This window comes from Kurthia huakuii LAM0618, assembly GCF_000505545.1.
In the GTDB taxonomy this organism is placed as follows: domain Bacteria; phylum Bacillota; class Bacilli; order Bacillales_A; family Planococcaceae; genus Kurthia; species Kurthia huakuii.
In genome coordinates, this window is record NZ_AYTB01000008.1 from 690,018 (window position 1) to 805,360 (window position 115,343).

The following is a 115,343-nucleotide window of genomic DNA, read 5'->3' on the forward strand; positions in this document are numbered from 1 at the left end:
TGCGTGTGCGACTAATGCTTCGTTAATTTGGTAGCCTTCGAAGTCTTTTAAGCGTTTTGCTGATTCTTCTTCTTGACCCATTGATGTCCAAACGTCTGAGTAAATAACATCGGCATCTTTTACTGCTTCAACAGGGTCTGTTGTAACCGATACTGTACAGCCATTGCTTGCGGCAATTTGTTGTACTTTCGCGATAACTGCTGGATCTGGTTCATAGCCAACTGGTGCAGCGATAACAGAATCGATGCCAACGTGTGCGCAAGCGGCAACTAATGAGTGTGCAACGTTGTTACCGTCACCGATATACGCAACTTTTAAGCCTTCAAATGAGCCTTTTACTTCAGCAATTGTTTCAAGGTCAGCTAATGCTTGGCATGGATGTGACACATCTGTTAAGCCATTGATTACTGGTACTTTTGAATACTGTGCTAATTCTTGTACCATTGTATGTTCATTTGCGCGAATCATGATGCCATCTACATAGCCTGATAGTACAAGCGCTGTATCGTGAACTGTTTCGCCACGGCCGATTTGTAAGTCGCGGGCATTCATGTACATGCCTTTACCACCTAGTTGGTGCATACCGACTTCAAAAGAAACACGTGTACGAGTTGAGTTCTTTTCAAAGATCATCGCTAATGTTTTACCTTCTAATAATTTAGGTGAACCTGATTCTTTTGTGACAATTTTCATTTTGATAGCTAATTCGACAAGCTGTTTGATTTCATCGCTTGTGTAATCGACTAATGACAATAAGTGTTTGCCCTTTAATGTATGAACGGGTTGTAATTCAATTTCTTCTAGTAATTTCATTTGTCATCGCTCCTAAACGTTTAACTTTATGTACTTATCATACAACTGCATAATTATGAAGTCAACTGTATTTTTATGTTTTTTCTAAAAAATTTTAATATTTACATAAAAAATGCGCCAAAAACATTTATAAATCAACGTTTCAGACGACTTTTACACTTTTTAAATTTACACTATCCTTACAATTCATTTATGCACAATACACTGTTTATGCAGTTTGTTTTGTATATTATGCATTACAAATGCATCTATCTTTAAACAATGCTTTTCTAGAAAGCAAAAAAAGAAGTTGGAGATTCTTCCAACTTCTTTCTATGAGCGCTTATTCAAATGTAATCTTTTGAACGGTAGCTGCATCTAATTTTTTAATAACCGCCACGACTAAATCAACGGTATTGTCAAAATCATCGCGATGTAAAATACCCGCATGTGAATGAATGTAACGCGTTGCAATACCGATTGATAGTGCCGGCACACCATTCATCGTTAAATGAATCGAGCCCGCATCAGTACCGCCACCAGGAATCGCTTCATATTGGTACGGAATCGCTTGTTCTTCTGCTGTTTCAACGACTAATTCACGTAAGCCACGGTGTGAAATCATCGAGCCATCATAAACGATAATTTGTGGTCCTTTACCAATTTCACTTGCCGCTTCTGATTTTGAAATTCCCGGTGTATCGCCTGCAATACCAACATCAACCGCAAAACCGATATCTGGATTAATTTTATGTGTCGCTGTTTTTGAGCCACGTAAACCAACTTCTTCTTGGACAACGCCACAGCCATACACTACATTTGGATGCTGTTCATCTTTTAAGCGTTTTAATACTTCAATTGCAATCGCACAACCAATACGGTTATCCCATGCTTTTGCTAATAAATGTTTATCATTTTTCATGACAGTAAATTCGAAGTATGGTGCAATCATATCCCCTGGACGAATACCCCATTCTTTTACTTCTTCATCTGATGTGGCACCTACATCAATAAACATGTCTTTAATTTCATATGTTTTTGACCGCTGTGCTGCCGGTAAAATATGTGGTGGTTTTGAACCGATAACACCGACAATTGTTTCCCCTTTTGATGTAACAATTTGAACACGTTGTGCAAGCATGACTTGACCCCACCAGCCGCCTACCGTTTGAAATTTAATAAAGCCTTTTTCTGTAATTTGCGTTACCATAAAGCCGACTTCATCTAAATGTCCAGCCACCATAATTTTCGGACCATTGGCATCGCCGACCTTCTTCGCGATAACTGAGCCTAAATTATCATGATCGATTTCATCCGCATAAGGTGTAATGTATTTTTCCATAACCTCACGTGATTCTTTTTCATTTCCCGCAATGGCGCGTGCATCTGTTAACTCTTTTAGCATGTGCAATGTTTCATCTACTTGTTGTATCATCTTCGCATCCCCTTTATTTTTACTCATTCTTACTAATTATACTACGAAGTCCGAACTATCACATTAAAAAAACGACTCAGTATTACTAACCGAGTCGCATTCGATTAAAATTTGCCGCTTGAACCAAAGCCTGCTTCCTTACGATCTGACTCTAAATTTACAGGGCCTTCTTCCATCGTAATATTCATGACAGGTGCAATGACCATTTGAGCCATTTTCATGCCTTTTTCGACGATAAATTGTTCTTTCCCGTGGTTGATTAAAATAATCTTCACTTCGCCGCGGTACCCTGCATCAATTGTACCTGGTGCATTTAATACTGTCACAGCATGCTTCAGTGCTAAACCGCTACGTGGACGTACTTGCGCCTCTGTCCATTCAGGTAATTCCATGCGAATTCCTGTCGCAATGCCACGTGATTCACCTGCTGGAATCATTACTTGCTCATTCGCAAAAAGATCAAATCCCGCGTCACTCGCATGGGCCTTATACGGCAAAATAGCCTCGTCGTTTAATTTTTCTACTTTAAATGTTGTCATGTTAACACTCCTATCTTTATTATCGTAACGAACTTTCAGCAAAAGAAAAAGACTTGAATTAAAAAAGACTGAGTCACTATTTGACCCAGTCTGCTCGTTATTGATACAATGCTTTTTCTGCTGATACAACGGTATGATCGTCTAAAACAAATTTAGGATAACCGTTTGTCGTATAAACGATGCTCTTTACAGCAAGTTTTGTGTTTGCTGGAATCGTTTTGACGATGTTGGCTTCATCAAAATACAAGCCGTCATACGCATATGTTTGTGCGTTTGTGACAACTTGTTCAGGAATTGTCGTATAGAAACTATCGATATTCGATGCTACTTTTTGTACGATTGTTTTCTTCGCTGTCATATAATGTCCGTTTGATAATTTCAAACGTGGCACGCCACCGCTTGAATACGTTACAGCCTCAACATCGACAATCGCATGTTGTGCAACAGCTGCGCGACGAGTCGCATCGCTAAATGCTGTTGATGTATATTCGTATTCTGGTTGTTTGATCAGCGCTTTTTTCACGCTATCAACCGATGTGTAATAATTAGTTGGTGTTGCGGAATCTTTAATTTTTTGAACGACCGATTTCTTCGCTGTCATATAGCGACCGTTCGATAGTTTTAAGCGTGGTGTCCCGCCGGCTGTATAAGATACGCCCGTTACTTTGACCGCTTTTCCTTTTGGTAATGTGCCTGCTTTTTTAGCGTTTGTAAAATCAACGCTCGTAAATTCTGCATTCGCTTTTTTCAGCAAGGCATATTTCACATTGTCTTTTGCTGTGTAGTAATCATCAAAATCAATATTCGGATTTGCTTTTAAGACATATTTTTTATTTGCTGTAATGTAGCGACCATTTGTTAATTGTAATCGCGGTGTGCCATTTGATGCTTTGACGACACGTTTGACATGCACAACTTCACCTTTATCAATCGAACCTTTTTTCGTTTTAAATGATGTTGATGTAAATTGTGGAATTTCTTGCTTCGTCACGATTTTGCCAGGGTTTGTTTTATAGTATGTACCTGACGATGGATTGCCGACTTGCGTAACATCACCTGTAAAGAAGCTCAGTGGTACGCCTGGCGCTAAACGGTTTAAGTCTACGCCACCAGAAATCCCTGGTACGCGACCGCTATCTGTATATTGCCATAAATGGTGATTGTAGCTCGGTCTTTGTGAGCTATAACGCGGGATCCATACAAAATCAAAATCAGATGTTTTTAAGTTCAACTTACTATAGAGGTGGTTGGCCACATATAAGCCTACCTTTTTATTTGATAAACTGCGCAACTCATCTACATACGCTTCGACGATAGCACGCATTGTATACGGTGTGTTATTATTCGTAAATTCCTCTACATCTAACACATAAAATTTAGTGTTTTTTGATGCACGGTTATAAAAATTGCGCGCCTCTGCACGTGCACTTGCCGGTGTACTAGCTAATACATATGAATAAACACCAAACGGCACTTCATATTTTGTGGCACTCTTCTCGTATGAGTCATGCATATAATCTTCCATGCCCGAACCATACTGTGTGCGAATAATCACTAAATCTAAAGCCTTAGATGCTTTTGACCAGTCAATATTCCCTTGCCATTTCGAAATATCCGCAATGACTGGACTCGATGATAATGGTTGAACTGCAGATTTCGGCGTCTCCGGACCATACTCCCAAGGCACTGTACTCTCTGGTTTTGCTGTGTTTACATGCCCATCATTTTCCGCTGTTAACGTCTGTGCAGAAACTTGTTCATAGCCGACAAATGATAAAAAGGCAATGACTAAGCACACAACAAAATACTTCACTTTTCCCATATTTCACTTTCCTTCCTCGAAACTATTTAGTATAAATGGCTTGCCTCATACAACTCTAGCGTACCATTTATCCTGTTTATTAACTTTAACAAAATGGTTACAGTTCTATTACAAATAACCAACAACTAATTCCACATTATAACATAGTTAGCAAAATTGTTGGCTGCTGATACATTATTTTTGCCACAAAAAAAGAGACAAGCACTACGCTCACCTCTTGTCTTCATTTTTATAGTGCAATCGCTGGGCCAAAGAATTCAAAATGAATGTTTTCTTTTGGCATACCTAGTGCTGTTAAATAGTTAACCATTGCTTTCATGAAGCCTACAGGACCACATACATACACTTCACCCGTTAAATCAACATGTGTTGCTAGGAAGTCTTGATCGATTTGACCAGACGCTGCTGTTGTTACCGGAACGTATGTCGCGTTTTTGCTTGGGAATGCGATTGCTAATAATTCGCGTTCGAATGGGTGTAAGCTAATATGTGTTGCACTATGAATGAATTTCACTTTTGCAGTGTTTTCTTTTGCTGCTGTTTGATACATCGATACAAGTGGTGTTGCACCAACGCCACCTGCTAAAAATGTTACTGGTGTGCCGCTTGCTGTGTCGTAAACGAAGTCACCTGCTGGTACAGATAGCATTAACTCATCACCAACATTTAAGTTTGCATGTAAGTAGTTTGATACTACGCCTTTTGGAGTCGCTTGTTTTTCAGCTTTTACAGAGATGCGGTATTCTTTCCCATTGTATGCTTGAGATAATGAATATTGACGGTTATGCGTATATGGATGGCCTGGAATATTCACTTGTACAGAAATGTATTGACCTGGTAAGTATTCAGGTAATGCCGCGCCATCTGCTGGTACTAAGTAGAATGATGTAATTAATTCACTTTCAGCTACTTTGCGTGATACTTTAAATGGTTTGAAACCGCGGTAACCGCCATCTTTTTGTTCTGCTTCTTGGTATAAGCCTTCTTCTGTTTGGATAAATGCATCTGCGATTACGCCGTATGCATCAGCCCATGCACCTAAAATTTCATCTGTTGCTGCATCGCCTAATACTTCTTTAATTGCTGCAAGTAAAAATTGACCAACGATTGGATAATGTTCAGGTAAGATGCCTAATGAACGGTGTTTTTGTCCGATTTGATGAACAACCGGTAAAATCGCTTCTAAGTTTTCAATGTGTACTGCTGCTGCATATACTGTATTTGCTAACGCTGTTTGTTGGCGTCCTTGTGATTGGTTTGTATGATTGAAAATATTTAACAGTTCAGGATGTGCTTCAAATAAATTTTTATAAAATGTTTTTGTAATTGTCACCCCATGTACTTCTAATACCGGAGCAGTTGATTTAATAATATTCATTGTTTCTTGTGATAACATGTTCGACACGTCCTCTCTTCTTTTAACACCTTAAATATACTCCGCTCTGACACTTAAAGCAATATATAAAATACATCTTTAACAAAAAAGACATATTTTAAATACATCTTTAAAAACAAGACTCTTTTTCGTAGCTCTGTTATACTATTTATGAATAGGTGGTGAATCAAGTGCGATTAACATTGTACACAGACTATTCATTGCGTGTTCTTTTATTTCTTGGCGCCAAAGAGCCTGAAGCTTTATCAACAATTAAAGAAATTTCAGATGCGTACGGCATTTCTAAAAACCACTTAATGAAAGTAACGCATGAGCTTGGTAAGATGGGCTATATCGAAACGATTCGAGGTCGTGGCGGTGGTATTCGTCTTGCAAAACGTCCAGAAGCTATCGGCATCGGCGAAGTCGTCCGCCAAACGGAAGAAGATTTCTATTTAGTCGATTGCTTTAACCCCGAATCGGTCGGGTGCGTAATCTCTCCAGTCTGTAACTTAAAAGGTGCGCTAAACAAAGCACTTCATGCATATATAGCAGTACTTGATGAATATAAGCTAAGCGATTTCTTACACAATAAAGAAGATATTGCAGCGCTATTATTCAATCATAATTAAAAGAGGCTGGGACAAAACCCTAGTCAATAAGAAAAGACATTCATGATTTGAATAAAATCATGAATGTCTTTTTTGTCTGCTAGGCAACCGTTGTTCGTTGTTTCGGCCGACGCTTTTCGCGGGCACGGCTCCATCTAATTTTTTTCGCGAGGGCGCGAAAAAAATGGCTATTCCGCTCGTGCTGTTCCCGCAGAAGTCGCAGCCTCCACTCCAAACAACTTTTATATACTGCTATCAAAAATTCCTTATGGAAAAAAGGACACTTCCTGTTAAAATTTAAGTGTCCTACAACCAAATTTCAAACGAAAGAAGTGAAATTACAAAAAAATGATATTGCCTTTCATATTCACCATCTCGTTGAAAGTATTCCAAGAGAAGCTTTCAGAACCAAAAACAGCTGCAATCTATCGTCAACGTAAAATTGAAAGTGAAAAACCGCGCATTAATGGCTACAAACCTAAGAAAATACGCCATACGGGAAGGATAATTCTCGTATCGCGTATAAAAATAGAGAAAGCGATGTCAAATTCGACATCCCCTTCTCTATTAGAGGTTGGAATTTTCACTTATGTCCCAGCCTCTTTTTTTTAATCGCAAAAAAAGACCCAATCCTAAGATTGAGTCTTTAAAAGAAGCATCGGTGCTTCCAATTATTTAGCTAATTGAGCTTTTGCAGCGTCAGCTAATTGAGTGAATGCAGCAGCATCAGATACTGCTAATTCAGCTAACATTTTACGGTTAACGTCGATGTTAGCAAGTTTTAAACCGTGCATTAAACGGCTGTAAGATAAACCGTTGATGCGAGCAGCTGCGTTGATACGAGTGATCCATAGTTTACGGAAATCACGTTTCTTTTGACGACGGTCACGGTATGCATATTGACCTGACTTCATTACTGCTTGGTTAGCTACTTTGTATAATGTATGTTTAGAACCAAAGTAACCTTTAGCTAATTTTAAAACTTTTTTGCGACGTGCGCGTGTTACTGTACCGCCTTTTACGCGTGGCATACTAATTACCTCCTGCTATCCATCTTATATGTAAGATGAATATTCTATATTTTTTATGTTATTGGAACGATCTAAATAATTATTTGTAAGCTAATAAAGATTTGATGCGTTTGTAGTCGCCTGCTGATACGATACCAGCTTTACGTAGGTGACGTTTTTGTTTAGTAGATTTGTTTGCGAATAAGTGGCTTCCGTAAGCACGGTCAAATTTTAATTTACCGCTACCAGTTTTTTTGAAACGTTTAGCAGCGCCACGGTGAGTTTTCATTTTTGGCATTTCGAATTCCTCCTAAGCTTGTTCAACTAAAAAGTTAATTTTTTTCGTTCTTAGGTTGTAATACTAAGAACATGCTGCGACCTTCCATTTTCGCACGTTGTTCAACAGTTGCTACTTCTTTACAGTCTTCAGCAAAACGGTCTAATACACGTTGACCGATTTCTTTGTGCGTGATTGCACGACCTTTAAAGCGAATAGACGCTTTAACTTTGTCTCCTTTTTCAAGGAATTTAATCCCGTTACGTAATTTCGTTTGGTAATCATGTTCATCAATTGTAGGGCTTAAGCGTACTTCTTTCAGAACAATTACTTTTTGGTTTTTACGTACTTCGCGATCTTTCTTTTGTTGTTCGAATTTGAACTTACCGTGGTCCATAATACGAGCAACCGGTGGCTTAGCTTGTGGAGCCACAAGGACAAGATCCAAGTTTGCACGTTCTGCAATTTTCAAAGCATCATTACGCGTCTTAACTCCTAGCTGTTCACCATTTTGGTCGATAACACGAAGTTCACGAGCACGAATACCTTCGTTTACATACATGTCTTTGCTAATGATAATCCACCTCCAAGTAGTGTCGCGAATACAGTGTTTGGGCTCGATTGCCCGAAAATCGGTCGGTATTTCGATGTCCACAAAAAAAGGCGGACATAGTCGAAATGTCCGCCCGCAATATATATGTTCATGCGAAATGCATGTGCGATTTGTTTTCATAACCTGCTCGTACTACTTAAAGACGAGAATCAGGTGAGAAGCGGGCAGCCTCTTCTTAACCTCAAACTATTGTATTCATTAACCTCACTTATACTATCATGTACATAAAGTTGTGTCAACTTTTTTTCGCAATAAATGTTTATTGAATGACCAATCGTTTGCCGACAACTATATGATTGGCATTCGATAACCCATTTGCAGCCATAATCGTACGCTCTGGCATACTATATTTCATCGCGATACTTGATAGCGTCTCACCTGCGCGTACGGTATGTGTTCGTTTAGACGATGTAGCTTTCACAGTATAACTTGTTTTTGTCGTTGTTGCTCGCTTTGCATCGTATCGCGTTAAGCCATATTGCGCGATAATCGCATTTAATTTGGCACTGTAGTTGCGATCGGTCGCATAGACACCTGCTAGCGCACGTGTAGCTTGACGATAACTTGATGTATTCGACACCCATGCCCCGCTTAGATGACGACCTTGCATAATATTCGTGTAATCGACCATCGATGCCCATTTTGATGGATATGAACGGAAATGATTTTTCACCGTTACAAGCTTATGTCCGCGTTGTTCTTGCGTCTTTAGTGCAATGGATTGACCATTGTACGTGCCCTTCACGCCAAATAAATTGTTTGCTGATTGCGTTAAACCACTTGTGCCATAATTACTTTCTAACGCCATTTGTGCAATCATCACCGATGGATATAAATTCATTTGCTTTGCTAATGTTTGCGCACTACTTGCATATGTATACACAAAATCCGATTTATAATCTGCTTGTGCATCGACTACACTAGCTGATAACACCGCTGTAAATGCTACTGCTGCAGCTGCTCGTTGCCATATTTTTTTCATAAAATCCCTCTTTCAATTATAATTTGTGCTGCTACCTACCCTCTCCTACATTCCACTATTTTCGCAAAAATATGCAAAAACCCTATAAAAATCATACATTTGTATTATCTTTCATGTAAATGTTATAAATGACACAAAAAAAGAGACACTGCGCTCACGCAATGTCTCTTCAATAAAAAATGATTATTTAGTTGCTTCTGCTACTAATTTTTCTAAGAATGCCGCAAATGGGACTGTTTCAGAATCTTTTGAGCCGTATTTACGAACATTTACACTATCCGCTTCTACTTCTTTATCCCCTAGCACTAACATGTACGGGATTTTTTTCATTTGTGCTTCGCGGATTTTATAACCTAATTTCTCTTCGCGGTAATCCATTTCCACACGAATGCCAGCAGCTTGAAGTTGTTCCTCTACTTTTTTCGCATAGTCGAAGTGAACATCATTTGATACTGGAATGACTTGTACTTGTACAGGTGCTAACCAAGTTGGGAAGGCCCCTTTGTATTCTTCAATTAAGAAGGCTACGAAACGTTCCATTGTTGATACAACACCACGGTGAATAACAACTGGACGGTGTAATTCGCCATCTTGACCAACATAGCCAAGGTCAAAGCGTTCTGGTAATAAGAAGTCAAGTTGTACAGTCGATAATGTTTCTTGCTTCCCAATCGCCGTTTTTACTTGAACGTCTAGTTTTGGACCGTAGAATGCCGCTTCGCCTTCAGCTTCATAGTAATCTAGGCCAAGGTCATCCATTGCTTCTTTTAACATGCTTTGTGCTTTTTCCCACATTGCATCATCATCAAAGTATTTTTCAGTATCTTGAGGGTCACGATAAGATAGACGGAATTCGTAATCGTTTAAGTCGAAATCTTTATAAACTGCTAATACTAATTCAACTACTTTTTTGAATTCTTCTTTGATTTGGTCTGGACGTACGAAAAGGTGCGCATCATTTAACGTCATGCCGCGGACACGTTGTAATCCTGAAACAGCGCCTGACATTTCATAGCGGTGCATCATACCAAGCTCTGCGATACGAAGTGGTAGGTCGCGGTATGAACGCATTGCTGATTTATAAACCATCATATGGTGAGGACAGTTCATTGGGCGTAACACTAATGTTTCGTTATCCATTTCCATTGGCGGGAACATATCTTCTTGGTAATGATCCCAGTGACCAGAAGTGATGTATAAATCTTTAGAACCCATAATTGGTGTGTATACGTGTTTGTAGCCTAGTGATACTTCTTTGTCGACGATATAACGTTCTACTGTACGACGGATAGTAGCACCATTTGGTAACCATAGCGGTAAGCCTTGGCCAACTAATTTATTTGTTGTAAATAATTCTAATTCTTTCCCTAGTTTACGGTGGTCACGCTCTTTTGCTTCTTCAAGCATTTGAAGATGCGCTTTTAAATCTTTTTTATCGAAGAATGCAGTGCCGTATACGCGTTGTAACATTTTGTTTTTAGAATCGCCGCGCCAGTAAGCACCTGCTACTGATAATAATTTGAATTCTTTAATTTTGCCTGTTGATGGTACGTGAATACCGCGGCAAAGGTCGAAGAATTCGCCTTGTGAATAGATTGATACTTGTTCATCTTCAGGAATTGCTTCAAGAAGTTCCAATTTATATTGGTCGTCGATTTCTTCAAATTTCGCTTGTGCTGCTGCGCGAGATACGTCTTGACGTTCGATTTCTATGTTTTCAGCAACGATGCGTTTCATTTCTTTCTCGATTGCCGGGAAATCTTCTGCCGTAATCGGTGTATCTGAATCAACATCATAGTAGAAACCATTTTCGATTGTTGGTCCGATGCCTAGTTTAATACCAGGGTAAATGCGTTTTAATGCTTGTGCTAAAAGGTGAGCAGTTGAGTGACGCATTACATCAAGTGACTCATCATCTTGCTGTGTTAAGATGGCGATTGTACCATCCGCTTCAAGTGGTGTTTTTGTATCGACTAATTCACCGTTGAATTTACCAACAAGTGCTTTTTTGCGTAGTCCTGGGCTAATTGAAGCCGCTACTGCATCTGTCGTAATCCCTTTGTCAAATTCTTTCACAGAACCATCTGGGAATGTTAAATTAATCATGTCTGCCATTTTAAATTCTCTCCTTTAGTATGTTTCGAGCGCTCTAGGCCACAAGCTGGAGATTTTTTGCATAAAAAAAATCCCGTCCGCAAAGGGACGAGATGTATACTCGTGGTTCCACCCTTCTTCCTTCCATGTACCCACTCGTGGCGTACAAAGACGAAGCTCTCGATCGGCTAACGGGCCGTTACCGTCGACAATTACTACTAACTTCACTGCCGCTGCTCCAAGGTGGTAAATCATTTGCCGTACTAAGAAGCTCGCACCTATGCTTCTCTCTCTGAAAGTCGTACAAATCATTGTTGTCCTTTTCGTCGCATTTGTTCATTTTATGAAACAAATTATATACGCTTTTGCGCAAAATTTCAAGGGGGGCTTACTTAAAAACTACGACGATTTTCGCCGGTCATATCGACAGGCTTCGTAATCGTGCGAATACGCTCCATAATACGCCCTGCTTTTACCGGGTCAATATCGCCTTTTGTGCGCGCTAAATGTTGCTCTAACTCTTTGTAATTTAAATTCGATGAAATAAATGTCGGCAAGCTCTCCGCCATACGATAATGTAAAATCGTCCCTAAAATTTCATCGCGCGTCCACGCTGTTAACGTTTCTGCCCCTAAATCATCAAGCATTAATACCGGTGCTTTTTTAACAAAATCAATTTTTTCTTCTAATGAATTTTCACCAATCGCACTTTTTAATTCGCGTAAAAATTCCGGTACATAAACTAAAATCGTCCGCACCTGCATCGTCGCAAGTTCATTCGCAATCGCAGCGAGCACAAAAGATTTCCCGACACCAAAGCTACCATGTAAATACAAACCTAGTTTCGGTAAATGTTCGGGGTCCTTCTTTGCCTGACTAATAAAGGCCATCGCCTCTTTGTAAGCATGTAAGCGTTGCTCGCTATCGACTTTAATATCGTCAAGCGTTGCCTTCATAACTTCGCGTGGCATATGCATACTCGAAATCATCGATGCCGTTTTACGACGCTCATCTTCAATACGCTTTGTCTCACATGGTACATATTCTAAATCAATATTGCCGCGCTCGACAATTAACTGTGGCACAAGCCCATTAATCGGATTTTTACAAAGCGCCACCGACTCACATTGACTGCAATCATGTTGCTGTGAGGTATATTCAAATAATTTGTTCATGCCACGTTCGATTGTTGCTTTTGATAATTGATGCTGTTGAACAAACGCTTGAATAGCCGGATGCGCAAGAACTCCTTGCTGCATTTTTGCTAAACGCGCTTCAAATTCATCATCCATACGTTGTTGGATTTGGTTTTTTATCGGTTCCACGGCGTTCACCTACCCTTCATCAAGGCCGAGTTCTTCTAATATTTTAAGACGTTCCGCTTCAAAATCTGTTACGGGCGACTGCTCTGTCTGTTGTTCCACATGCTTTTTATGCTGACCATCTTTAAACCATTCCGGCAGCTTCGATTCATCGACGCGCGGCTCTTTCGTATAAGACGTTTTATAATATTTTGCTGATTTTGACTGCTGATACGCCTTCGCATAATCAAGCGCCGCTTCGGCCGTCGCAATCGTTTCCTTGCGCCAGCTAGCTGCAATCGCCTCTAAAAAGTTTAAATTAAGCGAATTGGTACTTGTGAAATACGCATAATGAATGAGCGCATTAAATACTTCCTGCGGCATATCAAATGCTTCAAGTGCTTTTTGTACGACCTTTAAATCATTTGAAAACGGTTCTTTCCCGTCATTTAACATTTGTAACAACGTTAACGGTTCGGTTTGCTGGAAGAGCTCAATCGTTTTGGTTTTCAGCTCACTGTCGGTAAATGCGTCATCTTTTGCGGCTTCAATTTGATAAAATACCCCAGCCGCTGCGCGTAAGAGTTTATATTGTGTATGCATGGCCTCGCTAGCAACGAACGTTTTAGGTTCTTCTTTCACTTGCTTTTGATGTTCAAAATCAAGCGCCATCTTCATCGCCTCTTCGGCCGTTTCAGCACCTGAGTAACGCCATGCACTCGCAATGGCATGCATATAATTTTTATTCAAACGACCGTTGTTACGCAAACACGTATAATGAATCAACACATTGACGACCGGCGCCGGCATATCATATGACAACACAAGCTCCTCAACAAGCTCAATATCTTTCGGGAATGGCTGCTTGTCCCCTGCTAGCGCGCTTAACATTTCAATTGGCGATAATTCATTGAAGTTATCAATCATGCCATCTTTTTTCGTTTTGCTCTCTAATTGTGGCTCTTCAACTTTCAATTCCTCGACTTTAACGAATTTCTTCATCGTTGGCGGTTCCGTTGAAATCGTCATTTTATAATAATTAGATGCCGATTTCTTCAATTTTGCGTCATTAATTTGCATCATTTCATCAAGCGACATCGTCACGATTTTTTGCATATCTTTCGGTGAGAAATGATATAAGAAGGCAAGCTTGGCAATCAAAGCCTTTGCTTCTAGTGTTAGCACAGAATGTGGCACGAGCTGCTCGGATAACCCTTGGCGCAATGCGTCAAAATCAAAATCTTGCGTCTCAAATGGAATATCTTTTGGCTTTTCGACACCGCTAGACAGCTGCAAATCATTTGGTGGCATATGCTGTTGTACCGGCTGATAGACGTCCATAAACGACCTCGATACATCGCTATAACCTGCCGTTGTTGACCCTTTTACAATAAAGCGCTGACGCAGCAAACGGTACGCATGCTCGCCAATTTTGCTATATAAAAACATCGATAAAATTGGATCGTCAAAAAATAATTTTGCATCAAGCGGCGGCATCACATCATAAATAAATGAACGCATCGTTTCTTCCTCGCGACGCCAGCTACGTAATAAACCGATTGCCTCTAGTGCGATACGAGATTCAAACACTTGCGCAATCGGCATATCAAGCGCATTCATCAAATGATAATGCGACAAATTGGTTTCAATCATATCCTCACCCTCTGCCCATAGCATAAAGTACAAGCTGACGGCATCTGGCCCAATCAATGGTTGATAAAGCAACGTAATTAATTTTCGTTCATAACTTGATAACGGGAAAGGAATACGAATCGACAGTCGGTCTACAGGCTGTAATTCTCGATATAAATTTACCACTGAAACGACGCCTCCTTATTGCCCTTGTTTACTGTTCATCATTCGGTTGTTCTTTTTCCTTTGTTTGCTTGTCGATTAAATCGCGCATTTCTTCTAAGAACACCGAAATATCTTTAAATTGGCGGTAAACGGATGCAAAGCGCACATACGATACTTCATCAATTTTTGCGAGGCGTTCCATGACCATCTCGCCTACATCTTCTGATTTTACTTCTGCATTGCCTTGTCGGCGCAATTCTTTTTCGATATTAAAAACGATTTCTTCAAGTACAGATAACGCAACCGGACGTTTTTCACATGCGCGAATTAACCCACGTAGCACTTTTTCGTGGCTAAATTCTTCACGAGAGCCATCTTTTTTTACAACGATCAATGGCATTTCTTCTACTTTTTCAAATGTTGTAAAACGGAAGCCACATGATTCGCATTCACGACGGCGGCGAATTGCCTTGTTGTCATCTACCGGGCGACTATCAATTACTTTTGTTCCGTTATATTGACACGTTGGACATCTCATAGTTTTTCTACTCTCCTGATATATATCTTATAGTTTACTTATTATATCAAAAAACCACAGTAAAAATCGAATAGATGTCGTTATTTATGTAGAAAACATTGACTTTCTTCATTTAAAAACGCAAAAAGACCGAGTAGCATTCTCGGTCTTTTTCAATACGTTATGAATTAGGATTTTTTACGTGTTTTATAATTAAGCGTTAACCGCTGCATTTAACCCAGCGATTACTTTTTTCGTTAAATCAACAACGCGTGAAGAATAACCCCACTCGTTATCATACCAAGCAAGAACTTTTACTTTTTTGTCGCCCATAACCATTGTTGTTAGGCCGTCAATTGTAGCTGATGCTGGGTTTGTGTTGAAGTCGCTTGATACAAGTGGCTCTTCTGTGTAATCTAAGATGCCTTTTAATGCGCCTTGTGAAGCTTGTTTGAACACTTCGTTTACTTGTTCAACTGTTACTGTTTCGTTTAAATCCACAACTAAGTCTACTAATGACACGTTAGGTGTTGGAACGCGTAGCGCCATACCGTGTAATTTACCTTGTAATTCTGGTAATACAAGTGTTAATGCTTTTGCAGCACCTGTAGAAGTTGGAATGATTGATTCCGCGCAAGAACGAGCACGACGTAAATCTTTATGTGGGTTATCGATATTGTTTTGGTCATTTGTGTATGAGTGCACGGTTGTCATTAAACCATTGTCGATACCAAATGTGTCATTTAATACTTTTGCTACTGGAGCTAAGCAGTTTGTCGTACATGAAGCATTTGAAATAACATCATGTTTTGATAAATCTAATTTTTCATCATTTACGCCCATAACGATTGTTACATCTTCGTTTTTACCAGGTGCTGTTAAGATTACTTTTTTCGCACCAGCTTCTAAGTGTTGCGCAGCTTTTGAACGCTCGTTGAATTTACCCGTTGCTTCAATCACGATATCTACGTTCATGTCTTTCCAAGGTAATAATAATGGGTTACGTTCAGCAATTAATTGAATGCGCTTACCATTTACAACTAAGAAATCTTCACCGGCTTCAACAGAACCATCGAAACGACCATGTGTCGTGTCATATTTAATTAAGTGAGCTAAAGTTTCTGAAGGATAGCTAGCATTAATAGCCACGATGTTTAAATCCTCTGCCATAGCCTTTCTAAATACCATACGACCGATGCGGCCAAATCCGTTAATCGCAATTGAAACTGTCATTATATAAATCCTCCTATGTGGTTGTGTTTAAATTGAACATCTTTATTTGCAATTAGTATAGCACATTAAATGCCAAGGAAAACCTTTTTTCACTCAAAATTTAAAGATTTTATTTTCTGACAACTTTTCGCACAAAAAAACAAGAGCTTATGACAGCTCTTGTAGCACATTCCATTTTTTTAAAATGTAATGCAATTGTTCAGTTGTCGATTCAATTGAATCATTGTTATAAATCACTGCATCGGCGCCTTGTTCTTTCACCGAAAGTGGCAATTGCGAACTGATGCGTGCACGCGCTTCTTCCTCGCTTAACGCATTGCGTTCCATCAGTCGTTTCAATTGATTTTCCTCGGTCACAGAAACGACCAGAATGCGTTCGACATAACTTTGCAAGCCACTTTCAAACAGCAATGGAATATCCATAACAACGTGCGGATGCCCATCAGACAAGTATTCATCACGTTGTCTAAGCATTTCTTTACGAATGGCTGGATGAATAATATCGTTTAGCTGTTTGCGCTTTGCTGGGTCATGAAAAATAAGATTTCCGACTTTTTTACGATCCATATGGCCATCTTCTAATAGGACGTCGCTGCCAAAAGCGGCGGCGATTTGTTGCAATGTTTCGCGACCCGGCTCGACGACAACACGCGCTACTTGGTCGGCGTCAACGATTGGAAATTGTAACTTCTCAAACATTTTTGCGACGGTACTTTTCCCGCTCGCGATACTTCCTGTTAAACCAATAATCATTTTTTCTCCCCCTAGTGCTGACAATTTGGACAATAAAACGAGTTGCGCCCAGCGATTATTTGTTGCTCTGTATTAGTATGACACATTGGGCATTTTTTCATCCCATACATTTGCAAGTGATGTTGCATACTGCCAGCTTCACCATTAATATTGCGATAATCCGAGATTGAAGAACCGCCAAATGCAATACTTTCCGTTAAAACGGTCACAATTTCTTGAAACAACGTACGTAGCTGCTCTCCTTCTATAAGGGACACTTTTCGTCCCGGATGTATTCTCGTGCGGAATAACGCTTCGGTTGCGTAGATATTTCCACAACCGCTAACAACTTGACCGTCCATAATGACCGCCTTGATTGCTTTATTATTGTACTTTCTCTGCGCACATTTCTCTAAAAAATAATCGCTTGCACGCGCATCAAATGGTTCCGGTGCCATCGCCAATAATGGTGGATAATCGGCGATATCATGTAATAAACGCATCTCCCCAAAACGACGAATATCGGCATAAATTAACCACTCGTCATCAGCTAATTGCCACATGACATGCATATGTTTATGAAACTTGCCTTCTGTCACATCATCGGGGTGCGCGACATGAAACCATGCCCCCGACATACCTAAATGGTTCACTAACAACTGCTGCTCACCATTTTTCAACATCGTAAAAAAGATATATTTAGCGTGGCGTTCGATGCGCTCAATCGTCATTCCTTGAACGGCGGCGATAAATTGCTCTGGTGTTTGCCCTTTAATAATTGCTTCTTTTCCCGCTTCTTTGGACGTATAAATGACCGGCGAAACGATTACGCGCTGAATCGTTTTATGTTCAACAACGGGTTTTAGCATACGCACAACACCTTCTACTTCTGGTAATTCAGGCACAAATCTTCCCCCCTATTTCGCATCGTACCACGTATTGCCGGATGCCGCGTCCGCTTTTAAAGGTACTTTTAAGGCAACCGCTGCTTCCATAACTGCCGGTACAAGCTCTTCTAAAATCGCTAATTCTTCTGGTGGCGCTTCAAAAATCAATTCATCATGTACTTGCAGTAACATCGTCGCTTGTAAATTTTTCTCACGCAATGCGGCAGCCATATCAATCATCGCTTTTTTAATAATATCTGCGGCTGTCCCTTGAATTGGCGTATTCATCGCTGTACGCTCTGCAAAGCTACGCACATTGAAATTGCGGCTTGTTAAATCTGGCAAATAACGGCGGCGATTTAACAACGTCGTCACATAGCCATCTTTTTTCGCTTGTTCAACAATTGTTTGCATATAGCCTTGTACACCTGGGTAACTTTCAAAATAGCGCTCGATAAATTCGGCCGCTTCTTTACGCGTAATGCCTAAGTTTTGTGACAAGCCGTAGTCGCTAATACCATAAACAATACCAAAGTTAACAGCCTTCGCTTGGCGGCGCATATTTGACGTTACCTCTTCTTGTGCGACACCAAAAACATCCATTGCCGTTTTTGTATGGATATCTAAATCATGATTGAACGCCTCGATTAAATTCGCCTCATCAGCCATATCAGCTAAAACACGCAATTCAATTTGCGAATAATCGGCGGAAAATAGTTTCCACCCTTCACGGCTCGGCACAAATGCTTGGCGAATTTTACGTCCTTCTTCTAAACGTACCGGAATGTTTTGCAAGTTTGGATCAATCGAGCTCAAACGCCCGGTCGCCGTTAATGCTTGCTGATAGCGCGTATGAATTTTATGGTCTCCTTCATGAACAACTTTTAATAAACCGTCGATATACGTTGATTTTAATTTTCCTAGTTGGCGGAATTCTAAAATATAGTCAATAATCGCATGCTCTGGTTGTAATTTTTCCAACACATCTGCAGCTGTTGAATAACCGGTTTTTGTTTTCTTAATGACCGGCAACGCTAATTTTTCAAATAAAATAACGCCCAATTGCTTTGGCGAATTAATATTAAAGTCCGTTCCAGCTAGTGCATAAATTTTCTGTTCAATTGCTGTTAATTTTGACGCTAATTCTTCGCCCATTTCAATTAAACGTTGTTCGTTCACCACAACACCAGCACATTCCATATCACATAAAATAAAGGCTAGTGGCAATTCAAGCGTACTATACAAATCAAATTGTTCTTTCTCGCGTAAAGCTTGCTCAATCGTTGGAAGCGCGTGCCAGACTGCTAACGCTTTACGTGCCACATGTTCCGCTAAAACGTCTTGTTCTGGAATCGCACGTTTGGCGCCCTTTCCATACACTTGTTCCGCTAATTGCACTTCATTGTAGCCATAACGTTTCGCCACAGCCGCCACATCTTCTAAATTTTGCGCCGGTTCATCAATATAAGCTGCTAATAGCATATCCGCTACGACACCATTTAACTCGATACCAAAACGGCTTAATGCAGCCTTTTGTGCCTTCACATCGTAAACATATTTTGTTTTTGTCTCATCAGCTAAATAAGCCTTGATGTCCTCTGCTTGCTGCAACGCCTCAAACGACATATAATATGATGTTTCACCGGCTGTAAAGCTCATCCCCAAAATTTCACAACTATGATAATGTTCATTTTCTAACTCTACATGAACAGCCATCGTATCAGCAAATTCGTCGGTCATGTGCTCAATAATAGCTAACGAAATAGCTGTTTTCTCTGCTGTATCCGTTACGGCTAACTCACTTTTTTCAATTAATGATTTAAATGACAACTCACGCCACAGCTCAAACAATGCCTCGGTATTAGGTGCCGTCCACGCTAAATCATCAATGGATAATGCTAATGGCACATGACGATTAATCGTTGCCAATTCTTTACTCATTAGCGCCTGTTGTTCATTTGCGATAAGCTTCTCTTTTAATTTTGCTCCTTTAACATCATCAAGATGTGCATACACTTCTTCAACCGTTGGATGCTGTGTTAATAGTTTGATTGCCGTTTTCTCACCAACCCCCGGAACACCAGGAATATTATCTGATGAATCGCCCATTAAGCCTTTCATGTCGATAATTTGTAGCGGTGTCAAACCGTATTTTTCTTCAATATGCGCAGGCGTATACTGTTCAATATCGGTCATGCCTTTACGCGTAATATAAACCGTCGTATTCTCTGAAGCTAATTGCGTTAAATCTTTATCACCTGAAATAATAATCGTTTCAATGCCTTGCTCATCTGCTTGGCGGCTCAGCGTACCGATAATATCATCGGCCTCATACATGTCCAATTCATAACGCTTCATATTATAGGCATCTAATAATGTTCGCAAGTACGGAAATTGCTCTGACAACTCAGGTGGCGTTTTTTGACGGCCACCTTTGTATTCTTTAAATGTATTGTGGCGAAATGTTGTTTTGCCGGCATCAAAAGCGACTAAAATGCGCGTTGGTTGTTCTTCCCCTAAAATCTTTTGCAACATCGTCGTAAAGCCATAAACTGCATTCGTATGAATTCCTTGGTCATTCGTTAATAGCGGCAAAGCGAAAAATGCGCGATATGCTAAACTGTTGCCATCTAATAATAGTAATTTTTCTTTTGTCATCGTGACAGTCCCTTCTTGTCCTAGTTGTCTCCTCTATCTTACCATGTACACAGCTACACGTCGCACACACGTTCTTTTTAGCATAAAAAAAAGACCGTTAGAAGTCTCGTTTACTTCTAACGATCAAATGGCGATGAAATGGCAGCCGTTCTCGTCACAGAACGCCCTCAATTCTGTCCGTCTGCGATTTCGTCACGATTTTTTGCCACACACAGTAGCTCCAGACTCAAATGTACCAATTGGCAACAAGGGGATCGTCTGAATAAAAGGGAATTTGAAGGGGGCCTTCATCTATTATAGTACCAATACTCTTTGAAGGTTCTATAAACGAATTGTAAAGAAATTGTTAAGATGGTACTTTTGGTAACATAACTCGCATTGTTGTCCCATGACCAACCTCACTATCCACTTGGATTTTTCCATGGTGAATTTCAATTAAATGTTTTACAATCGCTAGCCCAAGTCCTGTACCACCAGAATTGCGACTACGCGCGCGGTCTACGCGATAAAAACGCTCAAAGACGCGTGTAATTTCTTCCTTCGCAATACCGATGCCTTCATCTTTCACTTCTAAAATGCCAAATTTTTCATTTTCACTTAGCTTCATCGTAACAGTTGTCTGTTCAGGTGAGTAATTAATCGCATTAAATAGCAAATTTACAATAACTTGCATCAATCGATTAGCATCACCTAAAATCACGATTTCTTCTGGTGCCTCAACATGTAGCACCATTTCTTTTTCTTCTAAGCGCTGGGCCGACATTTCCGCAGCACGTTTTACTAAGTCATTTAAGCTTGTTGGTAACACATCTAGCTTGAAGCCATGTTTTTCAAGCTTCGATAACTCTAATAAATCATTGACAAGCATCTGCAAACGATTGCTTTCTTGGTTCATAATTTCTAGGAACGTCAATAACGTTTCCTCATCCTTATAAGCTCCATCTAACAGCGTCTCCGAGAAGCCTTTCATCGATGTAATCGGCGTGCGCAATTCATGTGACACGTTTGCAACGAAGTCTTTGCGTACTTGTTCTAATTTTTTCAATTCCGTAATATCATGCATGACGATAACAACACCTAGCCAGTGACCGTGCTCTCCGATTACCGGTGCCCCGTACACTTCCATATGGCGCATCTCACCATCGATTGGAATTTGAATTTGCTGGCGATATGCTTCCTCGGTCATAAAGACGTGATCGACAAACTCCTCTAGTTCAAGCGGCATGCCTAAATCACGAAACACTTGCTCAGTTACTTCATCATATTCTTTTTCAAACAGCTCTAAAAAGACACGATTAACAACCGAAATGTCACCCTCACGTCCAATCATAATAAGCGAGCTGCCCATATTTTCAATCAATGTTTTTAACCGTTCTTGCTCAATCTCACGCGTCATCATCATATCTTGCAAATTGCGTGCTAAGACATTGATTGAGCTACTTAATGAAGACGTTGGTGCCTCTGCAGACTCATATGCGCGCGCCCGGTAATTTCCTTTTGCTAACTCTAATGCTGTATACGTCACGTGATCAACCGATGATGTGACCTTATACAAAATACGATTTGTTAACAGCATAAGAACAATAAATGCAACGACAAGTGAGCCAATTAACATAAGCCAAAATGACAGCGCATCATGCACTTGTCGATTAGCCGCTTGTGACAGCGCATTACTTGCAGAAAGTCTGCTTTCAATGGTCGTATCAATATAAGCTGGCAATAGCTGGCCAATACCAAAACCTAGACACGCTAACACTGCCGCATATAAAAACCCAAAGGCAGTTAATAAGCGTATGCGCATCGATGCCATTAGCCTTTTGGCTCCTCAAACTTGTATCCAAGCCCACGAATTGTCTTAATAAACTTAGGTTTGCGACTATTCTCTTCAATTTGATCGCGTAAATGGCTAATATGTACATCAACAATACGCGTATCTCCGGCAAAGTCATAATGCCAGACAGCACTTAATAGTTGGTCACGTGTTAACACGCGATTTTTGTTATCTAATAAATAAACAAGCAGTTCAAATTCTTTTGGCGTAAACTCTAATTCTTTGTCGCCTAATGTCGCTTCAAAGCGATCTGGATAAACGCTTAATTGTCCAATATGGTATGTTTTTTCACGTTCGACTGTTGCTGCTTGTTCTAATACTTTTGAACGACGCAACACCGCTTTTACACGCGCAACAACTTCGCGTGGGCTAAATGGTTTTGTCATATAATCATCTGCCCCAAGCTCTAAACCTAAAACTTTATCAAACTCATCGTCTTTCGCTGTTAACATAATAATTGGAATTTCCATTTTTTGAATGCGTAATTCTTTACACACTTCCATACCATCTTTTTTTGGCAACATTAAATCGAGCAACATTAAATCTGGTGCTTCAGCCATTGCTTTATCGAGCCCCTCTTGCCCATCAAAAGCTTGAATGACGTCGTATCCTGCTTGTTTTAAATTGTATTGTAATAATGTTGAAATTGCTAATTCGTCTTCTACAACTAAAATTTTGTTTGTCATGTTTGTTTGCCTCCAAAATGTTCGTTTGAAACCCCCATCTCAAATTCACTCATTTAGGTGGTGTCGCGATTACCGTTCCGGTTACAATCAACTCATCGGTAGATAAGTTGCGTCCTTCGACATGAATCATAATCCCTCGAATCGATTCTCGCTTATCGATGACGTTTAAGACGATATGAATTGTTTCGTAATGATAGAGGACGCCAGGAAATTGCAATGCAAGCTCCATAATACGAGAGCCTGGTCCTGGTAAATATTTTGATATCGTTGATGTAATAATACCATTTAGCAATACAGTCGGTACAATCGGACGTTCAAATTCCGTTTGACTCGCATAATCATGTTGAATGAACAATGGATTATTGTCATTTGTTAAGCCTAAATAAAGTAATAACTGTTGATCTTCAATTTTTTCTGTAATTTGAATCGAATCACCAACTGCTACTTCATCAAATGTTTTACCAATACGATTATTTTTACCTAACAGCATTGCATCCTTCCCCCTCTCTACTACTATGTTTTTATAGTATCAGTTATAGTATAAAAAATCGAGTACAAGTATTAGAATAACACGCTTTCTGCCATTTTCTACTTGAACTACCCCACTTCGCGTTTTCACGAGCTCGCTTGAAATGAACGATTCCTACGAACAGTGCGTACTTGTTCCCACTTGCTCGAAATAGTGGCTTCACTTTTTTAGTAGGCGAACACCTCCTTGTTTGTCATTTAGTTTAATACAAACAGACGTTCCGTTTCTACTTTTAAGCACCGCATGCATCGCCCACCTACTCGCTCCACACGTTGAGGAGGGTATCTTCTGCGAAAAAATGATAAAAAAGGTCATGATGAAGAAATGACCTCATCAAAAAAATAGGCGTTGCACTTATCGCAACACCTGTCATTCAGGAATCGTTAATCCAATGCTCGTATAACATCTCTCACTGCATTAGCAGAGTGATTTAATGCTTGTTGTTCTTCTTTTGTTAGCGGTAATTCAATAATTTCTTCGATACCTGTTGATCCTAAAATCGTTGGTACTCCTAAATAAATACCATCTTGCCCATATTCACCTTCTAAATATGCAATCGTTGGCAAAATACGACGTTGATCTTTTAAAATCGCCTCCGCCATCTCAACCATCGCAGCAGCAGGGGCATAGTAAGCAGAGCCGTCCCCTAATAAGTTGACGATTTCTCCACCACCTACACGCGTACGTTGTACAATACTTTCTAGTCGCTCCTTATCAATCAATAGTTCAAGCGGTACACCTCCCGCATAAGAGTAGCGTACAAGTGGTACCATCGTGTCTCCGTGCCCGCCTAACACAAAGCCTGATACATCTTTTACCGAAACATTTAACTCTTCAGCAACAAACGTACGGAATCGCGCTGTATCTAAAATACCTGATTGCCCAATAACGCGATTTTTCGGGAAGCCAGACGCCTTATACGCTGTATACGTCATCGCATCTACTGGATTTGTTAACACTAATAAAATCGCATTTGGCGAATAATTTGCGATTTCTTTCGTCACAGCTTCGATGACACGTTGATTGATTTTCACTAAATCATCGCGACTCATTCCTGGCTTACGAGCAACACCCGCTGTGATAATGGCAATATCTGAATCAGCGGTATCTTCATAATTTGCTGTACCTGTTATCTGAGCATCAAAATGTAAAATTGGCGCAGCTTCGGCCATATCAAGCGCCTTTCCTTTTGTTGAATTTTCAGCTTGTGGAATATCTACTAATACAACATCACCAAGTTCTTTTTGTGCTGCTAAAAAAGCAGCTGTAGCACCGGTAAATCCAGCACCGATAACGGAAATCTTTTTACGTTTATGCGACATATTAAATTTCTCCTATTCTACAATAAAATGGTAAATGTATACAAAAAAAGAGATGAAGCAAGCTTCACCTCTTATAATCCTTTAAAGATTAAAGGTTTTTGATTAATTCGTCAGCGAATTCTGAGCATTTTACTTCAGTAGCGCCATCCATTAGACGAGCGAAGTCGTAAGTTACAACTTTAGAAGCGATTGTTTTTTCTACTGATGCAGTGATAGCGTCAGCAGCTTCTTGCCAGCCTAAGTGTTCAAGCATTAATACGCCTGAAAGTAATACTGATGATGGGTTTACTTTATCTTGACCAGCGTATTTAGGAGCTGTACCGTGAGTAGCTTCGAAAATAGCGTGACCAGTTACGTAGTTGATGTTCGCGCCTGGAGCGATACCGATACCACCAACTTGAGCAGCTAATGCGTCAGAGATGTAGTCACCGTTTAAGTTCATAGTTGCTACTACGTCAAATTCTTTTGGACGAGTTAAGATTTGTTGTAAGAAGATATCAGCGATAGAATCTTTTACGATGATTTTGCCTTCAGCTTCAGCTTTAGCTTGTGCAGCGTTTGCAGCTTCAGTACCTTCAGCTTCAACGATTGCATCGTATTGAGCCCAAGTAAATACTTTATCGCCGAATTCGTTTGCAGCTAAATCGTAACCCCATTGTTTGAATCCACCTTCAGTGAATTTCATGATGTTACCTTTGTGTACTAAAGTAACAGTTGGTTTGTTGTTATCGATTGCATAGTTGATAGCAGCGCGTACTAAACGTTCTGTACCTTCTTTAGAAACTGGTTTAATACCTAAACCTGAAGTTTCTGGGAAGCGAATTTTGTTAACGCCTAGTTCAGTTTGTAAGAAGTTTAATAATTTCTTTTGTTCGTCTGAACCAGCTTTGTATTCGATACCAGCGTAAATATCTTCAGTGTTTTCACGGAAGATTACCATGTCAACGTCTTCTGGTTTTTTAACTGGAGAAGGAACACCTTCGAAGTGACGTACTGGACGTAAGCATACATATAGGTCAAGAGTTTGACGTAATGCTACGTTTAATGAACGGATACCGCCACCGATTGGAGTTGTAAGAGGACCTTTGATAGCGATTAAGTATTCGTTGATTTTGTCTAAAGTTTCTTGTGGTAACCATTCGCCTGTAGCGTTGAATGCTTTTTCACCAGCTAGAACTTCTAACCATTCGATTGATTTTTCACCATTGTAAGCATTTTTTACAGCTGCGTCGATAACGCGTGATGCTGCGTGCCAGATATCAGGACCGATACCGTCACCGATGATGAATGGGATTGTTGGGTTGTTTGGTACGTTTAACACACCATTGTTTTCCATAGTAATTTTTGCCATGTAAATTGCGCCTCCTAAAATTAATCATAATCATAGGCTTGATCCAATAAGGAGCAAGCCCACTGACTATTACATTATATCATACAGTCCGAGTTGAAGCATTTCGCTTTTGCGCGAAAATTCGCTTAGTTATTAGCGTTCTTCAACTGGAACGTACTTTTGTAAACCAGGTCCTACGTACTCAGCACGTGGACGGATTAAACGGTTGTTTGCATATTGTTCTAAAATATGTGCAGACCAACCAGCTGTACGTGATACAGCAAATACAGGTGTGAATAAGTCATGTTCGATTTCTAATGAATCGTAAACTGATGCTGAGAAGAAGTCAACATTTGCAGGTAAATGTTTTTGTTCCCAAATCATATCATGGATTTTCACTGACATATCGTAAAGTTCTGGTTTACCAGTTAATTTAGTAAGTTTTTCAGACATTTTACGTAAGTGTGGTGCACGAGGGTCGCCAGAACGGTATACGCGGTGACCGAAGCCCATGATTTTTTCTTTGTTATCTAATTTATTTTGGATATAAGACTCAACGTTGTCTAATGAACCAATTTCAGATAACATTTTCATAACTTGTTCGTTAGCGCCGCCGTGTAAAGGACCTTTTAATGCGCCGATAGCTGCAGTGATACCAGAGTAGATATCAGATAATGTAGCTACACATACACGAGCAGTGAATGTTGATGCATTTAATTCATGGTCAGCGTGAAGAACTAAAGCTTTGTTGAATGCTTCGATTTCGATTGCTTCTGGCTCTGTGCCTTTTAGCATATATAAGAAGTTAGCTGCATAGCTAAGGTCTTTTTTAGGTGCAATTGGTTCTTGACCATTACGCACGCGAGCGAACGTAGTTACAACTGTACCGATTTTCGCTTGTAAACGAACTGCTTTACGGTAGTTTGCTTCAGTTTCCATAACGTCTGCTTCAGCGTCGAATGTTCCTAACATTGAAATCGCTGTACGTAGAGCTGCCATTGGATGCACTTGGTCAAGTGGCATAGACTTGAATAAATCAACGATTGCAGCTGGAATTTCCATATCTTCTGCTAATTGTTGTTTTAATTCTGCTAATTCTTGTGCATTTGGAAGGCGAGTGTTCCAAAGTAAGAATACCACTTCTTCAAATGATGCATTTTCAGCTAAATCGTCGATGCTATAACCTACATAAGTTAATTTATCATCAATGATTGAACTTACTTTTGTTTCTGCTGCTACGATACCTTCTAAACCTTTTGTTGATGCCATAGTAATATCGCTCCTATTCATATCATAAGTATTTGTAATAAGTGTACCCACTTATTACCCCAAAAAAATTATATGATTCTATAAGTAAATCGCTTACATGAATTATTATAATCAATTTTGACGGCTTTGTGAATTAAAACTAAGCATTTTATGGATTTGACGTTTTTAATAGAAAAATGCGTTTTTTTCTAGAGAAATCGGTATATTTTTAGTTGGATATATAATGATAAATAGTATTAAATTGGTATTTTTTGAAATAAAAAGTTACTTTTCGCATGTTTTAGCGACCACTCTACAGCGTATCTATAAATGTTTTTTTATGCTGTTATAAACATTATTGTTGCTCGATTCATCCGATTTTTACTAGTCGTTATACATGTAAAAATAACAAAAAAAAGCGAATAGCTCACATCGAGCCATTCGCTTTTTCATTATAATAAAATCGTTGTTATAGAATACTAGAATACCCTTTGTAAATAACGCCTGAAGTCGCATCCATTGAAATCTCTTGACCCTGTTCAATAACAGTTGTTGCATTTTTCACACCAACGATAACCGGGATTCCTAACGATAAACCAACGACTGCTGCGTGCGATGTTAAACCGCCCTCTTCAGTAATTAAACCCGCGCATTTTTCAACTGCTGGCATCATTTCACGATCTGAACCAATCGTTACTAAAATACGACCTGTTGCATCTTGCGCCAATGCTTCTTGTGCATTTTTTACAACGAGTGCTTTCCCATTCGTTGCAGCGCGACCGATGCCTTGACCTTTTGTCAATTTATCGCCAATCATATGCACTTTCATTAAGTTTGTCGTACCCGCTTCACCAACAGGGACACCCGCTGTAATTACGACTAAGTCACCATATTTTACAACTTCGCTATCAAGCGATTTTTGCACTGCAAGCTCGAGCACTTCATCGGTAGATGTTACTTTTGGTGCTGTTAACGGTTGTACGCCCCATACAAGTGTTAGTTGGCGGCTTGTAATATCTGATGATGTAACAGCGACAACAGGTACTCCAGGGCGATATTTAGCAATAGCGCGTGCTGTTGCGCCACTTTCAGTTGGTGCTAAAATTGCTGACACTTGTAAGTTTAATGATGTATATGCTACAGATTGGGCAATGGCTTCTGTCATTGTTGCACCATTTTGCTTGCTGCGTGCACGGACAATTTCTTTATGATTTAATGTGTCTTCAATACGTGAGGCAATTTTATGCATCGTTTGCACAGACTCAACAGGATATAAGCCGGCTGCCGTTTCACCGGATAACATAATCGCATCTGTACCATCTAAAATCGCGTTTGCAACATCACTTGCCTCAGCGCGTGTTGGACGTGGGTTACGTTGCATTGAATCGAGCATTTGTGTTGCTGTAATAACCGGTTTACCTGATTTATTACATTTATTAATTAAACTTTTTTGAACAACTGGTACTTCTTCAGCAGGAATTTCAACGCCAAGGTCCCCACGTGCAACCATCAAACCATCTGAAACTTTTAAGATGCCATCGATATTATCAACGCCCTCTTGATTTTCGATTTTTGGAATGATACGAATATGTGCATCGTGACGTTCTAATAATTCACGGATTTCTAAAACATCTGATGGGCGTCGAACAAATGATGCGGCGATAAAATCCACGCCTTGTTTGATACCAAACTCGATATCTGCAGCATCCTTTTCTGTAATTCCTGGTAGTTGTACAGAAACACCTGGTACGTTGACACCTTTTTTATTTTTTAAAGTGCCCGCATTTTCAACGGTTGTATGAATTAACCCGTTGGCACTATCAATACCTGTAACATGTAATTCTACTAAACCATCATCTAGAAGAATGATTGAACCTTCTTGCACATCTTCAATTAATTTTTCATAAGTGATTGAGAATACTTCCGTAGTACCAAGCACTTCTGTCATTGAAATGTCGATTGTTTGACCTGTTACAAGCTCAATCGCATCATTTTCCATATTATGTGTACGAATTTCCGGACCTTTTGTATCTAATAAAATACCGACAATTTTGCCCGTTTCTTTTGCTGCATGGCGAATTGCTTCAATGCGTACAGCGTGTTCTTCATGTGAACCATGTGAAAAGTTTAAACGTGCAACATTCATACCTGATTCGATTAATTTTACTAACGTTTCATGTGATTCACTTGCTGGACCGATTGTACATACAATTTTCGTTTTTCTCATTCGTTGAACACTCCCGTAAGTTAGATGGATAATTCTTTTGATAATTTAAACATATCTTCGTCTAAATGATGTTCTGTTTCAAATACTTCTCTCAATTCATAGTCTACCACCGCTTGATTACGAATACCAACGGCGCGACCTCCTATGTCCTTCATTAATAATTCAACTGCATGCGCACCCATCATACTTGCTAACACGCGGTCGCGCGCTGTTGGTGAGCCTCCACGTTGAATATGTCCCAATACAGATACGCGTGTATCAATTCCTTTTTCAAGTAACAGCTTTTGTAGTTCTTGCCCTGACATAACACCTTCTGCTACAACAATAATACTATGTCGCTTTCCACGCTCTTTACCGCGTTGCAAACGTTCAATCATCGTATCAATATTTGTCGTAACTTCGGGTACAAGAATGGTTTCTGCACCGCCAGCCAATCCTGCCCACAATGCGATATCACCAGCATCGCGTCCCATGACCTCAATAATAAATGTACGATCATGCGACGTTGCCGTATCACGAATTTTATCAATTGATTCAATAACCGTATTCAATGCCGTATCAAAACCAATCGTATAATCCGTACCACGAATATCATTATCAATCGTTCCTGGCACACCTATTGCTGGGAAGCCTTTTTCACTCAACGATAGTGCCCCGCGATAAGAACCGTCGCCCCCAATGACAACAAGCCCTTCAATTCCTTGTGCACGCATACGTTCAATCGCTTGTAGCTGTGACTCATGTTCTTTAAATTCTACACATCGCGCTGAATGAAGCATCGTGCCACCGCGTTGGATAATATCACCTACATCGCCGAGTTTAAGTGGTTTAAACTCTCCTTCCATCAATCCTTGGTAACCTTGGTAGACACCATACACTTCCATATCATGATAGATTGCTTTACGCACGACTGCACGTACCGCAGCATTCATACCTGGTGAATCGCCACCACTCGTTAAAACACCAATCTTTTTCATAGGATGACCTCCTGATAGTCAGTTAAAACAAAGATGGGCTGAACATAGCTTATGCTATGATTCAGCCTAATCATTCATCGAGATAATTCGAGCTTATACGAGAAATATCTCGTATGAGGTCTAACATCTCTCTCTATGTTCTATCATACCGATTTCTTATCAGTTTGGAAATAATTATTGTGTAAAAATACCGATTTCACGATATTTTTTATATCGATCTTCAATTAATTCGTCTTTAGAAAGCGCTAACAGCTCTGTTAAAGACTTTTCAAGCGTTTCTTTTACAAACTCGGCCTGCTGTTCAGGGTCCTTTTGCGCGCCACCTAATACTTCTGGAATAATTTCATCAATGACATACATGTCTTTTAAATCGGGCGCGGTAATACGCATTGCTTCCGCTGCTTGTTGTGCTTTCGCTCCGTCGCGCCATAAAATAGACGCTGCGCCTTCTGGTGAAATAACCGAAAATGTTGAGTTTGTTAACATATGCAAACGATTGGCGACACCTAATGCTAGTGCACCACCGCTTCCACCTTCACCGATGACAACACTAATTACCGGCACTGTTAAACCGGCCATTTCTACTAAATTGCGTGCAATGGCTTCACTTTGACCACGCATCTCTGCTTGACTACCAGGGTAGGCGCCCTTCGTATCAATAAAACAAATTACCGGACGATTAAATTTCTCGGCTTGTTTCATCAAGCGAAGCGCTTTGCGGTAACCTTCTGGATGTGGCATACCAAAGTTGCGGCGCACATTTTCTTTAGTATCACGACCGCGCTGATGGCCAATAATTGTCACCGGTACACCATTTAGCGATGCAATCCCACTAACGATTGCCGCATCATCACCAAATTGACGGTCACCATGCAATTCGATGAAATCATCAAAAATAAATTCCACATACTCAAGCGTTGTTGGACGATCCGCCATACGCGCTACTTGTACACGGTCCCAAGGCTTCAAGTTTGTATAAATATTTTTTTCAAGGACGCTAAAGCGCTGTTCTAATTGTTCAATTTCTTCACTGAAATCAAGTGATTCATTTGTTGTTAAGTTTTTCAATTCATCAATTTTTGCGCGTAGCTCAATTAATGGTTTTTCAAATGCTAGTGGTTGCTTAGCCATGATGTGCTGCCCCTTTCGTATGTAACTTCACGAGTGTGCTTAGCGTTTGGCGCATATTTCTACGCTCAATAATCGCATCTAGCTGACCATGTTCTAATAAAAATTCAGCTGTTTGGAAATCCTCCGGTAATTTTTCACGTACCGTTTGTTCAATAACACGACGACCCGCAAAACCAATTAATGCTTGTGGCTCTGCTAAATTAATATCACCTACAGAGGCAAAGCTTGCTGATACCCCGCCCGTCGTTGGATGTGTCATCACAGAAATAAATAAATAGCCTTTATCCGCATGACGTTTCAATGCAACGCTCGTTTTTGCCATTTGCATTAATGACAAGACCCCCTCTTGCATACGTGCGCCACCACTTGCTGTGAAAATAATAAACGGTACGCCAAGTTCGGTCGCTCTCTCTACGGCACGCGTAATTTTCTCCCCTACAACTGATCCCATCGATCCCATGCGAAAATGAGCATCCATCACAGCAACTACTACTGTCTTACCATCTAACTGACCTTCACCTGTCACAACTGCTTCGGTTAAACCTGTTTTTTCTTGGTCGGCTTTTACCTTTTCAAGATACCCTGGAAAAGCTAATGGATTTGCTGATTGTAATGCAGCATCTAATTCCACAAACGAGCCTTCATCTAATGTAATAGCTAAGCGATCTTGCGCATGCATTTTATGATGATAGCCACAACGGTCGCATACCCCAAATGCTTCCGTAAAGTCCACCTTACGCATCACATGATGACAATCTTCACAGTTTAATAAATCTTCCGTTAAACGCGCATCATCATGTGGCATAGCGAAATGCTTTTTCTTTTTACCTTTTTTAAAAATCTCTCGAATATTCATAATCTATCGCTCCTTCGCTAATGTATCTACCCATTCTTCGTACGCTTCAAGCGCTAAAGTAGGTTGACCCATTCGTAAATTGCTTAAAAATCGCTCTAAATGAACTTTTTCGTTCGCCGTCGATACACCTTTGTACGGACGAAGTGCATATTGATTCAGCAATAGCCAAATTTTATAAACAAGACGGTTATTGGTCGCAACAATCATTTCGCGAATAATATCTTCGCGCATGACACTTTGACCTTCGATAACATTATGTAACAGACTTTCCCACACAGGGAGTTTGCACAGCGCATCATCCAGCGCCACTTCACAAATAGCATCGCGCTCTAAAATGCGCTGCGTTGCAAACACATGGCCGCTTTCTGCTTCATCAGGCAAAATAAATTGCGCAAGTACTTCGACGAGCTGATGATTACGATAATCCGCTAAATACGTGCCACCGCCATGCTTTGTTTGAATTAAGCCAAGCAATTCCATACTACGAAGCGCTTCACGAACCGACGAACGCCCCACGCCTAGTCGTTCCGCTAACATGCGCTCCGAAGGTAATTTACCTCCCGGCTTAATACCCTCTTCTTGAATAATTCCTTTTAAGTCATTCACTGTCTCAATAAACACTTTTGATTTTGATTGATTTTCCGTCATCCCGATCTCTCCTTAGCCATTAGCTAACAAAAGTGGTCTGACCACTTTTCATTAGCATACAGAAAAATATTCCATTCGTAAAGAAAAAACTGTGCTATTCGCACAGTTTTTAGTACCTGCTATTAGTTTAACTTTCTAAAATACGCTCAATTTGTTTAATGATGAGCTGATTCTTTCCATTACGTTGCTCAATTTTCCCACGTACAATCACGCTCATCTCCTCATCAAGCCATGACATTACTGCCGCATAATCGCGTGGGAACAACGTTGAAGAAATACTACCTTCTTCATCTTCTAATTGTAAAAAGGCCATTGGTTCTCCTTTTTTTGTGCGAATTTGTTTTTTACTTTGGATAAATGCTACAAGCTGAACATGAGATTCTGCGCGCGTTTGTTCAATCTCTTTCGTCGTTACACTATCAATTGCCAGCTGTTTCTTTAACTCCATAATAGGATGTGGTGATAAATAAAAACCGAGCACTTCTTTCTCATATGTCAGCTTTTCTTTGTCAGTCATCGGCTCTACTTTAGCATATTTTGGCGTCCCAAATAGCGCGACATCTTGAAAATCATCGCCTTCACCTGCTAAATCCGATTGTAACGTTGCTTGCGCGATAGCCCCTTTTATTGAAGCAAGCAGCACAGCGCGATCTTTCGCAAACTCATCTAATGCCCCTGCCTTAATTAATGGCTCTAAAGCGTTTTCTTTAAATTGCTTCGCAGGAAAATCCGCAGCCATCTCATACAAGTTTTTCCATGTAGCATGACCATTTTTTTGCAAATGCTTCAACTCTTCTAAGAAGGTATTCGGCACGCCGCGAATCATACCAAGCGCATAGCGAACAGCACCATGTTCAACGCGAAATCCTTTACTACTCTTCGTAATCGAAGGTGGTAACAGTTCAATTTCTTGCGCTTTCATCTCTTGCATAAAGGCAGCTGTTTTCTCTTTATCTCCGAGCACAGATGACAATAAAGCAGCATAAAAATACGGAGCAAAGTTCGCCTTTAAGTACGCCATCTGATACGTGATTACACTATATGCAGCAGAGTGTGATTTCGGGAAACCATAGTCCGCAAAACGAACAATCAAATCATAAACATCGTTAGCAACACGCTCATCAAACCCTTGTTTTAACGCACCAGCTACAAAGTGTGTGCGTTCTTGGTCGAGTGTAGCACGTTTTTTCTTGCTGACAGCACGACGCAATAGATCGGCCTCGCCCATTGTAAAGCCGGCAAAGCGACTCGCAATTTGCAAAATTTGCTCTTGATAAACAATAACGCCGTATGTTTCGGCTAAAATTGGGCGTAGCACTTCATGCGGCATGTCGACCGTTTCCAAGCCATGTTTTCGTCGTGCATACACTGAAATAAATTCCATTGGACCCGGACGATACAGGGCATTAATCGCAATAATATCAGTAAATTGCGTTGGTGCAATCTCGCGCAACGCCTCACGCATACCAGCTGACTCTAGTTGGAATACGCCTAATGTATCCCCTCGGCGTAATAAGTCGAACGTTTTCGCATCATGAAATGGTATTTTTTCAAACTTTAATGTTTTACCGATATCCGCAAAAATCATATTGCGAATCATTTCTAATGTCGTTAAATTGCGCAAGCCTAAAAAATCCATTTTTAATAAGCCAACTTGTTCTACTTCTTGCATCGGCCATTGCGTTAAATACAAACCTTCATGACCTTTTTCAATTGGCACAATGTCAACTAGCGGCTCTGGTGATAACACAACACCAGCCGCATGCGTAGAAGCATTTCTTGGTAAGCCTTCTAATCGCAGCGCAACCGCGACAATTTCGTCATGCTTTGAACTACGCGTACGCCACGCCGTAAGACCACCTTGCGCTAATGCATCTTGCAATGTGGCGCCCGGTTTTGATGGTACAAGTGACGATAATTCTGTTAACTCTTCCATCGTTAAGCCAAACATTCGACCAACATCGCGCAAAACCGCTTTGGCAGACAGCGTCCCAAACGTAATAATTTGCGAGACATAGTTTGCGCCATACTTTTCAGCAACATATTGAATTACTTCTTGTCGACGGTGGTCCGCAAAATCGACATCAATATCTGGCAACGTAACACGTTCTGGATTTAAAAATCGTTCGAATAATAAGCCATACGCGAGCGGGTCTATATCAGTAATCCGCATCGCATACGCAACAAGTGAACTAGCAGAAGAGCCACGCCCTGGTCCGGTTAAAATATTACGCTTTCTAGCATAGTCAATATAATCGGCCACAATTAAAAAATAATCCGCATAACCCATTTTATTAATAATAGAAAGTTCATAGTTTAAGCGTTCTTCATACGCATGTTCAAGCTTTCCAAAGCGTTGTTCTAACCCTTTCTCGCATTGTATTCGCAATCTCTGTTCAGCTGTTTCATTTGCGGCCACCGGAAATTTTGGCATATGAAATGTTACTGCAGGTAATTCTGGCTCACATGACGCTAAAAAATCATACATTTGTTGTTGCCAAATCGGGCGGTCCATAAACCATGTTTTTAGTTGTTCAGCAGTTGGAACATACTGATGCTTTACCGCTGGCGCTAGTTCTTGTCGTTCAGCCAATTTTTGCCCGCTGTCAATCGCCTGAGCAATATCGAAAGCTACGACATCTTCCGGTTCCATGAATGTACTACAATGTGTTGCTCCAATTGGTAAATTCAAATTGCTACACAATTCTTCGTAATAACTTTCTTCCGGTGATGAGACACCACCTGGTCGTGCGATACCTGCTATACAATCTTCTAACCATAGCGCTTTTAATGTAGCAAGGTCTTCTTTTGGGTCCCCTAGCCACGTTCCATCACATAATGGAATCATAGCCTTCAATCCTGCTTGATACCCCTCTAACCATTTTAATGGAATATCACCATGCTCACGCAATGAACTAGCAGATGATAACTTTAATAACTGCGCATACCCTTGTACGTCTTTCGCATAGACAATGAGTTGCCTTCTATGATGTGACACTGTTACATGGAGCGTTAAACCTAATATAGGTGACAGACCTGCTTTTTTTAACGCATGCCAAAAAGGCAGCACACCATAAAGCTTTGAATTGGTGATTGCTGCCAATTGAACATGTTGCTGTGTCATTTTTTGTGTCAATTCATCGATACGAATCGTACTTTGTAACATATCTGCAGCCGTAACTATTTGTGTATAGACGACATTCATCGTATCAACCTCTTTTCTTTTACTACTACTCACATACTGCTTCAATTGCTTGAATTACATCAGCCGCTTCCGCCCAATCATAAATCGTCGCACCCGCCGCAACTGGATGACCGCCACCCCGGAACTGCTTGGCAATCGTGTTAATGACCGGTCCTTTTGAGCGTAAACGTACGCGGATTTGGTCTTCTTCTTCGACGAACATAGCCCATGCTACAATCCCTTTTGCATTCCCCAATGATGGCACAAGATTATTCGTTTCCTCAACTGTCACGTCAAATTGCTTTAATACGTCCTTTGTTAATTTAATGTAGCCTGCACCATTTTTGTTCATTGAGAAATTTTGATAAATATAGCCTTGCAGTTGTAAAACATTACATGATACTTCATACATGCCATTAAACAATGTCGAACGGTCAAAATCGTATTCGATTAATTCTGCTACGGTACCAAATGTTACTTCTGTTGTACTTGGATATTGGAAACGACCTGTATCTCCAACAATCCCTGCAAATAAATAACGTGCTGATTCTGCTGTTAACGTCCAAGATGCTGTTTTTGCTAAATCAAAAATCATTTCCGAACAAGAACTTGCTGCTGTATTGACCCAGCGCATATCGCCGTATTGATCATCATTTGGATGGTGATCAATTTTAATCAAGTAGGCTCCTGTCGTATAGCGCTTATCATCCACGCGATCGGTATTGGCCGTATCCGTAACAATTACTAATGCACCTTCATACGTCACATCCTCTACGCCTGTAGGTTTACCTAAATAATCAAGCGGTGCGCTATGTAAGCCTGTTGTATAAATTTCTTTATGTGGATAGTTTGTACGTAATAATGATGCTAGACCAAGCTGTGAACCGTAGGCGTCCTCATCCGGGCGTACATGACGGTGAACAATAATCGTATCATACTGTTCAATTTTTCTAATAATCTCTTGCTTCATATAAAGTCATCTCCTAAACACTCATTTCCTTTTATTTTAAAGGAAATTGTTGTTATTAAAAAGTAGGCAACCTCGATAAAATCGAAATTGCCTACTTTTCTTATTATTTATCGCTCTAATAATTGGAACGTAATCATTGCTTTCGCTACGAGTACATCATCTGAAAATGCTTCAAAGTCCATTTTTACAACTTTACGGCTCAAGTTTAAAATACGAGGCACAACACGCACTTGTTTTTCCATTTGAACAGGCTTCATAAAGTAAATCGTCATATTTTCAACGATACTTTCACCACGCTTCGTTTTTTTCAACGCTTGCGCTCCTGCTTCAACTAATAACGTTGTAAAGGCCCCATTTGAAATGGCGCCAAACTGATTCGTCATTTGTGGCGTCACCGTAAAATCAACGACCGTATCCATGAAATCGTCGGACATTTGGATTTCATTTTTCACTAAATCATCAATTGTCTCACCATGTTGCGGTTGACGTTGCGCCATTTGTAGCGCTTTCAAGACATCTTGACGACTAACAACACCTTGTAACACGCCATGCTCATCTGCAACTGGTAATAAATCAATGCCTTCCCAAATCATGCGGTGCCCAGCTGTTGCAACACTTGTTTTCATTGTCACCGTAATAGGGTTACGCGTCATTAAACGGTCAATTGATTCATTCTCCTGCTTGCCAATCACGTCTTTTGATGTCACAATCCCAACAATTTTTTGATGTTTATCAACAACAGGATATCCGCCATGCGTCGTTTTCGAATTTAATTCATTAAAATCTTCAACCGTCGCATTAACTTTTAAATAAGATGTATCTTGAATGGGCACGACAATATCTTCAATTAATAAAATTTCTTTTTTAATTAATTGGTCATAAATTGCACGGTTAATCATCGTCGCTACGGTAAACGTATCATAGCTTGACGAAATAATCGGTAACTCTAACTCATCCGCTAATAATTTCGTACTTTCAGATGCATCAAAGCCTCCTGTAATTAATACAGCTGCTCCAGCCTTCAGTGCTGCTTCATGCGTATCGCTACGGTTTCCGACAATCAATAAGCTACCGGCGTCCGTATAGCGCATCATATCATCCATTTTCATGGCACCAATAACAAATTTCGTTAATGTTTTGTGTAGCCCACTCTTACCACCAAGCACTTGTCCATCAACGATGTTAACGATTTCTGCCATCGTCAAACGTTCAATGTTTTCTTTTTTCTTCTTTTCAATACGAATCGTTCCTACACGTTCAATCGTACTAACAAGTCTTCTATTTTCTGCCTCTTTAATCGCGCGATATGCTGTTCCTTCACTCACAGCCATATCTTTTGCAATTTGGCGTACCGAAATCTTGTCGCCTACTGGTAGAGATTCGATGTACTGAATAATTTTCTCATGTTTTGTAACCAAAAAAATCACCTAATTTCCAACGTCTTTCTACCTTTCAGTGTACCATAACTTCATAGTGTTCATGTAGTTTTGGCGCCGAAAAAGCTGTAATTCCGCTGATTTTCTGTTATAGTTCAACTTCATCTCCAGCTGAAAGCACTTTCACTTCTGCGGAATGAACTAAGTCCACAAAATCTTGAGGATTCTGTTTAATATACGGGAATGTGTTGTAATGAATCGGTACAACTGTTTTTGGCTTTAAAAACTCTACCGCTGTTGCTGCATCTTCAGGACCCATTGTAAAGTTATCGCCAATTGGTAAAAAAGCAACATCGATTGGATGACGTTCGCCAATTAACTTCATATCGCTAAATAAAGCCGTATCTCCCGCATGATAAATCGTTGTTCCTTCGATAATTAATAAAATACCTGCTGGCATTCCTGTGTAGACAATTTGATTGTCTGCCGTTGTATACGATGAGCCATGAAATGCCTGTGTTAGTTTTACTTTTCCAAAATCAAATTGTGCAGAGCCGCCGATATGTAGCGGATGGGTTTTTAATCCTTGCCATGACAAAAATGTGCACAATTCATCGGCCGCAATAATGAGTGAATCATTCGCCTTCGCAATCTCTACAGTATCGCCTACATGATCATTATGGCCATGCGATAAAATAATGACATCCGGTTTTTGGTCTGCCACTTGTAAGTCTGTTAACCCATTCCCATTAATAAATGGGTCAATTAAAATCGTTTTGCCGGCTGTCTCAATTTTCACAACGGAATGTCCATGATAAGTTACTTTCATTTTTTCTCCTCCTACAACTTTTTTTAATAGCATCATTACTATATTTAATTCGTTGTCGTTATCCATTGTTCCTTTTTTTTGATACACTGTATAGTGAGCATTTTGTATATAACATAAAAGGTCTGAACAAAACGGTCCTTTTACTTTATACCCATTATGTGTGAGAACAACTCAATTTTCGTAAGGAGGGTTTTTCATTGGCTACTAAAGTAGAAATGATTCAAACTTATTTAAAAGAACAAAATATCGATGCAGCATTCATCACAACACCTGACAACGTATTTTATTTATCAGGATTTAAAAGCGATCCACACGAACGTTTATTAGGGATCATGGTCTTTAAAGATGCAGATCCATTTATGATTTGCCCTAAAATGGAAGTACCTGACGCATTAGCAGCTGGCTGGGCTTTTAAAGCCGTTGGTCATGACGATAAAGAAAATGCGTGGGAAATTTTAAAAAATACAACAGCGCAATACGCGACTGTTCAAACTTTAGCAATTGAGAAATCACACGTAACTGTAGAACGTTTAGAATTATTAGAAGGTATTTTTTCTGGCGTAGCAATTAGCGGATTAGATACTAAAATCGCCGCTATGCGTCTTGTTAAATCTGAAGATGAACTTCAAAAAATGCGTGAAGCTGCTAAATTAGCAGACTATGCCATTCAAGTCGGTTGCGACGAATTAGCAGAAGGTAAAACAGAAATCGAAGTTTTATCTGCAATTGAAGCGGCTATCTTGAAAAAAGGTTACTACATGTCGTTTGACACAATGGTCTTAACAGGTCTTAATGCAGCATCTCCACATGGCACACCAGGCAATACAAAAATTCAAAAAGGCGATTTAGTGTTATTTGATTTAGGTGTTATCTATGAAGGTTACTGCTCAGATATTACACGTACAGTCGCATTTGGTGAGCCACGTAACGATGAGCAACGCGCAATTTATGAAGCGGTTCGTGCATCAAACGAAGCCGCAATCAATGCCGTTAAACCAGGTGTTCGCGCAATGGACTTAGATAAAACGTCTCGCGATGTTATTGAAAATGCTGGTTACGGCGAATATTACACGCACCGTATGGGCCATGGTTTAGGTATTAGCGTACATGAAGAACCATCTATGCATGGCGCCAACGAAAAAGAAGTTGTAGAAGGTATGGTATTTACAATCGAACCTGGTATTTACAAAGGTGATGCAGCTGGCGTTCGTATTGAAGATGATGTCTATGTAACTGCAGATGGGGTTGATGTTTTAACTTCATTCCCAAAAGAATTACAAATCATCGAACCAAAATAATTTAAACTGCATAAAAAGAGGAGGAATCGCGTTTGGCGCAATTCCTCCTTTTTATGTTAATGATTTAACACAACATCTGCTGAAATGTAGTCATAGCCAAGCGCTTCTGCAACCGCTTCGAATGTTACATAACCATTCGCTACGTTTAAGCCTTTTTTTAAAGCTTCATTATCAAGCAATGCCTGTTCATATCCTTTATTCGCAATTTGTACTGCATATGGAATCGTATCATTCGTTAACGCGATTGTTGACGTACGAGGTACAGCACCTGGCATATTTGCCACAGCATAATGCACGACACCATGCTTCACATACGTTGGGTCATCATGTGTTGTCACTCGGTCTGTTGTCGCAAAAATGCCACCTTGGTCAATCGCAATATCGACGATTACTGAGCCTGGCGTCATTGCTTGAATCATTTCTTCTGACACAAGCGTAGGTGCTTTTGCACCTGGAATCAATACCGCACCAACAACTAAATCCGCTTGAGCTACCGATTGTGCAATATTAAATGGATTAGACATCAATGTTTGCACAGCGCTACCAAAAATTATATCTAACTCGCGTAAACGAGCTGGATTAATATCTAAAATGGTTACTTGTGCGCCCATACCAATAGCAATCTTCGCAGCATTTTCGCCAGCTTGACCACCGCCAATAATCGTTACTTGCCCACGTTCAACACCTGGTACACCACTTAATAAAATCCCTTTTCCACCATGAATTTTTTCTAAATACTGAGCACCAATTTGCGTCGCCATACGGCCTGCCACTTCACTCATTGGTGTTAAAAGTGGCAACGAACCATCTGCTAATTGTACTGTTTCATACGCAATAGCTGTTACTTTACTTTCAATTAATGCTTTTGTTAACTCAGGTTCTGGAGCTAGATGTAGATACGTAAATAAAATTAATCCTTCGCTAAAGAAACCATATTCTTGTTCAATAGGCTCTTTTACTTTCATGACCATATCAACATTCCACGCTTCTGCTGCAGATTCGACAATACGTGCCCCTGCTGCTACATACTCTTCATCTGTAAATGCTGAACCAGCACCGGCAGTCGTTTCAACGACAATTTCATGTCCGAATGTTGTTAAGTGAACTACCCCAGCTGGCGTCATTGCCACACGATTTTCGTTGTTTTTAACTTCTTTAGGTACACCAATAATCATTTGCATCAAGCCTCCAATAACTTCTTTAGTAAACGCTTCCATAGTGGATAAGCTATTCCATTGTAACATGTAGGATTTTTTTGAAAAACCTTTTTAATCAACTATTTCAATATAATGGTTAAATTGATATTATCATTGAATTGATGCTAATACATTCCCTATTTACTATGTTGTAAAAACATTTTTATAAAAAAAGTTCAATATTCCTTCAAATATCTGTTAATTTTTGTTCTATCTTTTACAAAAGAAGATGTTATAATGTGGATATAACGTATTAGGGAGGAATTTAGTTATGGCAACTTATAACAATATCGTAGTAGCAGTCGATGGTTCAGATGAAGCAAAATATGCATTCCACAAAGCAGTTGAGGTAGCAAAACGTAATGATGCGACATTACATTTAGTAAACATCATTGATACACGTTCATTTGCTGCAATTGAAGCATACGACCGTTCAATTCAAGAACGTGCAAAAGAATTTGCTGAAGAAAAATTAAGCGAATACAAAGCTGAAGCAGAACAAGCTGGTGTTAAAGCTGAAGCTGTAATCGAATACGGTTCTCCAAAAACAATGATCACAAAAGAAATCTCTCAAAAAACTGAAGCAGATTTAATCATTTGTGGTGCAACTGGTCTTAACGCTGTAGAACGTTTCCTAATCGGTTCTGTATCAGCTAACATCGTACGCTCAGCAAAATGCGACGTATTAGTTGTTCGTACACCAAGCGAATTAGACGCTTAATATTTGCCTAAAGCTACAAAAAAAGAGGATGCCAGGAATGGCATCCTCTTTTTTTATTTTTCTTCGTCTTTTTTCCATTGACGTACACGAGTAAAAAATTGTTCTAACACCTGTGGATTAGATAAACTTGGTACTTTCGCTAGCAAAACATCTTTCACTGGTTTTTCGGTGTCCGATTTCTTTTGTACGACAAAAATACTTTTCGCCATTTGTTCTTTTTTAAACAGTGTCGTTGGTAATTGTATCACTGCTTGAATCCACGTATTTGTTTTAATATACGTAAACAACTGACGCGCTTGCTCCGATTCAAAAATGGTACTCGGTACTAAGAAAAATGCATAGCCGCCATCACGCAATTGATTGATGGATTTCTCAATGAATAAATGATGCGCATACGTCATGCCTTCTTCAGCATGAATGGCATAGTTAGCATTCGCATACTCTTCGTCTGGATAATAACCTACAGGTACATCACATACGACTGCGTCAACCGGATCAATCAACAATGGCATTAAAGTATTTTGATGATATAGCGCCACAGGTTGTTGCTGTAAATCTGCTGAAGCTGCTGCTAGTTGAATTAATAAATCATCAAGCTCTACACCAGCACCTGTAATTTGATCCCCAATTAAATTCATGACAGTTAATAATAAATTGCCTGTTCCGACTGCCGGATCTAGCATTGTAATGGTTTCTTTTTTCATCAATGATTCTTCGAAAAATTGCTCAACTAAATAACCTACTAACAACCCAAGTGAATCGGGTGTCATTTGATGATTCACTTGAGCACTTTCGCGCATACCTTTTAATAGAGCTAGCTGAATCCCTTTACGAATGTCATTGCGGTCCCATTCGCCTTCTGGTACGTGCTCGCCATCAAGCCAGCCATTTAATGCGACTAATACACCTTCTAAATAGGATACATTTTCAGCCTCTTGTACACTTCCTGCTGCACTATCAATAAACGTAAATAATTGTTCTATTTTTTCCATATTTAAGTAATTTCTCCTTTAAACGTGAAAAAGATGTCCTCATCTAAATGTAAGAGGACATCTCATTCAAAACGTCAGTAATAGCGATTAAAGTGCTTTTAATGCTTCTAGCGCTTTATCGTAATCTGGGTGGTTTGTACCTTCAGATACATATTCCGCATATGTCACTTCGCTAGCTTCGTTAATTACGAAAATTGAGCGAGCTAGTAAGCGGTGTTCTTTCATGTGTACGCCATATGCATCACCAAATGATACTGCATAGTGATCTGATAATGTTTCAACATTTTCAACGCCTGCATTACCGCACCAACGTTTTTGAGCGAATGGTAAGTCTACAGAAACCGTTAAAACTTTATAACCTTCTCCTAGTTCACTAGCTGCTTCGTTAAATTTGCGTGTTTGTTGGTCACAAACACCCGTGTCTAATGAAGGTACTACGCTAATTAATAATTTGTTACCTGCGTAAGCTGCTAATGTTTTTTCTGCACGCGCATTATCAAGCACTTTAAAATCAGGTGCTTTGTCGCCTACTTTCACTTCTTGTCCAACTAGAGTGACTGGGTTATTACCAAATGTTACTTGTACCATGTTCACAACGCCTCCTAAATGATCTATCCCAATTTTACTAAACTTGACCTTCACCTTGCAACTCTTTTACTTCAGGAAGCGGTGGAAGTTGTTGCTTTTTCACCACTTCAAACGTATTTTCCTGCACAACATGCGTATCTGCTAAATAATCATGAATCGCTTTATGCTGTGGTGTGATTGCGACAATAACATACAGCAATTGAATTGTTGCTGAAATATAGCGACCAAACCATTCGCGTACAAGCACAGTCGTCCATGATAATGGTGCTCCATAATCGCTTACAACTTGCAAACCAAAAATCATTTTCCCTAATGTTTGTCCTAGTAATTTCGTCATCAAAACAAAATAAAGATAAAATGCTAATCCAGCAACGATGTTTTCTAAACTAAATACCCATACCGTTACGTCATCGAGTCCTGTTAGGCGAAATAAATTGTGCACGATCAACAGCTTTAATACAGCCCAAATCAACAAGACATCAACCGTATAGGCACATAGGCGAATCCAAAAACCGGCCGCTTTTGCTTCATACGTTGTATCGTAAGTTTGCTCCATGATTCGCCCTCCTACTCTTCACCATATAAGTACATCATACGCGGTGCACTATTGTAGTTTGCTAATAGTTTACCGATAATTTGTGCATCTGCAGAACCAGAGAAAATGGCGCCTGCTTTTGTTGCAAACATCGATGTCCAGTCAGTCGTCGTATCATATTCAAACACTTGTGCACCGTTTAAATTATAATCTTTTTTCATTGCAGCGATTGCGTCTTCTTCATAGCCTAATTCATCAACTAAGCCTACTTTTTTAGCTTGGGAACCGCTATAAATACGACCGTCTGCTAATTTTTTAACTTCTGCTTTTGGCATATCGCGGCCATCAACAATCACATTTAAAAACCGATTATACGATTCATTAATCATGTCTTGTAAAATTTTGCGCTCATCCTTCGTCATTTCACGAGAGCCACTCATAATATCTTTATAAGGACCCGTTTTAATTGTTTCAAATTCAATACCATATTTTTCAGCTAGTTTTGAATAATTCACACCTTGCATAATGACACCAATCGAACCGGTCATCGTTTCTTCATCAGCAAAAATTTTATCTGCTGGCGCTGAAATATAATAACCTCCTGAAGCAGCCATTGAACCCATCGATGCATAAACTGGAATTTTACGGTCTTTTTGAATCTCTTTAATTGCCTCATAAATTTGCTTAGATTCTACAACGCCACCACCGGGAGAGTTGACACTTAAAATAATCCCTTTTACGCTTTCATCTTCTTTAACAGCTTCAAGTTGCTTTAAAAATGCTTGATGATTATACGCTTCAGATGATAAGAATGATGATGACTCTCCCGTATCTTGAATCGTGCCATTTACTGTTAATACCGCAATACGCGATGTTGGATTACCTGCTGTTGTTGTTGTTTCAGCTAATGCTCCATCGGTCGTATCACTAACGAGCGATGTTACTTGCTCGCTAAAATTTTGTGACATAAGTGATGTCATCGCTGTAATACCTGTTGAAGCGACAAATAAGAAAATCGCGATTCCTACTGCCCACCAACGCTTTGCATTCATAATGTAAACCCCTTTCAATTAATGATGCTTCCGTACCTCTACAATCGTTGATACCGAGAAAATAATTAGTGCAATCCAAATAAAACCGAATGATATCATTTCCACCGGGCCAAATGTTTCACCATATACAAATACACCTAATAATAATGTCATTGTTGGCGCTACATATTGAATGAAGCCAACAAGATATAACGGTATTTTTTGTGCGCCTACTGCAAATAAAATAAGCGGAATCGCTGTTACAGCACCACCACCGATTAAGAGAACAGTTGTCTTTAAGTCTACCATACCAAAGGACATTTTTCCTTCGCTTGCTAAATACGCATAATATAGTAATGCAACTGGCACGACAAATGCTGTTTCAATGACTAACCCACGTGTCGCATCCAATTGAATGCGTTTTTTCAGCAAACCATAAAAACCAAATGATAGCGCTAAACCAAATGCTACATACGGAATTGTACCGTAATTAGCAATCATAATGACAACGCCAATTAACGCAATGACAACGCCTAAAATTTGCGCCTTTGCAAGACGTTCTTTTAAAAAGATAATGCCTAGTAAAATTGATATAATTGGATTTAAATAGTATCCAAGACTCGTTTCTAAAATATGATTGTTATTGACTGCCCAAATGTATAAAAACCAATTGAACGTCACTAAATATGCAGCGACGGCTAGCGTCCAAAACGTTTTTTGATGTTGCCATAATTCTTTGACATCACGTACAAGTTGATGCCCTTTTCGTAAAACAAAAACAAATAATAACGTGAGCATAAAACTCCAAATAACTCGACTTGCTAAAATTTCTGTGCTGTCTACATGCGTTAGCGCTTTCCAATACAGTGGAAATAACCCCCACAGTACATACGCAATAAACGCTGCAATCATCCCTTGTTTGTCATACTGCATTATTGCATCTCCTTTTTGAATTAATGCATTCATTATAGAGAGATTATTTCACAAAAGTAAATAGCAAAAAGCAGGTCCATGTGTGAGAGAACACGAACCTGCTTTCTAAGCATGCGATTTATTTTTGATATTCCGCTTCGCGCAATTCAATACGACGAATTTTTCCTGAAGCTGTTTTTGGCAGCTCCTCAATAAATTCAATGGCGCGAGGATATTTATATGGTGCTGTATGCTCTTTAACGAAGCTTTGTAATTCTTTAATAAACGCTGGATCTTCCCGACGACTTGCATCTTTTAACACCACAAATGCTTTTACAATCGACCCACGTAACTCATGCGGACTTGCGACAACAGCGCACTCTGCAATTGCAGGGTGTTTCACAAGTGCATCTTCGACTTCGAATGGCCCAATTGTATAGCCGGAACTAATGATAATGTCATCGCGGCGCCCTTCAAACCAAAAATAACCATCATCGTCTTTACGTGCACGGTCGCCTGTAATATAGTATTCGCCAATATATTGTTGTGCCGTACGCTCTGGGTCTTCAAAATATTCTTTGAATAAAGCTGGCGTCGTTTTATGCACTGCAATATTCCCAACAACACCCGGTAAGCAAGGTTCGCCATCTTCATTAATAATTTCGACAATATTTCCTGGCGTTGGGCGTCCCATTGAACCTGGGCGCGGCTCCATTCCAAGCATTGTACCAACAAGTAACGTATTTTCTGTTTGGCCATAGCCATCGCGCACAAGAATATTAAATTCGCGCTTAAATGTATCGACTACTTCAACATTTAACGGTTCCCCTGCAGATACGGCACTTTTTAAATTGCTTAAATCATAATCATGTAGATTCTCAATTTTTGACATAATACGATATTCTGTAGGCGTGCAGCACAATGCTTCCACCTTATAATCTTGTAACAGCTGTAAGTATTTATGCGCTTCAAAATGTCCATTGTAAATAAAACCAATCGCTCCTGTACCGAGCACAGATAAAAACGGACTCCAAATCCACTTTTGCCAACCCGGACTCGCCGTTGCCCAAACAATGCGACCTTCTTCTGCTCCTAGCCATGCACGCGATGCAGTTCGTAAATGAGCATAAGCCCATGAATGCGTATGAACAGCTGCTTTAGGGTTTCCAGTTGTTCCGCTTGTGTATGACAAGAATACGGTGTCGTTGCTATTCGTTTCAACCACGTCAAATGTTTCACTAAAATTATCAGCAATCGTTGAAAGATTCATCCAACCATCGGCTTCGCCAATCGTGAATTTTTTAACACCTTCTACGTGTGCAGCATGTTCAAATTCATCAACAAGCGGCGCATATGCGACAACTGCTTTTGCGCGGCTATGTGTAATTCGATAATCAATGTCTTTTGCACGTAACATTTCTGAGCTTGGAATCACAATAATACCTACTTGAATAGCTGCTAAGTAAATTGTGTATGCCTGAATAAGACGTGGTACCATAACAAGCATGACGTCACCCTTTTGTAACCCTTGTGCTTGTAATGCGTGCGATACTTTATTTGCACGTTTCATCAAATCGTCATATGAAATTTGATTTTTGTTACCCGCTTCATCTTCGTAAATTAGTGCTGTACGGTTTTCCCCAGTTGCAAATCGACGAATTTCCTCCGCTAAATTATAGCGTTGTGGTGCGATAAGATCTTTTTGTTCCATATGAACTCCCCCTAAATAATAACTCGATTCGTTTATCAATTAACCACATACTAACACTAAACATTAGTACCTTGTACTAACATTTGTCATATAAAAATCGTTGGAATTTTTATACAATTCTATTTTACATCTATTTTCTCGAAAAAGGAATATTTTTCTGTTTAAAACACAAAAAATCCATAAAATAAATTTTATGGATTCCGAAAAAAGTTTTACTTTTATAATAAATCGTCAAAATCGCTTACAACTTCTTTCTTAGGGAAAACGTGGACTTCTCGATTGCGCACAGCTTTTGCGATCATTTCATCAAAGTCTGTAAAGCTTTCGTAGTATTCCATTTTATCAACGCGCGGTTTTGTTTTTGGATTCGCTGGTGTAAACACTGTACAGCAATCTTCAAATGGAATAATAGACGTTTCATAAGTGCCAATTTTTTGTGCAATATCAATGATTTCTAACTTATCGTACGTAATTAACGGGCGTAAAATTGGCGTCGTTGTCACGGCATTGATTGCAGCTAAACTGTCTAATGTTTGAGAAGCTACTTGTCCTAAATTCTCGCCTGTAACAAGCGCCTTACATTTCGTTTCTTCACGCACAAGGTCCGCTACTTGCATCATTAAACGACGAGTGGTTGTCATCGATACATTTTTAGGAACTGCTTGCTGAATCGTTTGTTGAATTTCCGTAAATGGGATAACATGCAAACGAATTTTACCGCTAAACTTACTAACGATTTGGCATAGTTCTTTTACTTTACCAAGCGATTGATCACTTGTGAACGGAGGGCTAAAGAAATGAATTGCTTCAACGGTTACGCCACGTTTCATCATTAAGTATGCAGCGACCGGGCTATCGATACCTCCTGATAATAATAACAATGCTTTGCCATTTGAACCTACTGGTAAACCAGCAGAACCAGCAATGACATCAACCATCATATACGTCGCATCTTCGCGCACTTCTACGCGCAATTCAATGTCTGGATTTTTCATTTCAACTGTCATTCCTGGCAATTCCGTTAACACATGGCTAGCAATGACACGATTTAATTCATATGTTTCTAATTCGAATTTTTTGTACGAACGTTTTACATTTACTTTGAATGACTTACCTTCATAATCTAAACCTGAAACGATTTCTTTCCCAAGTGCTTTCATTGCTTCTAAATCTGTTGCACATTCTGCCACCGGGCTAAATGATTGAATACCAAAAACATCGGGTAAACGTTCAATCAATGCATTCATCTCATCATCAGACGGACTGCTAATGTACATACGGTCACGTTCTAAACGAAGTTTCATGCCCTCTAAATCTTTAAATGTACTTTTTAAATTATCGCGTAGGCGATTAATAAATTGATTACGGTTACGCCCTTTCGTCGTAATTTCACCGTAACGTACTAAAATCTCATGCCATTTCATGGGTTTTAATCTCTCCTCTTACTTGTTTCACAACATTTGAAAATGCCTCTTTAAATTGTTCAATATCTCCATCTGTTACACCTTCACCAAAGCTCATACGAATGACGCCACGCGCAAATTCATCTGGAACACCGACCGCTTGTACAACATGACTAATCTGAGTATCTTTCGAATGACAAGCGCTCGATGTTGAAACAATTACACCTTGACGTTGCATCGCATTTACAATGACTTCGCCTTTAATACCGCGAATTGAGCACGATACAATATGCGGCGCCCCGTTATTTGACGACAACACATAAACATCGTCCATGCGCTCTAAAAAGGCATGGATGTCATTGCGCCACTTTGTATAGCGCTGCACATTCACTGTGCGATGTTGCTCGGCTAAACGCGCTGCTTTTGCGATTGCGACGTCTTGTGGTACAGCTACCGTACCGCTACGCAAGCCCATTTCTTGGCCACCACCATGGATAATCGGCTCAATCGTTGTACGCTTGCGCAATGCTGCAATACCAGTACCCTTTAAACCATTAATTTTATGCCCAGAAATTGATAAGGCATCTGGACCTAACTCATCATTAAAATGAATCGGTAATTTTCCAAAACTTTGTACAGCATCTACATGATAAAATGCACGGCTACGTTCACGGACAATTTTTGCGATTTCTTCAATTGGCTGAATAGCACCCATTTCATTATTCACATGCATAATACTTACGATTACTGTATCTTTCATCAGCTTCTCTTTTAAGTCGTCTAAATCAATAACACCCTGTTTGTCTACATGGATGTAGTCAACATGAAATCCCTCTTTTTCTAGCGCACGAGCTGTTTCTAAAACAGATGCATGCTCGATACTTGAAACAAGTATATGTTTGCCGCGGTGTGTATTAGCACGCGCAATTCCTTTAATTAAGAAATTATTTGATTCCGAGCCACCTGATGTGAAAACAACATGCTCGGGTTCTGTATGAATAAGTCCTGCTACTTGCTCACGAGAACGATTCAGTAAATGATTTACATCAACGCCCATTTCATGAAGTGATGCAGGATTGGCATAATAGCGTTCATTTGCTTGTACAAATGCTTTCATAACATCAGCGTTTGGCTTTGTTGTTGCACTGTGATCAAGATAAATCATTGTGTCAATTCCTTCCTTCTAACAAAAACATATGTCTTTTGCTAAGTACATATTATATAACAAAAAATCTGCTTTAACAGGAATTTAAACTAATTAAAAAAAGGTGCGTCAGAAGTCCATTCTTCTCGCACACCTTTTAGCAATTATTTACTTAATACTTCATCAACTAACGCTTCCATTTTTTTCAGCGCGCCTGGTTCTGCTTTTTCGACTGCTTTTGCAATAATTTCAAGTGCTTTTGCATAACGCATATTGTTAAAAGCATCTTCTGCTTCCACTAAGCTATCATTCATGCCTGGTTTTGTTGTACGGTAACGATTCCCATATTGAATGAGTAATTCGACTAATTTAACATCTTCAATCGTACTATCCACTTGCTTCGTTGTTTCTGTAACAGCTAACTCTGCCGTTTTCACAGCTTCAAAAACATCTGGCATATCAAGTGGCACAGCCTTCAACTTTTGATCTGCAACAAACAATTGCTCATCTGCTTCAGATAGACGAGATTCAATGTCATCTGGAATACCAGGGATATTCGCCTTATGTAATCGACGCTCCGTATCACGCAATGCTGCTGTTAGTTTTTTCAACGTATCCGACGCATTATTTTCATCGATACGTAAATTTTTCAAACGGTCTGAAAATGCATCTTGCTCTTCAAAAATGCGCTCTGTATCATTTGAAATTTCTTTTAATTCGCCTTCTACCATCGTATATGCTGCCTGTTGTTCTTCTAATTCATGCACGATTGTTTCATAGCGTTGTTGTACCGTTATTAACTCTTGCTTACAATTTAATGGTGTAGCAATTTCATCATCATTTAAATGATAACCTTTTTGTACTTCTTCTGTTTCGCGAGCTGTTTCTAGTGTATACGATAAAACTTCATGCAGTCTTGTACCAACAGGTATGGCATGTTGATCCACATATTTTTTCGAATTATATTCCGCTTCTAATGCATCGAAATAATGTTCAATATCTTCACGAATTTCTTGCACACGAAGCTCTGCCGTACCAATATCTAACTCTGCGATTCTATCTTTTAATTCCATTAATTCCATCTCAGTTTCTCGAATCCATTCAAGAATCTCTAAATGATTAAGGAAAAATCCCGTTTCTTCCATTTCATTATGACCGAGACGCAATTCTTGTAAATCTGCAGGAATTTGTTTTTGAAGTTCTCTTAGTAACCCTGGGATTGTTGAAATCAACTTAAAGATTTCTTGCCCTTCGCGATTCAAATGCTCAACAATGTCACGTGCTTTTAAATAATCTCCCGCTTCAGTTAATTGATGATAATCTTCAAATTGTGGATTAAATAATTCTAGACGTTCTTCTAACGGACGTGCTGCTGGTCCAAATGAATATTGATGTGCTAACAATGTTTTTCGTGATGTTTTGTATTGCTCTTGTAGTTGTTCAATTTCAATACTGCTCTGTTTTTCGCTGTTTAATAAATGATCTAATTCTTCTAAAATTTGATCGATTATTTTGTCTGTTTCATGGATACTTGATTCAATTTCTTGCTCAGCAATCGTTGCTTTACCAAATTGGAAGCGATCGATATTTCCACGTAACCCATGTAATAAGTCGTCGATTTTAGGGAACTCTTGATCATTTAGATTTTCCCACTTGTTTTTCCAGCTCTCAAACATTTCTTCTGTTTGGCCATTCATATTCAAGCCTTTAACTTTTGCCAGCTCATCTTGCACTGGTTTTTTTTGTAACTCATCTTTGAGTGCTTGCAGTCGGCGCATCTCTGTCAGATGCTTGTTACGAAAAACAAAGATGACTGCTATAATTACGATTAGTACGATGATGATTGGAATAATATATTTGATCATCGTAAGTCCCCCTTGTCCTTGTACTATTTACTTTTCTTACTTTCATATTATGTTTAATAGTACCATGTTTTTATTACTTTTGTTTATCGATTTCTATACATTTTCATCATTTTTCCACTAAATTGGAGGGAATTCTATGAAACGAGATGGCCACATCCACTCACCGTACTGCCCACATGGCACAACGGACACATTAATTAGTTATATCGAAAAAGCAATCCACGAAGGATTCGATGATATTACGTTTACAGAACACGCACCTATTCCTGCGGGATTTGAAGATCCTACACCTGATCAAGATAGTTTTATGACAATAGAAGCTTTTCATCAATACGTTTCCGAAATTCAAAAGCTTCAAACAGTGTATGCGCATAAAATTCAAATCCGCTTAGGTGTAGAGCTAGATTACATAGTAGGTTTTGAACAACAAACAAGCGATTTCTTAAATGAATTTGGTCATTTGTTTGATGATGCGATTTTATCTGTTCATTTTTTAAATTATGCCGGGCGCTATACATGTATCGACTTTTCTGATGAAGTCTTTCAAGCATTTGCTGCTGAAGTAGGTTCTGTTGAAGAAGTTTATACTTTGTATTACGATACCGTTATTAAATCCATTAAAGCCGATTTAGGTCCCTTTAAGCCAAATCGCATTGGCCATCCTACACTTGTGCATAAATTTCAATTAGCACACGGGCAATCAATTGATGATGATGCACAAATTCGCCATGTTTTGAACATCATGCAAGAGTATGGCTATGAATTAGATGTTAACAGCGCAGGTCTTTCGAAAAAATATTGTCAAGAATCTTATCCCGCTGCCCCATACATTGCTTATGCAAAAGAACTTGGTTTACCGCTTGTCTTCGGGTCTGATGCGCACCAAGTTTGCGATTTACACAATTATTATACTGACATCATGGACTAACAGGAGGAATCACTATGTTTGAAAAAATGACATTTGCTGGCGATTTGCCGGCTCAATACACCTTACTATCAAAGCAGTTAGCAGCACTGCTAGATGGTGAAACAGATGACATAGCTATTTTAAGTAATGCATCGGCATTGCTTAATCAGTTTTTAGATGACGTCAATTGGTGTGGCTTCTATCTTTATAAAGAAGACGAATTATTGCTCGGTCCGTTCCAAGGTTTACCAGCTTGCGTACACATCGCAATCGGACGTGGCGTCTGCGGCACTGCTGCAAAGTCAATGGAAACACAGCTCGTAACAGATGTCCATTCATTCGCTGGTCATATTGCCTGTGATGCTGCAACAAATTCTGAAATCGTTGTGCCGCTTTCTAAAGACGGTGCCTTATATGGCGTACTAGATATTGATAGCCCGACAACTGGCCGCTTTACTAATACCGATAAAGAAGGCATTGAACTATTTGCGCGTACGCTTGAAAAATTCTTATAAGCGTTCTACAAGCTTTACGTTTTGTACTTGACTTTATACTACCTATTCCCGTACAATAGCATTTGTGTAAAATGAATGCAGCGGTTGTATGGTTTAGCTGTTCAGTTTGTTCCTCTGGCTTGCTAGATGGTGTATAAGTAATTCGTCGGCTGCATGAACGAACATACATGAAAGCAAAATGGCAGTTGTAACTAAATATAACTGATTTTTGTTTTATACCAAATAAAAATCATAGGAGGGACTATAAATGTCTCGTTATACAGGTCCATCTTGGAAACTATCTCGTCGTTTAGGAATTTCTTTAAGCGGTACTGGTAAAGAAATCGAAAAACGCCCATACGCTCCAGGTCAACACGGCCCTACTCAACGTAAAAAAATGTCTGAGTACGGTTTACAATTACAAGAAAAACAAAAATTACGCCACATGTACGGTATGACTGAACGTCAATTCAACAACGTATTCGTTAAAGCTGGCAAACAACAAGGTGTACACGGTGAAAACTTCATGATCTTACTTGAAACTCGCCTTGACAACTTAGTTTACCGTTTAGGTTTAGCTCGCACTCGTCGTGCAGCTCGCCAATTAGTAAACCACGGCCACGTAACAGTTGATGGTAAACGCGTTGATATTCCATCTTACAGCGTAGCACCAGGTCAAGTTATTTCTCTTCGTGAAAAATCTCTTAACCTTAGCGCTGTAACTGAAGCTATCGAAGTTAACGCATTCGTTCCTGAATACTTAACTTTCGACGCTGATAAAAAAGAAGGTACTTTCGTACGTTTACCAGAACGTTCAGAATTATCATCTGAAATCAACGAAGCATACATCGTAGAGTACTACTCTCGCTAGTAGCGTATTCAAAAAAGCAGATTGCCTTTTGGCAATCTGCTTTTTTTCATTATAATGCTGTTACACCAAGTAATATAAGAATGATTGTTACAATAAGAACAATAAAGAAAATAGCAAGAACTGCAAAAATAATCATAATAACCATCACACCGATTGAACGGCCAATTGATAATTTTTCTACTTCTGAAATGACGATTACTTCTAAAACAATGGTTACGATACCAATGACCATTAATAATAAGCCCATGAATACGACAAAGTAATCTAAATTAAATGTTGCTACCTTCGATAAAACCACATAAATTAAAGCAACAGGTGCAGCGATTACATACGGTAATAATGAGATATAATAACCTTTACGCATTTCTTTAAATGTTCCCGTTCCTTTGAAAAACCACTTAGCAATAAGATGTGTAAAGAACCCTGCAATAATAGCACCTAACCAAACACTCGGAATAGCTGCAATCACCGCTATTAATACTTGCGTCCATCCAATCTCAGATGTTTCGTCGTTAATGCCGCTGAAAACAATATTGCCAAACCCCGCTAAAAAGAGTACAAACCAATATTTTGAAAAACCATTTTCATTTACATAATGAACGGCCGCTCTAGGATTTTTCCAAGCTAACTTAAATAGCGCTAAATTCATTTATATTCCCCCACTTCTGGCAACTGCACAGTTCCTTGCCATGCCAACATACCATCGCTTAAATTCATCGTTTCAAAACCTATACTTTCCATATAAGTTGCGGCGTTGTAGCTTCGAACCCCTGCTTTACATACAAAAATATACGGTATACGTTCATCAAGTTCTGACAGACGATATGGTAGTTCTCCAAGCGATATATGAATGGCTCCTGAAATCATTCCTTGAGCCACTTCAAAGTCTTCTCTTACATCGACGATATGCAAAGGTTGCCCTGTTTCTAGAAGTTTTTGTACTTCTGCTGCTGTAATATTTTTCATAATGCGCCTCCCTTGAGAATACTAAAAATATTCGCTATAGTTAGCTTAACACGAAAGGATGCGTGATGTAATGAAAGCAACCGTTTATTCAACACCAAATTGCGGTTATTGTACATTAATGAAAAACTTTTTAGATGAACAACAAATCCCATATGATACTGTATTAATCGATAGTCCCGAAGTTTCTCAATATTTAATGGACCAAACAGGTCGTTTAGGTGCACCACAAACAAATTTAAATGGTCATTGGATTTTAGGTTATGACCCAAATCAAGCAACAAAAATCATCGAGTTTTTACAACAATCTACAGAAAACTAAAAAGAGTTTCTCACTATTTTTCAATAGCGAGAAACTCTTTTCATTTTCCATTATGCAAATTTCACCATGAAGTATTTTTTCTTACCACGACGAATAATTGTGAAAGCATCTTCTAAACGATCTTTCGCATCGATTGTGTATTCTAATTCTTTCACTTTTTCACCATTCACAGAAATCGCACCATTTGTTACGTCTTCACGCGCTTGTCGTTTTGATGAAGAAATTTTCGCTTCTACTAATAAGTCGACAATGTTTGCATCTTCTTTTGCTACTTCTACTGAAGGAACACCTGAGAATGCTACTTTCATTTCCTCTACTGATAACGCTTTTAAATCTCCTGAGAATAATGCAGCTGTAATTTTAAGCGCTTGCTCTAAGCCTTCTTCGCCATGAATTAATTTTGTCATCTCAGTCGCTAATGTTTTTTGCGCTTCACGTAAATGTGCTTCTGTTGCTACTTTTTCTTCTAAATTTTCAATTGTTTCACGAGATAAGAATGTAAAGATTTTTAAGTATTTCACAACGTCTGCATCTGCAGTGTTTAACCAGAATTGGTAAAATTCATATGGCGATGTTTTTTCCGCATCTAGCCAAATCGCACCACCAGCTGTTTTACCAAATTTAGTACCGTCTGATTTTGTTACTAATGGAATTGTAAAACCAAATGCTTTTGCTTCTTCATCATGTGTTTTGCGGATAACTTCAAGACCTGTTGTAATATTCCCCCATTGGTCTGAACCGCCAACTTGAATACGTACGTTGTGGTTATCGTATAGGTGATTAAAGTCCATACCTTGAATTAATGTGTATGCAAATTCAGTAAATGATAAACCTGACTCTAAACGTGAAGAAATTGTATCTTTACTAAGCATGTAGTTGATATTGATTAGTTTACCAAAATCGCGTAAAAATTCGATTGTTGTCATCTTGCCAAACCAATCGTAGTTGTTTACAAGTTGCGCACCATTTGCGTCATTGTTGAAATCGAAAATACGACCAAGTTGACCTTTAATACAATTTACATTGTATTCGATTTGTTCTGACGTTAAGAGGTTACGCTCTGTTGAACGACCAGATGGATCTCCAATCATACCCGTAGCTCCACCAACTAACAAAATTGGTTGGTGACCAGCTTGTTGGAAGCGACGTAATGTTAACATTGGTACGATATGACCGATGTGCATTGAATCAGCAGTAGGGTCAACACCTACATATAGCGATACTTTTTCGTCAGTTAATAATTTTGCCATCCCTTCCGCATCTGTTTGTTGGTACAATAGGCCGCGCCATTGTAAGTCTTCAATTAAAGCGTTTGTCATTGTTATTCCTCCTAAAATATACTGGGAACAAAACTGTTAATAAGTCGTCCCTCTTATATGATGTATCATCCATATATAAATAAAAACGTCCCTGCCATCAATAAAATTGATGCAGGGACGTTAGGGACGTATAACGCGGTACCACCCGGCTTGGAGATAAAAATCTCCCGCTTCTTTCCGCTTTATCGCAGCGCACACGTCTCCCTCAGAATGTGTAATTCATCAATGTACTATGACTAACTTTCACCAACCGTTAGCTCTCTATACAGGGAATTCATTGATTACTCCGCATTCATCGCCGTTCGAATCATATATAGGCTATTATCACTGTTCCGAAATCAATTGTCAATAAAAGAACTCGAATATGATATAATAGACGAGATTTTAGTGGAAGAAAACACTAATCTTTGCCATTTATTTATCAGTGGCATATTCATAACATATTAGGGTAAGATGTAGTGTATGAATCAACTATTGATACATAAATACATTTTGACAACAACATTCAAAACTAAATTAGCCGTTGCACTAATGTAGTCCCTTAATTTAGAACATAAAGGAGGAAGGCGTTCAGAAAGTAGCAACATCACGCCTTGGTGAGCTTTTTGCAACGTCATGTGAGTGAATAAAATCAAACAATGGGTTGACCAATTTGATGCACGTATCGATGAATTATCGAATAAGCCTTGGATGAAGTATTTCCGTATTACAACCAGTGTAATGCGAAATCTACTTATGCTATTCGCTCTTATCATTGCACTTGGCATCGTATTCGTCGGGTCGATTGGTGCAGGCTATTTTGCGTCACTCGTAAAAGAAGAACCTCTTGTTTCAAAACAAGAGATGGTTTCTACCGTTCACAATTATGAAGAAACGAGTAAGCTGTACTTTGCAGGCAATCGATACCTAGGAAAAATGCGTACGGATTTAGAGCGTACAGAGATTACATTAAATAAAGTATCGCCAGACTTAATCAATGCCGTAATTGCAACCGAAGATGAAAACTTCTATGAGCATAATGGTATCGTGCCAAAATCTGTCTTGAGAGGTCTTTTCCAAGATATCTCAAATGCAGATTCTCAAACAGGCGGTTCGACATTAACACAACAATTAATTAAAAACCAAATCTTAACGAATGAAGTTTCATACGAGCGTAAAGCGAAGGAATTATTACTTGCGATGCGCCTAGAACACTTTATGACAAAAGATGAAATTTTAGAGGCTTACTTAAATGTCATTCCTTACGGTCGTAACTCTACCGGGACAAATATCGCCGGTGTTGAAACAGCCGCTGAAGGTATTTTTAATGTGAAAGCAAAAGATTTAAACTTAGCGCAAGCTGCTTACATTGCAGGTATTCCACAATCACCATATGCGTATACACCTTATACGCAAACGGGTTCTCTAAAAGACGAAGAACAATTGCAAATTGGTATTAACCGTATGAAAACGGTATTATACCGCATGCATGAAACAGATAAAATCACGACAAAACAATACAAAAAAGCATTAAAGTATAATATTAAAAAAGATTTCCGCGAGCGTGAACCACGTGCAACGGAAAAATATCCTTATGTAACGACTGAAATTGAAAAACGTGCAACGGAAGAAATGGCTAAAATCCTTGCAAAAAAAGATGGCATCGATGCAAGCCGTATTGATGAAGAAGCGCGTTTACGTGAAAAATATGAAATTTTAGCTGATCGCGAATTACGTACAAAAGGGTATAAAATCTATTCAACTGTCGATAAAAAAATGTACGATGCAATGAATAATGTCAAAAATAACTTTTCAAGCTACGGGACAACATTATCGACACAAGCTACCGACAAAGAAACAGGTGAAACAAAAACGATTGAAGCACCAGTACAAGTTGGTGCGATGGCAATCGAAAACACGACAGGTAAAATCAAAAGCTTTATTGGCGGACGTGATTATGATTTAGAAAACTTAAATCACGCTACATCATCAAAACGTCAACCAGGTTCGACAATCAAACCATTACTTGTCTATGGTCCTGCAATTGAGCAAGGCATCATCAGTGCAGGTAGTGCTCTACCAGACGTAGAAGTAACATCACATGGTTGGTCTGCAGCAAAACCACTTGAAAACTATGGTGGCGCTACACCAAAAGGTATTGTTTCTGCGCGTTACGCCTTAAAAAATTCATTAAACTTACCAGCTGTACGTTTATATGGCCTTAATTTCGCGAACAAGCCAATGAACTACTTAGATAAAATGGGCTTTGAATATATTACCGAAACAGACCGTTCAATTTATTCTGCGGCACTAGGCGGCTTGCAAGTAGGTTCAACAGTTGAAGAAAATACAAATGCCTTTGCAACATTTGCAAATGGCGGTAAATTTGTCGATGCCTATATGATTACAAAAATCGTCGATAAAGATGGCAAAACTGTTTACAAGCATAAATCAAAACCGAAAAAAGTGTTCTCACAAGCAACATCTTATATCGTTAATGATATGTTACGTGATGTTTTAAGCTCAGGTACTGGTAGAAAAGCAAATGGTACATTAAAATTCAATGCCGACTTTGCAGCAAAAACTGGTACAACACAAAACTATAATGATGTGTGGTTTATGGGTTATAACAAAGATATTTCGCTAGGTGTTTGGTTAGGCTATGATATGCCAAAAACATTAGATTATGGTTCAAATTACTACGGCAAACCTTCCGAGCGCGCAAACCGCTTATGGGGCCAGTTAATGAACTCAATCTATGATACAAATCCAAATTTAGCAACCGCTAATGGTGAATATTTCAACCGTCCTTCGGATGTTGTTACACGCTCAACTTGTTCAATTCAAGGCTTTAGCTGCTCAAGCGACCTTGTAAATGCAAACCTATCATTACCTACTTACTCACCAACAAGTATTTTACAACCATTTGGTGGTAATCCAGATGCTTTAAATGGTGCGAAAAAAGAAGACACCAAAAAAACGAATCCTAATGATTCAACAAATCCTTCTGGTTCAACGGATGCGACAACTTCTGAAACGTCGTCATCAGACAGCTCTTCTACACCACCAACTGGAACGCCAACACAAACAGACAATGGTTTTTAGTTTCTAATTTTTAAAAAGGGAGGAATTACGATTTCACGTAGTTCTTCCCTTTTTTGTATTCCATACAGTTTATTGTCTAGAATTTCATCATTCAGTCAATAATTTCTCGTTAAAGCACATATTTTTTATTTCACATTATTTTTTTCTAAAATATTCCTGTATAATATGTGGAAAGGAATATGTATGAAGGAGGAAATCGCGTGGAACATATTAAAACCTTTACTTCACAATCTTTAGAGAGTGGGCTAGGTACATTAATTTTAGAAGGGCCTATGTCTTATGAAGATTTAGAGGGCATGTCGCTACACCATGGCCTAAAAGCATTTCGCCCTGCAGAACAACAATTCAAAGCATTGTTAAACATTGCTCAAATGCCAGAAGGCCGCATTATTGTAGCACGACTTGATAATTTAATCGTTGGGTATGTCACTATTTTATATCCAGATCCTTTAGAGCGCTGGTCAGAAGCAAAGATGGACGATTTGATTGAACTCGGCGCTATTGAAGTCATTGCTGAATGTCGTGGTTCCGGTGTTGGAAAAGCACTTGTGCGTTTAAGTATGAGTGATGATGCACTCGAAGATTTTATCGTTATTACAACAGAATATTATTGGCACTGGGATTTAAAAAGTACAGGGTTAAGCGTCTGGGATTATCGTAAAATGATGGAAAAAATGATGAATACAGGTGGCTTAATCGAATACACAACGGATGATCCTGAAATTACTGCTCATCCCGCCAATTGCTTAATGGCTCGCATTGGCAATCGTGTCCCTCAAGAAAGCATTGAAGCTTTTGACCGCATTCGCTTTTACAATCGTTATCGCACTTCATAATTAAGGAGGCTGTTTTATGCTTGTAGAAAATTTAATGATTCAGAAAGTATATACACTAAAACCTACGCAAACGTTATTTGACGCTGAAGAATTGATGCGCTCACGCCGCATTCGACATATTCCAATTGTCGATGATAAAAATCACTTGGTTGGCCTTATTACCGAACAAGATTTAAAACGTGCTATGCCATCTTCCCTTTTAACGACCGAACGTAATTCATTAAATAATCGTCGCGTTGAAGAATTTATGATAACAGACGTGCTCATTGGACATCCGTTAGACTTTGTCGAAGAAACCGCATTATTATTTTTCGAAGAACGCATTGGTTGTTTACCTATTGTCTCGCAAGGTGAACTCGTTGGCATTTTGACTGATACTGATATTTTATTTAATTATATTGAATTAACCGGCGCGCATAAACCAAGCTCACAAATTGAGTTGCGCACAGATGACCGAATCGGCATATTGAGTCGCGTTACGACCATTTGCGCAGAACATCGTGCAAGTATTATTAGCTTACTTGTTTATCCAGATACAACGAATCCCGCTAAAAAAATTATTTCAATTCGCGTAAAAAGCATTAGTCCTCAACCGATTATTGATGATATGCGCAAGGAAGGGTTTGAATTATTATGGCCAAATTTACCGAGCATGTAGCACCTAAGAATGCTGTTTTCGTTTATTCACCATCTCAGTTAACGTATAAATTTTCAGATGAGCATCCATTCAATCAAAAGCGTCTTGAATTAACAATGGACCTCTTAACGCAAATTGGTGCACTATGCGATAACCAAATCGTTCCTCCACGTCAGGTGACTGATGACGAGCTATTGTTGATGCTAGATGCTGACTACATAGACATTGTAAAGCGTGCAGGTCATGGGTATATAACAAATGCCGAGGGTGAACCTTTTGGAATTGGTACAGAGGATACGCCGATTTTTCCGAATATGCATGAAGCGAGTGCTGGCATTGTTGCTGCCACATTAACTGCCTGCGATTATGTTATGGAAGGTAAGGCGCAACATGCTGTCAATTTAAGTGGTGGGCTTCATCATGGCTTCAAAAATAAAGCTTCTGGCTTTTGTATTTACAATGATAGCTCAATTGCTATTCGCTATATGCAAAAAAAATATGGTGCACGTGTACTCTATGTAGATACCGATGCTCATCATGGCGATGGCGTACAATTTAGCTTTTATGATGATCCTGATGCATGCACATTTTCAATTCATGAAACAGGACGTTACCTTTTCCCTGGCACAGGTTCGATTACAGAGCGCGGTACCGGAGAGGCGTATGGTACATCGTTTAATATTCCTATCGATGCTTTCACAGAGGATGACTCATTCTTAACGTGTTATCGAGAAGCGATGGAAGAAATTGTCGCAGATTTTAAACCTGACATTATTTTAACGCAAAACGGTGCTGACGCTCACCACTTTGATCCTCTAACGCACTTATCGTGTACAATGAAGATTTATCAGGAAATCCCACGTATCGCGCATGAACTCGCTCACAAGTACTGTAATGGCCGTTGGGTTGCTGTTGGTGGTGGTGGTTATGATATTTGGCGCGTTGTACCACGAGCTTGGTCGTATGTATGGACAGAAATGAGCGATTTCGAGCAACCACATGGACCGCTACCTGACACATGGCTTACAACATGGCAATCCGAGTCCCCTGTCACACTAATCCCTACATGGGACGATCCTTCGCCGCTATTTGAGGAGATTCCGCGCCGTGCAGAAATTACAGAAAAAAATGCACAAACATTAGAAAAAGCGCTTTATACATTGCGCCATAAAATATAAAAAAGAGGAAGCCCTTAGGAGCCTCCTCTTTTTTATTATCGTGTCGAATTACGTGTTTCCATACGATGTGGTAAAATAACTTGTTTATCTTCAATATCTTCTTTATTCATAATTTTTGTTAATAAACGCATTGAGACAGCGCCAATATCATATAACGGTAATACCACACTTGAAAGCTGTGGACGCACCATGCGCGCTAATTTTGAATTCTCGAAGCTACATACTTCGATGTTTGTTGGCACTTCTTTCTCATCATCTTGTGCTGCATGAATAACGCCAATTGCAGGTTCATCGCTACCAACAAAATAAGCTGTAGCTGGTTGCGCTAATTTTGAGACATGGTTATAAACTTTCATCCCCTGGTCATATGTTAAAACATCATCGAAAATAAGTGCTTCATCAATTGGAATACTAGCTTCCTCTAACGCTTTTACATAGCCTTGGTACTTATATTTTTTATTAATCGTTGCGTTAAATGAACCAGAAATAAATGCGATACGCTCGTTGCCGCTATCAATTAATTGTTTTACCGCTTCATAAGTTGCCTCCGTATAATCGATATTAACGGCTGGTAAATGATTCGATTCATCAATTGAACCAGCTAAAACAATCGGTACAGGAGAATGGCTCATTTTATCAGCTAATGGCCCCGTTACACGCTCTGTCATCATAACGACACCATCTACTTGCTTGCCATACATATTATCAAGTAATGTTAACTCTTTTTCCTCACTTAAATCTGAGTTCGATAAAATAATATTATAGCGATACATTGTCGCAACATCTTCAATGCCACGCGCTAACTCCGCATAAAAAATATTTGAGATATCAGGTATGATGACCCCAACAGTCGTGGTTTTCTTACTTGCTAATCCTCGCGCTACAGCATTTGGACGATATTCTAAACGTTCAATCACTTCCAATACCTTTTTACGCGTAGATGGTTTGACGTTTGGATTGCCGTTGACAACACGAGATACGGTCGCCATCGATACATTTGCCTCACGTGCTACATCATAAATAGTTACGGTCACAATAATGACCCTCCTTTTAACTTATATACCTTAATAATAAACTATTATGAAAGCGGTTTTCAATAAAAGAGCAAGAAAAGAAAAGTGACGATTCATCGAAATGAACCGCCACTCTTCAAATAGTCATTTATTATGCTTTTAATTCGTATTGTTTCATGAACACTTGTAGTGCGTCATAGAATTTATCGAATGTTGGAATGTCCATTTGTTGTTGTGAATCAGAAAGTGCCACTGCTGGATCTGGATGCACTTCTGCCATCACACCATCTGCGCCAATTGCGATTGCTGCTTTTGCACATGGTAATAATAAATCACGACGACCTGTAGAGTGAACAACGTCTACGAATACAGGTAAGTGCGTTTCTTGTTTAAGAATCGGCACAGCTGAAATATCAAGCGTGTTACGCGTTGCCTTTTCGTATGTGCGGATACCACGTTCGCAAAGGATAATTTGATCATTACCTTTTGACATGATGTATTCAGCAGCATGGATAAATTCATCAATTGTAGCAGCTAAACCACGTTTTAATAATACCGGTTTATTTGTTTCACCAGCTGCTTTTAATAGCTCAAAGTTTTGCATGTTACGTGCACCAATTTGGATAACATCAACGTAATCTAATGCTTCATCTAAATGAGATGGTGTAACGATTTCAGAGATGATGCCTAATCCATGTTTTTGGCCAACCTCTTTTAAGATTTTTAAGCCTTCAAGACCTAAACCTTGGAAATCATATGGTGACGTACGTGGTTTGTACGCGCCGCCACGCATTAATTTTAACCCTTTACCCGCAACAGCAGCCGCAACAGCTTCTGTTTGCTCGTAAGATTCTACTGCACAAGGACCAAATACGAATGATGGTAGTCCTTCACCAATCGGTTCGCCGTTAACTGTAACAATTGTATCTTCCGGCTTACTTTTACGTGATACTAATAATTTTTTCTTTTGATTGTTTTCTTGTAACTTTAATGCTGTTTTGAAAATCTCTTTGAACAAGTGGTTGACTGTTCCTTGTGAAAGTGGGCCCTTGTTATGTTCTTTAATAAGATCTAACATGTGGCGTTCGCGTAAAGGATCAAATCGGTTGACACCTTGCTTCTCTTTTACCTGACCAATTTCTTCTACTACCTCTGCACGTTCATTGATTAAACGTAAAATTTCAAGGTTTAGTTCATCTACGCGATCGCGTAGGTTGTCTAAATTCTGATGACTCATAACCGTTTTCCCCCTTCTTCCACATATCAGATACTTTCAGCAAACTGAAATGTGTGTTACATTTTTAGATATTATAGACAGTATAATCAATTCATTTGAAAATGTCACGTATTATTTCTTTAACGCTTCAACGCAAAAAAGCATTGTTGTTGAAAAATAAGAAATTTTCTGAATATTAGAGAGGATGTCTGCGTAAACGATGAAAAAAATTTTCGCATTAGACATCGGCACACGTTCTGTTGTCGGTGTTATTTTAGAAAAAACGGATGCTTCTCACTACGCCGTTGCCGATTTATTAATTGAAGAACATAAAGAACGTGCGATGGTCGATGGTCAAATACATAATGTTTTGCGCGTAGCTGAAGTTATTCAACATATTAAAGCAAAATTAGAAGAAAGTCACGGATCATTAACTCACGTTAGTGTCGCAGCAGCTGGGCGTTCATTAAAAACCGAGTTAGGCAATGCTGTGCTCAACATAAAAAAACGTGCAGCTTTAACAGAAGAAGACATTCATCGACTCGAGCTTGCAGCTGTTCAAAATGCACAGGAGCAACTTGTCTATCATCAAGATGGCAAAAAAGCATCTCATTATTATTGCGTTGGTTATTCGGTTCTCCATTATTATATTGATGATCAGGAAATCGGTAGCTTAATCGACCAACAAGGCGAAGAAGTGAAAATTGACGTTATTGCTACATTTTTACCACGCGTCGTTGTTGAATCATTAATCGCTTCGCTAAAACGTGCCAATCTAGCACTCGATGGCCTCACGCTTGAACCGATTGCGGCAATCAATGCGCTTATTCCCGCTACTATGCGCCGTTTGAATGTGGCGCTTGTAGATATTGGTGCTGGTACATCGGACATTGCGATTACCGACAACAGTACGGTCGTCGCTTACGGTATGGTCCCAACTGCTGGCGATGAAATTACCGAAGCGCTCTGCGACCATTACTTACTCGATTTCCCTGTCGCTGAAAAAATCAAGCGCGAGCTTCTGACTAATGATGTTGTAACAATTGCTGATATTTTAGGATTTGAACAACAAATTGCGTGTGAAGAAGCAATTGAACAACTCAAACCGGCGATGCAACATCTCGCACAAAGTATTTCTGATGAAATTTTACGTTTAAATAGCAATAACGCGCCGAAAGCGGTCCTTTTAGTCGGTGGTGGCTCACTTACACCATTATTAGAACAAGAGCTTGCAGAACGCTTAGATCTACCGTTAAATCGTGTGGCTGTTCGAGGCATCGATGCGATTCCATCATTGGAAAAAGAACATAACCTACCGCGCTCGCCTGAACTTGTCACGCCAATCGGCATTGCCATTGCCGCTGAGCATTCCCCTATTAAATATGTCACGATGACCGTTAATGGACAAACTGTACGTTTATTTGAAGTAAAAGAAATGACCGTTGCTGATGCGCTATTAGCAGCAAACGTCCAAGCAAAAAAATTGTATGGTAAACCAGGGCTTGGCTTAACAGTATCCGTTAATGGGCAACAAATTTTAATTCCTGGAGAATTGGGTAGCCCAACAACGATTTTAGTTAATGGTGTTGAAGCCTCTATGAAACATCCGATTCATGATGGGGATGTACTCGAACTACGCGAAGGGAAAAATGGTGCACAAGGTCAAGCGTTATTAGGCGAATTAATTGAACCGATTGCGCCATTAACAATTACTGCATTTGAAGAAGTGTATGACTTGTCTTCTACCATTTACGTAAATGATATACCAATGACCGATTTACACTATCTTGTACAAGATGGCGATCGTATTACGTGTACGCCATTACAAACAATTGAACATGTACTACAAGCTATCGATCAAGAGGACGTACTGATGCAAGTACAACCATTTAACTTAGCCGTTGATCATCAATCGATTGTTTTCCCGGCATTATCCGATGAATTGCTCTTAAACGGTGTAACAGCAAAAAAACAATACCCCGTGCAACAGGGAGATGTCTTAACGTTAAAACCACATACTAATCCAACTGTTGATTTTGTTGCACAGCATTTACATATGTCTTTAAGTAGTACGATTCATGTAACATTCCAAGGCGAAGCTGTCATCCTTTCGAAGCCCACTGTCGATGTCCTCGTCAATCGCCAACCTGCTACCGCAAAAACCATTTTGACATCTGGTGATAGCGTGCAATTTGTCGCACTCGACCAGAGCGCTTGGCAATACAATGACATTTTCCGCTTTTCCGATTGGCAATTACCTACCGCATTCAAAGGCACATTCCACATTTTACGCAATGGGGAAGCCGTAAATTTTGATGCACCTATTTTTGGTGGAGATACATTGACGATTGAATTAATCCCTACAACATAATGCACATTAAAAAAAGCCTCCGCATAACGCGAGAGGCTTTTTTATACTATTCTTTTGGAGGTAGTGGCGCTTCAGGATTCGTAAATACGCTCTCCTCAAATGCTTTTTCCTCATTTTCTACTTCTGTTACTGTACGATTTAAAATATCTTCAATTGGTTCTTCACCTTCTGAAGAAGCTGTTCCATCGTCTAGTGGTGGTGTAGCTTGTGATTTCAGCGATTTTGCCTTATCAACTACTTTAGCAGACTGCTCTTGTACTTTTTGAGAAAGGTCTGTTGCTTTCTCTTTTACAGTCGTTGAGTAGCTTGCACTTTTCGTTTTTAGCGTGTTCGCTTGCGTCGATACATCGTGTCGTAATTCTTTACCGGCTTTTGGTGCTAACAGTAATGCGGCAGCAGCGCCAAGAATACCACCTACTAAGGCGCCAATAACAAAATCTTTTCCATTTACACTACTAGAATCTTCATAAAGTTCTGCCGTATTTGCATACGGTTGTGGTAAGTATTGATTTTTCACTTCATTGTAATTCGGCTTTTCTGCTGTCATGCTGTGCATCCCCCTTAAAATTACTTACGTTTAAATAATGGTTTTTTCGATTTTGTAGCTGTTGATTGTTCATCCACTACAACGTTCGCTTGCTTGTCTTCTTTTAATTTTGAGCGAATACCCATTAATGCGCTGCTCCATTGCACAACTTGACCAATTTGGTCGCTGTTTTTCGCAACGTTATTTTCGATAGAAGAGGTAACGGCTTGTACAGTACTATTTAAACCTTGTACTGAATCGCCAAAGCCTTTAACCGCACCAACTAAAGAATTTAATTGTTGAGATTTCCCTTGTACATCCTCTGCTAGCGAGTTTGTTTTTTCTAATAATAAAGTTGTTTCTCTTGTGATTCCTTGCATTTGTCCCTCGATGCCTTCCATCGTTTTAGAAATGCTTTTCAACGTTGGATTGAGTGCTTTTAATGTCATTGCTAATGAAATACAAAGAACGAGCACGGCAACAGCAAAGATGAATGCTGCAATGTATAAAATAATAATCACAAAAATCCCTCCTCTGTCTTAACATATTTTCCCACAAATAAATGGAGAATAAACCTTTACTCTTACCATTCTACAAACAAAATGGATTTCCTGCCACTAAAATTAGTATTGTGCGAAAACGCTTTTTCAAAAACATTCGCATCAAACAGTAAAAAAAGACGTTGTTTAGATTATTGCCGAAAATAAAATGGAGCAAACCAACTCGTTTGCTCCATTAAATAAAAATTATTTTTGTAAAAGTTCTTCAAATGCTTTTTGATATTTATTAATATCACCAGCACCCATAAATAAGAACACTGCTTTTTCATGCTTTGCAAGTTCTTCGATATTATTCATATCAAGTACATGATGATCTTTTACTAAATCTGCAAGATCATTAATCGTTAAGTTCCCTGCGTTTTCACGCGCCGAACCAAAGATGTCACATAAGTATACGCAGTCTGCAAGATTTAACGCGTCCGCAAATTCTTTTAAGAATGCTTGTGTACGCGAGAAGGTATGTGGTTGGAATACCGCTAACAATTCACGATCTGGATACTTTTGACGTGCTGATTGAATCGTTGCTTTAATTTCGGTTGGGTGATGCGCATAGTCATCAACTAATACTTGGTCGCCAACTTTTGTTTCTGTGAAGCGACGTTTCACACCTTCATATGTGTGTAAGCGTGCTTGAACTGTATCTGTTGGAATGTCTTCGTAATGGCATAATGAAATAACGGCTAATGTATTTAATACATGGTGGTCGCCGAACATTGGAATCGTAAATGTGCTATAAAATTCATTGCGTACAAATACATCAAATGTTGTACCTTCTGTTGACTTTTGAACGTTGCGTGCTTCAAAATCATTGTCTGCACCAAAACCGTAATAAATCACTGGTACGTTCGCTTGAATGCGTTGAAGATTTTTATCATCGCCCCATGCAATAATTGCTTTCTTAACTTGGCGCGCCATTTGTTGGAACGCTGAAAAGACGTCTTCAATATCTGAATAGTAATCTGGATGATCAAAATCGATATTAGTCATTACTGCATAATCTGGGTGATATGCAAGGAAATGACGGCGGTATTCACATGCTTCCATCACAAAGTTTTGAGCATCTGCTGCACCGCCACCTGTACCGTCACCAATTAAATAGGATGTTGGTTGGTCGCCTGCAAGCACATGAGCCATTAACCCCGTTGTTGAAGTTTTACCGTGTGCACCTGTAATCGCTACAGAAGTGTATTTTTCTAAGTATTCGCCTAAGAATTTATGATAACGTACAACTTCAACGCCCATTTCTCGTGCACGCACAAGCTCAGGGTGTTCGTCTGGAAATGCATTCCCAGCGATAACGGTCATACCATTTTTAATATTGTCTGCATCAAACGGTAAAATAGTAATACCGCGTGCGCGTAATGGATCTTCTGTAAAAAAATGTTTGTCGATATCTGAACCTTGAACTTGTTCACCAGAATCAAATAAAATTTGTGCTAATGAACTCATGCCTGATCCTTTAATACCTGTAAAGTGATAAAATGTCATATTTGATTGAAACCTCCCGGAAAAGTTTCCTTTCCCTTCAATTAATGAACTGCTGACCTACTATCAGGTCGCTTCTTGCAAAAATGCAAGCAAGCCCTCTCGTTCGAAAGAGTTGTGAGTCATGTCTAGGCCTACACTCATTGCCCTATTCTTCGTCATTCAAAACATTAAACATTATAGCACGAATTAATGTTTTTAAGAACAAAACGTTTTTCAATATAAACTATTTTCATTTTTCATAAATGTTAACCGAATAATTCGAATACGGCACTCTCCGTCAAATAGACGTCACGTTTTTTATTGCCTGTACGTGATTCTGAAATATAATTCATTTCTTCTAACGAATCAATCATACGCGCTGCTCGATTGTAACCAATATTAAAATGACTTTGAATAGAAGATGTCGATGTTTGACCTTGCTCTACAATATGACGACATACAGCTTCAAAGAGTTCGTCTTGCTTTTCTAAACGGTCCGCTTTTTTTACTAATTCCTCTGGTTGGAATAGGAAGCGTGGTTCGCCTAGCGAGCGCACGTAATCCGTTACAGCTTCAATTTCTTCATCTGTCACAAATGTACCTTGTAACCTCACAGGGCTATTTGTACCGCTTGCTAAATACAGCATATCACCACGTCCTAGCAAGCGCTCAGCACCTTGTGAATCTAAAATGGTGCGTGAATCAATATTCGATGCAACCGCAAAAGCGATACGCGTAGGAATATTGGATTTGATTAAGCCTGTAATTACATCTACAGATGGGCGCTGTGTCGCTACAACTAAATGAATGCCACATGCACGCGCCTTTTGTGTTAAACGGCAAATAGCATCTTCAACATCTTGTGGTGCTTGCATCATTAAATCAGCTAACTCATCAATAATAATCACCATATACGGCATTTTTTGCGCAAATGCTCGTTTGTGTTCCATCATTTCATTATAGCGTGAAATATGGCGAACGCGATGTTCATGGAACAATGTATAGCGACGTTCCATTTCTTCAACAGCCCAACTTAATGCGGCTGTTGCTGCTTTCACATCTGTGATTACGGGACTCACTAAATGCGGAATATCTTCATAAACCGCTAGTTCTACCATTTTCGGATCGATTAACATCAATTTTACATCTTGTGGACTAGCTTTCAAGAGTAAACTAATAATAATGGAATTAATACATACAGATTTACCAGAACCTGTTGAGCCAGCAATTAAGCCATGCGGCATATCAGCTAAATCAAAAGTCACAGGTTGACCAGTTAAACCTAACCCTAACGCTACTTCTAACGGTGCCTCAGATTGTAAAAATTGTGTTGTCTCGGTAATTTCAGCTAAACGCACAGGGCGCTTCACCTGATTCGGAATTTCAATACCTACAAGACTTTTCCCGGGGATTGGAGCCTCGATACGAATATCATGCGCTGCTAATTCTAATTTTAAATTATCTGCTAGATTCGTAATTTTCGTTAATTTTACACCCTGCCCTACTTTTAACTGGAATTGCGTCACAGTTGGGCCTTGTGTCACATTTTCAATTTCTGCATCAATTTGAAAATCTTTTAATGCCTGTACAAGTCTTTCCGCTTGCATATCCATCCAAGCTACATCTTCAAGTTGTTCTACTGGTGGGTTTAAAAAACTCATTGCGTGCATAGTGTTTGGTTGCACATATACTTCAGGCATTTCTTCCATCACAAGTTTAACTGCTTCTGCAGAAGGTGCTTCTCCTTGCACATTATTAATATCATCCACAATATCCACTGTTACTAATTCTTCGTTGGTAAATTGCTCTTGCTCTTGCTCTTGCTCTTGCTCTTGCTCTTGCTCTTGCTCTTGCTCTTGCTCTAATGTAACAACATTACTTGTTTGAGGCACTATTCGTTCGATTGTGGAGGGATACACCTCATGATTAGAGATTGGGTCCTCTTTTTTGTACGAATTGACTGTGATTGTTGGACGCAGCGGTGATGTTGGCAATAATTTCTTTAATTCAGCCGCCTTTTCAGGTTGTTGCATTTTTTTCTTTTCTGAAGGAAGTAACACAACATTAAATGGGCGTGCCTTTTCAACATGTGTTAAAAAAGCTTCCGGTACTTGCTCTTCGGCAAGTACTTCAGCCGCTTCTTCAATTACCGCTTCGGCTTGTCGATTTGGCTCAATTTCTTCAATCACTTCTGCCAATTCTTTAATAGCTTCGATATCTTCCACAATTGATGCTTCTTCGACTTCGCGCTCCGCTACCGTTAACTCTTCTACTAATGCTTGCTCAATAGAAGGCGCTTGTCCATGTGTAACCGGCTGTTCAATACCTTGGTCCATTAAAGCAATGGCTTGCTCTAGTGTTTGCTGTGATGCTTCTGCAATCGGTTCTTGCACCATTGTAGTGGTCGGTTGCTCTTGTTCAACGATTTCTACTACTTGTTCTTTTCGTGCGCTAGTGACAAGCGTAATATTTTCTACATCTTTACTAATCGGTTCTGCTAAATCAAGTGGAGGTTGTTCTTCTTCATGGCGAAGCTCTACCTTTTTCAACATTTCTTCTGATGACTTAATTTCAATTGGCTTTTTATCATTTAATGTACGGACGAGCTCGCGTTGTGCTTCCACATGTTCTACCGTTACAATTGGTCGTTTTGGTGGCTCTTGGAATCCATAAATAGGCGATGGCACATTCATCGGTTCAAATTTTTTCTTCGCTGGAGCTTCTTCACCAAATGTTTGCTTTGGTGCCACGTATAATTCATGCGCTGCTTTTACAGGAGGCTTTATTGGATCCTGTTTTTTCTGTTCAAACTGTGGTTGAAATTTTGGCTTTGGCTGTGGAGGTTCTACAGGCGCCACATGTTGTACACGAGGCTTTCTTATTTCTGGTGCAACCCCTGTTTCCGTAAACGGATTGTAGCGCTCTCTGCTTACACGTTGTACGGTACGGATTAGCCCTTGAGGTTGTTGACCAAACGGCGAATAGTCTGCAGGCGGCTTATGATAAACAGGTTCCTGCACCGGCATCGTTTGTTCTTGGAAAAATGGACTTTGTGTCTCAGGTGCATCATAGACATCGGTATAAACATCCTCTAATACTGGTTGTTGTGGAGGTTGTTGTTTAGTTACTGGCATTTCAGGCGTATCATACGCTTGATATTCAGGATCTGCTTGTTGCTCGTCATAGTATTCATATGATTCATCTATATAATCATTACGATCCTCGTAATAGCGTTGTTCTCCTGTATCATCTTTCTTAAAGAGTTTTTTTAAGAAACTCATGTTGATCACTCACTTCCAATTGAATTCCCTTCATTTTACCAATAATAAATGAAGAGGTGCAATGAACACCCTACTATTCAGCGTAAAATGGCTATTTTTCAATATGTACTTTAGCCCTTAGGACTCAGTTCGTTCATTGTGTTGCCTCAAAATAAAAAACCGCGCACAAGGCACGGTTTCGTTACTTATGTGTTGTTTACGCGTGGAATGGAGCGCCCACTTCTACATTATCTTCTAAAATAAGAATACCACGTACTTGTGGTGCGTTTGGAATGTCTAGCTCGCGTGCTGAGCACATCATACCATATGATTCAACGCCGCGTAGTTTTGATTCTACGATAACGGTCCCTGATGGCATTACAGCGCCAATTTTAGCTACGACAACTTTTTGTCCTTCTGCAACATTCGGTGCGCCACATACGATTTGTAATGGTGCTGCTTCATCAACTTGCACTTGGCAAATGTGTAATTTATCTGCATCTGGATGATCTGCGATTTCTAAAACATGACCTACAACAAACTTCGGTGTTAAATCCACATCTAAATCTAATGATGCTCCGCATGTTGTAAGTGCTGCTTTTAATGTGTCAACGAATTCTTCTGATAGTTCAACGTTTCCATTGATGCCATCTAAATTCATATAGGCTGACGCATTAAATAAATTGAAGGCTTTCACTTCACCTGTAGCGCCTTCTTTTACAAACACAACATCACCGTGGCGTTCAAGCTCTACTTTCACGACTGGTTCCGTTGTTAATTGTACTAATAAAGTGTCGCCCACATGTGGCTTATTGTAAGATACGATCATTTTTTGTCCTCTTCCTTTTTTCGATTCTTTGCCATGATAAAAATAGGCTCTAATTTGCCATCTTCATAAATAAATGATAGTGACGTAATTGGTACTGTTCCTACCGAGAAGAAATGCATTGTCATTTGTGCAAGCACATCATACCCCGTTGGATTTTGAATATCAGCAATAATTAATACGTCTTGATGAGGTACTGCTACCGCCATCTCTCCTTTTATCTTACCACGCATTTCACGTAAAAAGGATTCATTTAATAAACGACTTGCATCATATCCATCATTTTCGTTTAAAAAATAAAAAATATTCCCAGCAACTTCGTCTTTTTTAACGTTTGTAGAAAGTTCGCGCACTTTAAAACGAGCCGCTTCTTTCATCGTTGCTTCGTCTAATTGAAGTTTCGCCAGCATATCTGTGTCGATTAAACGATATGTTCGACCTAAATCCAGCGCATAATAAATCAGCGTTTCTGCCGTATGTTCTGTCGTAATAAAATCAAAACCTTCTTTTGATTTTTTCGGGAATGACCCTGAACGAATAACAGGATAAATCGCTGCTGTATTTTCAAAACCTTGTTGTTCTTGCGCCATCGCTTTAAACGTCTCATCGATGGTATAAACAACCTCATCAATAGCGCTTTCACCACGCTCATCATATTTTGCTAGCGTGTCACCTAATGTCATATCTAGGCCTTTGCCTAACAGCTTATGTTCGAGGCGTAATTTATTTGTTTTTTCTTCTAATTGCCAAGTGTATTGTTCTTCACCTAAGCGTTGTTTTAAAATTTGGATGAGTTCGTTTGCTTTCACGTCATCAGTCCTTTTCTATTGTTTCGTTAAAAATGCTTCAATTTCAGCGTGCGTTTTACGGTCTTTTGAGACGAAGCGTCCTGTCTCTGTTCCGTGGTCAAATGCTAAGAAACTTGGAATTCCAAAAATATCATGATTGACGCAAAGGTCGATGTAATCATCGCGGTCCACATAAATAAATTGCATAGCAGCAAACTTCGCTTCTACTTCTGGCATAAATGGATCGATAAAGCGGCAGTCTGGGCACCAATCTGCTGAAAAAACAAATACCACTTTTTCATTATTTTTTAATTGTTCAAATTGCTCAACTGATTGTAATTTTTCCATTTCTCATTCTCCTTTAATCGCGTACAGTTATTTACCTTTTCTAGTTTAATCGTAACATTGTTCATTCGCAAAGAAAGTGCTTAATGCTTTTCAAAATACATATATTGCCCAACTAACAGCGTTAAAATATGCTCAAACATTTCTTGACGGTCGACATAACCATTTGTAAACACGCCGATTGCTCCTGCATGTTCACGCGTATTCGCCTGCTGCACATACGCATCCATAATAGGTCCTAGCTCATGACCTCGTTGAATTTCGGTCGCGAGTTCTACCGGTAGTGGAATTTGAGCACCCGCTGCCGTATAAATAGCGCCTTCTCTTGTAGCAAGTGCCGCCCAGTTGCATAAGTACATGACGCCATTAAGCATTTTAACGCCACCTTCTAAGCCAAATCCTAGCTGTGCATCGCTTGTAGCAAGCGTTGCCTGCGCACGATTTATCGCTCCTTGGCGCGTTTCTTCATCAGACATCGGTTGGTCTGCCACATTTGAAGCTACATTAAGCGCTTCAAATTGAACATTGTCTATGTAACACTCTACTACTTTTTGTACTGCTGCTGTTTTTGCTCGATTTTTTGTTCCGATTGCGATGTTCATTGTCATTCCCCCACAAAAAAATACCGACTTCATCACAAGATAAAGTCGGAATGTATTCAAATTATTATTGACCTAAAATTGTTTTTACAGTTGATGCATCCGCCGCTCGTACTAATGCGACAATTAATTCCTTCGCTGCATCGATATCATCGGTATTAATAATTGATGCATGTGAATGAATATAGCGTGAACAAATACCAATAACTGAACTTGGAACACCGTCATTTGAAATGTGTACATTCCCAGCATCTGTACCACCTGGTGATACAAAATATTGATATGGGATATTATTTGATTCGGCTGTATCTAAAATAAATTCGCGCATCCCTTTATGCGTCACCATCGTGCGATCAAAAATGCGCAGTAGCGGTCCCCTACCTAGTTGGCCAAATTGCGTTTTATCGCCTGTTGCATCATTTGCCGGACTTGCATCCAACGCAAAAAACAAATCGGGTTTAATCATATTCGCCGATACTTTTGCGCCGCGTAGTCCAACTTCTTCCATCACATTTGCGCCTGCATATAATGTATTTGGCAATTTTTCACCATGTACTTCTTTCATCAATTCTAACGCTAAACCACAGCCATAACGATTATCCCACGCTTTGGCCATAATTTTTTTCGGATTTGCCATCACTTGAAACTTGCTATCTGGAATGATTGATTGACCTGGAATAATGCCCATCGATAGCGCATCGTCGCAATCATCGGCACCAATATCAATTAACATATTTTTAATTTCCATCGGTTTATTGCGCTGTTCTGCTGACAATAAATGTGGCGGTACAGATGCAATAACACCTGGAATTGGGCCATTATTTGTGTAGACAAGCACGCGCTGTGCAAGCATCACCTGATTTGACCAACCGCCTAATGTTTGAAAGCGTAGCATCCCATTGTCCGTAATTTGTGTCACCATAAAAGCAACTTCATCCATATGTCCAGCTACTAAAATTTTAGGCGTATGTTCTTCGCCATGTTTCACACCGAAAATACCACCTAAATTATCTTGGACAATTTCATCTGAATATTGTTCTAATTGCGCACGCATATAAGCGCGTACAGCATGTTCATTGCCTGGAGCCCCCGGTAATTCAGTTAAAGTTTTAAACATATCTAACGTTTGTTGATTCAACGGAAATTCCTCCCCTTTTAGATCCGTATAGAACATGCACTACAGCAAAATTCTATATCATACACTTCTATTGTAGCTTTCTATTACTTGAATTGCTACATTACTATTTCGTTTCTCGTGATAATTCAAAACTTTTCTAAAACTGAATTATAATTCACAGCTCTCGTTATTTTCTATTGACACTTCTTTTCGTTCATATGATACACTATAGGTATAGTTAAATTAAGGGGGAAAACCAATGAAATTACGTGACTTTTTAGTTGGCGTTGCAACTGGTGTTGCCGCTGCATACGTGCTTAAAGAAGCTTCTACACGTGTAAATCCAAACCGCAATCCTAACTCTGTTCTTGAAGATATTAAAAATCAATTCAAACAAGAAGGTCCAATCGATGGTTCTTGGATCTACATGCAACCAGAAACATTCAAAAAAGAAAATATTTCAATCCCTGTTTACAAAGGCGGCATCTCTCGCGTAGAAGATGGCGAACAAGTAAACTTCGAATTCGCTGCTGATGCAAAAAGCGGTGCAATCGTTGACTTAGTACGCGTTTAATCGCTACATAAAAAGGAATCGTGCTTCTCGCACGATTCCTTTTTTTATATTTAAATGCCATATTCGCTATGCGTTACAGGCACTTCCTCCAACACTTCTTTCCCTGTCGGATCCCATTTAATAACGCGATGGAAATTATCGTGGTAGAACGAGACAAAATAACCGCGCTCTAAAATTTCGTTCGTTAAACGTTCTTTTGCAAATACCGATGTCATTGGGTAGTCATCATAGGCCATTACCCATAATGGATTTTGATGAGCCGTTGTCGCCAAAATATCGCCCATATGAATTAATGTATCGCCTTGTTGTTCAAAACGAATTACGGCATGACCATCACTATGCCCGCCCGTATGTTCCATCGTAATGCCCGGCACAACTTCAAATGTGTCGCTAAATGTTTTCACTTGATTTTGAATTGGCTCCCAGTTTTCACGCCAATAAGTCGCCTTCGAACGAATATTTGGATTGCGTAATTCATTCCATTCGACTTCTGACACGTAAATCGTTGCATTTTTAAATACCGATACGAGCTCGTCATCCTCATAGCACGTTAAACCACTCGCATGGTCAAAGTGCATATGTGTCATTAGCACAACATCAATATCATCAGCTGTTAAACCAAGTGTATGTAAGCTGTCATTAATATGCGACTCACGCGTTACACCAAAGTTACGTTTTTGTTTATCATTTAATTTACCACTACCAATCCCTGAATCCACTAAATAATTTGTATCCCCATACTGTACTAAAATCGGGTGCGTTGGTAGCGGAATTTGATTGCTCTCATTTACTTCATATTTACGCGTCCATAATGGCTTTGGTACAACGCCAAACATCGCTCCCCCATCTAGCCATGTCATACCGCCATCTAACCATGTGAAACGCATATCGTGAAATTGAAATTTATCCATTTACGTGTCCCCCTTTGTCGAAATTACAGTTTAATCGTAACATATTCGGCCATAAAATAGAATATCTTTACATTTCTTTTAAAGTAAAAAAAGTAGCAATCACAAATTAACGTGATTACTACTTTTTTGCTAAAACCGTTCAGCACTTTATTTTTTTGTCATAAATTGTGCTTCTAAACGATAAATCGGTTGCCCTTTAGATGAAAACTTCTCTTCATATTCGGTCATGATGTTATCTTCAACATCATCATTGTGTAAATCTAATGATACTAAGTTTAATTTCATACCATAATCTGTCAAGCTCATTAATGAAAATTCAAATAACCCACGATTATCTGTTTTAAAATGAATTTCTCCATTATCGACTAACACATGTTCATACAATCCTAAGAAATTTGCATGTGTTAAACGGCGTTTTGCATGACGCGTTTTTGGCCATGGATCTGAGAAGTTTAAATAAACACGATCCACATCACCTTTTGCAAAATATTCCTCTAATTTAGAACCATTAACATTTAATAAGCGTAGGTTTTCTGGTTGTCCAGAATCTACTGCTTTTTTCGCAGCAATAACGATAACGCTATCAAATAATTCAATTCCAATATAGTTAATGTGTGGGTTTGCTTTCGCCATTCCAGTAATAAATTGACCTTTACCTGTTCCTACTTCAATGTGAAGTGGGTTATCATTACCGAATAATTCATTCCAGCGACCTTTATAATCTTCTGGGTTTGGCACGACTAAATCTTGATGATCATTTAAATAATCTTCTGCCCAAGGTTTGTTACGTAATCTCAACGTTCTTTCCTCATTTCTATAAGTTGCATTTCAACAATTCATTATTCAAGAAATTCAGCAATTAGTCAAGCATGCGACGCGCCAACCGAAATGATTGCGGCTGTATTTCAATGCGTACTACATCACTTGATTGCCCAATATCTTCACCATCTGCATGGCCTTGTATTGGCTCACTATACATAATTGTAAACGCATCTGCACTTATTTGTGAGACATGTTTTGTAAAAGCTAAATGTCGGCCTTTAAAAATCGTGCCAAATATCATTAACAATTTTAAACGTGATAAATTTTCAACAATCGTTAATTCCAAGCGGCCATCATTTGTAATCGAATGCGGTGAAATTTTCATACCGCCCCCAATAAAAGGCTGATTGCTAACCGTTGTAATCCAAACGTTTTTATAAACTTTACACGTAGCACCATGCGTAACCGTAACATCAAATGGTTTAAATGTTAATACTTCCTTCATAAGAAGGATGGCATACGTTAATTGACCTAGTCCAATACGATTTAACCAATTTTTTAGTGGCGTTCGATTTACTTCATAAACAATTTTTGCATCAACGCCATAACCAATATTGTTCATGAACGAATGTTGATTATGCGCCATTAAAAGCCCGGTATCTTCTGTTGTAATAGAAGGTTTTACTAAAAAGCTCTCGATGTCAGCTGCTGTTGTAAACGCGCTAAACCCACGCCCAAAATCGTTACCAGAACCACCATTCATCACACCTATAATAATGTTGTCGTGACCTATAGCTCCTTGAATCGCTTCGTGAATCGTACCATCACCACCAATAATGAGGCACAACTGCTTACCTTGAAACTGCGCAATTTTTTCGACAATAGCCGTTGCATGATGAGGTGCTTTTGTTGTATAGAAATGATAGTCTGTTGTTAACGTAGCACAAACTGCTGCTCCCATTTTTTTTGCGCGTCCATTGCCTGCTCGTTCATTGACAATAATATGGAGCATCATAAATCAAATTTTTCGACAGAATCTTTCGTTTTATACCAATCACCACGATTAAATGATGTCGTTTGTGAATGTTCTAATAATGCTTCTGCCGCTTTAAATTGTAAGTGCTTCATAGGTGATGCATTGCGCTTCCATTCTTCAAACCATGAGTCATAATGACGACGATCAACAATCTTAATATCATAAATCGACCCTGGGTAATCAATATAACCATTGCGTGATAATAAAATACGGTGGATATCGAGTGAAACATCCGCTTCTTCAAAAATTTGCTGAACAACTTTTTCCATACGCTTTAAACTAATTAATGGATTCAATACTTTTTTATCTTGTTCGCCAATTTTTTTCGTCCAGAAGCGCTCCTTGCTATCTCCGGTAAACGCCGCAACATCCTCTTCTTCAATCAACTGAATCACATAACACTCCGTTGGTGCTAGCACGATGACACCCACTTCGATTGGTGCTTTCTTCAATTGTAAAATGGGGTCGTACAACACAAAATATGTATCCGGTAACTTTTGTACAAGTGTACGGAGCCACGTATCACGTTGGTATTTAGGATCTAAATGCGACTTTTCACGCAACGTTGAACTTGCCCACTTTAATTGAAAATGAAAAAGTTGATCTAAGTACATACGCTTTAAATCGACTTCATTTTGCGGATTGTACAGCAATGTTGGATTGAAATTTAGCGTACTCGTTTCTTCTGGAATGACGTCGTCTGCAACATCCTCAAATTTTATAGTACTAGGGTCCTGTTCCCACGGATTATCCCACATCTCTTTTTCCTTGCGCTTAAACAGACGCTTAAATAAATTCGGCTTCTTTTCTTCCTGTTGGTCAATCATCATTTCTTCCAATTCAACTGCAGCATTACTATTCGCGCGCCATTCCTCATTCATACGTTTCCACTGCACATGCTTCAAGCGAACATATTGCGTTGGATATCGTTTGAGGTCAATTTGATAACGCGACACATAATCTTGTAATTTAATTAACTGTGCCATCCTTGCCCCTCCATCCTTCTCGAACAAAAAGAAGCGATATTTTAATCGAATATCGCTTCTTCATATGTGTATACATTGTAGTATATCGGATTTAATTGTTAAATTGTAATGCTTTGTTGCACTTTAGCCTCAAAAGCTTGTTGAAGTTTACGCGTCGTTTCTCCTGGTTTGCCATCGCCAATAAGCGTATCGTTAATTTGGATAATAGGCGACACTTCAGCACCTGTTGATGTGAAGAATACTTCATCCATCGCCAACAGTTGTTCAACGCTCATCGCCTCTTCAACGATTTCAATGCCGGCCTCTGTAGCACAACGGAATACAACATCGCGTGTAATGCCTTTTAAAATAAAATTATTTGCTGGATGCGTGTAAACTTTGCCATTTTTCACACCAAAAATATTTGATGAAGAACCTTCTGTCACAATATCTCCGCGATGCAAAATGGCTTCTGCACAACCCGCTTCATGTGCAGCTTGTTTCGCTAAGACAGCACCTAATAAGTTTAAGCTCTTAATGTCGCAGCGCAACCAACGAATATCATCGTATAATACTGTTTTTACACCTTGCTCAAATTGCGCAACTGGACGTGCACTCACCTGTGTATAAGCTGTAAATGTAGCACTCGCTTCATCAGGGAAATAATGCTGACGTTGTGCTACGCCGCGCGTTACTTGCATATACACATGGCCTGTTTGAAGTTGGTCTGCTTCTACTAAATCGTAAACCATTTTATGTAGCACATCTTTTGTATATGGAATAACAATGCGTAGCTCGTCTGCTGAGCGATAAAAACGCTCGATATGCGCTTCCATTTCAAATAAATGGCCATCGTATACTTTAATCACTTCGTAAACACCATCGCCAAACTGATAGCCGCGGTCTTCAGCATCAATTTTCGCTTCGTTGCGGTTCATTAATTCATCGTTTACCCAAATATGTGTCATTCCTACCACACTCCCTTTATGTTAAGTAATTGCTCGTTTATTATCACAAAAAATGCGTGAAATATCAAAATAATTACGCGTTTGTCGTTGCTAATTCAACGATGGCATCCGCATAGATGGCAGCTGCCTTCACTAAGTTTTCAATAATGACATATTCATCGTGTTGATGGGCAATGTCTGGTTCTCCAGGGAATAACATACCGAATGCTACACCGTTTGGTAATTCGCGCGCGTATGTCCCACCGCCAATTGCTAAAAGTTCTGCTTTCTCCCCTGTATTACGTTCATAAACAGCCGATAATTTTTGAATCAGTTCTTCTTCTGGCGCAACATAATGCGGCTCAGAATTGTCATCAATCACCAATTCAAACCCTGTATTTATAAGTGCACGTTGACCTTGCGCAATAAATGTATCGAAATCATACGATACCGCATAACGCATTGAGACGCGTACCTCGCCAATGCGCCCCGCTTCATATTCAACAACACCTGCATTCAGCGTTGTCTCGCCTGACATCTCATCACGGTAAGCTAATCCTAACGCATGACCGCGTGTTTCTGTACCAAACCCTGTTACGATAAAATCAACAAATTGCTTTGATGTTGCCGTTTCTAAACATGTCGCTAAAAAGCTCGCTAACTTAACCGCCGCATTTACGCCATTGTTTGGTTCCATCGCGTGCGCCGATACACCTTTTATAGTCAATGTAAATGTATTTGCGCCATCGTTCGTAATTTCACCCGTTAATGTTTCTACTGCTAAATACGCCTTAAACTGTGCTGTAATTTCTTCAGGAACATTTTTTACAATTGCTGTCGCAAAATCAGGCACCATATTAATGCGGTGACCTGCATGGAATGAACGAAGCTGTTCATCGTGATCTGCCACATCTAATTGACGATACGTCGTTTCTGCAATGCCTTTTTCAGCATTGATAATTGGGAAATCAGCGTCCGGCGCAAAACCTAATGTCGGCACTTCTTCATGTGCCATATAATGTTTTACACAACGGAACCCCGTCTCTTCATCTGAACCGACAATTAAACGCACGCGACGCGTCAATTTAATCCCTGAAGCTTTCACCATTTTCATGGCTAACCAAGCAGCCATCGTTGGCCCTTTATCATCAATCGCACCGCGGCCAAATAGCTTCCCGTCTTCGATTTCAGCGCCAAATGGTTCATGCACCCAATCGCTGCCTGCTGGTACTACATCAACGTGACAAAGCATCCCAACCATTTCCTCGCCTTGCCCCATTTCAATATAACCAACTTTATTCGCCATATTAACAACGTGCATCTCTTGCTCGGTGCCTTGTTGAAGCATCCAATTTAATGCTTTTAGCGGACCTTCCCCAAACGGCACTTCCTCTGTCGCTGTTGATTCGTCTAAGACGCTATTAATGCGTACTAACGTCTGTAAATCTGCTATCATCTCTTGCTGGCGTTCTTGCGCTTGTTTCAACCAATCCATGAATAAAAACCTCCTAAAATAATCTAATCCTAGTGTACACCTTACGTCATATTATTGGATAGCACTTTCCTAAAAACGAACGTTCCAAACATTAAAATTGTAAAAAGTTCGTTTATTAACCGTAAATTTTTGGCACTCTATCATTTTTTTGAGGTAAATGTATGGAAGAAAATTTGTTTTTCGGCTATAATGGTGGTGTCAGAAACAATCTGACCATCAAAACTGAAAAGGGGATGTCTAAGGCAGCAAATGTAGCCTATGAAACTTCGTATCGTCCGCTAGTCTTGAGAAAAAAGATGAAGGAGTGGTTCACCTTATGAAACCAACAACTGATCGGATGCTTACTCGCATTAAAGATGTGTATATGTATATCCATGAAAATGGCACTGTTACTACGCAAGATTTAGTCGATGAATTTGGCATCACTCCTCGCACCATTCAGAGAGATTTGAATGTGTTAGCCTATAACGACTTGGTAGAGAGTCCAAGCAGAGGTAAATGGACAACGACGCGTAAAAAAGTGAAAATGACATCTTAGAAAGGTTCGACGACTTAGCTCACGGCTTTCGTTGAATGAGAAGTGTTAGCTCTAAGAATACCAAACATGCTGATGGCCACCTTCTCACACTCATATTCAGTAACGTAATAAAAATAATGACCATGCTGCGTCGCTTGGTCATTATTTTTGCCAACAGAATTTAATTGCTCGTACATATTAGAGAAGAATGGCACGCTATTCTTCTCTTTTTCTATACAAAAAAACACCTCCAAAGCTTTTATACCCTAGAAGTGTCGTTCCCTTTTTATATTGTTTCCATTTTTTAGGTCATCCCGAAATGCGCTACCTTTTTTTATTATGGGCGTTCTTGTAGCTGCAATACTTCGTCAGCTGTCAGTTCACGATACTCGCCTAGCGCCAGCTCGTTCCCCAATTGTAATGGCCCCATTGATAAACGTTTTAAATACGTCACTTCTGTCCCAATTGCTTTAAACATTCGTTTAACTTGGTGAAACTTCCCTTCTGAAATTTCCAATTCAATTTCAGAGACGTCACCGCTTTGCAAAATTGTCAGTTTAGCCGGCTTCGTTTCATAACCATCATCAATTACAACGCCTTGTTCAAATAAGGCAATATGTTGTTCTGTTACTTCACCCGCAATTTTCGCATAATACACTTTTGGTACGTGTTTTTTTGGCGATAATAAATTATGTGTAAGCTGACCATCATTTGTAATTAATAAAAAGCCTTCGGTGTCTTTGTCCAAACGCCCGACTGGAAATGGCTCAAAATGGCGATGGTACGGCTCTAATAAATCAATAACTGTACGGTCGTAATTGTCTTCTGTTGCTGAAATAACGCCAGCTGGTTTATTCATTAATAAATAAATCATCGGTTCATACGTGACACGTTCGCCAAAAATAACAACTGCTTGTTTTTCCGGATCCACTTGTAAACCGACATCTTTTACAACAATATCATCAACCGTTACCGCTTTTTGTTTAATGAGTTTTTTCACATCTTTTCGTGTGCCAAAACCCATATTTGCTAATAGTTTATCTAAACGCATATCTTCTCCTAATGAATGTGTAATTTTTTCGCTAAACGCTCAAAACGCGAGCCTAATAGTTTTTGTGCTAATCCTAATTTCAGTGATAAGAAGCCATATACCGCAACACCTACACCACCACAAATAAATAGATACACCATTGCAACCCAGCGCGTATTTGGCTCTGGTAACACGAGACTTAACAATGCGCGCACAATCACAACAGCTACAACCATAACAGCTGTTAACATCGCGATTAATACAATACGGCGCATTAAACGTTTTGGTTTGTAATTTAATACTTTCACAATGACAGCGATATTAATACCAATTGTCACGACATAACCAATTGCAGTTGCATAAATGGCACCAGGTGCTTCAAACGCTTGAATCATTTGAATATTAATCGATAATTTAATTAAAATACCAACTAATAAGCTGAAAATAATCCACTTTTGGTGATCAATTCCTTGTAGTAACGCTGCTGTGACAGAAAATAGTGCGAATAAAATTGCGACTGGTGCATATAATGCTAAAATATGCGCCCCCATATCACTTGGCGAATACAAGAATGTGTAAATTTCATATGATAAAACAGAAATACCGATAACAGCAGGTAATATTACAAATAGTAAAATTTGGAATGTTTTATCCATCGTTTCGATTACATCATGATGTTTACGTTGTGTATAAAAACGTGTAATCGCTGGAACAAGTGCCATTGAGAAACCTGTTGCTAACATAACGGGAATCATCACAATTTTTTGTGTTGTAAAGTTCAACATACTTAAGTATAAATCTGATACTTTGGCGAGGCCGATTTCCGCCATCGCTGTATTAAATGTTAGCATGTCAATTAATTGGAATAATGTTGATGCGATTCCGACAAATACATAAGGAATTGAATACGTTAATACTTCTTTATAAATTTTAACGTACGAGAAGTCGCCTGAATCAACGGTTTCTCGTAACTTCAAATCAAATTCTGGCTTCGATTTCTTCCAATAGTAGCCCATCACTGCTAAACCACCGATTGCACCAATAAATGATGCAAAAAGCGCAAATGAAATAGCAGATTCTGCTGTGCCATTAAATAAACGCATCATAATAAAAGCACCAACTAATACAACAATAATACGCACAATTTGTTCAATCAATTGTGATACCGCTGTTGGTGTCATTTGACCATAGCCTTGGAAGAATCCACGCGTAATACTCATAAATGGTACTACGATTAACGCAAAACTTACGGCACGAATGACCGTAGCAATTTGATCTGTTGTAAAAATTTGCTCGTCGTCTTTAATAACGAGTCCTGCTATTGGTTCCGCTAATAAATAAAGCGTCGCAAAACAGATAACCCCCGACGCAATCATGATCAGGACACCGGACTTCATCAACTTACGGCCTGCTGCATAATCGCCTCGACTATTGTACTTCGAGACGAATTTTGATACGGCAACGGGCGCACCCGAAATCGCAATTGACAGCATAATTGAATATGGAATAAAACCGTAAGAGTAAAGTGCCACATTTTCCTCACCAATGATGGCATAGAATGGGAATACATAAATTAAGCCAAGTACTTTCGATAAAAACATACCGATCGTTAAAATGGCTGTCCCTTTCATAAATGATGACATACTACCCTTCCATTCTTTTTCAAAAAATAAAAATCACTAAATTTTAGTTTACAACTCGAACGACAATTACTCAAATAGTTTCTTCACATCGTGTATAATAAATTGGACTGACATTCCAATTTAGAAAGTGAGCGTTTTATATGTATGATGTAATCGTCATTGGTGGTGGCCCTTCTGGTTTAATGGCCTCAATCGCCGCTGGTACGAACAATAAAAAAGTATTATTACTCGAAAAGGGTAAAAAACTCGGACAAAAATTAGCAATTTCTGGCGGTGGCCGTTGTAATGTAACGAACCGCTTACCTGTCGATGAAATTGTCAAACACATCCCAGGAAATGGCCGCTTCCTTTATAGCCCCTTCACAGTTTACAACAACGAAGACATTATTGCCTTCTTTGAGGGGTTAGGTGTCGCGCTAAAAGAGGAAGACCATGGCCGTATGTTCCCTGTCTCAAATCGTGCACAAGATGTTGTTGATGCGTTGCTTCAAGAAATGAAGCGTTTAAAAATTGACATCCGTAAGCAAACAGCCGTTTCAAAATTGTTAATGGATGATGAAAAAATCTTAGGTGTTCGCTTAGAATCTGGCGAAGAAATTACAGCACATGCTGTTGTTGTCGCCGTTGGTGGTAAAGCAGTTCCACAAACAGGCTCTACAGGTGATGGCTACCCTTGGGCTGAGCGCGCTGGTCATACAGTAACAGATTTGTACCCAACGGAAGTTCCATTGTTGTCGAATGAGACGTTTATTCAATCAAAAGAGTTGCAAGGTCTAGCACTACGCGATGCGGCCGTGTCTGTTTTAAAGAAAAATGGCAAAGCGATCATTACACACAAAATGGATATGCTCTTTACACATTTTGGTTTAAGTGGCCCCGCTATTTTACGCTGTAGCCAATTTGTCGTGAAAGAATTGAAAAAAAATGGTGGCAAACCAGTCACTGTTCAAATCCAAGCACTTGTTGATTACAATGCAGAATCTGCGTTCCAATTGTTAATGAAACAAGCAAAGGCAGAACCGAAAAAAGCACTAAAAAATATTTGGAAAGGCATTGTTCCTGAACGTTGGTTATTATTTTTAATGCAACGTGCTGCCATTGCTGAAACAGCTACCGGTGCCGATTTATCAAATGAGCAAGCACGCCATTTAGCCCAAGAGCTTACAGGTTTTAACATGACTGTTTATGGCACACAACCACTCACAAAGGCATTTGTTACAGGTGGTGGCGTTTCAGTAAAAGAAATCGAACCAAAAACAATGGCATCGAAGAAAAAGCCAGGTCTTTACTTCTGTGGTGAAATTTTAGATATTCATGGTTATACAGGTGGTTATAATATTACATCTGCGCTTGTAACAGGCCGCATTGCTGGTGACAGTGCCGCGAACTTTTCTTTCTAATGGACGTTCCTATAACGTAAACGATTTGAAAGGGGTCTCTCAATGAAAAAACGCAAATCATCGATAAAATGGCTGTTTGGCTCAGTTGTTGCCTTTATCCTGTTAACTATTTGTGCAACGATTGCCATCATTCAACTATTTAATGCTGCCAAAACGACATTGCCAGTCCCTTCTAGCGAACAGCAACTACGTGAGGAATTTATCGGAGAAATTGGCGAAGTCGCACGAGAGGTTGCAGACGAGCATGATTTATATGCTTCTGTCATGATTGCACAAGCCTCATTAGAAAGCCATTTTGGTACGAGTGGCCTCGGCAGTGAACCGAATTATAATTTGTATGGTATTAAAGGGAACTATGACGGGCACTCCGTTAAAATGAAGACACAAGAAGATGATGGCGAAGGTAATCTGTCGACGATTAAAGCGGATTTCCGTAAATACCCTAGCTACCGCGCTTCAATGGAAGATTATGCAGACTTATTAGCAAGCGGCACATCATGGGATAAAAATATGTATGCTGCGGCATTTAAAACAAACGCTGCAACTTATAAAGATGCCACCGCCGCTTTAACTGGTAGTTACGCGACGGACTCTCGTTATCATGAAAAATTAAATGCCTTAATCGAGCAATATGATTTAACTGCTTATGATACTGCTGCAACGAAAAAAACTGTTCAAACAACGTTTTTTGATAACGTTGAAGATATCGCTGCGGAATATAATATTTCATCGACACTCATTCGCCAATGGAATCATTTAACGACTAATGAGTTGAAAAAAGATAATCAAATCATTTTATATATCAATCATTAATGATAAAAAAGAGGAACTGCCTAAGCGGCAATTCCTCTTTTTCGTTTAGCGATTAAAAATATTTTTAACGTAATAAACGAGACTCAATAACTCACGGAATAAGTTAATAAAATCTAAATATAAATCAAGTGCGATAAGCGGTACATCTTCATCACGAATGGTCTGATGACGGATTTGGTTCATATCGTATAATGTGTATCCGACAAATAAAATAACACCAAATGCGCTCGCAATAACCATTACGATATCACTGAAACCAACGAAAATGGAAATGATTGAAAAGATAATTAAACCGATTAAGCCAATTAATAAAATTTTCCACCAACCAGATAAATTTGTCTTCAGATTGTATCCAACAAAACCAACGATAATGAAAATAGCAGCGGTTGTACCAAAGATTGCTAATACGAGACCTCCGCCTAGTGCGCCCATATAGAAGTTTAATAAGCTATATAACGTAATCCCTGTTAACAATGCAAAAAGTGACGATAACCATTTACTCATGCGACGGGCTGTACGACTGAACATAAAGATAATTAAAATGATGAGTGTTGCAATTGAAATAGGCATGACAAGCGCCGGTGGGATAAATACCCCGATAAATAATCCAACTGCTGTGAGCGCCCATAAAATTGTGAAGAAGCGTAGCACTTTGGGAAATTGTGAATCCATATGAATCTCTCCTAATAAAATGTCTTTGTTTACTATACGTTTAACTACTTAAATAGTTTCATTTCATGCAAAAAAGAGTTTAGAGAAATTTCCTCTAAACTCTTTTAATGATGCATTATTTTGCAACGATATTTACTAATTTACCTGGAACTGCGATTACTTTTTTCACGTCTTTGCCATCGATTTGTTCTTTTACATTGTCGTCAGCAAGTGCGATTTGTTCTAACTCTTCGCGTGAAGCATCTTTTGCTACCATTAATTTAGCACGAACTTTACCATTTACTTGAACAACGATTTCTACTTCATCGTCAACAAGTTTTGTTTCGTCAAATGTTGGCCATGCTGTATACGTAATTGTTTCCGTATGACCTAGTTTTGCCCAAAGCTCCTCTGCTACGTGTGGTGCGATTGGTGATAACATTTTTACGAAGCCTTCAGCATACTCAGTTGGTACAACGTCTGCCTTGTAGCAATCGTTAATGAATACCATCATTTGAGAAATCGATGTATTGAAGCGGATATGTTCGTTGTTATCTGTTACTTTTTGTACTGTTTGGTTGTACACTTTTTCTAATGTTGTATCTGTTGAAGCTTGGATTTTTGACGATAATTCGTCTGTTTCTTCATTAATAAATAGACGCCATACGCGATCTAAGAAACGACGTGCACCATCTAAGCCATTTTCAGACCAAGGAATTGATGCTTCAAGTGGGCCCATAAACATTTCGTATAAACGAAGCGTATCGGCACCGTGTGATTCAATAATGTCATCTGGGTTTACAACATTCCCTTTTGATTTTGACATTTTTTCATTACCTTCACCAAGAATCATCCCTTGGTTAAATAATTTTTGGAATGGTTCTTTTGTTGGTACAATGCCTAGATCGTAAAGCACTTTATGCCAGAAGCGTGCATATAATAAGTGAAGAACTGCGTGCTCTTGACCACCGATGTAAATGTCTACTGGTAACCAACGTTTTAGAAGTTCAGGGTCAGCGATTGCTTCTGTGTTATGTGGATCGATGTAGCGTAAGAAGTACCATGAAGAACCAGCCCACTGCGGCATTGTATTCGTTTCACGGCGACCTTTCATACCTGTTTCTGGATGCACAACATTTACCCAATCTTCAACGTTAGCAAGTGGTGATTCCCCTGTACCTGATGGATGGATATTATCTGTTTTTGGAAGTTCAAGTGGTAATTGTTCTTCCGGTACTGTTGTGATTGAGCCATCTTCCCAATGGATTACTGGAATTGGTTCACCCCAATAACGTTGACGAGAGAATAACCAGTCGCGTAGACGGTAAGAGATTTTTTTCGTACCAACATGGTTTTCTTCTAACCATGCGATTGCTGTTGCAATTCCTTCTTGTTTACCAAGACCATCTAAGAAATCAGAGTTAATATGTGGGCCATCTTCAGTAAATGCTGCTTCTTCTACGTTGCCACCTTCAAGTACTGCGATGATTGGTAATTCGAATTTTTTCGCAAATTCATAGTCGCGCTCATCATGTGCTGGAACGGCCATGATTGCACCTGTACCATAAGTAGCTAATACATAATCTGCAATCCAAATAGGCACTTCTTTCCCGTTGATTGGGTTGATGGCATACGCACCTGTGAATACACCTGATTTTGTTTTCGCTAAGTCGGTACGCTCTAAATCAGATTTCATTTTCACTTCATCTAAGTAAGCTGTAACCGTTGCTTGTTGTTCAGGTGTTGTAATTTTGGATACAAGCTCATGCTCTGGTGCAAGTACTGTGTACGTAGCGCCGAATAATGTATCTGGACGCGTTGTGAAAACGGTAAATTTATCATTTGTTGTCGTAACTGTAAAGTCCACTTCCGCACCTTCAGAGCGACCAATCCAGTGACGTTGCATATCTTTAATGTTTTCTGGCCAATCAACATCTTCAAGGTCATCGATTAAACGATCTGCATATGCCGTAATTTTTAGCATCCATTGTTTCATTGGGCGGCGTTCTACTGGGTGACCACCGCGCTCTGATTTGCCATCGATTACTTCTTCATTCGCAAGTACGGTACCAAGCGCTGGGCACCAGTTTACTGCTACTTCATCGATATAAGCTAATCCTTTATTATAAAGTTGAATGAAAATCCATTGTGTCCATTTGTAGTAAGATGGGTCCGTCGTATTAATTTCACGATCCCAATCATAGCTAAAGCCAAGTTCTTGAATTTGACGCTTGAATGTTGCGATATTTTTCGCTGTAAATTCAGCTGGGTCATTCCCTGTATCTAAAGCATATTGTTCTGCTGGAAGACCGAATGCATCCCATCCCATTGGGTGAAGTACATTGTAGCCTTGCATGCGTTTGAAGCGAGATAAAATATCTGTCGCTGTGTAACCTTCAGGGTGTCCTACGTGTAATCCTGCACCTGATGGATACGGGAACATATCTAATGCGTAGAATTTTGGTTTTTCTGGTTCGTTTGTCGTTTTGAATGTTTTATTGACATCCCAAACTTTTTGCCATTTCTTTTCAATTTCTTTATGGTTGAAACTCAAAGTAATTGCCTCCTTTTATGTTTTAAACGTAAAAAAAAGCTGCCATCCCTTATAAAAGGGACGACAGCTCGACGCTACCGCGGTACCACCCAAATTAGTGTACTCACTCAACTTGAATCCTTAACGCGGACAGACGACGTTGGTTAATTTACGTTCACCAATGTGACTCCAAGGCGAGTTCTGTTAATTCATCTACTAGTTTCCACCACCCACTAGCTCTCTATAAGCAATCCTTAACGTACTATTCCTCTTCAATGCCATATCATATTGCCCTCATTGTACTTGAATTGCTGAACATTGACAAGAGATTACACTATTTTTAGACTTTTTATATCTTTTTCTTCAGTGGCAAATGATATAGTGAATACGGGATAATCGACAGCGCTAAAATAATCATTAGGAAATAGAATGTAAAATGCATACCATATAAATCAGCTAATAAGCCACCGAAGAATGGCCCTATCATTTTCCCCATCGTATTAAATGAGTTAATCAACCCTTGATAAAAGCCATCTCGTCCTGGTGGTGCTAACATGCTCACAACAGTTGGTACAGTTGGCCACACGAACATTTCACCGAACGTTAAAATGACCATCGCGACTAAAAACATCGTAAATTGTTCCGCTAAGCTTAGCACATAAAATGACACGATGAAAATTAGCACACCCGTTATAATCATGACCTGATAGCGATCACCTAAGCGTTTAATAATTGGATTAATAAGCGGTTGTCCTAAAACAATTAAGACACCATTAACCATCCATAATAAACTATATTGATTTAATGAAATACCGACCTCTTGTGTATAGACTGAAATCGTCGTTGTCCATTGTGTATAAACGGCCCAACCGAGCATATAACCAATCCCTAAAATACATAAAGCATACAGCGTCGCTTTGTCATTTACTTTCTTACCTTCACTAATTACATTCGATGGTGCGAGGCCATACCCTTGTGGAATTGCCTTATATGTTAACGCTACAAAAAAGAATGCAATATACATAATTAAATTCGCCATAAAAATATAATCAAAACTAACGTTAGCAATAACACCCGCTAATGCTGGCCCTAAGGCAACACCGACATTTTGCGCTAAATAAATCGCATTAAACCCTTTACGTCCACCTTCAGGCCAAGCTGTACCGACCATTGCAAACATACAAGGAAATACCATGCCTCCTGTAAAGCCAATCCATGTTAAAAACCAAACGTAATGAGGCCAGCCATGCCAAATTGTTAAACCGGCTAAGCCAATAATCGTTAATATTGTGCCGATCATTATCGTGCGGAAACCACCTAAACGGTCAAATAAAAACCCACCTAATAAATTACCGACAACCCCTGCTGCGGCATTTGCCATTAATACTAGGCCCGCAACCGATAAAGTTTGTCCTAACTGTTCATGCATATAAATGGTGTTAAGTGGCCATAAAAAAGCATTTCCCACTGTATTAATGACCATACCTATTACAAGAAGCCAGACGTTTTTTGGCATACGCAAAACCTCCTATACAATTTATATCTTCGTCATCGTAACAAAAGTCTACACAAATTGACAATGTTATCTTTTGAAACTCCTACTTTTGGATGAGTAGAAAGTAGTCGTCTGACATTGCCTCACATGATACAATAAATTGTTGAGGAGTGAAATAAGAAATGACAGAAACAAATCCAACAGAATTTCCGTTCCCATCAGACGGGAAACGTTATTATACATGGAATCGTTATTTGCGCGATGAATTCGGCTGTAAAGTTTTTAAAGTAGCACTTGATGCAGGCTTTGACTGCCCAAACCGTGACGGCACCGTAGCATTTGGTGGTTGTACATTTTGTTCAGCAGCCGGTTCAGGTGACTTTGCAGGTGACCGTGTAGATCCAATCCCTGTTCAGTTCGAAAAAATTAAAGAGCGTATGCAACATAAATGGAAAGATGGCAAGACAATGGCCTATTTCCAAGCTTACACAAATACGCATGCACCCCTACCTGTATTAAAAGAAAAATTTGAAGCCGCACTTGCTTGTGAGGGTGTGATGGGTTTAAGTATTGCAACGCGCCCTGACTGTTTGCCAGATGATGTCGTTGAGTATTTAGCAGAATTAAATGCGCGCACATACTTATGGGTAGAGCTTGGGCTGCAAACAATCCATGAAAAAACAGCAAATTTAATTAACCGCGCGCACGATTTCCAAACCTATGTAGAAGGTGTCGAAAAACTACGTAAACATGGTATTCGTGTATGTACGCATATTATTAACGGTCTTCCACTCGAAGATTATGACATGATGCTTGAAACGGCACGCGTTGCTGGTCAACTTGATGTACAAGCAATTAAAATCCATTTACTGCATTTATTAAAAGGCACACCACTTGTAAAACAATACGAAAAAGGGCAATTAACGTTAATGGAAAAAGATGCGTACATTCAATTAGTAGCCGACCAACTCGAAGTGATTCCACCAGAGATGGTTGTACAACGTATTACAGGTGACGGTCCAATTGATTTAATGGTTGGTCCAATGTGGTCTGTGAATAAATGGGAAGTTTTAAATGGGATTGATGCTGAGTTAGCTACTCGTGATAGCTGGCAAGGTAAATTATATAAGAAAGAAGAAGTGACAACTCGATGAAGCTAGAGCGCGTATTGGACTACGCGAAAACATTGCTACGTAAATCTATTGATTTTGGAGATGTCGCAATTGATGCGACGGCTGGAAACGGCCATGATACTTTATATTTAACAGAACTTGTTGGTGATACAGGTCACGTATTTGCCTTTGATGTGCAACAACAAGCTTTGGATGCTACTGCAACGCGCCTGAAAGAACACGCTGTTTTTGAGCGCACAACGTTAATTTTAGATGGCCATGAGCAAGTAGCAAATTATGTAGACGAACCAATTGGTGGCGCTATTTTTAATTTAGGCTACTTACCTGGAGCTGACCATACGGTGACAACACATGGTAATACAACGATCCAAGCTATTGATAACATGCTGGATATGATGAAACTAGGTGGTATCGTTGTCCTTGTTGTTTATCATGGACATGAAGGCGGCAAAGAAGAGCGTAATGCCGTACTAAATTACGTTGAAACATTGCCACAAAAACAAGTACATGTGCTACGCTATGATTTCTTAAATCAAAAAAATGATCCACCGTTTATCATCGCACTAGAAAAAGTTAAACCATATACACTATCTGTACTTGCTGAAAAACAAGCAGTCGTACAATAAGAAAAGAGGCTCGGATTCAATCCAAGCCTCTTTTTTATGCTCTTTATTTTTTTTTCATCCAGAAATCAGCGTTTTTAATACCAAGCTCTTCCGGGTTAAACACAGGGTCCTTCCCTGTTTTCTTTTGTCGTTCGTAGTCTTTTAACGCAATTAATGCGGGTTTTACTAAGAACAGTAACGCAATAACATTGACCCAAACCATGATACCTAAGCCAATATCACCTAATACCCAAGCCGATGCTGAAGGGCGAACGGCACCAAAGTATGTCGCTAGTAAAATGACTACTTGTACACCACGAATACCTAACTTTAATTTTTTACCATCAAAAATATAGGCCATATTCGTTTCAGCAATATAGTAATAAGACATCGTTGTTGTAAAGGCGAAGAAGAACAATGCTAATGCTACGAAAATCGTACCAAATCCGGCAATTGGGAACGCGGCATCAACAGCATGTTGTGTAAACGCTGTTCCAGCTTCAATACCTGGTAAATTTTCGACGATAAATGGACCAGCACCTTCATCTTCTTGCACATTGTACATACCTGTGAATAAAATCATAAATGCCGTTGCTGTACATACTAAAAATGTATCTAAATAAACAGAAGCTGCTTGTACTAAACCTTGTTTCACTGGGTGAGATACTTCAGCTGCGGCTGCTGGGTGTGGCCCTGTACCTTGCCCTGCTTCATTGGCATAAATACCACGCTTCACGCCCCACGCAATCGCGGCACCAACAATACCACCAAACATTTCATCAGCACCAAATGCACTGCTAAAAATCAAAGCGAATATCGCTGGTACTTGCTCGATATTCATAATAATAATAATAGCGGCTACTAAAATATATGCAATCGCCATAAACGGTACGATAAATGATGCGGCTGCGGCAATACGTTTCACGCCACCGACAATAATCAACCCTAAAATTAAACAAACGGCTAAACCTGAAACCCAATGCGGTAATTCAAATGCATTGTACATCGCGTCTGCAATCGCATTCGCTTGTACAGTCGGTTGTAAAAATGACATTGCAATCAGTGCTGCAATCGCAAAAATCATACCTAACCAACGTTTACCTGTAAATTTATGTATGTAAAATGCTGGGCCGCCTCGATAGACGCCATTTTTTTCTTCTTTATAAATTTGTGCAAGTGTTGATTCTACATAAGCAGTTGCTGCGCCCATAAATGCGATAACCCACATCCAAAAAATAGCCCCTGGCCCACCAAATGCAATTGCTGTCGCCGTACCAGCAATATTCCCTGTACCAATACGACCTGATAATGCCATCGACATCGCTTGGAATGATGACACACCTGCATCCGATTTCTTTCCTCGGAAGATTTGGCCAAACATATCCTTTATAAAACGGACTTGAACCCCTTTTGTTAAAATTGTAAAAATAACCCCGACAAGCATAATTCCATAAATCATCCACGGTCCCCATAAGAGATCGTAAAGCGTATTAATAAATTCCATTATAACTTTCCTTCCTCATTGTGTGTTGCGAAAAATTCTTTTGCTATAACAATAGATTCATTATATAAGACAAGCATTTGAAAATAAACGTCTATGTTCAATTAAAAACGCTTTCATATCAAAAAAAGTACTTATTGGCTATTTTCTGTTCTCTCCAAACAGACAAAACATAAAAATTTATGTTTTATAAACCTTTTAATATCGCCATTATTACTTTATTTTCAATTTTCCAGCAAAAATTGTCCTCCTTAAAAACACTACAGTCATAATCCTTTATATGTCATCTGACTACCGTACCTCTAAAATTCCCCATAATAAAAACACCCTCTACGTCTACGAGGGTGTTTTTGTTATTCTACAATATAACCGATATTTTTTAATGAGTTAAAGAGAAAACTTTCTACATAACCGAATACTAATTCTCGTTCAGGCTCTAAATATAAGTCATGATGACATTTCGGCCATTCTTTATAAGTAAAATCTGAAATCGGCTGTTTTAATAACCATTTTTTCGCATAACTTATATCAATCACCTTATCTGCACCTGCGTTCATCATAAGAACAGGAATGTCTGGCAATCCCTTCTCAGATTGTTGTAATGCTTTCATAAAGTGATGCAATTCATTGTACCACTTGACTGTTACAGTAGAATTGTACATAATATCATCTTTAATTTCTAAATAAGCATCGTAACTACGCGTCAGTTGCTTCACTGTAATATCATGGTGGATTTTAAAACTACCAGCAATTTTGCTTAACCCTGGCACCGCATTTGAAACGCGTGATGGCTGGTGTTGCAAATGGAACCATGCAGACGTTAATATTAATCCTGCCACTTCATAACGATATTTTTGGACAGCATATAACGCAAAAATTGCACCCATACCATGCCCAAATAAAAACACCGGTAAATTATAATCAAAAGCGGTCTCTACCATCAACTTCACATAACGTTCGTAATCTTTTAATGCTTCATCATGTACTTTTTTATGTTTGCTGTCCTCTCCATGCCCTGGAAGATCTCCAGCAATCACATGGAAGCCTCTTGAGCGTAATTCCTCAATCAGCCACGCATAACGTCTATGATGCTCATATGCACTATGTATGACGACAGCAACGCCTCGCGCTTGTCCGTCAGCTTCCCATTTCCACATAAAATTAAATCGCTCCTTCTGTTTACTCTCTCCATTGTAACGCATAAATGCATTTAACTGTTCCAATAATACACGTAGTTTGGTACGATTAGATTAAATTTTTTATGAAATGAGGAGATTTGATATGCTATACCCGTTTAAAGATAAAGAGCCAACAATCGACCCTTCCGTCTTTTTAGGTGATGGTGTTGTTATTACCGGCGATGTGACAATTGGAAAAGAATCATCTATTTTCTATAATACCGTCATTCGCGGGGATGTTTCTCCAACGATTATTGGCGAACGCGTCAACATTCAAGATTTAAGTTGTCTTCACCAAAGCCCTGCACATCCATTAATTTTAGAAGACGATGTGACAATTGGTCACCAAGCGACACTACATAGCTGTCACGTAAAAAAAGGTGCTCTTGTCGGTATGGCTTCAATCATTTTAGATGGTGCTGAAATTGGTGAAGGAGCTTTTATTGGTGCCGGGAGCCTTGTTACACAAGGAACAAAAATTCCACCTAATATGTTAGCATTTGGTCGTCCCGCTAAAGTAGTACGCGCGTTGACAGACGAGGATAAACAAGATATGGCACGTATTTTGCGTGAATACTGCGAAAAAAGTCAGTATTATAAATCCGTGCAACAAACGCCAATTTTACGTTAATACACAAAAAGAGGCTTTGACAAAACATGTCCTTTTCCTTTTTTAGCGTTTGCAACAAAAAACCGGAACCGCGCCACAGCGCGATTCCGGTTTTTCTTATGCTCATCTAAGAGGGTATTGTTACACGTATATCCCAGCCTCTTTTTGTGCAATAAAAAAGGTTGCGAGAAATCTCGCAACCTTCTTCGGGGGAAACTCAATCTTTATGGGATTAGTAACCCCAAACCATGGCAAGTAATGAACCGACGATTGTTACAATCCCGATACCGAATGCGAATAATGTCGCAATCCAAATATCGACTTTATCATCTGTTTCACCAATATGCATGAATAACATTAATTGGACAGCTGCTTGGATTAATGCTGTAACAAGCAGGATAATCATACCAATAACCATAGATACGTCGAACCACACAACGGACAGTGCAGCAATCGTTAAGACTAATGAGCCAATAAAGCCGACGACGTGCTCTTTCGGAAATAATTCTGCCATATTACATCAGTCCTCTCAAGTAAATAAAGCTGAAGATGAAGATCCATACGACATCAAGGAAGTGCCAGTATAGCGAGAAGATAAATGCTTTGTTCGCTGTACGAGCATTAATACCTTGACGAATCACTTGAATTACAATGGCAGTACCCCAGAATAAACCGAATGTTACGTGGGCACCGTGCGTACCAAGTGTTGTCATTAATGAAGATACAAATGCACTTGTTGTGATTGTAGCACCTTCATGGACATATAAGAAGAATTCATCAATTTCAACGATTAAGAAGCCTAAACCTAATAGTAACGTTAAGATGTAGAATACGATCATTGGTGTTTTACGACCAAGACGCATCGCATGGACACCTAAACCGATTAGGAATGAACTTGTTAATAATAAGAATGTTTCAATTAAAACGGGAGTCAATTCGAAAATTTCCTCACCTGTTGGACCTGTACCTGTACGATCAGATAACGTAAAGTACACTGTAAATAATGTAGCGAATAACACGATTTCCGCACCTAGGAAAATCCAGAAACCGTAAATGTTTAAGCGGTTTTGCGGTGTCGAGTATTCTAATGGTTGACTGTGATCAACGTGATGAGCCATTATTTAGCACCTCGCAATCCGCCATTTTCGTCATAGCGACGTTCTGTTTCTTCGATTTCAGCAACATGAATATGGTAACCGTCGTCTTTTTGGAATGAACGGTAAGCCATGAATGCTAAAGTAGCTACTAAGAAGATAGTTGCTGGAATCCACTCTGCCCAAACGAAGAAGAAGCTCCATAAAGTCATAGCCATACCTTGCCAGAACGCACTTTGTGAGTTGTTTGGCATGTGAATATCTTCAATTTTACCAGCTTGAAGGTCGCGGCCTTCTTTCTTCGCGAACCAGAACTCATCAAGACGAGTAACTGTTGGAATAACTGCGAAGTTGTAGTTTGGTGCTGGTGTATGAACTGCCCATTCAAGAGAACGCGCATCCCAAGGATCTGAGCCCTCGCGTTTTGCGTAACGGAATGAATAGTAAATGTTGTAAGCAACTAAGATGAATGATACGGCTAAACCAAGTGCACCAATGAATGAAACCATTGATAATGGGCCGTAGCCTGTAGCTGCTGAGTATGTGTACATACGACGAGCATAACCGTCTAAACCAAGGATGAACATTGGGAAGAACGCAACGTTAAAGCTAATTGCCATAACCCAGAATGCTGCTTTACCAAGTTTTTCATTAAGACGGAAGCCCCAGATAAGTGGCCACCAGTAATGATAACCTGCGAATAACGCGAATACTGTACCTGGAATTAATACATAGTGGAAGTGGGCAACTAAGAATAACGTGTTGTGGTATTGATAGTCAGCACTTGCCATTGCAAGCATTACACCGGTAACCCCACCGATAGTGAAGATCGGAATAAAGCCTAAAGCGTAAAGCATTGGAGTTGTGAATGAGATTTTACCGTGGCGCATTGTTAATAACCAGTTGAAAATCTTAACCCCTGTTGGTACCGCGATTAACATAGTAGTGATTGAGAATACACCGTTTGTTAATACGCCGTGACCCATTGTATAGAAGTGGTGGGCCCATACTAGGAATGCAAGTGTAGAGATAACTACCATTGCGGCAACCATCGAGCCATAACCGAATAAGTTTTTACGTGAGAACGTAGCGATAACTTCCGAGAAGACACCGAAGGCTGGGAGGATTACGATGTAAACCTCAGGGTGACCCCATACCCAGAATAAGTTCGCGTAAAGCATGTCCATACCACCGTCAGACATAGCGAAGAACTTCGTACCGAATTGACGGTCTAAAGTCATCATAGCCATAAGAACAGCGATAACTGGGAACGCACAAGTGATGATTAAGCTAGTGATTAAAATAGACCAAGTAAACATTGGCATTTTCATTAGCGTCATACCAGGTGCGCGCATTTTCATAATTGTCGTAATGAAGTTAATACCTGTCATTAACGTACCAAAACCAGAAATCTGGATTGACCAAGCGTAGTAGTTGTTACCAACACCTGGGTTATACTCAGGACCAGACAGTGGGAAGTACCCTGTCCAACCTGCGTTTGGTGAACCACCAAAAATGAACGAAACGTTAATTAAGATGGCACCCGCTACTGTTAACCAGAAGCTTAGTAAGTTTAAGCGTGGGAACGCTACATCACGTGCACCAATTTGTAATGGTACCGCGATATTCATAAGACCAATAACGAATGGCATCGCAACGAACAGGATCATTAAAAGACCATGCGTTGTGAAGATTTCATTATAGTGAGCCGAGTTTAATAAACCATTCTCAGGAATCGCAGTTTGCGCACGCATTAATAATGCGTCAACGCCGCCACGGAATAGCATAATAATAGCTACAAAAATATACATTACACCGATGCGTTTATGGTCAACTGTCGTTAGCCATTCACGGTATAACCAACCCCATTTTTTGAAGTAAGTTAAACCAACCACAACAGCAAGTGAAGCTACAACGATACCAATAAAGGTACCAAAGACCATAGGCTCGCTTAACGGTGCAACGATTGCGTCAAAACTCATCAATTTAGTGTGACTCCTTTCTTGCTTCTACTTTCGAGAAGATTATTATTCAGTATTTTTAAAACTAGTGACTGCCAGTGTGACGGTGAATATTAAGTGTACCGTTACCAGTTTGAGCAGATTTTGACTCGTTATAAGACTCTGCATTCATCATTTCTGCATGAGATGCTGGAGCTGGACTGAATGATAAGTGAGTAGAAGAGAAGCTTTCGCGACCAACGTGGGCTGCGTTAAGTAATTCATTGAACTTTTGTTCTGTTAATTCTGGTTCAGATGCTTTTACATCTTGAGTCCATTCTTCGAACTTAGCTTGTTCCATTGCTTGTACTTCGAATTGTTGTGCTTCGAAGCCAGGACCATTGAATAAGCTGTTACGACCGAAGTATTCACCTGCTTCATCTGCAGCTAAGTGAATTGTTGTAGTCATGTCACTCATAGCGTATTTTTGACCCGCTAATTGTGGTACCCAGAAACTTGTCATCATACCGTAAGAGTATAGACGGAATTCAATTGGGCGATCTGTTGGAATGTTCACATAGTTAACCGTTTCAATGTTTTGTTCCGGATAACTGAAGTGCCACTTCCATTCAGAAGAAGATGCGTAAATCACTAAAGGTTCAGTGTTTGCATACTCTTCCGTTTGTGGATTTTCAACCTTTTCTAATGACCAGATTGTTACAACTGATAAGAATGCTACGATAATGATTGGAATAGCTGTCCAAACGAATTCTAGCTTACGGTTACCTTCTTCAAAAGGAGGCTCGTAATCAGCCGGTAATTTACTCGCGCGGTATTTTACTAGAATAACTGCAAGTAAGATGTACACAACTAAAAGAATAATTACCATTGTAGCAATCGAAATTAAGATGGTAGTCGAAAGTGTACGAGCGTTCGGACCTTTCGGATCAAATACCATCAATGGTTCACAGCCAGATAACACTAGCGCCATAAACGCCATAACAATCGGCATGATTAGTACTTTTTTTCTCATGTTGTACTCCCTTCTAAAACAACTATCCTACATGAGTAGAACGTTGAATGGATATTGAAGTGTGTCCCCCGATATTTAGTTTGTAAGGTACAAATTAAATATTTGTGAATGCGCAGGATGATCGAATTTGTGCCCTAAAACCCCCAAAGCCAGTGCCTATACCTCGATTCCCTTATAATTGCTATTCAATCAAAAAACATTGAATCAGATAGTATGTACCTTGAAATCAGGAATTTTTAGGAAACCCAAGCTCACAAACCCTTCGCGTAGAAGTTATCAACCTCCATTACAATTCATTTTGAATTATAAACCTAACTATACGCTAAAAAAATAAAAATATTGTCATTTTCACATTTTCTTTAAATGTTTTTGAACGTTCTGTGTACACGTTTTTGAAATAGCTTTATTTTAATACTTTTAATAAAACTTTATGCCCTTTTAATACCCTTTATTTTCTTTTATTAGATAAATTAAAATACTTCATTTTTAATATGTTTCACAGTTACGTTACAAAAATTTAATTATCTCCTCAATTTATTACTTTTTTTAGTAAAAGAAAACGGTTACTTTATATAAAACAGCACGCTCATCATATTTCCACATAAAAAACAGGTCATTTGCTCTCCCCTCCCCTGATGTAATAAGGCATAACTTAGCATTACCACCATAAAAGAAGAATATGGTATTCTTTAAAAGGCCACTACATTAGTGGTAAATGCTACGATCTATTTTCTAACAACCATTTATATATACTAAGGAGGAATTTCATATGATTTCTAAACAATTTACGATTACAGCGCCAGAAGGTTTACATGCACGTCCCGCAGCAGAGATTGTGAAAGCAGCCTCTAAATTTCAAGCAGAGACAACCCTTGTATTTGACGGCAAAAATGTTAATTTAAAATCAATTCTTGGCGTAATGTCACTTGGCGTCCCAACTGGTTCTGAAATTTCGATTAACGTCGATGGTTCAGATGAAGATCTTGCGCTTCAAAAATTAGAAGAAACCTTCGCAACATCTGGTCTTGGTGTAGCGAAGTAAGAATTTACACTATTATAATAGAAGGAACCTTAAATTTTTCTCGCTATTTTTAAGGTTTCTTTTTTTGTGCAACAAAAAAAGACCGGGAGTTAATTCCCGGTCTTTCGTTAATAAAGATTAGTTAAAACGACTCTTTAATGCTTCTGCTTTATTTGTTTCTTCCCATGGAACATTTAAGTCTGTGCGACCAAAGTGACCATAAGCAGCTGTTTGTTTGTAGATTGGACGACGTAGATCAAGCATTTTAATAATGCCTGCTGGACGTAAGTCGAATAAATCGCGTACAGCTTCTACTAATTCCGCTTCTGGAACAGCGCCTGTACCAAATGTGTCGATTGAAATCGATACAGGTTGTGCAACGCCAATTGCATAAGCAAGTTGTACTTCTACGCGATCTGCAAGACCTGCAGCCACGATATTTTTCGCTACATAACGTGCAGCATACGCACCTGAACGGTCAACTTTTGTTGCGTCCTTACCAGAGAATGCGCCGCCGCCATGACGTGCATAACCACCGTACGTATCGACGATAATTTTACGGCCTGTAAGACCTGCATCACCTTTTGGTCCACCGATTACAAAACGGCCTGTTGGGTTGATGAAGTATTTTGTATCTTCATTTAACAATTCAGCAGGAACAACTGGTTTAATAACATATTCTTTCATATCTGCTTGAATTTGTTCTAATGTTGTTTCTTCATCATGTTGTGTAGAGATAACGATTGTATCAACGCGTACAGCTTGTTGATGTTCATCATATTCTACTGTTACTTGTGTTTTACCATCTGGACGTAAATAAGCTAATTCGCCTGATTTACGAACTTCTGTTAAACGGCGAGATAGTTTATGCGCTAAAGAAATTGGTAATGGCATAAGTTCCGGTGTTTCGTTACAAGCGTAACCAAACATTAAACCTTGGTCCCCTGCACCAATTGCTTCAATTTCTTCATCTGTCATAGAACCTTCACGCGCTTCTAACGCTTGGTCTACACCTTGCGCGATATCTGGTGATTGCTCACCTACTGCTACAAGTACTGCTAAGTTTTCAGCATCAAAGCCATATTTGCCGCGTGTATAGCCGATTTCAGCTACTGTATCACGCACGATGCCTTTCATATCTACATAAGTAGATGTTGTTAATTCACCTGTTACAAGTACTAAACCTGTCGTAACAGTTGTTTCACATGCAACACGTGCATTGGGATCTTTCTCTAATACTGCATCTAAAATTGCATCTGAGATTTGGTCACAGATTTTATCTGGATGTCCTTCTGTAACACTTTCTGACGTAAATAGTCGACGTTGAGCCATTATATGGGTTCCTCCTATACGAGTTCGATAGATACGGTACTCATTATCCGTGTAGCATCTATTATATAGAAGAAACATAAAATGAGCTGCTCTTCTAAGATGCCAGCCAGCCGAAGCTGCTTTTACACGAGTATTATAGAAAGTGCCATTTGGCGATTGTAATGACAATCGAAAATAAAAAAACCCTTCTCTCATAATGTTACATGAGGAAAGGGGTAATTTCGTAAGCACCTTTCACTCTTATCGTTCAAGGAAAATCCTTGCATCAGATTAGCACCAACGCATGCTGTGAATACATGCAGGTTGCCGGGTTTCATAGGGCCTGACCCTCCACCAGCTCGGGATAAGAGTATCCGTTCAATTTCCAATACTAATAGATTCTATTATGAAAGTCAATCATTTAATAACGCCGTTCAATAGATGACCTATACTATCTCTAAAAATATAAAATATTGGTCATACGCATTCGTATATATGATATTTTTTATGGATAAGTATAACCTAATAAAAATATTTAATACCTGTTGTAATACAGAAGCCTTAAATAGCCTTTTGCAACAACTGTTACACACAATAAAACGTAATAATGCTGTTTCGAAACACCTTTTACTTCCTTTAACCATTTTGTCATATTTAAATAATTTTTATAAAAAATGATGTATTAATGTAGACTATTGATTTTAATGTGTTATACTAATTCCATAATTAATTAACAACAAGCCAATAAGGCATACTAAACATATAAATTAAAAAAAGGATGGTACGACACATGAATTCAGTAGAAACTGCGAATGAATTAACAGAACTATTAGCTGGTCAAAATATTAAGGAACAATTATCAGTAGCACAATTAGTAGAAAAAGCGACATCTCGTAATGAAGCAATCTTAACTGCTGACGGTGCTGTACGCGCACTAACTGGCAAATATACTGGTCGTTCACCACGCGATAAATTCTTCGTTGAAGAAGATTGTTCAAAAGACAAAATCGACTGGGGTAAAGTAAACCAATCAATTTCAGCTGAAGTATTTGATAACTTATACAAAAAAGTAGTTGATTACTTAAAAGCAAAAGAAGAAGTATTCGTATTTAAAGGCTTCGCTGGCGCTGACGAAGATTCTCGTCTATCAATCCGCGTTGTAAATGAATACGCTTGGCATAACCTTTTCGCTCATCAATTGTTCATTCGTCCGTCTCAAACTGAAGTGGCTAACCATGTAGCAGATTTCACAATTCTTTCTGCTCCAACATTTAAAGCAGATCCTGCAGTAGATGGTACAGCTTCAGAAACATTCATCATCGTATCTCTTGAAAAGAAAATCGTTTTAATCGGTGGTACTGAGTACGCTGGTGAAATGAAAAAATCAATCTTCGGTATCATGAACTACTTATTACCAGAACAAGGTATCTTCCCAATGCACTGCTCAGCTAACGTTGGTGCTGAAGGCGATGTTACATTATTCTTCGGTTTATCTGGTACTGGTAAAACAACATTATCTGCAGATGCTGACCGTAAATTAGTAGGCGATGACGAGCATGGCTGGTCTGACAAAGGAATCTTCAACATTGAAGGTGGCTGCTACGCAAAAACATTAAACTTATCTGCTGAAAAAGAACCTGAAATTTATAATGCTATCCAATTTGGTACAGTGCTTGAAAACGTTGTAGTAGATGAAGCAACGCGCCTTCCTGACTACGATGACGCACAATACACACAAAACACACGTGTAGCGTACCCAATTCAAAATATTGAAAACATCGTTGATCCATCAGTTGCAGGTCACCCAAAAACAATTATCTTCTTAACTGCAGATGCATTTGGCGTATTACCTCCAATCTCTAAATTAACGAAAGACCAAGCAATGTACCACTTCTTATCAGGATTCACATCTAAAATTCCTGGTACAGAACGCGGCGTTGTAGAACCAGAACCAGCATTCTCAACATGCTTCGGTGCACCATTCATGCCATTACACGCGACAAAATACGCTGAAATGTTAGGTCAAAAAATTGATGAACACGAAGCAAACGTATTTTTAGTAAACACTGGCTGGACTGGCGGTCAATACGGTGAAGGTAGCCGTATGAAACTTTCTTACACTCGTACAATGGTACGTGCTGCAATCGATGGTAAATTAGACAATTCATTCAAAAAAGAAGATAAATTCTTCGGTCTACAAATCCCATCTGAAATCGATGGCGTACCTTCTAATATCTTAGACCCACGTAACGTTTGGGAAGATAAAGATAAATACGATGCTACTGCAATCAAATTAGCTGGTATGTTCCACGAAAATTTCAAGAAATTTGGTACTGTCGCTGAAGGTATCATGAAAAATGGTGCGCCTCGCGTCTAATTTCTTAAAGAACTTCGATTGACAATCAAAAAAATTATTTAAAAGAGCCAACGACGGCAACGTCGCTGGCTCTTTTTCTTCTTATTAATCTTGTTCATCCGCTACAAATTTAACGTCAGCTTCGTGGCGGCTAAAAAATTCAACGAGGTCTTCTGCATCGCCCCGTGTAATACGATTAAAGGATAACTCCCTGCCATAATCATGAATTTCTAATCCTTCGCGTCCTGCTACTTCATGGAAGAAAATATTAAACCATTTTAACTTGCCATCAAGCGCGGCGTTTCCAACAAAAAATTGACGTGTACGATCATTTAAATCTACTTTAAATTCTTTGACTAATCCTTCTGAACGCATTAAGTTCGTATAATTTTTTAATTCATCAATTGCGATAGTTTCTTCGTTCCAACATTGCACCGTTACATATGAAAATTTATCTGTAAAATAGAGCCATAAATGGCGCCAATACCAATAATTCGTGTCAAAGTCTTGCTGTCGATTAACCGGTGGTAGCTGTACGTGTACATATCCCATGTGTTATCCCTCCTGATTTATCATCCACTTACAAGCAGTCGCTACTACTTGGCGATTTGCTACAATTGGAAAATAATGCGTATATTGTTGCTCATACAATGTTTCATACGTTTTATTAGCTGTTTGTAGCGCGTGTTCTAAGCGTTTAGCATGCGTAAGCGGTACATTACCATCCTGTGCGCCATGAATAATTAACACAGGACAGCTAATCTCTGCAATGCGTGATAGAGGTGTACGTGCTTCATATGCTTCAGGCATTTTCATTGGAGAACCACCAACAACACGCTTTAACATGCGGCGCATATCAACGCGCTCGTCATATGTTAGCGTCATATCTGATACACCGCCCCATGTGACAACAGACGTAATATCATCGCGTAAAATAGCTGTCCATAATGCCATAATCCCCCCGCGTGAAAACGCAAACACATGAATACGCGGTGCCGAGAACTGTTTTAAAACCTCCACAGCATGTACCGCATCAAAGCGGTCTACGCCTCCAAATTCATCGCGTCCTTCTCCCCCGCGATTCCCTCGATAATATGGCGCAAACACAATAAATCCTTGCGCCGCAATTTCGGCAATGCGCGCTGGTCGTACCATGCCAACCCCTTGAATACCACCACGTAAATACAACAAGCCCTCATCGTGCGCTACTTCTTTTGAACAAGCTAACATACCTTTCACGCGAATTCCTTCAGACCAGTATGTAATCTCCTGGAGTCGAATAGTTGAATTTGGCGAAGGATAATCTCTTATCGCCTCAATCGTGCCACTTGTCTTCAAGTTCGCTCACCTTTTCAATCATCTTTTTCATACCGCTATCTTGCATATGAAAACTTAATTGCTGGCAATTTAATAATTCATCATCGGTCATCAAAATGGCACCTTCTGTTTCATGCTTTTTATAATCTGACTCTAATGACGTCACATTCGCAATATAAACAGCTTTACCAAACGGTGGATTTTGTTGTACAACATATGTCGCTAGCCACGTAATCTGTTCAAGATGCGCCCCTGTTTCTTCATATACTTCGCGCGCCGCCGCTTCGATTAACGTTTCACTGGTCTCTTGCTTACCACCGGGAAATTCATAGCCCCGTTCGCGATGCTTTGTTAGCAACCAACGCCCTTCGTATTTTGCTAAGACAAGTACGTGCGTCGGCTCCAATGCAAAAGCATCTTTTTTAAACGACAAATCTACGCCGTGACCATTTAAATCGGTATAGGAAAACATATTACCTTCACTCCTTCATACTGTCAGTGTATCAATACTGTGCAATTAAAAAAACGGATAAATGCCCTATTTCGCATTTACCCGTTTTTTTATGCTTTTAACTTAGACAGACATGTCAAAGTTTTGACCAATATTCGGGTCAAGTGACGGTGCAGCAGTTTGTGGCATTTGCTCGACTAATTGTGCAACCGCGGTTGTTTCCATATTCATCGCCTGTTGCATAATGCTCATTTGTACCGTTTGCTGTAACTCCATCAACTGCATTGACATAATTGAACTGACATCCATACTTCTTCCTCCCTTCACACTATCTTTTATATCGGCATTATACGCCAATCGTATACAATGCTTTTTCAGCCTCTTTTCGCTATACTTACTATAGAAACTATGCGCAGAAAGAAGAATCGATTAGCATGAAAAAACTGATACTTGCGATTTTCCGCCTCTATCAAAAAGCAATCTCTCCATTATTTCCACCTAGCTGCCGTTTTCATCCAACATGTTCAAACTATGGTATTGAAGCTGTATCGCGGTTTGGCGCATTTAAAGGCGGTTATTTAACAATTAAACGGATTTTGCGTTGCCAGCCATTATGTAAAGGCGGCTATGACCCCGTACCATTAGAATGGCCATCGAAAAAGAAATAATTTCGATGGTTTTTTCTTTTTCCACTTGCCAAATCGTAATCAGTACGATATAGTTATTTTTGTTATTAATTATAAATCGTAATAATTACTATTTAAAAAATTTTATAAGTCGAGGTGGCAAACTATGAAAAAAATGATTTCACTCATCGTTTTTGCGTTAACTGCTGTCGTATTAGCAGCTTGCGGTAGCGATGATCCTAAATCAACAGCAAGTTCGTCGGATAAAGTAAGCGTTTATACGACGGTGTATCCATTACAATATTTCGCTGAACAAATTGGTGGCGAGCATGTAGAAGTATCTTCTATTTATCCACCCGGAACAAATGAGCATACATTTGAGCCAACACAACAAGATATGATGCAGCTAGCCGATAGCGATTTATTTTTCTATATCGGTTTAGGTCTTGAAGGATTCGTTAATAATGCAGAGAAAACATTAGCAAATGAACATGTTTCTATGATTGAAACAACGAAAAATATCGATGAAGAAAAATTACATGTCAGCACCGCAACGCATGAACATGATGAACATGACGAGCATGCGCACGAAGCAGACGGTCATGACCACGGCAATGTTGACCCACATGTTTGGTTATCACCAGTCATTAGCCAAGACTTAGCACTCGTGATTAAAGACGAGCTCGTAAAAAAAGATGCGCAACATAAAGCAGATTATGAAAAAAATTATGATGTGCTTGTGAACAAGCTCCAACAATTAAATAGCGATTATAAAACGATGGCAAAAGATGCTGACACGAAAGAATTTTATGTGTCACATGCGGCATTTGGCTATATTGCAGGCACATACGGACTTAAGCAAGTATCTGTCGCTGGTTTAAACTCACAAGATGAGCCGTCGCAAAAAGAATTAACAACGATTGTTGCACAGGCGAAAAAAGACGATATTCATTACATTTTATTCGAACAAAATGTGTCATCAAAACTAGCGGCGGTTATTCAAAAGGATATCGGTGCGAAAAATTTAACAGTGCATAATTTAAGTGTCTTAACGAAGGAAGATATCGCTAATAAACGCGATTACTTTTCAATCATGGAAGATAACTTAAAAACATTCCAAACCGCATTATCAAAATAAAGTCGAACGAGAGCTTACTACATCGTAGGCTCTTTTTCTTTTCGCTTGAATTCTACTGTCCTATCCATTACAATGGAGGCAAGTTAATAGTAGGTTTGAGCGATTGAGAGACCATTAAAAACATATGCATGAATGCATGTGCTTTTAATGGTCTCTTTTTTTCGTATCTAAAAGGAGGAACTTTTATGAGTACAGCTTCATCGTTACAACGTTATGCTACAATTGAGGAACTTCAAAACAAGGAATATGATTTATTAATCATCGGCGGCGGGATTACAGGTTGCGGAATTGCACTGGATGCGATTTCGCGTGGCTTATCGGTCGCATTAGTTGAAATGCAAGATTTCGCGGCCGGAACATCAAGTCGTTCGACAAAATTAGTGCATGGCGGTTTGCGTTATTTAAAGCAATTTGAAATCAAAGAAGTTGCAGAATTAGGGAAAGAACGTGCGATTGTCTACGAAAATGGCCCGCACGTCACAACGCCGGTGTGGATGCTGCTACCATTCCATAAAGGGGGTACGTTTGGGAAGCTCTCAACAAATGTTGGGCTACGCACGTATGATTTCTTAGCGGGTGTTAAACGTTCTGAACGTCGCTCAATGCTTTCTGCAGCTGAAACACAAGCGAAAGAACCATTAGTCAAAACAGAGGGCTTACGCGGTGGTGGTGTTTACGTTGAATACCGTACCGATGATGCTCGTCTAACGATTGAAGTCGCGAAAGCCGCGATTCAAAAAGGCGCAGTACTCAATAACTATACAAAAGCGGTTAATTTCACATACAATGATAAAAAACGTATTAACGGCATCGTAGCCGAAGATTTAATTGGTAATAAGCAATTTACGATTCGCGCGAAAAAAGTTGTCAATGCGGCAGGTCCATGGGTTGATGACGTCCGTTCAATCGAAGGAAAACAAACTGGCAAACATTTAATTTTATCAAAGGGTGTACACATCGTTTTTGATGAAACAACATTCCCGCTTCACCAAGCGGTCTATTTTGATACGCCAGATGGCCGCATGGTGTTTGCGATTCCACGTAACGGGAAAACGTATGTGGGTACGACCGATACTTTCTATGAAGGCGACCCACGCGACATGAATATTAAGCAAGAGGACCGCGATTATATTATGAAAGCGATTCACTATATGTTCCCTACTGTGCAAGTAACGGATGCCGATATCGAATCAAGCTGGGCTGGTGTACGCCCATTGATTCATGAAGATGGTAAAAACCCTTCTGAAATTTCACGTAAAGATGAAGTATGGGAATCTGCAACAGGTCTTGTGACGATTGCTGGTGGTAAATTAACGGGCTACCGTAAAATGGCTGAAACCGTATTAAATACGATTGCAAAAGAATTAAAAGCTGAGTTTGGCATCACATCACTGCCATGTACAACAAAGCATATTCATATTTCTGGTGGCGATATTGGTGGCTCACAAAATTTAGCACAATTTATTAGCCATCGTACGGCAAAAGGCATGGAACTTGGCTTGTCATCAGCAGAAGCACGCCATCTAGCACAACATTACGGTGCCAATGTCGATATGGTGTTTAGTTATGCACAAAAACAACATGCGACCATTCCACAAGGTTTATATGCGCAGCTCTTATACGGTGTGCATCATGAAATGGTCGTGCATCCAAACGACTTTATGATTCGTCGTACGGCCAATATGTTCTTCAATATCGCTGACGTGCAAGCACACAAAGAAGCGATTTTAAATGAAATGGCGGCACTACTTGGCTGGTCAGATGCACAGCACGAACAATACGCTACTGACTTAACAACAGAAATTACACGCGCCACTACTGCGCTATAATAAAAAAGTAGCTAATGAGGGAATCGCGTCATGGCGCGATTTCCTTTTTTACTAGAGAAACGAGGTTTTGATATGTATTTTAATAACCAACAAATTATACCGGCAGCACGGACCGTTAAACAGTTTGACCAAGTGCTAAACAGTCCATTTGAATACATTGTGCTACTTGAAGTGCATATTAGTCACTTGTTGTCATTAAAGCGTGAAGCCGATCGTCATCATAAAAAATTAATTATTCATGCTGATTTAATTCATGGCTTAAAAACCGATAATTTTGCGGCCGATTTTTTATGTAATGATGTGCGCCCAGCTGGCATTATTTCAACGCGCTCGAATATGCTCATTAAAGCCAAATCGCGTGGCATCATTGCCATCCAGCGCGTCTTTTTAATCGATACAATTGCGCTTGAAAAAAGCTATTCAATGATTGATACCGCAAAGCCTGATTATATTGAGCTGCTCCCCGGTATTATTCCATCAATGATTTCAGAAATTCATCAGCGGACAAAAATTCCTGTTATTACAGGTGGATTGATACGCCAGCAAGAAAATGTAGCGGAAGCGCTTACAGCTGGAGCCGTTGCGGTGACGACATCCAATAAGGAATTGTGGCAAACTTTCGAAAAATAGTTGACGATGTACCATTTATTCTCTAAAATGTAATCAAGTTCATACGCTCGTGATTGGTTTAGGAGTTCACATTCATGCAGCCGCATACATTTTGCGGTCTGTTTTGATGTGGACTCTTTTTTTATGGCGTAGCGATTACAAAGGGGGAACTTTTATGTCAACATTCACAGCTGAATTAGTTGGGACGATGCTCTTAATTTTATTCGGGGGTGGCGTCGTAGCCGGCGTATCACTACATAAATCAAAGGGCTTTGGCGGCGGTTGGGTCGTCATTACATTTGCATGGGGATTAGCCGTCGCAATGGCAGCCTATGCGGTAGGTGGCATTAGCGGCGCACACTTAAATCCAGCACTAACAATCGGTCTTGCAACGATTGGAAATTTCCCGTGGGCAGACGTACCAATGTATATTTTAGCGCAACTTATCGGTGCCATTTTAGGTGGGATTTTAGTATACTTCATGTACTTACCTCATTGGAAAGGCACAATCGACTCGGCAGCTAAGCTTGGTGTTTTTGCCACAATGCCGGCAATCAATCACCCATTATCTAACTTAATTGCCGAAATCATCGGTACATTTGCACTTGTTCTTGGTATTTTAGCACTTGGTACAAACGATATTGTCGATGGGTTAAATCCATTTTTAGTCGGGATGCTGATTGTTGTCATCGGTATGGCACTTGGTGGCCCAACAGGTTATGCAATCAACCCTGCGCGTGATTTAGGCCCGCGTATTGCCCATGCGATTTTACCGATTCCAGGGAAAGGTCATTCGGGTTGGTCTTACGCTTGGGTACCTGTTGTTGGTCCAATCATCGGCGGCGTTTTTGGGGCATTATTTTTCCAACAATTATTTGAAGGGGAAAATTCCGTAGCATTTTGGC

The 115,343-nt window shown here is 39.4% G+C and carries 105 protein-coding genes, 1 riboswitch and 3 other annotated features (2 of these 109 cut by a window edge); of the genes, 27 read left to right on the forward strand and 78 right to left on the reverse strand.

Annotated features, from left to right (window positions below):
• From argF to hmpA, 5 genes are all read right to left on the reverse strand, one after another.
• Nucleotides 1-813 carry the 5' portion of an ornithine carbamoyltransferase gene (gene argF / locus V514_RS0107810; protein WP_029499415.1) on the reverse strand. It extends 159 nt beyond the left edge of the window, so the window shows 813 of its 972 coding nt (coding positions 1-813); its start codon is at nucleotides 811-813; the stop codon falls past the left edge of the window.
• Between the two features lie 322 nt (nucleotides 814-1,135).
• Nucleotides 1,136-2,224, reverse strand: coding sequence for a M42 family metallopeptidase (locus V514_RS0107815; protein ID WP_029499416.1), 1,089 nt, complete (start codon nucleotides 2,222-2,224; stop codon nucleotides 1,136-1,138).
• Nucleotides 2,225-2,331: 107 nt separating this feature from the next.
• Nucleotides 2,332-2,766, reverse strand: a complete 435-nt coding sequence (gene dut / locus V514_RS0107820) for a dUTP diphosphatase (protein WP_029499418.1) — start codon at nucleotides 2,764-2,766, stop codon at nucleotides 2,332-2,334.
• A gap of 97 nt (nucleotides 2,767-2,863) precedes the next feature.
• The gene (locus V514_RS0107825; RefSeq protein ID WP_029499419.1) at nucleotides 2,864-4,588 is read right to left on the reverse strand and encodes a DUF5776 domain-containing protein; all 1,725 of its coding nucleotides are present in this window, start codon (nucleotides 4,586-4,588) and stop codon (nucleotides 2,864-2,866) included.
• 229 nt (nucleotides 4,589-4,817) lie between these two features.
• A complete protein-coding gene (hmpA, locus tag V514_RS0107830; RefSeq protein WP_029499420.1) occupies nucleotides 4,818-5,984 on the reverse strand; it encodes an NO-inducible flavohemoprotein in 1,167 nt (388 codons plus the stop codon).
• Between the two features lie 170 nt (nucleotides 5,985-6,154).
• Here hmpA and V514_RS0107835 point away from each other — a divergent pair, with 170 nt between their 5' ends.
• Entirely contained in the window at nucleotides 6,155-6,595 is a 441-nt protein-coding gene (locus V514_RS0107835; protein WP_029499421.1) for an RrF2 family transcriptional regulator, read from the forward strand.
• Between the two features lie 650 nt (nucleotides 6,596-7,245).
• Here the strand turns inward: V514_RS0107835 and rplT are convergent.
• The 27 genes from rplT to V514_RS0107975 all read right to left on the reverse strand — a co-directional run bounded on the left by rplT (nucleotide 7,246) and on the right by V514_RS0107975 (nucleotide 39,819).
• Nucleotides 7,246-7,605 carry a 50S ribosomal protein L20 gene (rplT, locus tag V514_RS0107840; RefSeq protein WP_029499422.1) on the reverse strand — a complete coding sequence of 120 codons (360 nt, stop codon included), beginning with the start codon at nucleotides 7,603-7,605 and terminating at the stop codon, nucleotides 7,246-7,248.
• A gap of 79 nt (nucleotides 7,606-7,684) precedes the next feature.
• Nucleotides 7,685-7,882, reverse strand: coding sequence for a 50S ribosomal protein L35 (gene rpmI / locus V514_RS0107845; protein WP_010288254.1), 198 nt, complete (start codon nucleotides 7,880-7,882; stop codon nucleotides 7,685-7,687).
• Nucleotides 7,883-7,916: 34 nt separating this feature from the next.
• Nucleotides 7,917-8,423, reverse strand: a complete 507-nt coding sequence (gene infC, locus V514_RS0107850) for a translation initiation factor IF-3 (RefSeq protein ID WP_029499424.1) — start codon at nucleotides 8,421-8,423, stop codon at nucleotides 7,917-7,919.
• Nucleotides 8,424-8,733: 310 nt separating this feature from the next.
• The gene (locus V514_RS0107855; protein WP_029499426.1) at nucleotides 8,734-9,456 is read right to left on the reverse strand and encodes a glucosaminidase domain-containing protein; all 723 of its coding nucleotides are present in this window, start codon (nucleotides 9,454-9,456) and stop codon (nucleotides 8,734-8,736) included.
• Nucleotides 9,457-9,639: 183 nt separating this feature from the next.
• Nucleotides 9,640-11,571: a threonine--tRNA ligase gene (thrS, locus tag V514_RS0107860; RefSeq protein WP_029499428.1), complete on the reverse strand. Its 1,932-nt coding sequence runs from the start codon at nucleotides 11,569-11,571 to the stop codon at nucleotides 9,640-9,642.
• An 80-nt stretch (nucleotides 11,572-11,651) separates the two neighbouring features.
• Nucleotides 11,652-11,886: a binding site (T-box leader), on the reverse strand.
• A 56-nt stretch (nucleotides 11,887-11,942) separates the two neighbouring features.
• Nucleotides 11,943-12,875, reverse strand: coding sequence for a primosomal protein DnaI (gene dnaI, locus V514_RS0107870; protein WP_029499430.1), 933 nt, complete (start codon nucleotides 12,873-12,875; stop codon nucleotides 11,943-11,945).
• Nucleotides 12,876-12,884: 9 nt separating this feature from the next.
• Complete coding sequence (locus V514_RS0107875) at nucleotides 12,885-14,669, reverse strand: DnaD domain protein (RefSeq protein ID WP_029499432.1); 1,785 nt, start codon at nucleotides 14,667-14,669, stop codon at nucleotides 12,885-12,887.
• Nucleotides 14,670-14,697: 28 nt separating this feature from the next.
• Complete coding sequence (nrdR, locus tag V514_RS0107880; protein WP_029499433.1) at nucleotides 14,698-15,186, reverse strand: transcriptional regulator NrdR; 489 nt, start codon at nucleotides 15,184-15,186, stop codon at nucleotides 14,698-14,700.
• 192 nt (nucleotides 15,187-15,378) lie between these two features.
• Entirely contained in the window at nucleotides 15,379-16,398 is a 1,020-nt protein-coding gene (locus V514_RS0107885) for a glyceraldehyde-3-phosphate dehydrogenase (protein ID WP_029499435.1), read from the reverse strand.
• A 147-nt stretch (nucleotides 16,399-16,545) separates the two neighbouring features.
• Nucleotides 16,546-17,151, reverse strand: coding sequence for a dephospho-CoA kinase (coaE, locus tag V514_RS0107890; RefSeq protein ID WP_029499436.1), 606 nt, complete (start codon nucleotides 17,149-17,151; stop codon nucleotides 16,546-16,548).
• Nucleotides 17,152-17,162: 11 nt separating this feature from the next.
• Nucleotides 17,163-18,035, reverse strand: a complete 873-nt coding sequence (mutM, locus tag V514_RS0107895) for a bifunctional DNA-formamidopyrimidine glycosylase/DNA-(apurinic or apyrimidinic site) lyase (protein WP_029499437.1) — start codon at nucleotides 18,033-18,035, stop codon at nucleotides 17,163-17,165.
• A gap of 12 nt (nucleotides 18,036-18,047) precedes the next feature.
• Nucleotides 18,048-20,675 (reverse strand): DNA polymerase I, encoded by a 2,628-nt coding sequence (gene polA, locus V514_RS0107900; protein ID WP_029499439.1) that lies wholly within the window; start codon nucleotides 20,673-20,675, stop codon nucleotides 18,048-18,050.
• Nucleotides 20,676-21,021: 346 nt separating this feature from the next.
• Nucleotides 21,022-22,485 (reverse strand): two-component system histidine kinase PnpS, encoded by a 1,464-nt coding sequence (gene pnpS, locus V514_RS0107905; RefSeq protein WP_029499440.1) that lies wholly within the window; start codon nucleotides 22,483-22,485, stop codon nucleotides 21,022-21,024.
• Nucleotides 22,485-23,192, reverse strand: coding sequence for a response regulator transcription factor (locus V514_RS0107910; protein WP_029499442.1), 708 nt, complete (start codon nucleotides 23,190-23,192; stop codon nucleotides 22,485-22,487). Before V514_RS0107910 ends, pnpS begins: the two co-directional genes overlap by 1 nt.
• A gap of 49 nt (nucleotides 23,193-23,241) precedes the next feature.
• A complete protein-coding gene (locus tag V514_RS0107915; protein ID WP_029499443.1) occupies nucleotides 23,242-23,682 on the reverse strand; it encodes a MaoC family dehydratase in 441 nt (146 codons plus the stop codon).
• Between the two features lie 422 nt (nucleotides 23,683-24,104).
• Nucleotides 24,105-25,043, reverse strand: a complete 939-nt coding sequence (mdh, locus tag V514_RS0107920; protein WP_029499444.1) for a malate dehydrogenase — start codon at nucleotides 25,041-25,043, stop codon at nucleotides 24,105-24,107.
• Nucleotides 25,044-25,131: 88 nt separating this feature from the next.
• Nucleotides 25,132-26,394 carry an NADP-dependent isocitrate dehydrogenase gene (icd, locus tag V514_RS0107925; RefSeq protein WP_029499445.1) on the reverse strand — a complete coding sequence of 421 codons (1,263 nt, stop codon included), beginning with the start codon at nucleotides 26,392-26,394 and terminating at the stop codon, nucleotides 25,132-25,134.
• 132 nt (nucleotides 26,395-26,526) lie between these two features.
• Nucleotides 26,527-27,642: a citrate synthase gene (gene citZ, locus V514_RS0107930; RefSeq protein ID WP_029499446.1), complete on the reverse strand. Its 1,116-nt coding sequence runs from the start codon at nucleotides 27,640-27,642 to the stop codon at nucleotides 26,527-26,529.
• Nucleotides 27,643-28,090: 448 nt separating this feature from the next.
• Nucleotides 28,091-29,848: a pyruvate kinase gene (gene pyk, locus V514_RS0107935; RefSeq protein WP_029499448.1), complete on the reverse strand. Its 1,758-nt coding sequence runs from the start codon at nucleotides 29,846-29,848 to the stop codon at nucleotides 28,091-28,093.
• Between the two features lie 20 nt (nucleotides 29,849-29,868).
• Nucleotides 29,869-30,825 (reverse strand): 6-phosphofructokinase, encoded by a 957-nt coding sequence (gene pfkA, locus V514_RS0107940; RefSeq protein WP_029499449.1) that lies wholly within the window; start codon nucleotides 30,823-30,825, stop codon nucleotides 29,869-29,871.
• 174 nt (nucleotides 30,826-30,999) lie between these two features.
• Nucleotides 31,000-31,956, reverse strand: coding sequence for an acetyl-CoA carboxylase carboxyl transferase subunit alpha (gene accA / locus V514_RS0107945; RefSeq protein WP_029499450.1), 957 nt, complete (start codon nucleotides 31,954-31,956; stop codon nucleotides 31,000-31,002).
• Complete coding sequence (gene accD, locus V514_RS0107950; RefSeq protein WP_029499451.1) at nucleotides 31,949-32,812, reverse strand: acetyl-CoA carboxylase, carboxyltransferase subunit beta; 864 nt, start codon at nucleotides 32,810-32,812, stop codon at nucleotides 31,949-31,951. Before accD ends, accA begins: the two co-directional genes overlap by 8 nt.
• Before the next feature lie 3 nt (nucleotides 32,813-32,815).
• A complete protein-coding gene (locus V514_RS0107955) occupies nucleotides 32,816-33,460 on the reverse strand; it encodes a FadR/GntR family transcriptional regulator (protein ID WP_029499452.1) in 645 nt (214 codons plus the stop codon).
• A gap of 127 nt (nucleotides 33,461-33,587) precedes the next feature.
• Nucleotides 33,588-36,665 carry a DNA polymerase III subunit alpha gene (gene dnaE, locus V514_RS0107960; protein ID WP_029499453.1) on the reverse strand — a complete coding sequence of 1,026 codons (3,078 nt, stop codon included), beginning with the start codon at nucleotides 36,663-36,665 and terminating at the stop codon, nucleotides 33,588-33,590.
• A 25-nt stretch (nucleotides 36,666-36,690) separates the two neighbouring features.
• Nucleotides 36,691-37,614, reverse strand: a complete 924-nt coding sequence (locus V514_RS0107965; protein WP_029499455.1) for a DHH family phosphoesterase — start codon at nucleotides 37,612-37,614, stop codon at nucleotides 36,691-36,693.
• 107 nt (nucleotides 37,615-37,721) lie between these two features.
• The gene (locus tag V514_RS0107970) at nucleotides 37,722-39,032 is read right to left on the reverse strand and encodes a DRTGG domain-containing protein (RefSeq protein WP_029499456.1); all 1,311 of its coding nucleotides are present in this window, start codon (nucleotides 39,030-39,032) and stop codon (nucleotides 37,722-37,724) included.
• Nucleotides 39,033-39,138: 106 nt separating this feature from the next.
• Nucleotides 39,139-39,819 (reverse strand): metal-dependent hydrolase, encoded by a 681-nt coding sequence (locus V514_RS0107975; RefSeq protein ID WP_029499457.1) that lies wholly within the window; start codon nucleotides 39,817-39,819, stop codon nucleotides 39,139-39,141.
• Nucleotides 39,820-40,034: 215 nt separating this feature from the next.
• On the opposite strand from V514_RS0107975, the gene V514_RS0107980 reads away from it, so the two are divergent.
• Nucleotides 40,035-41,117, forward strand: coding sequence for a M24 family metallopeptidase (locus V514_RS0107980; protein WP_035944502.1), 1,083 nt, complete (start codon nucleotides 40,035-40,037; stop codon nucleotides 41,115-41,117).
• 56 nt (nucleotides 41,118-41,173) lie between these two features.
• On the opposite strand, the gene ald is transcribed toward V514_RS0107980, so the two are convergent.
• A complete protein-coding gene (ald, locus tag V514_RS0107985) occupies nucleotides 41,174-42,292 on the reverse strand; it encodes an alanine dehydrogenase (protein WP_029499459.1) in 1,119 nt (372 codons plus the stop codon).
• Nucleotides 42,293-42,584: 292 nt separating this feature from the next.
• Here ald and V514_RS0107990 point away from each other — a divergent pair, with 292 nt between their 5' ends.
• Nucleotides 42,585-43,034 carry a universal stress protein gene (locus V514_RS0107990; RefSeq protein ID WP_029499460.1) on the forward strand — a complete coding sequence of 150 codons (450 nt, stop codon included), beginning with the start codon at nucleotides 42,585-42,587 and terminating at the stop codon, nucleotides 43,032-43,034.
• Nucleotides 43,035-43,087: 53 nt separating this feature from the next.
• Here V514_RS0107990 and V514_RS0107995 read toward each other — a convergent pair whose 3' ends face one another.
• The 9 genes from V514_RS0107995 to V514_RS0108035 form a co-directional block, all read right to left on the reverse strand.
• Complete coding sequence (locus V514_RS0107995; RefSeq protein ID WP_029499461.1) at nucleotides 43,088-44,026, reverse strand: class I SAM-dependent methyltransferase; 939 nt, start codon at nucleotides 44,024-44,026, stop codon at nucleotides 43,088-43,090.
• An 87-nt stretch (nucleotides 44,027-44,113) separates the two neighbouring features.
• Nucleotides 44,114-44,614: a thiol peroxidase gene (tpx, locus tag V514_RS0108000; protein ID WP_029499462.1), complete on the reverse strand. Its 501-nt coding sequence runs from the start codon at nucleotides 44,612-44,614 to the stop codon at nucleotides 44,114-44,116.
• A gap of 37 nt (nucleotides 44,615-44,651) precedes the next feature.
• On the reverse strand, nucleotides 44,652-45,170 hold the full coding sequence (locus tag V514_RS0108005) for an RDD family protein (protein WP_029499463.1): 519 nt from the start codon (nucleotides 45,168-45,170) through the stop codon (nucleotides 44,652-44,654).
• 11 nt (nucleotides 45,171-45,181) lie between these two features.
• Nucleotides 45,182-46,201, reverse strand: a complete 1,020-nt coding sequence (gene sppA / locus V514_RS0108010) for a signal peptide peptidase SppA (protein ID WP_029499536.1) — start codon at nucleotides 46,199-46,201, stop codon at nucleotides 45,182-45,184.
• Nucleotides 46,202-46,219: 18 nt separating this feature from the next.
• Nucleotides 46,220-47,113, reverse strand: coding sequence for an EamA family transporter RarD (rarD, locus tag V514_RS18910; protein WP_035944369.1), 894 nt, complete (start codon nucleotides 47,111-47,113; stop codon nucleotides 46,220-46,222).
• Nucleotides 47,114-47,231: 118 nt separating this feature from the next.
• Nucleotides 47,232-48,803 (reverse strand): acyl-CoA synthetase MbcS, encoded by a 1,572-nt coding sequence (gene mbcS, locus V514_RS0108020; RefSeq protein ID WP_029499464.1) that lies wholly within the window; start codon nucleotides 48,801-48,803, stop codon nucleotides 47,232-47,234.
• Between the two features lie 218 nt (nucleotides 48,804-49,021).
• Nucleotides 49,022-50,227 (reverse strand): tRNA uracil 4-sulfurtransferase ThiI, encoded by a 1,206-nt coding sequence (gene thiI / locus V514_RS0108025; RefSeq protein WP_029499465.1) that lies wholly within the window; start codon nucleotides 50,225-50,227, stop codon nucleotides 49,022-49,024.
• Nucleotides 50,214-51,371: a cysteine desulfurase family protein gene (locus V514_RS0108030; protein ID WP_029499466.1), complete on the reverse strand. Its 1,158-nt coding sequence runs from the start codon at nucleotides 51,369-51,371 to the stop codon at nucleotides 50,214-50,216. Before V514_RS0108030 ends, thiI begins: the two co-directional genes overlap by 14 nt.
• 143 nt (nucleotides 51,372-51,514) lie before the next feature.
• Entirely contained in the window at nucleotides 51,515-53,215 is a 1,701-nt protein-coding gene (locus V514_RS0108035) for a septation ring formation regulator EzrA (protein ID WP_029499467.1), read from the reverse strand.
• A 136-nt stretch (nucleotides 53,216-53,351) separates the two neighbouring features.
• Between V514_RS0108035 and hisJ the strand changes: the two genes are divergently transcribed.
• The 3 genes from hisJ to rpsD all read left to right on the forward strand — a co-directional run bounded on the left by hisJ (nucleotide 53,352) and on the right by rpsD (nucleotide 55,487).
• A complete protein-coding gene (gene hisJ, locus V514_RS0108040; RefSeq protein WP_029499468.1) occupies nucleotides 53,352-54,143 on the forward strand; it encodes a histidinol-phosphatase HisJ in 792 nt (263 codons plus the stop codon).
• Between the two features lie 14 nt (nucleotides 54,144-54,157).
• Nucleotides 54,158-54,637 (forward strand): GAF domain-containing protein, encoded by a 480-nt coding sequence (locus tag V514_RS0108045; RefSeq protein ID WP_029499469.1) that lies wholly within the window; start codon nucleotides 54,158-54,160, stop codon nucleotides 54,635-54,637.
• Nucleotides 54,638-54,884: 247 nt separating this feature from the next.
• Nucleotides 54,885-55,487, forward strand: coding sequence for a 30S ribosomal protein S4 (gene rpsD / locus V514_RS0108050; protein WP_029499470.1), 603 nt, complete (start codon nucleotides 54,885-54,887; stop codon nucleotides 55,485-55,487).
• 49 nt (nucleotides 55,488-55,536) lie between these two features.
• Here rpsD and V514_RS0108055 read toward each other — a convergent pair whose 3' ends face one another.
• Both V514_RS0108055 and V514_RS0108060 read right to left on the reverse strand, forming a co-directional pair.
• A complete protein-coding gene (locus tag V514_RS0108055; protein ID WP_029499471.1) occupies nucleotides 55,537-56,136 on the reverse strand; it encodes a YIP1 family protein in 600 nt (199 codons plus the stop codon).
• Complete coding sequence (locus V514_RS0108060; RefSeq protein WP_029499472.1) at nucleotides 56,133-56,453, reverse strand: rhodanese-like domain-containing protein; 321 nt, start codon at nucleotides 56,451-56,453, stop codon at nucleotides 56,133-56,135. The genes V514_RS0108055 and V514_RS0108060 overlap by 4 nt, the downstream gene beginning before the upstream one ends.
• 70 nt (nucleotides 56,454-56,523) lie before the next feature.
• On the opposite strand from V514_RS0108060, the gene V514_RS0108065 reads away from it, so the two are divergent.
• The gene (locus V514_RS0108065; RefSeq protein WP_029499473.1) at nucleotides 56,524-56,772 is read left to right on the forward strand and encodes a glutaredoxin family protein; all 249 of its coding nucleotides are present in this window, start codon (nucleotides 56,524-56,526) and stop codon (nucleotides 56,770-56,772) included.
• A 50-nt stretch (nucleotides 56,773-56,822) separates the two neighbouring features.
• Here the strand turns inward: V514_RS0108065 and tyrS are convergent, their stop codons facing one another.
• On the reverse strand, nucleotides 56,823-58,091 hold the full coding sequence (gene tyrS / locus V514_RS0108070; protein WP_029499474.1) for a tyrosine--tRNA ligase: 1,269 nt from the start codon (nucleotides 58,089-58,091) through the stop codon (nucleotides 56,823-56,825).
• A 119-nt stretch (nucleotides 58,092-58,210) separates the two neighbouring features.
• Nucleotides 58,211-58,399 (reverse strand) — a binding site (T-box leader).
• A 313-nt stretch (nucleotides 58,400-58,712) separates the two neighbouring features.
• Between tyrS and V514_RS18915 the strand changes: the two genes are divergently transcribed.
• The 4 genes from V514_RS18915 (at nucleotide 58,713) to V514_RS0108090 (ending at nucleotide 63,826) form a co-directional block, all read left to right on the forward strand.
• Nucleotides 58,713-61,175, forward strand: a complete 2,463-nt coding sequence (locus V514_RS18915) for a transglycosylase domain-containing protein (RefSeq protein WP_051392437.1) — start codon at nucleotides 58,713-58,715, stop codon at nucleotides 61,173-61,175.
• A 200-nt stretch (nucleotides 61,176-61,375) separates the two neighbouring features.
• A complete protein-coding gene (locus V514_RS0108080; protein ID WP_029499475.1) occupies nucleotides 61,376-62,011 on the forward strand; it encodes a GNAT family N-acetyltransferase in 636 nt (211 codons plus the stop codon).
• A gap of 16 nt (nucleotides 62,012-62,027) precedes the next feature.
• Complete coding sequence (locus tag V514_RS0108085) at nucleotides 62,028-62,669, forward strand: CBS and ACT domain-containing protein (RefSeq protein WP_029499476.1); 642 nt, start codon at nucleotides 62,028-62,030, stop codon at nucleotides 62,667-62,669.
• Nucleotides 62,645-63,826, forward strand: coding sequence for an acetoin utilization protein AcuC (locus V514_RS0108090; protein ID WP_029499477.1), 1,182 nt, complete (start codon nucleotides 62,645-62,647; stop codon nucleotides 63,824-63,826). The genes V514_RS0108085 and V514_RS0108090 overlap by 25 nt, the downstream gene beginning before the upstream one ends.
• Nucleotides 63,827-63,861: 35 nt before the next feature.
• On the opposite strand, the gene ccpA is transcribed toward V514_RS0108090, so the two are convergent.
• A complete protein-coding gene (gene ccpA / locus V514_RS0108095; RefSeq protein WP_029499478.1) occupies nucleotides 63,862-64,860 on the reverse strand; it encodes a catabolite control protein A in 999 nt (332 codons plus the stop codon).
• Nucleotides 64,861-64,990: 130 nt separating this feature from the next.
• Nucleotides 64,991-66,076, reverse strand: coding sequence for a bifunctional 3-deoxy-7-phosphoheptulonate synthase/chorismate mutase (locus tag V514_RS0108100; RefSeq protein WP_029499479.1), 1,086 nt, complete (start codon nucleotides 66,074-66,076; stop codon nucleotides 64,991-64,993).
• 199 nt (nucleotides 66,077-66,275) lie between these two features.
• On the opposite strand from V514_RS0108100, the gene V514_RS0108105 reads away from it, so the two are divergent.
• The gene (locus tag V514_RS0108105; protein ID WP_029499480.1) at nucleotides 66,276-68,426 is read left to right on the forward strand and encodes a cell division protein FtsA; all 2,151 of its coding nucleotides are present in this window, start codon (nucleotides 66,276-66,278) and stop codon (nucleotides 68,424-68,426) included.
• Between the two features lie 46 nt (nucleotides 68,427-68,472).
• Here the strand turns inward: V514_RS0108105 and V514_RS0108110 are convergent, their stop codons facing one another.
• From V514_RS0108110 to V514_RS0108150, 9 genes are all read right to left on the reverse strand, one after another.
• Complete coding sequence (locus V514_RS0108110; protein WP_029499481.1) at nucleotides 68,473-68,973, reverse strand: YtxH domain-containing protein; 501 nt, start codon at nucleotides 68,971-68,973, stop codon at nucleotides 68,473-68,475.
• A gap of 20 nt (nucleotides 68,974-68,993) precedes the next feature.
• A complete protein-coding gene (locus V514_RS0108115) occupies nucleotides 68,994-69,473 on the reverse strand; it encodes a DUF948 domain-containing protein (protein WP_029499482.1) in 480 nt (159 codons plus the stop codon).
• Nucleotides 69,474-69,698: 225 nt separating this feature from the next.
• The gene (gene murC, locus V514_RS0108120; RefSeq protein WP_029499483.1) at nucleotides 69,699-71,000 is read right to left on the reverse strand and encodes a UDP-N-acetylmuramate--L-alanine ligase; all 1,302 of its coding nucleotides are present in this window, start codon (nucleotides 70,998-71,000) and stop codon (nucleotides 69,699-69,701) included.
• 245 nt (nucleotides 71,001-71,245) lie between these two features.
• The gene (locus V514_RS19960; protein WP_029499484.1) at nucleotides 71,246-74,260 is read right to left on the reverse strand and encodes a DNA translocase FtsK; all 3,015 of its coding nucleotides are present in this window, start codon (nucleotides 74,258-74,260) and stop codon (nucleotides 71,246-71,248) included.
• A gap of 196 nt (nucleotides 74,261-74,456) precedes the next feature.
• Nucleotides 74,457-75,068, reverse strand: coding sequence for a YtpR family tRNA-binding protein (gene ytpR / locus V514_RS0108130; RefSeq protein WP_029499485.1), 612 nt, complete (start codon nucleotides 75,066-75,068; stop codon nucleotides 74,457-74,459).
• On the reverse strand, nucleotides 75,065-75,874 hold the full coding sequence (locus tag V514_RS0108135) for a DUF1444 family protein (protein ID WP_029499486.1): 810 nt from the start codon (nucleotides 75,872-75,874) through the stop codon (nucleotides 75,065-75,067). Before V514_RS0108135 ends, ytpR begins: the two co-directional genes overlap by 4 nt.
• 15 nt (nucleotides 75,875-75,889) lie before the next feature.
• Nucleotides 75,890-76,201 (reverse strand): thioredoxin family protein, encoded by a 312-nt coding sequence (locus tag V514_RS0108140; RefSeq protein WP_029499487.1) that lies wholly within the window; start codon nucleotides 76,199-76,201, stop codon nucleotides 75,890-75,892.
• Nucleotides 76,202-76,281: 80 nt separating this feature from the next.
• A complete protein-coding gene (locus V514_RS0108145) occupies nucleotides 76,282-76,800 on the reverse strand; it encodes a DUF84 family protein (protein ID WP_029499488.1) in 519 nt (172 codons plus the stop codon).
• 64 nt (nucleotides 76,801-76,864) lie between these two features.
• The gene (locus V514_RS0108150) at nucleotides 76,865-77,935 is read right to left on the reverse strand and encodes a M42 family metallopeptidase (protein WP_029499489.1); all 1,071 of its coding nucleotides are present in this window, start codon (nucleotides 77,933-77,935) and stop codon (nucleotides 76,865-76,867) included.
• 238 nt (nucleotides 77,936-78,173) lie between these two features.
• Here V514_RS0108150 and V514_RS0108155 point away from each other — a divergent pair, with 238 nt between their 5' ends.
• Nucleotides 78,174-78,488 (forward strand): peptidase M4, encoded by a 315-nt coding sequence (locus V514_RS0108155; RefSeq protein ID WP_029499490.1) that lies wholly within the window; start codon nucleotides 78,174-78,176, stop codon nucleotides 78,486-78,488.
• Nucleotides 78,489-78,538: 50 nt separating this feature from the next.
• On the opposite strand, the gene V514_RS0108160 is transcribed toward V514_RS0108155, so the two are convergent.
• The 6 genes from V514_RS0108160 to pepV all read right to left on the reverse strand — a co-directional run bounded on the left by V514_RS0108160 (nucleotide 78,539) and on the right by pepV (nucleotide 84,604).
• Nucleotides 78,539-79,399, reverse strand: coding sequence for a YtnP family quorum-quenching lactonase (locus tag V514_RS0108160; RefSeq protein WP_029499491.1), 861 nt, complete (start codon nucleotides 79,397-79,399; stop codon nucleotides 78,539-78,541).
• Between the two features lie 147 nt (nucleotides 79,400-79,546).
• Nucleotides 79,547-80,197, reverse strand: a complete 651-nt coding sequence (gene trmB / locus V514_RS0108165; protein WP_029499492.1) for a tRNA (guanosine(46)-N7)-methyltransferase TrmB — start codon at nucleotides 80,195-80,197, stop codon at nucleotides 79,547-79,549.
• A gap of 61 nt (nucleotides 80,198-80,258) precedes the next feature.
• Nucleotides 80,259-81,176: a diacylglycerol/lipid kinase family protein gene (locus tag V514_RS0108170; RefSeq protein WP_029499493.1), complete on the reverse strand. Its 918-nt coding sequence runs from the start codon at nucleotides 81,174-81,176 to the stop codon at nucleotides 80,259-80,261.
• Nucleotides 81,173-82,183, reverse strand: coding sequence for a nuclease-related domain-containing protein (locus V514_RS0108175; protein ID WP_029499494.1), 1,011 nt, complete (start codon nucleotides 82,181-82,183; stop codon nucleotides 81,173-81,175). The genes V514_RS0108170 and V514_RS0108175 overlap by 4 nt, the downstream gene beginning before the upstream one ends.
• A 98-nt stretch (nucleotides 82,184-82,281) precedes the next feature.
• On the reverse strand, nucleotides 82,282-83,130 hold the full coding sequence (gene dat, locus V514_RS0108180) for a D-amino-acid transaminase (protein WP_029499495.1): 849 nt from the start codon (nucleotides 83,128-83,130) through the stop codon (nucleotides 82,282-82,284).
• A gap of 73 nt (nucleotides 83,131-83,203) precedes the next feature.
• Complete coding sequence (gene pepV, locus V514_RS0108185; protein ID WP_029499496.1) at nucleotides 83,204-84,604, reverse strand: dipeptidase PepV; 1,401 nt, start codon at nucleotides 84,602-84,604, stop codon at nucleotides 83,204-83,206.
• A gap of 161 nt (nucleotides 84,605-84,765) precedes the next feature.
• Between pepV and V514_RS20360 the strand changes: the two genes are divergently transcribed.
• Both V514_RS20360 and V514_RS0108195 read left to right on the forward strand, forming a co-directional pair.
• Nucleotides 84,766-84,924 carry a hypothetical protein gene (locus V514_RS20360; protein ID WP_161630178.1) on the forward strand — a complete coding sequence of 53 codons (159 nt, stop codon included), beginning with the start codon at nucleotides 84,766-84,768 and terminating at the stop codon, nucleotides 84,922-84,924.
• Nucleotides 84,921-85,142 carry a DeoR family transcriptional regulator gene (locus tag V514_RS0108195; protein WP_010303855.1) on the forward strand — a complete coding sequence of 74 codons (222 nt, stop codon included), beginning with the start codon at nucleotides 84,921-84,923 and terminating at the stop codon, nucleotides 85,140-85,142. Before V514_RS20360 ends, V514_RS0108195 begins: the two co-directional genes overlap by 4 nt.
• A 316-nt stretch (nucleotides 85,143-85,458) precedes the next feature.
• Here V514_RS0108195 and V514_RS0108200 read toward each other — a convergent pair whose 3' ends face one another.
• Both V514_RS0108200 and V514_RS0108205 read right to left on the reverse strand, forming a co-directional pair.
• On the reverse strand, nucleotides 85,459-86,172 hold the full coding sequence (locus V514_RS0108200) for a pseudouridine synthase (protein WP_029499497.1): 714 nt from the start codon (nucleotides 86,170-86,172) through the stop codon (nucleotides 85,459-85,461).
• Between the two features lie 8 nt (nucleotides 86,173-86,180).
• Nucleotides 86,181-87,794, reverse strand: a complete 1,614-nt coding sequence (locus V514_RS0108205) for a putative polysaccharide biosynthesis protein (protein WP_029499498.1) — start codon at nucleotides 87,792-87,794, stop codon at nucleotides 86,181-86,183.
• Nucleotides 87,795-87,934: 140 nt separating this feature from the next.
• Between V514_RS0108205 and V514_RS0108210 the strand changes: the two genes are divergently transcribed.
• On the forward strand, nucleotides 87,935-89,194 hold the full coding sequence (locus tag V514_RS0108210; protein ID WP_029499499.1) for a BaiN/RdsA family NAD(P)/FAD-dependent oxidoreductase: 1,260 nt from the start codon (nucleotides 87,935-87,937) through the stop codon (nucleotides 89,192-89,194).
• A 42-nt stretch (nucleotides 89,195-89,236) separates the two neighbouring features.
• The gene (locus tag V514_RS20900) at nucleotides 89,237-90,007 is read left to right on the forward strand and encodes a glucosaminidase domain-containing protein (protein WP_029499500.1); all 771 of its coding nucleotides are present in this window, start codon (nucleotides 89,237-89,239) and stop codon (nucleotides 90,005-90,007) included.
• A 45-nt stretch (nucleotides 90,008-90,052) separates the two neighbouring features.
• On the opposite strand, the gene V514_RS0108220 is transcribed toward V514_RS20900, so the two are convergent.
• The 3 genes from V514_RS0108220 to V514_RS0108230 all read right to left on the reverse strand — a co-directional run bounded on the left by V514_RS0108220 (nucleotide 90,053) and on the right by V514_RS0108230 (nucleotide 94,707).
• Nucleotides 90,053-90,679 carry a Bax inhibitor-1/YccA family protein gene (locus V514_RS0108220; protein WP_029499501.1) on the reverse strand — a complete coding sequence of 209 codons (627 nt, stop codon included), beginning with the start codon at nucleotides 90,677-90,679 and terminating at the stop codon, nucleotides 90,053-90,055.
• Between the two features lie 115 nt (nucleotides 90,680-90,794).
• Nucleotides 90,795-93,212 (reverse strand): leucine--tRNA ligase, encoded by a 2,418-nt coding sequence (gene leuS / locus V514_RS0108225; RefSeq protein WP_029499502.1) that lies wholly within the window; start codon nucleotides 93,210-93,212, stop codon nucleotides 90,795-90,797.
• Nucleotides 93,213-93,265: 53 nt separating this feature from the next.
• Nucleotides 93,266-93,476, reverse strand: a binding site (T-box leader).
• Nucleotides 93,477-93,540: 64 nt separating this feature from the next.
• Complete coding sequence (locus tag V514_RS0108230) at nucleotides 93,541-94,707, reverse strand: MDR family MFS transporter (protein WP_029499503.1); 1,167 nt, start codon at nucleotides 94,705-94,707, stop codon at nucleotides 93,541-93,543.
• Nucleotides 94,708-94,868: 161 nt separating this feature from the next.
• Between V514_RS0108230 and V514_RS0108235 the strand changes: the two genes are divergently transcribed.
• Nucleotides 94,869-95,840: a TIGR01212 family radical SAM protein gene (locus V514_RS0108235; RefSeq protein ID WP_029499504.1), complete on the forward strand. Its 972-nt coding sequence runs from the start codon at nucleotides 94,869-94,871 to the stop codon at nucleotides 95,838-95,840.
• Complete coding sequence (locus tag V514_RS0108240; protein ID WP_029499505.1) at nucleotides 95,837-96,445, forward strand: class I SAM-dependent methyltransferase; 609 nt, start codon at nucleotides 95,837-95,839, stop codon at nucleotides 96,443-96,445. Before V514_RS0108235 ends, V514_RS0108240 begins: the two co-directional genes overlap by 4 nt.
• A gap of 43 nt (nucleotides 96,446-96,488) precedes the next feature.
• On the opposite strand, the gene V514_RS0108245 is transcribed toward V514_RS0108240, so the two are convergent.
• A complete protein-coding gene (locus V514_RS0108245) occupies nucleotides 96,489-97,928 on the reverse strand; it encodes an alanine/glycine:cation symporter family protein (RefSeq protein ID WP_035944370.1) in 1,440 nt (479 codons plus the stop codon).
• Between the two features lie 350 nt (nucleotides 97,929-98,278).
• Nucleotides 98,279-99,082 carry an alpha/beta hydrolase gene (locus V514_RS0108250; RefSeq protein ID WP_029499507.1) on the reverse strand — a complete coding sequence of 268 codons (804 nt, stop codon included), beginning with the start codon at nucleotides 99,080-99,082 and terminating at the stop codon, nucleotides 98,279-98,281.
• A gap of 124 nt (nucleotides 99,083-99,206) precedes the next feature.
• Between V514_RS0108250 and V514_RS0108255 the strand changes: the two genes are divergently transcribed.
• Nucleotides 99,207-99,734 (forward strand): gamma carbonic anhydrase, encoded by a 528-nt coding sequence (locus tag V514_RS0108255; protein ID WP_029499508.1) that lies wholly within the window; start codon nucleotides 99,207-99,209, stop codon nucleotides 99,732-99,734.
• Nucleotides 99,735-99,945: 211 nt separating this feature from the next.
• Here V514_RS0108255 and qoxD read toward each other — a convergent pair whose 3' ends face one another.
• The 4 genes from qoxD to qoxA all read right to left on the reverse strand — a co-directional run bounded on the left by qoxD (nucleotide 99,946) and on the right by qoxA (nucleotide 103,780).
• Nucleotides 99,946-100,227: a cytochrome aa3 quinol oxidase subunit IV gene (gene qoxD, locus V514_RS0108260; protein ID WP_029499509.1), complete on the reverse strand. Its 282-nt coding sequence runs from the start codon at nucleotides 100,225-100,227 to the stop codon at nucleotides 99,946-99,948.
• 1 nt (nucleotide 100,228) lies between these two features.
• Nucleotides 100,229-100,831, reverse strand: a complete 603-nt coding sequence (locus V514_RS0108265; protein ID WP_029499510.1) for a cytochrome c oxidase subunit 3 — start codon at nucleotides 100,829-100,831, stop codon at nucleotides 100,229-100,231.
• A complete protein-coding gene (gene qoxB / locus V514_RS0108270) occupies nucleotides 100,831-102,789 on the reverse strand; it encodes a cytochrome aa3 quinol oxidase subunit I (protein ID WP_029499511.1) in 1,959 nt (652 codons plus the stop codon). The genes V514_RS0108265 and qoxB overlap by 1 nt, the downstream gene beginning before the upstream one ends.
• Nucleotides 102,790-102,853: 64 nt before the next feature.
• A complete protein-coding gene (gene qoxA / locus V514_RS0108275; protein ID WP_029499512.1) occupies nucleotides 102,854-103,780 on the reverse strand; it encodes a cytochrome aa3 quinol oxidase subunit II in 927 nt (308 codons plus the stop codon).
• A 769-nt stretch (nucleotides 103,781-104,549) separates the two neighbouring features.
• On the opposite strand from qoxA, the gene V514_RS0108280 reads away from it, so the two are divergent.
• Complete coding sequence (locus V514_RS0108280) at nucleotides 104,550-104,822, forward strand: HPr family phosphocarrier protein (RefSeq protein ID WP_029499513.1); 273 nt, start codon at nucleotides 104,550-104,552, stop codon at nucleotides 104,820-104,822.
• Between the two features lie 117 nt (nucleotides 104,823-104,939).
• Here V514_RS0108280 and metK read toward each other — a convergent pair whose 3' ends face one another.
• The gene (gene metK, locus V514_RS0108285) at nucleotides 104,940-106,133 is read right to left on the reverse strand and encodes a methionine adenosyltransferase (protein WP_029499514.1); all 1,194 of its coding nucleotides are present in this window, start codon (nucleotides 106,131-106,133) and stop codon (nucleotides 104,940-104,942) included.
• Nucleotides 106,134-106,370: 237 nt separating this feature from the next.
• Nucleotides 106,371-106,483: riboswitch (SAM riboswitch) on the reverse strand.
• A gap of 419 nt (nucleotides 106,484-106,902) precedes the next feature.
• Here metK and pckA point away from each other — a divergent pair.
• Complete coding sequence (gene pckA, locus V514_RS0108290) at nucleotides 106,903-108,489, forward strand: phosphoenolpyruvate carboxykinase (ATP) (protein ID WP_029499515.1); 1,587 nt, start codon at nucleotides 106,903-106,905, stop codon at nucleotides 108,487-108,489.
• An 84-nt stretch (nucleotides 108,490-108,573) separates the two neighbouring features.
• Here pckA and V514_RS0108295 read toward each other — a convergent pair whose 3' ends face one another.
• The 4 genes from V514_RS0108295 to V514_RS0108310 form a co-directional block, all read right to left on the reverse strand.
• Entirely contained in the window at nucleotides 108,574-109,020 is a 447-nt protein-coding gene (locus V514_RS0108295) for a hypothetical protein (RefSeq protein WP_029499516.1), read from the reverse strand.
• A gap of 3 nt (nucleotides 109,021-109,023) precedes the next feature.
• On the reverse strand, nucleotides 109,024-109,806 hold the full coding sequence (locus tag V514_RS0108300) for an alpha/beta hydrolase family protein (RefSeq protein ID WP_029499517.1): 783 nt from the start codon (nucleotides 109,804-109,806) through the stop codon (nucleotides 109,024-109,026).
• Nucleotides 109,784-110,257 carry an RNA deprotection pyrophosphohydrolase gene (ytkD, locus tag V514_RS0108305; RefSeq protein ID WP_029499518.1) on the reverse strand — a complete coding sequence of 158 codons (474 nt, stop codon included), beginning with the start codon at nucleotides 110,255-110,257 and terminating at the stop codon, nucleotides 109,784-109,786. Before ytkD ends, V514_RS0108300 begins: the two co-directional genes overlap by 23 nt.
• Before the next feature lie 102 nt (nucleotides 110,258-110,359).
• A complete protein-coding gene (locus V514_RS0108310; RefSeq protein WP_029499519.1) occupies nucleotides 110,360-110,545 on the reverse strand; it encodes a putative motility protein in 186 nt (61 codons plus the stop codon).
• A 125-nt stretch (nucleotides 110,546-110,670) separates the two neighbouring features.
• Here V514_RS0108310 and yidD point away from each other — a divergent pair, with 125 nt between their 5' ends.
• From yidD to V514_RS0108335, 5 genes are all read left to right on the forward strand, one after another.
• The gene (gene yidD / locus V514_RS0108315) at nucleotides 110,671-110,904 is read left to right on the forward strand and encodes a membrane protein insertion efficiency factor YidD (protein WP_029499520.1); all 234 of its coding nucleotides are present in this window, start codon (nucleotides 110,671-110,673) and stop codon (nucleotides 110,902-110,904) included.
• Between the two features lie 124 nt (nucleotides 110,905-111,028).
• Nucleotides 111,029-112,000: a metal ABC transporter solute-binding protein, Zn/Mn family gene (locus V514_RS0108320; RefSeq protein ID WP_029499521.1), complete on the forward strand. Its 972-nt coding sequence runs from the start codon at nucleotides 111,029-111,031 to the stop codon at nucleotides 111,998-112,000.
• A gap of 185 nt (nucleotides 112,001-112,185) precedes the next feature.
• Nucleotides 112,186-113,829, forward strand: a complete 1,644-nt coding sequence (locus tag V514_RS0108325; protein ID WP_029499522.1) for a glycerol-3-phosphate dehydrogenase/oxidase — start codon at nucleotides 112,186-112,188, stop codon at nucleotides 113,827-113,829.
• Nucleotides 113,830-113,901: 72 nt separating this feature from the next.
• The gene (locus tag V514_RS0108330; protein WP_029499523.1) at nucleotides 113,902-114,459 is read left to right on the forward strand and encodes a glycerol-3-phosphate responsive antiterminator; all 558 of its coding nucleotides are present in this window, start codon (nucleotides 113,902-113,904) and stop codon (nucleotides 114,457-114,459) included.
• 154 nt (nucleotides 114,460-114,613) lie between these two features.
• Nucleotides 114,614-115,343: the 5' portion of an MIP/aquaporin family protein gene (locus V514_RS0108335; protein WP_029499524.1), read on the forward strand. The gene runs 74 nt beyond the window's last position; the window shows 730 of its 804 coding nt (coding positions 1-730); it begins with the start codon at nucleotides 114,614-114,616; its stop codon lies beyond the right edge, outside the window.

Excerpts from the sequence above, each read along its gene's own strand:
- dut (WP_029499418.1), bottom strand. The coding sequence starts at position 2,766 with ATGACAACATTTAAAGTAGAAAAATTAAACGACGAGGCTATTTTGCCG.
- V514_RS0107825 (WP_029499419.1), bottom strand. The coding sequence starts at position 4,588 with ATGGGAAAAGTGAAGTATTTTGTTGTGTGCTTAGTCATTGCCTTTTTA.
- hmpA (WP_029499420.1), bottom strand. The coding sequence starts at position 5,984 with ATGTTATCACAAGAAACAATGAATATTATTAAATCAACTGCTCCGGTA.
- rplT (WP_029499422.1), bottom strand. The coding sequence starts at position 7,605 with ATGCCACGCGTAAAAGGCGGTACAGTAACACGCGCACGTCGCAAAAAA.
- rpmI (WP_010288254.1), bottom strand. The coding sequence starts at position 7,882 with ATGCCAAAAATGAAAACTCACCGTGGCGCTGCTAAACGTTTCAAAAAA.
- infC (WP_029499424.1), bottom strand. The coding sequence starts at position 8,423 with ATGTATGTAAACGAAGGTATTCGTGCTCGTGAACTTCGTGTTATCGAC.
- V514_RS0107855 (WP_029499426.1), bottom strand. The coding sequence starts at position 9,456 with ATGAAAAAAATATGGCAACGAGCAGCTGCAGCAGTAGCATTTACAGCG.
- thrS (WP_029499428.1), bottom strand. The coding sequence starts at position 11,571 with ATGGCAGACATGATTAATTTAACATTCCCAGATGGTTCTGTGAAAGAA.
- nrdR (WP_029499433.1), bottom strand. The coding sequence starts at position 15,186 with ATGAGATGTCCAACGTGTCAATATAACGGAACAAAAGTAATTGATAGT.
- V514_RS0107885 (WP_029499435.1), bottom strand. The coding sequence starts at position 16,398 with ATGACAGTTTCAATTGCGATTAACGGATTTGGCCGCATCGGTCGTATG.
- coaE (WP_029499436.1), bottom strand. The coding sequence starts at position 17,151 with ATGATTATTGGTTTAACAGGAAGTATCGCGAGCGGGAAAAGTACCGTC.
- polA (WP_029499439.1), bottom strand. The coding sequence starts at position 20,675 with ATGACAAAAGAAAAATTACTATTATTAGATGGCAACAGTTTAGCATAT.
- pnpS (WP_029499440.1), bottom strand. The coding sequence starts at position 22,485 with ATGGCATCGATGCGCATACGCTTATTAACTGCCTTTGGGTTTTTATAT.
- V514_RS0107910 (WP_029499442.1), bottom strand. The coding sequence starts at position 23,192 with ATGACAAACAAAATTTTAGTTGTAGAAGACGAATTAGCAATTTCAACA.
- V514_RS0107915 (WP_029499443.1), bottom strand. The coding sequence starts at position 23,682 with ATGCTGTTAGGTAAAAATAATCGTATTGGTAAAACATTTGATGAAGTA.
- mdh (WP_029499444.1), bottom strand. The coding sequence starts at position 25,043 with ATGTCGCATAAACGTAAAAAGATTTCCGTTATCGGTGCTGGATTTACC.
- icd (WP_029499445.1), bottom strand. The coding sequence starts at position 26,394 with ATGGCAAAAATTACTATGGAAAACAATGGTGTGTTAAACGTACCAAAC.
- citZ (WP_029499446.1), bottom strand. The coding sequence starts at position 27,642 with ATGGCATCAACAAAAGGTTTAGAAGGTATCGTAGCAGCAGAAACAAAA.
- pyk (WP_029499448.1), bottom strand. The coding sequence starts at position 29,848 with ATGAGAAAAACGAAAATTGTATGTACAATCGGTCCAGCAAGTGAATCA.
- pfkA (WP_029499449.1), bottom strand. The coding sequence starts at position 30,825 with ATGAAAAAGATTGGTGTTTTAACGAGTGGTGGCGATTCACCAGGTATG.
- accA (WP_029499450.1), bottom strand. The coding sequence starts at position 31,956 with ATGGCTAAGCAACCACTAGCATTTGAAAAACCATTAATTGAGCTACGC.
- accD (WP_029499451.1), bottom strand. The coding sequence starts at position 32,812 with ATGAATATTCGAGAGATTTTTAAAAAAGGTAAAAAGAAAAAGCATTTC.
- V514_RS0107955 (WP_029499452.1), bottom strand. The coding sequence starts at position 33,460 with ATGACGGAAAATCAATCAAAATCAAAAGTGTTTATTGAGACAGTGAAT.
- dnaE (WP_029499453.1), bottom strand. The coding sequence starts at position 36,665 with ATGAATGTCGTCTATACACAAATAGTTACGGCTGCAGATATGTTACAA.
- V514_RS0107965 (WP_029499455.1), bottom strand. The coding sequence starts at position 37,614 with ATGAAGCAAGAGATTATTAGAAAAATTGAACAGTATGATACGATTATT.
- V514_RS0107975 (WP_029499457.1), bottom strand. The coding sequence starts at position 39,819 with ATGAAAGTAACTTATCATGGACATTCCGTTGTGAAAATTGAGACAGCC.
- V514_RS0107980 (WP_035944502.1), top strand. The coding sequence starts at position 40,035 with ATGATTCAAACTTATTTAAAAGAACAAAATATCGATGCAGCATTCATC.
- ald (WP_029499459.1), bottom strand. The coding sequence starts at position 42,292 with ATGATTATTGGTGTACCTAAAGAAGTTAAAAACAACGAAAATCGTGTG.
- V514_RS0107990 (WP_029499460.1), top strand. The coding sequence starts at position 42,585 with ATGGCAACTTATAACAATATCGTAGTAGCAGTCGATGGTTCAGATGAA.
- V514_RS0107995 (WP_029499461.1), bottom strand. The coding sequence starts at position 44,026 with ATGGAAAAAATAGAACAATTATTTACGTTTATTGATAGTGCAGCAGGA.
- tpx (WP_029499462.1), bottom strand. The coding sequence starts at position 44,614 with ATGGTACAAGTAACATTTGGTAATAACCCAGTCACTCTAGTTGGACAA.
- V514_RS0108005 (WP_029499463.1), bottom strand. The coding sequence starts at position 45,170 with ATGGAGCAAACTTACGATACAACGTATGAAGCAAAAGCGGCCGGTTTT.
- sppA (WP_029499536.1), bottom strand. The coding sequence starts at position 46,201 with ATGAATGCAAAGCGTTGGTGGGCAGTAGGAATCGCGATTTTCTTATTT.
- rarD (WP_035944369.1), bottom strand. The coding sequence starts at position 47,113 with ATGCAGTATGACAAACAAGGGATGATTGCAGCGTTTATTGCGTATGTA.
- mbcS (WP_029499464.1), bottom strand. The coding sequence starts at position 48,803 with ATGGAACAAAAAGATCTTATCGCACCACAACGCTATAATTTAGCGGAG.
- thiI (WP_029499465.1), bottom strand. The coding sequence starts at position 50,227 with ATGAAATGGCATGAGATTTTAGTACGTTACGGTGAAATTACGACGAAA.
- V514_RS0108030 (WP_029499466.1), bottom strand. The coding sequence starts at position 51,371 with ATGATTTATCTTGATCACAGTGCAACAACAAAGCCAAACGCTGATGTT.
- V514_RS0108035 (WP_029499467.1), bottom strand. The coding sequence starts at position 53,215 with ATGATCAAATATATTATTCCAATCATCATCGTACTAATCGTAATTATA.
- hisJ (WP_029499468.1), top strand. The coding sequence starts at position 53,352 with ATGAAACGAGATGGCCACATCCACTCACCGTACTGCCCACATGGCACA.
- V514_RS0108045 (WP_029499469.1), top strand. The coding sequence starts at position 54,158 with ATGTTTGAAAAAATGACATTTGCTGGCGATTTGCCGGCTCAATACACC.
- rpsD (WP_029499470.1), top strand. The coding sequence starts at position 54,885 with ATGTCTCGTTATACAGGTCCATCTTGGAAACTATCTCGTCGTTTAGGA.
- V514_RS0108055 (WP_029499471.1), bottom strand. The coding sequence starts at position 56,136 with ATGAATTTAGCGCTATTTAAGTTAGCTTGGAAAAATCCTAGAGCGGCC.
- V514_RS0108060 (WP_029499472.1), bottom strand. The coding sequence starts at position 56,453 with ATGAAAAATATTACAGCAGCAGAAGTACAAAAACTTCTAGAAACAGGG.
- V514_RS0108065 (WP_029499473.1), top strand. The coding sequence starts at position 56,524 with ATGAAAGCAACCGTTTATTCAACACCAAATTGCGGTTATTGTACATTA.
- tyrS (WP_029499474.1), bottom strand. The coding sequence starts at position 58,091 with ATGACAAACGCTTTAATTGAAGACTTACAATGGCGCGGCCTATTGTAC.
- V514_RS0108085 (WP_029499476.1), top strand. The coding sequence starts at position 62,028 with ATGCTTGTAGAAAATTTAATGATTCAGAAAGTATATACACTAAAACCT.
- V514_RS0108090 (WP_029499477.1), top strand. The coding sequence starts at position 62,645 with ATGGCCAAATTTACCGAGCATGTAGCACCTAAGAATGCTGTTTTCGTT.
- V514_RS0108100 (WP_029499479.1), bottom strand. The coding sequence starts at position 66,076 with ATGAGTCATCAGAATTTAGACAACCTACGCGATCGCGTAGATGAACTA.
- V514_RS0108105 (WP_029499480.1), top strand. The coding sequence starts at position 66,276 with ATGAAAAAAATTTTCGCATTAGACATCGGCACACGTTCTGTTGTCGGT.
- V514_RS0108110 (WP_029499481.1), bottom strand. The coding sequence starts at position 68,973 with ATGACAGCAGAAAAGCCGAATTACAATGAAGTGAAAAATCAATACTTA.
- murC (WP_029499483.1), bottom strand. The coding sequence starts at position 71,000 with ATGACATTTTATCACTTTACAGGTATTAAAGGATCAGGCATGAGTTCA.
- V514_RS19960 (WP_029499484.1), bottom strand. The coding sequence starts at position 74,260 with ATGAGTTTCTTAAAAAAACTCTTTAAGAAAGATGATACAGGAGAACAA.
- ytpR (WP_029499485.1), bottom strand. The coding sequence starts at position 75,068 with ATGATCGTATCTTACAATAAGCCACATGTGGGCGACACTTTATTAGTA.
- V514_RS0108140 (WP_029499487.1), bottom strand. The coding sequence starts at position 76,201 with ATGGAAAAATTACAATCAGTTGAGCAATTTGAACAATTAAAAAATAAT.
- V514_RS0108145 (WP_029499488.1), bottom strand. The coding sequence starts at position 76,800 with ATGAACATCGCAATCGGAACAAAAAATCGAGCAAAAACAGCAGCAGTA.
- V514_RS0108155 (WP_029499490.1), top strand. The coding sequence starts at position 78,174 with ATGAAATTACGTGACTTTTTAGTTGGCGTTGCAACTGGTGTTGCCGCT.
- V514_RS0108160 (WP_029499491.1), bottom strand. The coding sequence starts at position 79,399 with ATGGATAAATTTCAATTTCACGATATGCGTTTCACATGGTTAGATGGC.
- V514_RS0108170 (WP_029499493.1), bottom strand. The coding sequence starts at position 81,176 with ATGATGCTCCATATTATTGTCAATGAACGAGCAGGCAATGGACGCGCA.
- V514_RS0108175 (WP_029499494.1), bottom strand. The coding sequence starts at position 82,183 with ATGGCACAGTTAATTAAATTACAAGATTATGTGTCGCGTTATCAAATT.
- dat (WP_029499495.1), bottom strand. The coding sequence starts at position 83,130 with ATGACACATATTTGGGTAAACGATGAATTAATGAACCGCAACGAAGCG.
- pepV (WP_029499496.1), bottom strand. The coding sequence starts at position 84,604 with ATGGATTGGTTGAAACAAGCGCAAGAACGCCAGCAAGAGATGATAGCA.
- V514_RS20360 (WP_161630178.1), top strand. The coding sequence starts at position 84,766 with ATGGAAGAAAATTTGTTTTTCGGCTATAATGGTGGTGTCAGAAACAAT.
- V514_RS0108195 (WP_010303855.1), top strand. The coding sequence starts at position 84,921 with ATGAAACCAACAACTGATCGGATGCTTACTCGCATTAAAGATGTGTAT.
- V514_RS0108200 (WP_029499497.1), bottom strand. The coding sequence starts at position 86,172 with ATGCGTTTAGATAAACTATTAGCAAATATGGGTTTTGGCACACGAAAA.
- V514_RS0108205 (WP_029499498.1), bottom strand. The coding sequence starts at position 87,794 with ATGTCATCATTTATGAAAGGGACAGCCATTTTAACGATCGGTATGTTT.
- V514_RS0108210 (WP_029499499.1), top strand. The coding sequence starts at position 87,935 with ATGTATGATGTAATCGTCATTGGTGGTGGCCCTTCTGGTTTAATGGCC.
- V514_RS20900 (WP_029499500.1), top strand. The coding sequence starts at position 89,237 with ATGAAAAAACGCAAATCATCGATAAAATGGCTGTTTGGCTCAGTTGTT.
- V514_RS0108220 (WP_029499501.1), bottom strand. The coding sequence starts at position 90,679 with ATGGATTCACAATTTCCCAAAGTGCTACGCTTCTTCACAATTTTATGG.
- V514_RS0108230 (WP_029499503.1), bottom strand. The coding sequence starts at position 94,707 with ATGCCAAAAAACGTCTGGCTTCTTGTAATAGGTATGGTCATTAATACA.
- V514_RS0108235 (WP_029499504.1), top strand. The coding sequence starts at position 94,869 with ATGACAGAAACAAATCCAACAGAATTTCCGTTCCCATCAGACGGGAAA.
- V514_RS0108240 (WP_029499505.1), top strand. The coding sequence starts at position 95,837 with ATGAAGCTAGAGCGCGTATTGGACTACGCGAAAACATTGCTACGTAAA.
- V514_RS0108245 (WP_035944370.1), bottom strand. The coding sequence starts at position 97,928 with ATGGAATTTATTAATACGCTTTACGATCTCTTATGGGGACCGTGGATG.
- V514_RS0108250 (WP_029499507.1), bottom strand. The coding sequence starts at position 99,082 with ATGTGGAAATGGGAAGCTGACGGACAAGCGCGAGGCGTTGCTGTCGTC.
- V514_RS0108255 (WP_029499508.1), top strand. The coding sequence starts at position 99,207 with ATGCTATACCCGTTTAAAGATAAAGAGCCAACAATCGACCCTTCCGTC.
- qoxD (WP_029499509.1), bottom strand. The coding sequence starts at position 100,227 with ATGGCAGAATTATTTCCGAAAGAGCACGTCGTCGGCTTTATTGGCTCA.
- V514_RS0108265 (WP_029499510.1), bottom strand. The coding sequence starts at position 100,831 with ATGGCTCATCACGTTGATCACAGTCAACCATTAGAATACTCGACACCG.
- qoxB (WP_029499511.1), bottom strand. The coding sequence starts at position 102,789 with ATGAGTTTTGACGCAATCGTTGCACCGTTAAGCGAGCCTATGGTCTTT.
- qoxA (WP_029499512.1), bottom strand. The coding sequence starts at position 103,780 with ATGAGAAAAAAAGTACTAATCATGCCGATTGTTATGGCGTTTATGGCG.
- V514_RS0108280 (WP_029499513.1), top strand. The coding sequence starts at position 104,550 with ATGATTTCTAAACAATTTACGATTACAGCGCCAGAAGGTTTACATGCA.
- metK (WP_029499514.1), bottom strand. The coding sequence starts at position 106,133 with ATGGCTCAACGTCGACTATTTACGTCAGAAAGTGTTACAGAAGGACAT.
- pckA (WP_029499515.1), top strand. The coding sequence starts at position 106,903 with ATGAATTCAGTAGAAACTGCGAATGAATTAACAGAACTATTAGCTGGT.
- V514_RS0108295 (WP_029499516.1), bottom strand. The coding sequence starts at position 109,020 with ATGGGATATGTACACGTACAGCTACCACCGGTTAATCGACAGCAAGAC.
- ytkD (WP_029499518.1), bottom strand. The coding sequence starts at position 110,257 with ATGTTTTCCTATACCGATTTAAATGGTCACGGCGTAGATTTGTCGTTT.
- V514_RS0108310 (WP_029499519.1), bottom strand. The coding sequence starts at position 110,545 with ATGGATGTCAGTTCAATTATGTCAATGCAGTTGATGGAGTTACAGCAA.
- yidD (WP_029499520.1), top strand. The coding sequence starts at position 110,671 with ATGAAAAAACTGATACTTGCGATTTTCCGCCTCTATCAAAAAGCAATC.
- V514_RS0108320 (WP_029499521.1), top strand. The coding sequence starts at position 111,029 with ATGAAAAAAATGATTTCACTCATCGTTTTTGCGTTAACTGCTGTCGTA.
- V514_RS0108325 (WP_029499522.1), top strand. The coding sequence starts at position 112,186 with ATGAGTACAGCTTCATCGTTACAACGTTATGCTACAATTGAGGAACTT.
- V514_RS0108330 (WP_029499523.1), top strand. The coding sequence starts at position 113,902 with ATGTATTTTAATAACCAACAAATTATACCGGCAGCACGGACCGTTAAA.